The following is a 105,066-nucleotide window of genomic DNA, read 5'->3' on the forward strand; positions in this document are numbered from 1 at the left end:
GGTGTGCCATCTTCGGCCACCACGACACGCGCGGGCTGCACCTCTCGCAGCGGCAGCGGATCGAGCCGATCCAGCAACCACAAGCCCGCTAACAGCAACAGTAAAAAAAGCGGCAGCCAGCGCCACCGCTTTAGTCGCTTTACCTTGTTCATCAATGCTTAGCGCACGTTCAGTTTTTCTGGCGTACTGCCAATCGCACGCCATTCAGGCACATACATGGATTCCACCTGCGGTGGCGGAAGAAGATAGCTACCCGGCGTCACCGCACGTGCAAGATACAGCAACGTGCCTGGCGTGTAGCCATCCAGCGCCAGCGCCGCGACAAAACGATCGTCGCGGAACTCAATGTGTTTGATGTTGGCCTGCTGCATATCCATCATGCTCTCTTTCAGCGCATCAGCACTGTCGCCAAGACTGGCGCTGCTGTCGCTGAGATTCTGGTTTTCCAGCTCCAGCCCCGCGGGCAACAGATCCACCACCAGTGCATCGCTGACACGTTCGCTGGCCGCCACCTTCAGTCGGACCACCAGCAGTTCACCACTCTTCAGATTGGTAAGATCGGCCGGTTTCCCCTCCAGCGTGAAGTATTCACGGGTGATGTTGAGGACGTTGCTCATTGGCGACGGTGCCGTACGCGGATAACCCACCACATTCAGCGTGCCGAAGAGCGGTGACGCATTGTCGCTTTTCACCGACAGCCCTTGTCGCAGCTGCGCTTCGTCGATCCCCATGTTGATCGCCTGATTGCTGCTCAACGGTTCGCTTCTTCCTTGTAGCGAGGCTTGCCACTGCTCACCTTTGTGCTGCTGTAAGGTGCGCGCGGCAAGGAACAGGGCGTTATTTTCCTGCGTGGAGAACCAGCGCTGGCCGTGCACCGCTTTTGCCAGGTCAATCAGTAATGGCCCCTGCATATCTGGCAGCAATTGATTTTCCGTTAGCAGCGATAGCATCAGTGCACGATCGCGCACCGGGCTACCATAGTCGCCTAGCCAGCTATTCGGTTTACGCTCCAATCCGATTCCTTGCGCCAGTGCCAGCTGCGCGCGCTGTGGATCGCCCATCAGTTTCAACGCCACGCCCAGTTGCACCAGTGCCAGACCCGATTTTGCCTGTTCACGCTTGTCATACAAGGCACGCAGTGCCCCGAGTGGTGCCTGTTGCTGGCGTGCCAATACCAAGCCGGCATAGGCTTGCACACTGAAACGCAGGCCATCGGCATCGCTGCTCCAGCTGGTTTCAATCTGTGACGGGTCCTGCAAGTAGCGCAGCAGACGCTCATCTGCACGGCTGATGACGCCTTCTGGCACGCTGTAACCCGCCTCACTGGCGCGCAGCAGGAAGTCGGTGACGTAAGCGGTCAGCCAGAACTCTTCAGCGCTCTCTTTGCTCCACAAGCCAAAGCTGCCGTTGCCACGTTGCATGCCAGCAAGACGCGCAATACCGGTAGCAATCGACGCGCGGCGCGCCTCGTCTGTGCTGGTTTTGATGCCTAAGGCATCCAGTTGCGCCTTGTTGGTGAATACCGACGGCCAAATCCCGCTGGCCGTCTGCTCCAGGCAGCCGTAAGGATAAGCGTAAAGTTGGCTGATGAAGCTGGCGATATTTAGTGGCGGTCGATTGCTCAGGGACAATTGCCCGGTCAAGGTGTCTTTTTGCAGGCCATTAAACGCGCTGGCGACAACCTGCCAACTCTGGCCGGTTTGCATCACATTATCGAAACTCAGGGTTTGTGCTGGATAGGCCGGGCGCACGCCGATGGTCCATTGACGCTCACTCGGTGCCAAGGTTTCCCCCGGCAGGCTCATGCCCGAAACCTTGACCTGCACCGCACCTTCGCCAAAGGCCCCCTGCGCTTTCACGGGAATCTGCAAGGTGGTGCGCGCCCCTTTCGCCAGTTGCACCGAAGAGGGCACATTACCGGTCAACGCAATCAACCCCTTCGCCGTCACATCAACCTTCAATGTTTGAGGCTGATCGGTGAGGTTGGTGAGATCCAGCGCCAGCGTCGATTGGTCACCGCTGGCCATAAAGCGCGGTGTCGCCAACTCGCTGATCAGGGGTGCAGCCACCACCAATTTACGATCCGCCGAGCCAAAGCTGTCGTCACTCCACACCTGCGCCATCAGGCGTAACTCACCATTAAAGGCAGGGATCGGCAGTTCAAGTGTGCCCTCTCCATTAGCGTCCAGCGTCACCGGTTGCAGCTGCTGCGCGATAATTTGCACGTCCGTCACAGGTTTCTTGCCGCCACGAGACAGCGCATCAGCATCGTCACCATCACCGCCAAAACGCAGCGCGGCCAGCTTGCCCCCGCCTTCAATCAGTTGGCCATAAACATCGTATTGATCGGCGTTGTAGCGCTTGCGACCAAAGAACGCCTGCCACGGATTCGGCGTTTTATAATCCGTGATGTTCAACACGCCACTGTCCACCGCAGACAGCAATACCTGAACCTGCTTGGGTAACTTGCCACCTTCTCGGCTGGCTTTGACCTTCACTTTTATCGTCTGCTCAGGGCGGATTTTATCCGGCGCATCCAATACCAGGTTAAGGCGACGCGCTTCCGTAGCCATCGGCAAATGCAGCAGACCCACCGCCCGTTTTGGCGTGGTGCCACTGGCTTTATCACCGTCTCTCACGACGATCGCGCTGAGATAAAGATCGTGACGCTTCCAGCTTTCACTAATAGGGACATCAATGGTCGCGCCACCCGCAGGCACATCCAGCGGTTGCCACCACAGCGTGCCGCTGCTTGATTCCACCATCAGATAACCTTTACCCGCCGCAGGAGATTCGACCTGCACGTGCGCAGTGTCACCCGGTTGATAGGCGCTTTTATCGATTTTCAGTTTGACCTGATCGGGACGTAACGCCCCCGTGCCGTCGGTATTGTCCTGCCACCAGTAGCCCGCATTAAAGCGCACGCTGCTGATAATATTGTCACCCGCATGCACTTCCAGCCGGTAGGTGCCCCACTCCACCGGGAAGCTCACTTTCTGGCTGCCACCCGCTGCGATAGTGATGCGCTGCTCGTCTTCCTGCAGGTCTTTTTGATCGTAACGCGACTGCCAGCCTTCACTGTCGGAGAAGCTCCAGAAATAGTCACGACGCTCATGGATCAGGCGCACATCCAGATCCTGCGCGGCCAGTTTCTCCCCCTGAGGGTTGGCATAAACCACATCGAATTCCGCCAGACTGTTTTCTGGCACCGTCGGTTCATCGCGGTAACGATCGGTGCGATAGTCGTAAACTGATTCGCTGTTAAACAACGGGCGAATACCCGGCAGTGCGGGTGCGGGCCAGATGGCTTGAGTTGCGCGGCGTGTCACCGGGCGACCACCGGTTTCCAGCAGGCTGGCTTGCAAAATCAAATTTAATGGTGAGTGACTCTCCGCCCAGTTGCTCTCCACGTTGAGCTGCAGCTTGCCGCTTTCATCCAGCTTCTCGTCGACATCGTCCAGGCTGCGCTTTAACTCTTCGGTAATGTCACCAAACTGGTAGCCAGGTAGTGCCGTCACCGCTTCACGCGCCGGGCGCAGGAATAGTTGTCCCTGCAGTTCGTTGCCCGCTGCAGGCGCGCCGTAGAGATAACGCCCTTCAACCGCAAAAGTCACCGTCGCATCAGGTGCCAGCGGCTGTTCACTGTTGCTCAGCGCCAACGCCATCCGCTCTGGCAGAAAATCTTCCACATGGAATGACCAGTTCCGTGGCTGGTTATCCCCACTGTTAATACGCAGCGTCCACTCTCCGGTCATAGCCGAAGCAGGCAACGAAAAACGCTGCTGATAGACACCGTTTTCCGGCTGCCACACAAAGGTTTGTGTGACTTCACCATTCGGCTGCACGACCTCAGCTTTCACAGGTTGCGGTGGCAGCGGCTTGCCATCCGCATCACGCAGTAAGGCGTTAACAATGACGGTTTCGCCGGGGCGATAGAGATCGCGCGGACCAAAGATAAAGAACTGTTTGTCGTAACCTTGTGGGCCGTCGATCGGGAATTCGGCCAGATCCAAGGCGGGGCGATTAAGATCGATTAGCGAGGTTTGTCCTTTCAGCGTCGCCAGCAGCAGCTTGCCTTTGGCATTGGCGGGTAAACGAAGATGGCCCTGACTGTCACTGATGCCACTTGCCAGTTGCTGACCTTTTTCATCCAGCAGTTGCACATTGACGTCATCCAGCGGTGCGCCACTCGCCAGACTTTGCGTAAAGAGTTCCAGTTGATCCGGGAAGCTGTGCAGCGATAAGCCAATGTCGCTGAGGGTGAACAGGGTCGCGGGTTGCGTGTAGTTATAAGTGCCCGCCTGCTTCATCACCGCCAGATACACGCCGGGTTGTTTGAGGGCATCAACGTCACCCAGCGGCAGCTGCATTTTTTCACGGGTGTTACGTGCTGGATTGAGGTCAAAACGACCGCTGTAGATTAAATCGGCATTTTTCAGCAGGTCGCGGGATTCCCAGTACGAAAGATTGTTGCCGTAATTCCACTGGGCGAGGAAATCGGCCAATGGGGCACTTTTTACCCGGAAGAAGTCGACATCAATGTTATTCACATTCAGCGCCAGCACCGGTAAACCCTGTGTCAGGCGCAGCGGCAGTAATGAACCACGGCTGGCGAAACCGACCATCGGCTGGATATCACGCGTGGTGAGTGTCTGGTTAAAAGTGCTGGATAAGCTGCTGCCATCGGCGGCCTTGAGGCCGGCATCAACGGTGACTGTCAATTTGCGCGACGGCTCAGGATGGCGGAAGCGTAAGGTTTTGCCATTTTGCGCCAGCTCCCAGCCGCCATCGACTTTACCGCTTTTCTCATCGCTGAGGTGGATGAGCGCATTGATATCCTGCTTGCTGTCGAGCGCAGTGTTGAAGGTCAACACCAGTGCTGCCGCACCATCCAGTTGCAGTTCTGAAAGGTCGATAACCGCGAGTGTTTTTGCCGCGTTTTGCACCGCAGGCGTATCCGCCGCTTGTGCAGGCAGCAATGTGCTGCCCAGAAGTGAACCGCCGATCAGCACGCTGAGCAGCAGTCGATTAATACGTATTGTCATGGTAAGTCCCTCACCAGCCCCAAAAGGTTAAAAAGTGTTTGCTGCGCAATTTCACATCAACCTACTCACTTTAGCAATGATACCCTTGAGATAGCGTTCACATTCCCGGACACTGGGCCTTTCTGCTTTCCGATGATTAAGAAGAGGTTGTTGCGATGACAGCTCCCCTGTTTGTATCTGCCGATTGGTTAAAAGAGCATTACACCGAGGAAACGTTGCAGGTTTTGGATGCGCGCATGTTGCCGCCTGGTCAGGAAGCGGTGCGAGATATCGAGGCAGAATATCTGGCTGGACATTTGCCGGATGCGCCTTACTTCAATATCGAAGCTTTATCCGATCACACCAGCGCTTATCCACATATGATGCCGCGCCCCGAAGCCTTTGCAGTCGCGATGCGCGAGCTGGGCGTCAACCAGGATAAACATCTGGTGATCTACGATGAGGGCAACCTGTTCTCTGCGCCACGTGCCTGGTGGATGCTGCGCGCCTTTGGCTGCGTGAACGTCTCCATACTGGCGGGAGGATTACAGGGTTGGAAAGCTGCCGGGTTTGACGTCGCGACAGGGCCAGTCAGCTTGCCGGAAGGCGAGTTTGAAGCCAAATATGACAGCGCGCAGGTGAAGCGCCTGACGGATGTGCTGCTAATCAGCCATGAAGGTGGTGCACAGATCGTCGATGCCCGTGCCGCTAACCGGTTTAACGCTGAAGTGGATGAGCCCCGTCCCGGCCTACTGCGCGGACACATTCCCAACAGCCTGAACATGCCGTGGAATAATCTGGTAGTGAACGGTGCGCTGAAACCCGCTGCTGAGCTGCGCGATCTGTTCGAGAAAGCGGGAATCAAGCTGGATCAGCCGATTGTCGCCAGCTGTGGTTCTGGCGTGACGGCGGTAGTGGTGATTCTGGCGTTGACCGCTTTGGGTGTGCGAGATGTGACGCTGTATGACGGCTCCTGGGGAGAATGGGGCAGCCGCGACGATTTACCGATCGAGAAATAAGAGATTGCAATGCAGGGTAGCGGCGCGATTTAACGCGCGTATCTGAAGCCGCACGATGGCTGACCGATGCGCAATAAATTGCGCCGCTACAACGGGTATTTTAAATAATGCGCTGGCTGCCTTTGAAATCACGCAGGAAGCTGCCCCAGCGGCGTTCGTAGAACGGTGTGATGTGAGCAGTAAAGAAATGGCTCACGCCCTTCTCATCGCTTACCACTTCGCAGATATCGATGGGGGCATCATCTGCCAGCGTGTCGGTGGCGACACTGCCTGCGGCCTGAATAATCTCATCAATATTGCTGTCCGCTTCAATGCCAATCAGCAGGTTCGGTTCTTCCGTGGCGCTTTCGCGAATGCTGGCAATATAAGCTCGACGCACCTGCTTGTACTTGGCAAACAGCTGCGTCAGCGAATCAATCATCTGCGCCGGTGGCTCAGCGACTTCCGACAATAACAGCGCATGGCCACCTTCCAGAACGGTTTGCTGGCTGAGCGCACTGCCCTCTTCACCGATAAGATGCGCAATCTCGCCTGGCGAAAACTCTTTGCCCGCCGGCAACTTCGGATTGAGGAACAAGCTCTCTCCCAGCGTCATCTCGAACAGGGTTCGCGCCGGTAAACGCAGGTATGGCTGTTCTTCTTTGATCGCCTCGCCCATCGCCTCTTCAGAAGTGAAGAACGGGATCACGCTTCCACCGCCCTCTTTTTCCCAGTGCAGTAATTCCACGGGCGAGGTGGCATCAAATTGTTCAGCAGGACTTTCACCCGGCACCCAGACGTCAGATTCCAGTAGTAGTTGAAAAAATTCCGGACGGTGCGCGGGCTCAGTGGCGGCCAGCTTCAGCACCTCTTCAAGACGATTACTCATTTATCCAGTTCCAAAAAACGGCAAGCTCAGGCAGAAGTCTGTGACTTAAGCGCTTTTTGGTCGCCATAAATGGCGACCCTACAGCAGCGCATGATGCGCAGCGGCTTTATTTCAGCAACAGGTTGGCGACAGTACGCACGCCCAGGCCGGTTGCGCCAGCAGACCACTGTTCGACAGCACTTTTGCGATAGGTCGCAGAGCAGTCAATGTGCAGCCAGCCTTGCTGATATTTTCTGACGAAATACGAAAGGAAAGCGGCCGCACTGCTGGCACCGGCGGCATGCGCCGGGCTGGCGATGTTATTCAGATCGGCGAAGTTTGATGGCAGATGGCTACGATGGAACTCGGCCAGCGGTAAACGCCAGAAGGCTTCGTTTTCACCGGTTGCGCTCCCCATCAGTGATTCAGCCAGCACGTCGTCAAAGGTAAACAGCGCGTGATAATCGTTACCCAGCGCGGTTTTCGCTGCACCGGTCAGGGTGGCGGCATCAATCAGCAACTCGGGATTCTGCTCGCTGGCGTCAATCAAGCCGTCAGCCAATACCAGGCGGCCTTCGGCATCGGTATTCATCACTTCAACGGTTTTACCGTTGCGATAACGAATAATGTCGCCAAGACGGAACGCGTTACCGCTCACCATGTTGTCTGCACAGCACAGATACAACTTCACGCGTTTCGTCAGGCCGCGTGAAATCGCCAACGCCAGTGCGCCAGTCAGCGTTGCAGCCCCGCCCATATCGGACTTCATCGAGTCCATAAAGGCGCTCTGCTTCAGGCTGTAGCCACCGGTATCGAAGGTGATGCCTTTACCGACCAGGCAGGCATAAACCGGCGCATTCTCGTCACCAGTTGGGTTAAAGTCCAGCGCTAACAATACCGGTGGGCGGGTTGAACCGCGGCCTACGGTGTGAATACCGGCATAACCTTGCTCGCGCAGATCTTCACCTTTGGTGATGCGATAGCTGACAGCCTCGGCACCCACTTCCGTGATCAGATCAATAGCACCGTGTGCCAGTTGCTCTGGGCTCAGATCTTCCGCTGGCAGGTTGATGGTGTTGCGAACCCAATCAATGATCTTCAGACGACGATCGAATTCTGCCTGATCGTGTTCATTCAGTTCTGGCCACTCAACCTGGCGCTGGCCTTTAGGGCTGCGATAGCCTTGCCAAAATGCCCAGCACTTCTCTAAATCCCAGCCTTCACCGCTCAGTGCAACATGGCGGATACCTTGACCGTCCAGCTTACGCCCCGCGCGCTGGATGCTCATCAGCGCATCCGCGCCAGTCAGATGTACGGTCATGCCACTTTCAGTACTGCTCAGCAACGCTTTTTCACCCCAGCGCGCATCGGCGGCCTGGGAGCTGAGCGTAATTGTCATCGGTTGTGTTGTCATCGCGTGGCTCCGTTGCGTTAGGTGTCACCTTGCGCCAGAACCGGCGCAAGGGGTGCATGAATTAGCGGGACGTTGCAGGGGTTAACGTCTGCAAACGACTGACCGCTTTTTTAACCAGTTCAATAGCATAATCAATCTCTTCCTCTGTGGTGAAACGGCCCAGAGAGAAGCGCAGTGAACTGTGAGCCAGCTCCTGTTCAACGCCCATGGCGCGTAGCACATAAGAGGGTTCGAGGCTGGCTGAGGTACAGGCGGAACCGGATGAGAGCGCCAAATCTTTCAACGCCATAATCAGCGATTCGCCATCAACGTGGGCAAAACTGAGGTTCAGAATATTCGGCGCACCCTGCTCCAGCGAGCCGTTAACCTTTACATTATCTAACTGACTGATACCGTGCCAGAGACGCTGACGCAATGTCGCAAGACGCGCCATCTCGCTGCCCATCTCCTCACGCGCAATGCGGTAAGCCTCGCCCATCCCCACGATTTGATGCACCGGTAACGTCCCTGAACGCATCCCTCGCTCGTGTCCACCGCCGTGCATTTGCGCATCAATCTGCAATTTAGGCTTGCGACGCACCCACAGCGCACCAATGCCTTTTGGGCCATAAATTTTATGCGCGGAGAACGACATCAGATCGACCGGCAGTGTACTGACGTCAATCGGCAGCTTGCCTACACTTTGGGTGGCGTCAACGTGGAACAGAATGTCACGCGCCCGGCACAGTGCGCCAAAGGCTGCGATGTCCTGAATTACCCCGGTTTCATTGTTCACATGCATCAGTGAAACCAGCACGGTATCGTCACGCAGCGCGGCTTCCAGCATCGCAGGCGTGACAATGCCGTCGCTACCCGGCTGGAGCCAGGTGACGTCAAAACCTTCACGTTCCAGCTGTTGGCAGCTATCCAGCACGGCTTTGTGCTCTGTTTGGCTGGTAATGATGTGCTTGCCGCGTGCCTGATGGAACTGCGCTGCACCTTTAATCGCAAGGTTGTCAGCTTCAGTGGCACCAGAGGTAAAAACGATTTCACGCGGATCGGCGTTAACCAGCTCAGCAATCTGATTGCGTGCCACATCAACGGCTTCTTCAGCCTGCCAGCCAAAACGGTGAGAACGGGAAGCGGGGTTACCGAAGGTGCCATCCAAAGTGAGGAACTGCATCATTTTGGTGGCGACACGCGGATCCGCAGGCGTGGTCGCTGCGTAATCCAGGTAGATCGGTAATTTCATTGCGCTATAACTCCGGATATAAAATCATACGTCTTTATAGCACGATTCGACCCGTCATGCTTTACGCCGCAAGTGCGTTGACTGCGCGCTCTCACCCCAGTCACTTACTGATGTAAGCTCCTGGGGATTCGTTCACTTGCCGCCTTCTTGCAACGTAAATCATTTAGGGTCGGGATCGAGAACTATAGCGTTGAAATTGAGAGTTTAAGAGTGGGCGTCGAAAACGTTGAGGGGATCAATCCGCCATGCTTTGGCTGAAGACAAAGCATGGCGATTTATGGCTAAGAGCGGATTAAGCGCGCAGATTAACGTTGATGGTTTCTTGCATGCGGTGCTGCTGGAAGCGACGGTTGTCGGTCATGTTCTGACGGTCTGCTACGTCCAGGATCTCCTGGTTGTTGACCAGTTCTGCCAGAGTGATGTTGTTGAGGAATTCGCTGATGCGCTCGCTCAGATCACGCCACAGAACGTGGGTCAGGCAACGCTCGCCGCCCTGGCAACCTTCTTTGCCCTGGCATTTGGTCGCATCAACAGATTCGTCAACCGCGGTAATCACTGCACCCACGGCGATAGCGCCCGCATCTTTACCTAACAGATAACCGCCGCCTGGGCCACGAACGCTGGCTACCAGGCCGTGCTTACGTAGACGCGAGAATAACTGCTCCAGATAGGAGAGCGAAATGCCCTGACGCTCAGAAATATCTGCCAGTGGCACCGGGCCCTCATTGGAGTGCAGTGCAACGTCCAGCATAGCGGTTACGGCATAACGTCCTTTGGATGTCAGTCTCATAGCATACAACCTCGTAAGCGTCCGTCCGGGTATCGGCGGGCTATCTAATGAATTGACGCCAGTCTGCCATTCCTGAGTAAAACGGTCAACTATTTAACCAAGTAATTTACTCAACTATTTAACCAACTGTTTTACTCAACTATTACCCTTATCACCTTTAGGCTTTTGGAAGGATGCCAGCATGCCGCGCAGGATATTTAATTCATCACGCTCCGGGCGCGCGCGGGTATAGAGACGACGCAGTTTGCTCATCACCTGGCTCGGCGTACCTTCGCGAATAAAGCCACTGTCCAGCATCATCTTTTCAATGTGCTGATAGAAACGCTCCAGATCGTCCACTAAAGGATAGGGAGACTCCTCTTCTTGTGGCTTCGGGTTGGCTTTTTCCTGTGCTTCCAGCCAGGCCATACGCACTTCATAGGCAATAATCTGCACGGCCATCGCCAGGTTGAGCGAGCTGTATTCTGGGTTGGCCTGAATGGCTACGTGATAATGGCACTTCTGCAATTCGTCGTTGGTCAGGCCAACGCGCTCGCGACCAAACACCAATGCAACGGGTGCCTGCTGGCCCTCTTCAACACTTTTGATGCCGCATTCACGTGAATCCAGCATCGGCCACGGCAGTGAACGTGAACGCGCACTGGTGCCCACCACTAAGCTACAACCGGCAATCGCCTCGTCCAGCGTATCAACGATCTTCGCGTCGCCGATCACATCACTGGCGCCAGCAGCAAGCGAGATGGCCTGTGAATCCGGTTTAACCAGCGGGTTGACCAGATACAGATTGGATAAGCCCATGGTTTTCATAGCGCGGGCAACAGAGCCCATGTTGCCGGTGTGCGAGGTTTCAACCAGTACGATTCGGATATTTTGCAGCATAATAGTCAGTGATGAGAAAATGATGGCGCGTAGCCTAGCATAAAAGCAGGACATTTGCTGAACACCCTGATATACTCCGCGCCGTTTTCACCCGTTCTTTAACATCCAGCGAGAGATACCGATGCATCCGATGCTCAACATCGCCGTGCGCGCAGCGCGCAAGGCCGGAAATTTAATTGCCAAGAATTATGAAACCCCGGACGCGGTTGAAGCTAGCCAGAAAGGCAGCAACGACTTCGTTACCAATGTTGACCGTGACGCAGAACGTCTGATTATCGAAGTCATTCGTAAATCGTACCCGCAACACTCCATCGTCACCGAAGAAAGCGGTGAACTGGCGGGCGATGATCAAGATATTCAATGGGTAATCGATCCGCTGGATGGCACCACCAACTTCATCAAACGTTTACCACACTTCTCTGTTTCTATCGCTGTGCGCATTAAAGGCCGCACCGAAGTTGCCGTGGTTTACGATCCAATGCGCAACGAACTGTTCACCGCCGTACGCGGTCAGGGCGCACAGCTGAATGGCTACCGTCTCCGTGGCAGCACAGCACGCGATCTGGATGGCACCATCCTCGCCACCGGCTTCCCGTTCAAACTGAAGCAACACGCCACGCCATACATCAATATCGTGGGCAAACTGTTTACTCAGTGTGCTGACTTCCGTCGTACCGGTTCTGCTGCGCTGGATCTGGCCTACGTGGCGGCTGGTCGCGTGGACGGTTTCTTTGAGATCGGCCTGAAGCCTTGGGATTTCGCTGCGGGCGAACTGCTGGTGCGTGAAGCGGGCGGCCTGGTGACTGACTTCACCGGCAACCACGGCTATATGATGTCCGGTAACATCGTTGCCGGTAACCCTCGCGTTGTTAAAGCCATGCTGGCGACCATGCGTGAAGAACTGAGCGAAGCGCTGAAGCGCTAAGCAAAAAAAGGCGGATATCCTATCCGCCTTTTTTTACGCCCTTAGAACGGGCGCAAGCCGCTACTCATCATCGGTTGCGCGCTTTGCCACAGAAAAGCTCCCGCCAGAACCAATAATGCCCCTCCAGCCAATGCCAACGCCGGCATCACGATTTTTGCCATGCGTGTACTGCTGTTCGCTGCCCCCAATCGTTCTGCCAGTCGACGCGATCGCTGAACCAGCAGCCCCATAGCGGATACTGTCACCGCAGTTCCGACCGCCATCGCTACCGCCGAGGCCACACCCCAGGCGTAGACACCAATTACCTTTGCAAACAGCAGCATCATGATGGCTCCAGAACAGGGGCGCATCCCCATGGAAAACACCACCAGCGCCTGCGTTTTTTTACTGACTGCCTGATCCATCTGTTCAGCACTGGGCAAGTGCGCATGGCCACATCCACAGTTTTCATCATGCTGATGATGCGGCCGAAGGGCGTGAATCTGCATTTTTGGCCGCACGGGACGTAACACCTGATAAAGCGAACGCAGGGCTCGCCATCCCACCCACACGCCTAGCGCCATCACTAACAGATAGCTCCCCTTCTCCAGCCAATAGCTGCCGAGGTGCATCTGCCGTGATGAGGTTTGCAGTACCACCAGCATCACCGTCACCAACCCAATCGCCACGCCACCTTGTAATAGCGCAGCCAACAGCGTCAGTTTCATACTGGTTTTTAGCTTTGCAGGATGGGTGGCCAGAAAGGTGCTGATCACCACTTTGCCGTGGCCAGGCCCAAGCGCATGCAAGACGCCATACGCCAGGCTGAACAGCATCAGCGTTGCGCCCGCCTGCTGAGGCTGCTGTGAAACCTGTTGCAGTAGCTGCGTCATTTCGCGATTGAGAATTTTTTGCCACATCACGCTTTGCAGCAGAATTTGCGGCCAGTGCTGCCACAAGGTAAAACCCGCCGCCAACATGATTAACGCTAACAACCACAGCGGCCAAAGGCGACGTGTACGGGCAGGGAGAGAAATCAATGACATGTCAGGGTTACCGTTTGTGCAAATTGCTGGCCCAGATCCATGTCTTCAGGCGGCGCATCGGCTTTGTCCAGTGACAGCGCATATTGTTTCAGCGAGTCGTCAGGTTTCGGGGTGTGCAAATCAATCTGGCAATGCGCTTTCACGCTGTCGTCCATGGTTAATGCCTGTGGGTTGTCGTAATACATATCGACAAAGTAACTCGGGTCAAACGTCTGGATGCGGTACTGCCTGTCAGTGAGTAACTGCGGCTCACCAAACGGCACAATAAACTCCAGCACCGCTTTGTTGCCATTACGCGACAAGTTGTACTCCTTGGGTAAATTCAGGAATTTCACGCGCGTTTTGTCCTGCCACACTTCAGAAAAGTAGTGCTGCCCCAACACATTCGCCATCACCTGTGCCGCCAGCTTTTTCCACACAACATCCCCGGGTTTCGCCTTGCCCGCGTCATAGAGCAAATCGGCTGAGGTAATCTCGTCCATGGTCCACACCATCTTCATGCCGGTCAGATGATTGTTGTCACTGACAAACTCGGTTTTCATATCGATAAAGCTGTGCGGATGTGACCAGGCCGCGGCGCTAAACAGCAGCGTAATGGGAATGAGTAAAATTTTCATGTGTTATAAAGTAACAATTCTCAAGTGAAGATTATAGTGGTCCAGAAAAACTGTGACCCGCTTTAAAGCTCTGAGCAAAAGTCACGACAAAGTGCAGGGTTACCGCGTGGAGTTAGCTATTCTTAGCTAAAAAAATGACCTGCGGATAATACACTTGATGAGTTCTGCACCTTCATCTGCACCACTCTTCAGCCGCGCCCAGCGTCGTTGCCATCTGCTATTGCTACTGTTTCTGCCCGCTCCCGCGCTAACGCTTGAAAAGCTCTGCCAGTTAAATGGCGTTGATCCTGTCGTCGCCCGACAGGATATCGCGGAAGTCGGTGATGAGATACAGCGCTACCATCAACTGGAGTTACACCAGATGGTCGATGGCAGTTTTCGCATACATGGGACGGAACTGGACAGGCGGCTATGCCTGCTCCATTGGCTGCGACGCGCGCTGCGTTTGTCGCAGGATTTCGTCTGCCAACATTTTGCTCCGGTGCTACGCCAGCGCCTGAAAGTACTCAACATCGAAAAAGCACTGTGGGATGAAACCAATCTGCAGGCGCTGATCCAGCACTGCAGTTTAAGGCTGTCTCGCGACTTTAGTCCGCGCGATCGCCTGTTCCTGCAGATCTTCATGAAGTATTCCCTGTGCCAGCGGCAAAACGCCTTGTTCAGCGAAAAACAACGCATATGGCTGGCCGCTAAAACAGAGCGCGGCGCGGCTGACGATGTCATCCATCACTGGCAGAAGCGTTGTCATTTAGCTCCGGACGCCAGTGAAACCGATTTCTGGACACTGTTATTCAGCTTGATCCATGCGCCGGATGGCAATCAACTGCGGGATGCACAGGCTGAGAAGCTGATGGCGGCGGTGGAAGCGCTGATTGCCCGCTTTGAGCAACTGGCACAGACACGCATCAAAAACCAGCATGAGCTGAAACTGCAACTCTTTACCCATCTGGCTCAGGCACTGGATCGCAGCCACTTTGCCATTGGCATTGATAACAGCGTGGCGTTAGATGTTGCGCGACTCTATCCACGATTGCTGCGCACCACCGAGCGCGCGCTGTATCACTTCAGCAGCGATTTCGGCACGCAATTCAATGCTGAGGAGGTGAGTTTAGTGGCGGTACTCTTTGGCGCCTGGCTAATGCAGGAGAGCGCATTGCAGGAAAAGCAGGTACTGCTGTTAACGGGCGCAGATGCCGCGCTGGAGCAATTGCTGGAGCAGCAGATCCGCGAAATGACACTGCTGCCCATCAACATCACCTATCAGGACATGCTGCATTTTCAACGTGAAGGCGCCCCGCGTGACGTTGCGCTGGTGATCACCCCCTATGCCACCTCTTTACCGCTATTTTCCCCGCCACTGATCCATGCCGAGCTGCCGCTGAGTTATCATCAGCAGCAGCGTATCCGGCAATTACTGGAGGCTTAAGCGGCGCGCGGCCGCAGGAAGAGTGCAGGAAGCGCGACCAGCGCCATCACCCAGAACAGATGTCCCTGCAAGTGGGTGAACAGTACGCCAGAAATCATCGTCATCACGGCAATACCGCCCCCCATCGCTAACGCTGAGTAGAGCGACTGCAAGCGGATCACTTCTGCCCCCTTGCGTGAGGCAATAAAACGCATCGCCGCCAGATGGCACACGGTAAAACTGCCGCAGTGCAGAATTTGCGCCACAATCAGCAACGGCAGCGCCGTGCTTGAACCGAGCATCACCCAACGCACCAGCGCACAAACGCAGGAGAGCAGTAACAAGTCACGTGCACTCCAGCGGCGGAACAGCCGATTACTGAGGGCAAATACCACAATTTCCGCGACCACGCCCAATGACCACAAATAGCCAATCACTGAAGTCGAGTAGCCCGCGTCCTGCCACCAAATGGCACTGAAGCTGTAATACGCCGCGTGAGCGCCCTGCATTAATGTCACACACAGCATAAAGCGCCATACCGCGTTTTCACGCAGCAGGTCGCGCCACGCCGACCATCCACCGGTGGCCCCCTGCCGCATATCCCCTTGTGGTCGTGTTTTAGGAACCAGCATCATGCCGGATAACATCACCAGCACGCCCAAACTCAGTAAAACCAGAATCGCCTGCGATGACCAGGCATTGACCATCATCCCGGTGAGCGCGGAACTGATCACAAACGCCAGCGATCCCCATAACCGCACTGGACCATACGCCAGACCGATTTGCTGCGTCCAGGTGGCGGCTAACGCGTCACTTAATGGCACCAGGGGTGAGAAGAACAGATTAAAGCCCACCATCACCAGCATCAGCCAGAGCCACTGACCGCCTAACCAGAATCCCAAAGCGAATAAGCAGGTCATTAACGCCAGCAGCCGCAGCGCCAGAATAAGTTGGGAGGGATTTTTCACCTGTGAGGCAATAAACAAACTGCCAACGAATCGCGCCACCATGCCGCATCCCAGCAGCAGGCCGATTTTCTCAGCATCTAAGCCGATGCCTTTTAGCCAAACGCTCCAGAAAGGAAGATAGATGCCGTAACAAAAGAAATAAGTGAAGTAGCTGAGTCCCAGCCATCTGGCCGATCCGATGGTCATTTTGCCTCCCGCAGGCATGTCGGCTGCGCCCGCAGCCCATTTGGCGGCTACTTTGTCAGAGCAGAACCCAAAAGGAAATAGTGAGACAGGAGGAATGTGAAGGTATGCAGCTGGATAAGCTTTTGTTGCACAATAAAAAAAGGATGACTTTCGCCATCCTTTTTATCACTTCAACGTTATGCCAAATCAGGCATAAACTGGCAGACGTGCACAGACGTCGAGAACTTTCTGCTTAGTGCGCTCAATGGTCGCTTCGTCGTTGATGTTGTCCAACACATCCGCAATCCAGCCAGCCAGTTCGCGAACTTCTGCTTCTTTGAAGCCACGACGGGTCACCGCTGGGGTACCAATACGCACACCTGAGGTCACGAATGGGCTCTTCGGATCGTTTGGCACACTGTTTTTGTTCACAGTGATGTTTGCACGGCCCAGCGCGGCATCGGCTTCTTTACCGGTCAGGTTTTTGCTCACCAGATCGATCAGGAACAGGTGGTTATAAGTCCCACCAGAAACGATGTTGTAGCCACGCTCCAGTAGCACTTCCACCATCGCTTTCGCGTTTTTCGCGACTTGCTGCTGGTAAGACTTGAATTCTGGCTCCATGGCTTCTTTGAACGCGACCGCTTTACCGGCGATGACGTGCATCAATGGGCCGCCCTGACCACCCGGGAACACCGCGGAGTTCAATTTTTTATACAGATCTTCGTCGCCGTTTTTCGCCAGAATCAGACCGCCACGTGGACCCGCCAGGGTTTTGTGCGTGGTTGAAGTGACGATGTGCGCATGTGGAACCGGGTTCGGGTACACATCCGCTGCGATCAGACCGGCAACGTGCGCCATGTCAACGAACAGGTAAGCACCCACGCTATCCGCGATTTCACGCATTTTAGCCCAGTCACAAACACCAGAATAAGCAGAGAAACCGCCGACGATCATTTTAGGCTTGTGGGTTTTAGCCAGCTCAGCCAGTTCGTCGTAATTGATTTTACCGGTTTCGTCGATGCCGTAAGGGATAACGTTATACAGTTTGCCCGACAGGTTAACCGGAGAACCGTGAGTCAGGTGACCACCGTGCGCCAGGTTCATCCCCAGGATGGTATCGCCCGGCTGCAGCAGCGCAGTGTACACCGCGAAGTTCGCCTGAGAACCTGAGTGAGGCTGTACGTTGGCAAAGTCTGCGCCGAACAGTTCTTTTGCGCGATCAATCGCCAGCTGTTCAACGATATCAACGTATTCGCATCCGCCGTAGTAACGCTTGCCTGGATACCCTTCCGCGTATTTGTTGGTGAGCTGTGAACCTTGCGCCTGCATAACGCGTGGGCTGGTGTAGTTTTCAGAAGCAATCAGTTCAATGTGCTCTTCCTGACGCACCTTCTCTTGCTCCATAGCCTGCCACAACTCGGCATCATAATCGGCAATGTTCATATCACGCTTTAACATCCGGCATCTCCTGACTAGCTAACTTTTAACGGCAGTTTAGGCCCCGGCAAGGGGGCGAAGGCCAATAGTGTAAACGGTTTTGTCAGGTGAAGGTAGCCGCAACCCGCTCTTTTTACGCAAACGATTGGCATGGCGCTGGAACGGGATTTTTACGCATTTTTTTACGCCTGAAAATCACGATATTCCTTCACATTGAACGGGAATATTTTTCAGGTTTGTGTGCCAGCTTCCAGCTTTAACGCATAACCCTTAATCAAAGCGGGGGATTTACAGGCAAGATGAACGATCATAAGATGCATTTAAAATACATGTTTAAATTTACCCTGAGGTATTCACCATGCTAGATGCGCAGACTATCGCTACCGTTAAATCTTCTTTACCCGCCATCGCCCAGGTTGGCCCTCAACTCACCGGCCACTTCTATCAGCGTTTGTTAACACAACACCCAGAGTTAAAAGACGTGTTCAACATGAATAATCAGCGCAGCGGCAACCAGCGTGAAGCGTTGTTCAATGCGATTGTGGCGTACGGTAGTAATCTGGAAAATCTGGCGGTGTTATTGCCCGCAGTGGAGAAGATCGCGCAGAAACATACCAGCCTGAACATTCAGCCTGAGCAGTACGCCGTGGTGGGTGAAACCTTGCTGGCAACCATTGAAGAGCTGCTCAATCCGGGCGATGAGGTGCTGGAAGCCTGGGGTAAAGCTTACGGCGTGCTGGCTAATGTGTTTATTCAGCGCGAAGAAGAGATTTATCGTACATCCGAAGAGAAAGCCGGTGGCTGGCGTGGTGCGCGAGACTTCCGTATCCGCGCCATCAATCAGGAAAGTTCGGTCATCAAAAGCTTTGAACTGGTGCCCAATGATGGGCAGCCAGTGGCTGATTTCTTACCCGGACAGTATCTGGCGGTGAGTTTGCGCCCCGCTGGCAGCGACAATATTCAGCATCGCCAGTATTCACTGACGCATCTACCTAACGGAAAAGCCTATCGCATTGCCGTTAAGCGCGAAGAACACGGCAGCGTTTCAGGCTGGCTTCACGCCAAAGCCAAAGTCGGCGACATTGTGCAGTGTGCGGCGCCCGCCGGTGATTTCTTCCTGCAAACCGCATCCTCGGCCCCTGTCACGCTAATCTCAGCCGGTGTCGGACAGACCCCGATGCTGGCGATGCTGGCCAGCCTTGCCGACCAACAGCATGCAGGAGCCGTCAACTGGCTGCATGCCGCCGAATGCAAATCACAGCATGCGTTTGCTGACGAAGTTAAAGCCACAGGCGCACGCCTGGCAACATTCAGCAGCCATATCTGGTATCGCCAACCTGAAAGCCAGGATGCGGGAAGTTATGATGCGCAGGGATTGATGGATCTCGCCAGCGTCTCAGGCGAATTAAATCAGCAAGATCGCCAATACTGGCTGTGTGGCCCGCTGCCGTTTATGCAGTTTGTCGCCCGTCAGCTGGTTGATGCCGGAGTCAGTGCCGATCGCATCCACTATGAAGTCTTCGGTCCACATAAAGTGCTGTAAACAAAAAAGCCTGCTCAATGCAGGCTTTTTAGCGGGTAACGGAGAGGTTTAGATTGCCTCTTCGTCCTCTTCACCGGTACGGATACGCACAACGCGCGCCACGTCGAAGACGAAGATCTTACCGTCGCCGATTTTACCGGTTTGCGCGGTTTTCATAATGGCTTCTACGCAGGTGTCGACGATGTCATCACCCACCACCATCTCGATTTTCACTTTTGGTAGAAAATCGACCATGTACTCCGCACCACGATACAGCTCAGTATGGCCTTTTTGACGTCCAAAGCCCTTCACTTCACTGACCGTCATCCCGGTGATGCCCACTTCTGCTAACGCTTCGCGCACATCATCGAGTTTGAATGGTTTAATAATTGCATCGATCTTTTTCATGACAGATCCTTTTTTCACTCCCTCCATGATGGACGGATAACCTTAGTATATGTGTTCCTGACGCTGCCGCAGCAAGCTACTCTTTAAATTCACTGGCGTCCAGCTCATGGCGTGACAGCAGCTTATAGAATTCAGTACGGTTACGTCCAGCCAGACGCGCGGCATTGGTGACATTTCCTTTGGTCATTTGCAGCAATTTACGCAGATAGTTCAGCTCGAACTGATTTCGCGCTTCGACAAAGGTGGGCAGCGCGGTATTTTCTCCTGCCAGCGCTTGCTCAACCAGCGCATCGCTTATCACCGGCGAGGTGCTGAGTGCAACGCACTGCTCAATCACGTTCACCAGCTGCCGGACGTTGCCAGGCCAACTGGCACCGACCAGCCGTTTCATCGCATCCACGGAAAAACTGCGGACAAAAGGTTTATGCCGCTCAGCTGACTGGCGTAACAGATGGTTGGCCAGCAGCGGAATATCCTCAGCGCGCTCATGCAGCGCGGGGATCTTCAGATTCACCACGTTGAGTCGATAGTAGAGATCCTCACGGAAGCTCTTCTTCTCCATTGCTTTAGGGAGATCGCGATGGGTAGCAGAGATAATGCGCACGTTGATATCGACATCGCGGTTACTGCCCAGCGGCCGCACTTTGCGCTCCTGCAACACGCGTAGCAGTTTCACCTGCAGCGCCTGTGGCATATCCCCGATTTCATCCAGAAACAGCGTGCCGCCCTCTGCCGCCTGGAACAACCCTTCACGCGCGCTAACCGCCCCCGTAAAGGCGCCCTTCGCATGACCAAAGAGTTCAGATTCCAAAAGCTGTTCCGGTAATGCACCGCAGTTGATGGCGATAAACGCTTTCTTCGCGCGTGGGCTGGCGGCATGAATCGCCTGCGCCAGCACCTCTTTACCGGTGCCGCTTTGGCCGTTGATCAATACGCTGACGTCAGATTGCGCCACCATATGCGCCTGCTCCAGCAAACGCATCATCAGAGGGTTGCGCGTCACAACCGCTTCACGCCAGGCATCATCACTGGCGGGCGCTCGCTGTGCCAGTGCTTCATCGATGGCTTTGTACAGCGCATCGCGATCCACGGGTTTGGTCAGGAAACTGAATACGCCCTGCTGCGTCGCCGATACGGCTTCAGGAATAGAGCCATGCGCGGTAAGGATGATCACCGGTAAGCCGGCGTGGCGTTTTTGGATTTCGCCAAACAGCGCCAATCCGTCCATCTCATCCATACGCAGATCGCTGATCACTAAATCCGCTTTCTCTTTTTGCAGATGACGCAGTGCTTCCGGGCCACTTTCGGCTGTCGATACCTGAAAACCCTCACTGCTGAGCCGCATCCCCAGTAGCTTAAGCAAACCTGGGTCGTCATCCACCAGCAGTAAACGTGCGGACTGTTTCATGGTTACTGATCCTCACTTTGCGCATCACTGGCACCGTGCGACGTATCGCTGCTGTCAGGTGCTTTACGTGATGACAGCTGGCGTTCGATGTCCGTTAAGCGCTCAAGCTTGCGCTGGGTCTCTTCCAGCGACTGACGCAGTTTGGTCTGCTGCTGGCGTAGGCTATCGAGTTCGGCGTCATTACTCTGCTGCAACGCAGCATAACGGCTACGCTCGCCACTCAAGGCTAATTGTGCAGCCTGGTTACTGCGCCACAGTTGTAGCAGCGGACGAACCGCCGTGGGGTAAGCCGCGCTGTAGCCATCTAACATGTCCAGATACTGACGGCGCTCGATTGGCGTCACATTACCATTGGCGAGCAGGATGCTTTGTTTATAGGCTCTCGCCCAACCCTGTACCGGCCAACGGCGCGCCTCAGCGCGTGCTTCAGCAGGAGATAACCTTTCAGCACAGTCGATGGCGCGCTGCCAGTAAAGGGGATTGCTCATCGCCGCAGGGGTTTCAATCTTCCAGACATTTTGGCAATCGGTGGCCAAATAATCGGGCAGCCGCAGGTCTGGTTCAGCCAGACTGGCACCATCATGCAAGGTGCTGCCCGTTGGCGGCGTCTGGCAGGCACTCAGGCCAAACGCCATTAACGCGCAGCTGAAAAGTTTTATCAGGGAGAGTTTCATTAATCAGGCATTCCCGGCGCTGGTAGTCAAAATAATACGAAAACACACATCTGCATCCTTGCGCGTCACCAATTGCAAATCGCCTTGCATCCTGCGCAAGCAATCTTTGGCGATGCTTAAGCCCAGCCCGCTGCCTTTAACCGGCCCTTTGCGCTGCTGGCTGCCCTGATAAAAGGGCTCAAAGATCATGGCCTGTTCTTCCGCGGGAATCGTTGTGCCGGTATTCGCCACCTCAATCCATACCTGGTTGCCTTTCTGCTGGCTCTGCAGCCAGATGTTACCGGATTCGCTGCCGTAGTTCACGGCGTTCGAATAGAGGTTATCGATGACGCGTTGCAGCAACGTGGCCTCGGCCAGACAATGCGTCACCTGTAAATCAACATGCGTGGTCAACTGCCGCGCGCTGGCGGGCAGTGAATGAACTTTTACCACCGCATCAATAATGTCATTAATCGCCACCGGCTCCAGCGCCATTGGCCCATCCGCCAGCTTGCGGTTGTAATCCAGCAACTGTTCAATAAGACGCTGTAAATGACGGCTGCTGGTATCCAGAATCGCCACCACTTCCTGCTGCTCCGCATTCAGTGGCCCAGCGACCTGATCGGCCAACAGTTCTGTGCCTTCACGCAGGCTGGCCAGCGGTGTTTTCAGTTCATGTGAAAGATGACGCAGAAACTCATGACGCTGTGCTTCCAGCCAGCTCAGACGTTCGCTGAGCCAGACAATACGTTGCCCGAGTGAACGGATCTCCCTTGGGCCTCGAAAACTCACGCTATCACCCAGTGCTTTGCCCTGCCCCAGACGATTAATCATGCGTTCGACGCGTTTCACCGGACCGATGATCATACCGGTAAACAGCAGCACCAGCGCCAGGCTGATAAGAAAGAGTATCAGCGCTTGCCAGCCAAAGAACTGGCCGCGATCGGCAATTTCACGTTGCAGTTGTAACCCACGAGAGAACACCACTTCGCGCGTTGCCTGCACCATTTGCGCATTCGCATCGGAAAAACGTTCCAGTGCCGTGGCGGCAACGCCCTGTGGATTGCCATTGTCACATTGCACGTTGGCTAATTGCGGCAAGGCCGCCTGCAGAACTTTAAAGGAGGGAAGATCCGGCAGACTGGCAGCATGGCTTGCCAGCATCTGACCATAACGCGTCCACTGCGTCTGATACAGCTTTTGCAGCGTGGCATCACCCAGTACGCAATACTGTCGGTAGCTGCGTTCCAACTCCAGTGCCGTGCGCGCCATTGCTTCGCTGCGGCGGACATCGGTGAAGGTATTGCGGTTGGTATCAGCCGCCTGATCGCTCAACGCTGACAGGCTTTCCCACGCTTGCCACGCCAGCACTAACAGCGGCAGCAGTACCAGCAGGAAAGCCAGCAACACTAATTGCCTGAGAGAACGGGGAAACAGACGCCATTTATTCACAACCGCGCTTCCTTAAAGGTGAACTGCAGGCATGCTAGCGAAGTATCAGAAGGTTAGAAAGTGGAGATATGAAAACGGCAGGCCTTTTGGCCTGCCGTGAGAGCGACGCCGCAGCATCGCTTGCAAAATAGGTGGAGCCTTACTCAACGTTACGTCCGATGCTTGATAACGTTGCAAAGCAAACGATTATCGGTGGGGTGGACGGCAGGCTCCGTTTGGTGCGTCATTCAGTTTTTATGAGCTCAACCGCAATGCGGGGCATTCATAGACAGGAGAATGAGCAACGCTGTAAGTATAGCAACTATCGTGCCAAAAATGAAATAGTCAGTATTATCAGAGTTATGCGGGGGTTAATCACGTTTTAATGCTCAAAGCGGACCGGCTGGTCTGGTAAAAGTGTCGTTAATCGGCAACGCTATAAAAATTGATAAATTGAGACATTAAAAATCAATGAGTTAAATGTCACCATTTGGAGACAGTGGCAGGCGTGGATTGTCGCCGATTTCAGACACTCGCCAAAAGGCGGCAAAACCGCTTTACCGGGCGCAAAAAAAAAGTCGCCCGAAGGCGACTTCTTATTCGAATGGGAAGACTTATCCCAACTGCTTACGCGCATTGCGGAAAATACGCATCCATGGGCTGTCTTCGCCCCACTCTGCCGGATGCCAGGAGTTGCTCACGGTACGGAACACACGCTCCGGGTGTGGCATCATGATGGTCACACGTCCGCTTTCGTTGGTCACCGCTGTGATACCGTTCGGCGAACCGTTCGGGTTTGCTGGGTAACTCTCGGTCACTTTACCGAAGTTATCAACGAAGCGCAGTGCCACCAGGCCTTTGCTTTCCAGCTGCGCCAGATGGTTAGCATCGCGCACTTCCACAAACCCTTCGCCGTGAGAAACCGCGATAGGCATGTGAGAACCGGCCATGCCGTCCAGCAGCAGTGATGGACTTGCCGCGACTTCCACCAGGCTGAAACGCGCTTCAAAACGCTCTGACTGGTTACGCACAAAGCGTGGCCACAGTTCACTACCTGGAATCAGCTCACGCAGGTTTGACATCATCTGGCAGCCATTACACACCCCCAGCGCCAGGGTCTGTGGGCGGTGGAAGAAGTTTTCAAACTCGTCACGCACACGGCCGTTGAACAGAATTGACTTCGCCCAACCCTCACCGGCACCCAGCACATCGCCGTAAGAGAAACCACCGCAGGCTACCAGCGCCTGGAACTCTTCCAGACCACGACGCCCCGCCAGCAGATCGCTCATGTGGACGTCAACGGCGGTGAAGCCAGCACGATGGAAGGCAGCCGCCATTTCAACGTGGGAGTTCACACCCTGCTCACGCAGCACGGCAACACGTGGACGCGCGCCAGTGGCGATCATCGGTGCAGCCACATCTTCTTCTGGCTTGAAGGTCAGATGCACGTTTAAGCCAGGGTCGTTGTCGTCCTTCTTCGCTTCATGTTCCTGGTCAGCACAGGCTGGGTTATCACGCAGACGCTGCATCTGCCAGGTGGTTTCTGCCCACCAGGTACGCAATGTGGTACGGCTCTCGCTGTACACGGCGCTGTCGCCAGAACGAATGACAAAGCGATCACCCGGTAATGCCTGGCCAATCACATGCACGTTGCTGCTCAGACCATGGTCGGCAAACACTTTCTCAACGGCTGCACGATCTGCGGCGTTAATCTGGATTACTGCACCCAACTCTTCGGTGAACAGTGCCGCCAACGCATCGCTGCCCAGTGCGGCGATATCCGCTTCAATACCGCAGTGACCGGTGAAGGCCATTTCGGCCAGTGTCACCAGCAAGCCGCCATCTGAACGGTCGTGATAAGCCAGCAATTTCTGCTCGGCCACCAGCGCCTGAATGGCGTTAAAGAAGCCTGCCAGCTGCGACGCATCGCGCACATCAGCAGGTTTGTCGCCCAGCTGACGGTAAACCTGAGACAGCGCGGTGGCACCTAAGGTGTTGGCACCGTTACCCAGATCAACCAGCAACAGCAGGTTATCTTTATCCGCTTGCAACTGTGGCGTGACCGTGCGACGCACATCTTCTACACGCGCAAATGCGGTTATCACCAGTGACAGCGGTGAGGTCATCTCACGCTGCTCGGTGCCCTGCTGCCAGCGGGTCTTCATCGACATGGAGTCTTTGCCCACCGGGATAGTGATACCCAGCGCTGGACACAACTCTTCGCCAACCGCTTTCACTGCAGCATACAGACCGGCATCTTCACCTGGGTGACCGGCTGCGGCCATCCAGTTTGCCGAGAGTTTCACGCGCTGCAGGGAACCAATCGAGGTAGCGGCCAGGTTCGTCAGCGCTTCACCCACGGCCAGACGGCCCGATGCGGCGAAGTCCAGCAAGGCGACCGGTGCACGCTCGCCCAGTGAGAAGGCTTCACCGTGATAGCTGTCGAGGCTCGCGGTGGTGACAGCACAGTTTGCTACCGGAATCTGCCAGGGTCCCACCATCTGATCGCGTGCCACCATACCGGTTACACTGCGGTCACCAATGGTGATCAGGAAGGTTTTCTCTGCCACGGTTGGCAGATGCAATACGCGGTTAACCGCATCGGCCACGGTAATGTTTTCACGTACCAGCGCATCGCCTTTGGCTTGCTGGCTGGCAACATCACGCGTCATCTTCGGCGTTTTGCCCAGCAGCACGTCCAGTGGCATATCGATAGGTTTGTTGTCGAAGTGGCTGTCGCCGAGGTTCAGATGCAGCTCTTCCGTCGCTTCACCAATCACCGCATACGGCGCGCGCTCACGCTGACACAGCTCATCGAACAGCGCTAACTGCGCAGGCGCAACCGCCAGCACATAACGCTCCTGCGATTCGTTACACCACACTTCCAGCGGGCTCATGCCTGGCTCATCGTTGAGGATATCGCGCAGGTTGAAGTTACCGCCACGGCCGCCATCGCTGACCAGTTCAGGCATTGCGTTGGACAGGCCGCCTGCACCCACATCGTGGATGAACAGAATCGGGTTGGCTTCGCCCAGCTGCCAGCAGCGGTCGATCACTTCCTGGCAACGACGTTCCATTTCTGGGTTATCACGCTGTACAGAAGCGAAATCCAGGTCAGCATCAGACTGACCCGACGCCATGGAAGAGGCCGCGCCGCCGCCTAAACCGATGTTCATCGCCGGACCGCCAAGCACGATCAGTTTCGCGCCGACAACGATTTCGCCTTTTTGCACATGGTCGGCACGAATGTTACCAATACCGCCCGCCAGCATGATTGGCTTATGGTATCCACGCAGTTCTGAGCCATTATGGCTGTTGACGCGCTCTTCGTAGGTACGGAAGTAACCATTCAGGGCCGGACGACCAAATTCGTTGTTGAACGCCGCGCCGCCCAGCGGGCCTTCGGTCATGATGTCCAGCGCAGTGACGATGCGATCTGGCTTACCGAAATCTTCTTCCCATGGCTGTTCAAAGCCCGGAATACGCAGGTTGGAAACCGAGAAGCCGACCAGACCTGCTTTTGGCTTCGCGCCACGTCCGGTTGCGCCTTCATCACGGATTTCACCGCCTGAACCGGTTGCCGCACCTGGCCATGGTGAAATCGCCGTTGGGTGGTTGTGGGTTTCCACCTTCATCAGGATATGGGCATCTTCCTGATGGAAGTTGTATTCGCCCTTCTGCGCATCGGCGTAGAAGCGGCCAACCTGTGAACCTTCCATCACCGCAGCGTTGTCTTTATAAGCAGACAGCACGTGCTCTGGATTATGTTCAAAGGTGTTTTTGATCATTTTAAACAGCGATTTCGGCTGTTTTTCACCGTCGATGATCCAATCGGCGTTGAAGATTTTGTGACGGCAGTGCTCAGAGTTTGCCTGGGCAAACATGTAGAGCTCGATGTCGTTAGGATTGCGACCCAGCTTGGTAAAGGCATCCAGCAGGTAGTCGATCTCGTCATCGGCCAGCGCCAGACCCAGCGTGGTGTTGGCTTGCTCCAGTGCGCTGCGGCCTGCGCCCAGCACGTCAACGCTTTTCAGCGGCTGCGGCTCATGATGTGCAAACAGTTGCTGCGCATCATTGAGGTCACCAAACACGGTTTCCATCATGCGGTCATGCAGCAGGCTAGCCAGCTGCTGCCATTGTGCTTCGGTCAGTTGCGGTGCCTGCACATAAAACGCCATACCGCGTTCCAGGCGAATAACCTGTGGCAAGTCACAGTTGTGCGCGATGTCGGTGGCTTTTGAGGACCACGGGGAGATCGTGCCAGGGCGCGGGGTCACCAGCAACAGACGCCCTTGTGGCGCGTGTTCGGCGAGAGAAGGACCGTATTTCAGCAAACGTTGCAGGCGGGCGTGTTCATCCGCACTGAGTGGTGCGCTGACATCGGCAAAATGGACGTACTCGGCGTAAATATCACTCACTGGCAGGTGAGCGTCCTGAAAGCGGGTCAGCAGTTTGTTTACACGAAATGCCGACAGAGCGGGCGAACCACGCAGAATTTCCATCATCAAAGATCTCTCGTCTTTGAAGCGCCGGGCGACGCTTCATTGGGCGCAACAGGGGAAAACGGGCGGTATTATAGAGAAACCTCGCGGGTTACGAAACCGTTTGCGCATAAAATCTGGCACTCAGCATTTGGCTGAATTTTGCGCAATTCTTGCTATATAAGTTGCCCTGTTGCGCTTTGTTGCGCAAAATGCCCCTCGCTCTGGGAGTGAAAACAACATAAATACTGCCTTTAAAAGACAGAGGCCTGTGAGCCATTAAGAGACAACTATTTGAAACGCCTGAAAATAAACTATCTGTTTATCGGTCTGATCACCGTGCTGCTTGCGCTGGCACTGTGGCCCTCCATCCCGTGGTACGGCGGTGGAAAAGACGCGCTATCGCAGATTAAATCACGGGGAGTACTGCGCATCAGTACTGTGAACTCCCCGCTGACTTACTACACCATCAACAATGCACCAGCCGGTATGGATTACGAGCTGGCGAAACGCTTCGCCGATTATTTAGGCGTCAAACTTGAGGTCACGGTGCGTCCGAACCTCGGCGATCTGTTTGACGATCTCGATGATGGTAAAGCGGATTTGCTGGCAGCCGGGCTGATTTATAACGGTGAACGCCTGGCCCACTATCAAAGTGGCCCCAGCTACTACTCCGTTTCTCAGCAGTTGGTGTACCGCATTGATAAGCCTCGGCCGAAGAACCTTGGCGATCTGAAAGGCCGCCTGATTGTGCAGTCCGGTTCGGCATATCTGTCAACTTTACGTTCCGCTAAAGCTGACAGCTATCCCGATCTCGATTGGGCGATATCCACCGATCAGGGACAAAAGGCCCTGCTGGAAGCGGTGGCAGATGGCAAACTTGACTACACCGTGGGCGACTCCGTGACCATCGGCCTGTTACAGCGTATCCATCCACAGCTGGCCGTGGCGTTTGACGTGACCGATGAAGAGCCGGTGACGTGGTATTTACCGCGTAACGATGACGACAGCCTGAATGCCGCGATGCTCGACTTCTACAGCCAGATGGGTGAAGAAGGCACCATGGCGCGGCTGGAAGAGAAATATCTCGGTCACGTTGGCACCTTCGATTATGTCGATACGCGTACCTTCCTGCGCGCCATTGATAGCACGCTGCCGGATATCAAGCCGCTGTTTGAAAAGTATGCGGCGAGCATGGACTGGCGTCTGCTGGCGGCCATCTCCTATCAGGAATCGCACTGGAATCCTCAGGCCACCTCCCCCACCGGGGTGCGCGGCATGATGATGCTGACGCGTAACACGGCAGACAGCCTGAATGTGAATGACCGCCTCGATCCTGAGCAGAGCATCCGCGGTGGCAGTGAATACCTGCAACGCATGATGGAAAAAGTACCCGACACCATTCCTGATGACGAGCGTATCTGGTTTGCACTGGCGGCTTACAACATGGGGTATGCGCATATGTTGGATGTGCGTAAGTTGACGGCGAAACAGGGCGGTAACCCAGACAGCTGGGCCGATGTGAAATTACGTCTACCAATGCTTAGCCAGAAGCGTTACTACGCGCAGACCACCTATGGCTACGCGCGTGGCCATGAAGCCTATAATTACGTCGAGAATATCCGTAAGTATCAGATCAGTCTGGTGGGTTATCTACAAGAGCAGGATAAGCGGTTAGCGCAGCAGTCTGCACTGGAAGCCGAACTGGGTGCCGGCTATCCGGCGGTCGAACCCAAGATTGCGATGAATTAACCTTCGCGCTGCGCCTGACGCAGCGCTTTCTTTTGTTCACGGCGCATGCGGAAGAAGTCACTCAGCATCCCGGCACACTCTTCTGCTAATACACCGCAATTGATTTGAATCTGGTGATTCATACCCGGATGGCCAATCACGTCCAGCAGTGAACCTGCCGCACCGGTCTTTTCATCTTTCGCTCCATACACCAGCCGCGTGATGCGGCTGTGCACCATGGCGCCCGCACACATCACACAGGGTTCCAGCGTGACATATAAGGTAGTGTCGAGCAGGCGGTAATTTTCGAGGATTTTCCCGCCCTGACGCAGCGCCATGATTTCGGCATGGGCGGTGGGATCGCACTGACCAATCGGGCGGTTCCAGCCTTCGCCGATCACTTTATCGCCCTGGACCAACACCGCCCCCACGGGCACTTCGCCCTGCTCCCACGCGCGCCGCGCCAGTTCAAGCGCATGACGCATCCAGTATTCATCAGTTTGTGGGCTCACCGGCAACTCCTGCGGATAGAAAAGGCGGCGCATTATAGACGGAATTGCCGCGTGATTCACTCCAGCTGTTGCAGCTCACCGCGCGGCGTGACACGCCAGCGATGCTGGCAAAAGAATAACAGCGGGTTGTCCTGCTTGCTGTCACTGTAGCCGCTGTATAGCTGCAAGGGCGTACCAATCTTCTCTTCGAGCTGCGCCACCTTCTCATGACCCAGGCAGCGCATCGCCAGCACGCGACCACCCAGCCCTGGCTGCATCTGGCTGGCGATCAGTTGAACACGCGGCAGGAACGCCGAATCGAAATAGACTTGCTCAACCAGCGATTGCGGAGAGCCGGTAATCAGCCACACATCGGCATCATCACTGCTGAGATAATCGGTGAGGCGCTGCTGCACCACCGGAAATGCGGTGACACGCTGACGAAACCAGGCAGCGAACTCCGCCTCACGCTGACGTAACCGCTGTTCGTTGTGACCAAACGTAATCGCCCAAAGCAGTAAGCTCATCGGCCAACGCGCAGCCCGGCCTTTAATCAGCATGCCTAAGCCAATCACCGGCAGCAGCGGCACCACCAGCAACAGGTTGAGCGGCTGGCGACGCAATAGATAGCGCATAAAAGTGCCAAACATGTCCTGCTGGTGCAGCGTGCCATCCAGATCGAAAAATACCACTCGGCGTTGCGTACCCTTAGTCAAACTCCACTCCTTATCGCTTTTCAACTCTACGGCTTGCCCTACAGTGTAGCCAGCTTCATTCTCGGGGGCGAAAACAGTCATTTTTAATTCCAATGACTACAATGCCAGCTGAATAGTTTATTCTTTGTAGCGGTGCGCTGTCATTAAACAGTGAGGGCGCGAAAAGAGACTACGCTCAATCGGGAATAGTTGGATTAAGGATCGAACATGAGTTCATTGCTGCGAATTCGCCAGCTTTACCCTCGACTGGCGCTGAATGAGCGTCGGCTGGCGGATTTTTTGCTGTCGCAGCCGGATCGGGCACGGCATCTGAGTTCGCAAAAACTGGCTGAGGAATCGGGTGTCAGCCAGTCTAGCGTGGTGAAATTCGCCCAGAAACTGGGCTACAAAGGTTTTCCGGCGTTGAAGCTGGCGCTGAGTGAATCGCTGGCCGATCGTGACGCCATTACGGTTCATAACCATATCCTCAGTGATGACCCGCTCAAAGTGGTGGGAGAGAAGTTACTGACAGAGAAAATCTCCGCGATCCGCGCCACGCTGGATATCAACAGCGAAGAGAAGCTACTACAGACGCTGCAACTGCTGAAAAACGCCAACCGCATTTTATTGGTCGGGATTGGCGCATCGGGGCTGGTGGCGAAAGATTTCTCGTGGAAGCTAATGAAGATTGGCATCAACGCGGTGGCCGAGCAGGATATGCATGCTTTACTGGCCAGCGTACAGGCGATGGCGCCGGGCGATGTCTTGCTGACGATCTCCTACACCGGTGAACGTCGGGAAATCAATCTTGCCGCGCAGGAAGCTGCGCAGTTGGGTGTAGATGTGCTGGCCTTTACCGGCTTCACCCCTAACTCATTGCAGCAGTGTGCGTCTATCTGCCTCTACACCGTGGCTGAAGAGCAGAGCACACGCAGCGCGGCCATCTCTTCAACCAGCGCACAGCTGGCATTGACCGACCTGCTGTTTATGGCGCTGGTTCAGAACGATCCAGAACGCGCGTCGAGCCATATTCGCCACAGTGAAGAGTTGGTGAAGAAGCTGGTTTAAGTCCAATTAAAAAGGCCGTTAACCGGCCTTTTTATCGTTCGGCCCTTCCGCCTGGCGACAGGCTTCACGACTGTCACGTTGCAAGTGGTGTAAGCATTCATCGCACAGCGATTGCTCAGCAGAGATGAGTCGCGCCCAGAAGCCAATTGGGCGACCGCAGCACAAACAGTGTTGTTTAATCAGAATCTTTTTCACTTCGTTATTTTTCATGCCTGTATGACAAGCAATTTTGCCGGTCATTATCGCACGAAATGATAACTCGGATTATTCCCACTCACTAGCAACCCGTCATCAATAATTGATGAATAGTTCTACAGTGCGTTTTATTCGCAGATTGTTTGATGCAGGCCAATACCCTGTCGGGTCAATTGAGGTGATTTATGCTAAGGTGCGCGCCTGCTAAACACACTGACAGACACCATGGCGTTATTAATCACCACGAAATGCATCAACTGTGATATGTGCGAACCTGAATGCCCAAACCAGGCGATCAGCTTAGGGGAGGCAATCTATGAGATTGATGTCGACCGCTGCACAGAATGCGTGGGCCATTATGATGTGCCGACCTGCCAAAGCGTCTGCCCGATTGATAACACCATCATTTCTGACCCACAGCACCCTGAAAGTCGCGAGGCGCTGTGGGAAAAATTTGTGGTCTTATACCCAAAATAATTCGAGTTTCAGGAAGGCGGCAAGTGCATGAATCCTCAGGAGCTTACTGAAGTAAGTGACTGAGGTGAATGCACGTAGCCAACGCACATGCACCAAAAGTAGGCCCCATGAGGGGACTTGAAGTATGAAGGGTATACACGCTTAATCTTCGATGATCACTGTAGCGCAGGCATAATGACGTTCATCGGCTAACGTGACATGCACGTGTTTCACACCGAGTTGGCTGGCAATCACTTTCGCCTGCTCGAAGAAACGTAAACCCGGTTTGCCCAAGGCATCGTTGTACACTTCGAACTGATTAAACGCCAATCCCCCCCGGATGCCGGTGCCGAACGCTTTGGCTGCCGCTTCTTTGACGGCAAAACGTTTTGCCAAAAAGCGCACGGGCTGCTGGTGCGCTTGATATTGCTGCCACTCGGCTTCACTCAGTACGCGACGCGCCAGACGATCGCCGGAGCGTTCAATCACACCGGCAATGCGTTCGATTTCGACAATGTCACTGCCAAGCCCGAGAATCGCCATTAGCGACGCGCTTCCCGCATCAGCTGTTTCATTTCAGCTACTGCATCAGCCAGTCCGCTAAACAGTGCGCGACCAATAATCGCGTGACCAATATTCAGCTCATGCATTTCTGGCAATTCAGCGATAGGTTGCACGTTGTGATACGTCAGGCCATGACCGGCATTGACCTTCAAACCTAAACTGGCGGCAAAGGTCGCAGCTTTACGAATGCGTGATAGCTCGGCTTCACGCTCCAGCCCTTCCGGGGCTTCGGCATAAGCGCCAGTGTGAATTTCGATATACGGCGCACCACTGGCGACGGCTGCCTCAATCTGACGGTGATCAGCATCGATAAACAGAGAGACCAGAATGCCTGCCTCGCTTAACAAGCGAACCGCAGCGTTGATTTTGTCCTGCTGGCCCGCTACATCCAGACCGCCTTCCGTGGTCACTTCCTGACGCTTTTCAGGCACCAGGCAGACGAAATGCGGTTTGATCTGACAAGCGATATCGATCATCTCATCGGTGACCGCCATCTCCAGGTTCATGCGTGTCTGGATGGTGTCACGCAGGATCCGCACATCACGATCGGTAATATGGCGACGATCTTCGCGCAGGTGAACGGTAATGCCATCTGCACCCGCTTGCTCTGAAACAAACGCCGCTTGAACGGGATCGGGATAATGGGTGCCACGTGCGTTACGTACGGTGGCGATATGGTCAATGTTGACCCCTAACAGCAACTCAGCCATGACAATCCTTAAATGTGTTCAGTGTGTTTGCAGTTTACCGGGCTTAAGAATATCAAGCGGTACGACCAGCGCTAGTCGTTTGACACATCGGGTTTCTTTTTTGGGACAAACTGACGAAACAGTTCCTGGCTCTTCAGGGGTTTACCGCCGAGATAAGGCTTCAACGCCATTCGCGTAAAGCGTTTTGCCGCACGCAGGCTGTCGGCATCGGGGAAATCGCGCTCCCAGAGCGCACGCAGCTGGCGGCCGGTAAAACTGCGCTGATTCACCACCAGGCTGGCAATAAATCCCTTCTCTTCCCGGTAGCTGTATGTCATGCCGTCATCGATCTCTTCGCCACTGCCCGCGCAATGCAAGAAATCGACGCCATAACCCAGGTGACCCAGCAGCGCCAGCTCAAAACGACGCAGAGCAGGTTCTGGCGTGCCATTGCCTGCTGCCAACATCTGGATGCAATTGAGGTAATCGAAGAAGAGATCGGAGAAGGGAATTTCTTGCTCAAGCACGCGGGACAGCAGTTCATTGACGTACAGTCCGCAGTAGAGTGTGATGCCACTGAGCGGTAATGCCAGCGATACCGCTTCGGCGCTGCGCAGTGTTTTCACTTCACCACGACCGCCCCAACGCACCAGCAACGGTGTGAAAGGCTGTAATGCACCTTTGAGTTGAGAGCGGCGCGAACGCGCGCCTTTGGCAAGGACGCGAACGCGCCCTTCGCTTTCACTGAACAGATCGAGGAGTAGGCTGGTTTCGCTGTAAGGGCGACTATGCAGCACAAAGGCGCGTTGCCAGCCTTCCATCAATTAACCTTCGTCGGAGTAACCCAAGCTGCGCAGCGCACGTTCGTCGTCTGCCCAGCCCGATTTCACTTTGACCCACAGTTCAAGATGCACTTTCGCTTCAAACATCTCTTCCATGTCTTTACGCGCTTCAATGCCGATGGTTTTGATCTTGGCACCTTTATTGCCGATTACCATCTTCTTCTGCCCTTCACGCTCAACGAGGATCAGGCCATTGATGTCGTAGCCGCCGCGATCGTTTGAGACAAACTGCTCGATCTCCACGGTGACGGAATAAGGCAGTTCAGCACCCAGGAAGCGCATCAATTTTTCACGGATGATCTCAGAGGCCATAAAGCGCTGAGAGCGATCGGTGACGTAATCTTCTGGGAAGTGATGCTCAGATTTTGGCAAGCATTTGCGCGCGATTGCGGCAATAGCATCAACGTTCTTCCCGCTTTCCGCCGAGATCGGTACGATTTCAAGGAAGTTCATCTGCTGGCTGAGGAACTGCAGATGCGGCAACAGAATGCTTTTATCCTGAATGTTATCGACCTTATTGATCGCTAACACTACGGGCACTTTGCCGTCGCGCAGTTTGTTGAGCACCATCTCATCGTCTGGCGTCCAGCGCGTGCCTTCAACGACGAAAATCACCAGCTCCACATCACCAATCGAACTGCTGGCAGCACGGTTCATCAGACGGTTAATCGCCCGCTTTTCTTCCATGTGCAGCCCTGGGGTATCCACGTAAATCGCCTGATAAGCGCCTTCGGTGTGAATCCCCATGATGCGGTGACGCGTGGTTTGCGGCTTGCGTGACGTAATCGACACTTTCTGCCCCAGCAGCTGGTTCAGCAAAGTGGATTTACCGACGTTAGGTCGGCCTACAATCGCGACAAAGCCGCTATATGTTTCGAGTTCGCTCATTCGAGTCCTGACTTGGGCAGTGCCACTGTTGACGCTGCGATATAACTATTTATTTATTCGAGACCAAGCTTAATCAACGCCTGTTCGGCGGCAGCCTGCTCTGCTTTACGGCGGCTGGACCCTACGCCCACCACCGGTTCTGCCATGCCACTCACCTGACAGTGAATGGTGAATTCCTGATCGTGGGCTTCGCCACGTACCTGCACGACCAAATAAGATGGCAGTGGCAGATGGCGCCCTTGCAGATACTCCTGCAAACGCGTTTTTGGATCTTTTTGCTTATCGCCTGGGCTGATTTGATCAAGGCGATTTTGATACCAGTCGAGAATCAACTTCTCGACGGTCTGGATATTGCTGTCGAGGAAGATACCGCCAATCAGCGCTTCCACCGTATCGGCAAGAATGGATTCACGACGGAAACCACCGCTCTTCAGTTCGCCCGGTCCCAGACGTAAGCATTCTCCCAGCTCAAATTCACGCGCCATTTCTGCCAGCGTATTGCCGCGCACCAGCGTGGCGCGCATGCGGCTCATATCGCCTTCGTCAACGCGCGGGAAGCGGTGATACAGCGCATTTGCGATCACATAGCTGAGAATGGAATCGCCAAGAAACTCAAGACGTTCATTATGTTTACTGCTGGCACTACGGTGAGTCAGCGCTTGCTGCAGTAGTTCCGGATGAGTAAAAGTGTAGCCCAGTTTGCGCTGCAGCTTGTTAATAAGGATGGGGTTCATGCGATTCCAGTTATTCTGTGCGTCTGTAACTCTGCATACGAAACAGGGCTGAGGTTCCAACACGTTCTGTTTGGTGTGCAGTGGCCCCCCGAGAGAGGCCAACCGTTTTTAATATCAGTGGATTCCGCCAATGCGACTTAAGCGCACGCCCGTTGGCCACTGTCCTTCTTGTTTATCAAAGCTCATCCAGATCGCCACCGCTTTACCAACCAGGTTCTTCTCGGGCACAAAGCCCCAGTAGCGGCTGTCGGCGCTGTTATCGCGGTTATCGCCCATCATGAAGTATTGCCCTTCCGGCACGATCCAGGTCGATTGCGGCTGGCCCGGCTGCTGATAATACATGCTTGCCTGGCTCTGCGCTTCGTTGACTAACAGGATATCGTGCGTGACGGTGCCCAATGTCTCTTTACGCGTACCCAGGCGCAAACCGCCTTTCATGGTTTCGCCTTGTGGCGCCTGGAAGAAACCATTGCCGGTTTCATTACCATCAAAGCCACTAAAAGTCTGAATGAAGGCGCTCGGTTCAACATTGGTGTAGGTCACGGGCAGTGCGGTTTCACACTTGCCTGTGCCACAGCCTGGGTTGATAGTCAGCGTTTTACTGTAAGGATCAAACACCACTTTATCGCCCGGCAAACCAATCACACGCTTGATGTAATCCACGCTGGGATCTTTCGGATATTTAAATACCGCCACATCACCGCGCTGCGGATGCCCCGTTGGGATCAGCGTGGTTTGCGTAATCGGATCTTTGATACCGTAAGCAAACTTCTCCACCAGGATAAAGTCGCCAATCAGCAGCGTGGGCATCATTGAACCAGACGGGATCTGGAACGGCTCAAAAATGAACGAGCGAACGATCAGCACTACCGCCAGCACCGGGAACACCGATGCCGTGGTTTCGACCCAACCTGGCTGTGCAGCAACTTTGGCCAGCGTTTTACTGTCTAAAGTATTACCAGCCTGCGCTTGTGCAGCAGCCTGCTTAGCACGACGCGCGGGTGCCCATTTAAAGCGATCGATACACCAGATAACGCCAGTTATCAGTGTGGCGATCACCAGGACCAGGGCAAACATGTTAGCCATTAAAATTCCTTATTTGCTGTCTTTACCGACATGCAGAATGGCAAGGAATGCTTCCTGCGGCAGCTCAACGTTGCCGACCTGCTTCATTCGCTTCTTACCGTCTTTCTGCTTCTGCAACAGTTTCTTCTTACGGCTAACGTCACCGCCATAGCATTTTGCCAGGACGTTTTTACGCAGCTGTTTGACCGTTGAGCGAGCGATAATGTGGTTGCCGATGGCCGCCTGAATAGCAATATCGAACTGCTGACGCGGGATCAGATCTTTCATCTTCTCCACGAGGTCGCGGCCACGATACTGTGAGTTATCACGGTGGGTAATCAGCGCCAGCGCATCAACACGTTCTGAGTTAATCATCACGTCGACACGCACCATGTCAGAGGCTTGGAAACGTTTAAAGTTGTAGTCAAGCGATGCATAGCCGCGAGACGTCGATTTCAGACGGTCGAAGAAGTCGAGCACCACTTCCGCCATTGGAATTTCGTAAGTCAGCGCAACTTGTTTACCGTGGTAAACCATGTTGGTCTGAACGCCACGTTTTTCGATACACAGGGTGATAACGTTGCCGAGGAACTCCTGTGGCAGCAACATGTGGCACTCCGCGATCGGTTCACGCAGTTCAGCGATGTTATTCAGCGGCGGCAGCTTGGAAGGGCTGTCGACGTAGATCACCTGACCATCGGTGGTTTCCACTTCGTAGACTACTGTTGGTGCCGTGGTGATCAGGTCGAGATCGTATTCACGCTCCAGACGCTCCTGAATGATCTCCATGTGCAGCAGACCCAGGAAGCCAATACGGAAACCAAAGCCCAATGCTGTCGAGCTTTCTGGCTCATAGAACAGGGAAGCATCGTTCAGGCTCAGTTTGCCCAGTGCATCGCGGAACGCTTCATAGTCATCAGAGCTGATCGGGAACAGACCGGCGTAAACCTGTGGTTTCACCTTTTTAAAGCCCGGCAACACTTTGTCCGCAGGGTTGCGCTGCAGCGTCAGCGTATCGCCGACTGGCGCGCCGAGGATGTCTTTAATCGCGCACACTAACCAGCCCACTTCGCCGCAGTTCAGTTCGTTACGGTCAACCTGCTTAGGCGTGAAAATACCGAGACGGTCAGCGTTATACGTCTGGCCGGTACTCATCACCTTCACTTTGTCGCCTTTGCGCAGTGTACCGTTCTTGATACGAATCAAGGACACTACGCCAAGGTAGTTATCAAACCAGGAGTCGATGATCAGCGCCTGCAGCGGCCCTTCAGGATCGCCTTCCGGTGGTGGAATATCACGCACCAGACGCTCAAGCACATCAGGCACGCCCACGCCGGTTTTCGCCGAGCAGCGCACCGCATCAGCAGCATCGATACCCACGATGTCTTCAATCTCTTCCGCCACACGCTCTGGATCGGCCGCAGGCAAGTCGATTTTGTTCAGAACCGGTACCACTTCCAGATCCATTTCCATTGCGGTGTAGCAGTTTGCCAGCGTCTGTGCTTCAACGCCCTGGCCTGCATCGACCACCAGCAATGCCCCTTCACACGCCGCCAGAGAGCGGGAAACTTCGTAAGAGAAGTCAACGTGACCGGGAGTATCGATAAAATTGAGCTGGTAAGTTTCACCGTTCAACGCTTTGTAATCGAGAGTCACGCTCTGCGCTTTGATGGTGATGCCGCGCTCGCGCTCCAGATCCATGGAGTCCAGAACTTGCGCTGCCATCTCACGATCGCTAAGGCCACCACAAATTTGAATCAAACGGTCTGACAGCGTTGATTTGCCGTGGTCAATGTGAGCGATGATAGAGAAATTTCGTATGTGCTTCATTTATATGAATATCTTCACGTAAAAAATCAGTGGAAAACTTGAGCACAGACACATTCAGGAAAGTGAGCTTTACCCGGAACCCTGTCAGCCTCATTAATGACGACGCATATTACACTGTTAATGCCGCGCGTTAAAGAATGGAACTGCGGGGAATCGCAACAGATTTCAGCGGTTAAGCCAAAACGAAAAGGCCGCACTGATGCGGCCCTGACGGGGATCAAACTTCGTTTTCCACGCGTAAGGCATCAGGCGGTAATGCCACGCTCAGAATCACCGGTTGGAAGGCTTCGCGATCGCCAAACAAACTGGAAACACCTTTCGCAACAATAAAGCCGCCAATGCCGCCTAATAGTGCACCGCATGCGGCGGCTAAATCGCTGTGGAACAGCATCTGGAAGATGCCTGCAACCAAAAACAGACCAAACAGTGGCGTCATGTAAACCAACAGCGCCGACCCTAACAAACTGCTTTCACGGATGCCCAATTCAATGCGCTGGCCCGGCTGTAAAGGCTCTGGGCTGGCAATGGTCATCACATGGGCATTTTTCGGCCCCAGTTGGTTAAGCGCGTGGCTGCCACAGCCTTTGCGGGCCGAGCAGCTGTTACAGGAGGTTTTTGCTTCCGAATGCAGCGTGGCAACGCCCTTCTCCCACGCCACCACGGTGGCCCATTCTCTCATCATTTTTGTGCACCTGAATCTATGCTGTCCGCAATACGTTTAGCCGTAGCAGGGGGTAACTCACCCACCACCGTGATTTCACGATTATCGCGCACTTCTGTCTGCACCGTACGACGCCCAGTGCGCAATGACTGCGGCACACTGCTTTTATCGGCAGGGGTAATATTGATGGCGAAGCTAAACAAGCCATCGCTGTACAGACGAGATTCGACCGTTTTGTTCATGGCCGGCATATCGCGGCGGCTTTGCGAAATCAGCGTCATCCCTGCCGGGAGCCAACCTGGCTGCCAGCTGAGTTGGACTTTATCGCCCGCCGGTAATGACAAGGTCGGTGGCAGATTGGCTTTTTCCAGCCCTTGCATCAGGTTTCGCACGCCTTCATCGACCGCAAAACTGATCACGCGGAACTGCTCCAGCGTTTCGCCATCACGATCGAGGAGATCAATACGCAATGGCAATTTGGTGTCCACATCCAACCACACCACATAGCTGTAACGGGTGCCATCACGCGACACGATGCGCACCACTTCACACATCTGATCAGCCATGCGTGAACGCCCTACCGGAATGAAATCGTAGGCTTCACCTAAACGCGAGAAATCCGCAAACATCAACGCAGGCAGCGCATCGATGATGTGGTTACCCGGTAACGAGAAGGGATCAAGCCCTGGCTCGAAATAGCTGATGTCATTACCCCGCTGAATCACTTCACGGCGTGGTCCATCCATCTGCAACAGTTGGGCAAAGATACGATTGTCGATAACCGCGTGACGATAACGCAGAGACTCAATGCCAAGACGCGAGACATTGATGTAGGCAAATTCGTAGTTGAGATTCTGACTTGCCTGCTCCATTTGATGTAACAACGCCCCGGACGCAGAGGTCTGCGCCGGGGCGGTGGATGACCAAAGCAGGCTGCCTGCCAGCAGGCTAACGGCACACCAAAGCTGCTTCATTACTGCTGTTGAGTTCCTAACGACTGATTTCCGGGAACGTTAGCCTGGGCCTGCTGCGGATCGTTCTTCTCATCAAACTGAACCTGATCGGCATGCAGACGGCGTTGCAATTCGTAATCCTGCAGCATTGCATTCACACGACGACGCTGTTCTTGCACCTGCTGGTTAGAGCTGTTGGTGTCAAACGCATCAGACGGCACGCCAAGGCTGACAGGTGAAGCTTTACCCATCATAGGCAGCGTATTAAATGCAGGGGAATCAGATGCTTCTGTCGCGCCACTGCCAGGTTGATTGTTGTAGTGTTGAACACCCACAATCACCGCCAGCGACACACAGGCAGCCACACCGATTTGCGCCAGTTGCGCGGTCCAGGTGCCGCCACGACGCCAGAATGGCATTTTCTCCCAGCGTGAAGGCTCAGGCTGCGCTTCAGGAATCAGCGTAGTGACTTTGCGTGCTGGTTCAAGAGCAATGGCCGCCGCAACACGTGCGGAGATATCAAAATGCAGCACTTCACCAACGTCACCTCGCATGGTGTCGCGGATTAGATGGTAGCTCTCCCAACTTTTTTGAAGATCTGCATCCTTCGATAACGACGCCAACAGCTCGTTATCTAAAGTTTCACCATCCATTAAAGCGGAAAGTTTTTCTTTCTGCATGCTTTGGTACCCTTCCAGTAGCCGTTATCACTGACGTTGGATAAGCGGTTGAACTTTATTATCAATGGCCTCTCGGGCGCGGAAGATACGCGAACGTACGGTACCGACCGGGCAATCCATGATGGCGGCAATCTCTTCGTAACTTAAGCCATCCAATTCCCGCAGGGTAATGGCCATACGCAGATCTTCGGGAAGCGCCTCAATGGTCCGAAAAACAATTTGTTTCAGTTCCTCTGACAACATTAAGTTCTCAGGGTTCGAAATTTCTTTTAGTGCACCCGCACTTTCGAAATTTTCTGCATCAATCGCATCCACATCACTAGAGGGTGGACGACGCCCCTGAGCCACCAGGTAATTTTTTGCGGTATTCACCGCGATGCGGTACAGCCATGTATAAAAGGCGCTATCGCCACGGAATGATTCCAGTGCGCGATACGCTTTAATAAAGGATTCCTGAACCACATCAGGCACATCGCCTGAAGGAACATAGCGTGAAACCAGGCTCGCCACTTTATGCTGGTATCGAATAACCAGTATATTAAATGACTTTTGATCTCCCTTCTGAACCCGCTCAACGAGAACCTGATCCGTTAACTGCTCGCTCATCCGAGGTAATGTCTCCCCAAATCTTTTTTATTCGTAAGTGAACTGCCAGCACATCTCATTGTTCTGAGCAAGCATGCGCTTTGAGTCATATGTTGGCCTGAAGTTCACTACGACCAGATAATTTCCGTATCGGAACCACGACATCATTTGTTGTTGATTGTCTTTCAGTGTAGCGACTGACTACGCTGGTGGTGTCTTTTGCAGCACCGATAATCGCTGGCAGAGTACCCTATGACGCCCTAATTTTCATCTTTATTACCTGAATTTTCATAGTGTTTGATATAAAAAACACGATGTACTCATTTTAAGACATAACTCACTGAAATCGCGTTGTTATCTCCGCTGCCTGAAGATTTTTTCCGCGTAATTTGTTCAAAATACTTCACAGAACCGCCATCCAGGCATATGCTCGGGTCACCTTTTGTTTAGTAAATTAAACACCATGACTTCGATACCTGATTACCATTGTGATGTGTTGATTGTGGGCAGCGGTGCCGCCGGTTTGTCGCTGGCGCTGCGTCTTGCCCCCTATTACCAGGTAACCGTGCTGAGCAAAGCGCAGGTTAACGAAGGCTCAACACTGTATGCACAGGGCGGGATCGCGGCGGTGTTTGATGAAACCGACAGCATTGAATCCCACGTTGAAGATACCCTGATCGCTGGCGCTGGGTTATGCGATCGTGAAACCGTCAGCTTTATCGCCAGCAATGCGCGCCATTGCGTGCAGTGGTTAATTGATAATGGCGTAGCGTTCGATATGGAACCGCAACCCGACGGTGAGGCGCGTTATCATCTGACGCGTGAAGGCGGCCACAGCCATCGCCGTATTCTGCACAGTGCCGATGCCACCGGTCGCGCAGTGGAAACGACCTTGGTCAGCCAGGCATTAAGCCATCCCAATATACGCATCATTGAACGCACCAACGCGGTGGATTTAATTCTTTCAGATAAAGTCGGACTGCCGGGCAAACGCCGAGTGGTGGGTGCATGGATCTGGAATCGCAATCGCGAACAGGTTGAAACCTGCCGTGCACGGGCCGTGGTGCTGGCGACTGGCGGCGCGGCAAAAGTCTATCAGTACACCACTAATCCGGATGTCGCCTCGGGTGATGGTATCGCCATGGCGTGGCGTGCGGGCTGTCGCGTGGCCAATCTGGAGTTTAACCAGTTCCATCCCACCTGTTTATTCCACCCTCAGGCACAAAATTTTTTGCTGACCGAAGCCCTGCGCGGTGAAGGTGCGTGGCTACTGCGTCCAGACGGTTCGCGCTTCATGCCTGATTTTGATGAGCGTGCCGAATTAGCACCGCGCGATGTCGTGGCACGCGCCATCGATCATGAAATGAAGCGACTCGGCGTGGATTGCATGTATCTCGATATCAGCCATCAGCCGGAAAGCTTTGTGCGCGCCCACTTCCCGATGATCTATGAAAAATTGCTGACCTTCGGTTTGGATCTCACTAAAGAGCCCATCCCGATCGTCCCCGCTGCGCACTATACCTGCGGTGGCGTGATGGTGGATCAGCACGGCCGTACCGACGTTGATGGGCTGTATGCCATCGGTGAAGTGAGCTATACCGGACTGCACGGCGCCAATCGCATGGCATCCAACTCACTGCTGGAGTGTCTGGTTTATGGCTGGTCGGCGGCGGAAGATATGATTCGTCGCCTGCCAGCAGTTACTGCCGTTGAGCAGTTACCCGCATGGGATGAAAGCCGCGTGGATGACGCAGACGAGCGCGTGGTGATTCAGCATAACTGGCATGAGCTACGCCTGTTTATGTGGGACTACATGGGCATTGTGCGCACCACCAAAAGGCTGGAGCGCGCCCTGCGCCGTATTACGTTGTTACAGCAGGAAATTGATGAGTACTATGCGCACTTCCGTCTCTCTAATAATCTGTTGGAACTGCGCAATTTAGTTCAGGTGGCGGAGCTGATGGTGCGCTGTGCGCTGCAGCGCAAAGAGAGCCGAGGTCTGCATTACACGCCAGACTATCCCGATCAGCTTTCTGAAGCCCTACCCACGCAACTCCAACCGGATAATTATCTGAACAGATAAAAATCGGAAACCAGGCTGAGCCAGTCAGCCGAGTAACTCTTGTCCTCATCGCGAATGGCGAGACGTTCCAGCAACGTTTCGCCCGCGGTCGGGGAAAAGCCCAATACCAGACGATTTGGCGGGCGCTGCGCGTAAGCCGCAACATCGTAGCGGTAACGCAGATGCCACCCCTCTGCCAGCGCTAATGAAATCAGCTGTTCTCCCGCCTCTTCAGGCAGTACCACACAAAAAATCCCCTCTTCTTCTATTAATTGAGCGGCGCAGCGTAACAACGTGGGATGGTCGAGCGTGGCGGTACTGCGCGCGTTATCCCGCTCGACACTGCCGGTGGTGGTGCCCGGTGCAAAAAACGGAGGGTTACTGACAATCAGAGAGTAGCGTTTCTCGCTTTGCTCACTCCAGCTCACAATATCCTGATGATGGATGGTGATACGATCGGCCCAGGGTGAAGCCTGCACATTCTCGAGAGCCTGGCTTGCTGCACTCTCTTCCAGCTCAACCGCATCAAGCGTGACTTGTTCGGGGGTACGCTGCGCCAACATCAAGGCAATCAACCCGCTGCCACAGCCAATATCGAGGATACGACGTGTCCCCGCCACGGGAGCCCAGGCGCCAAGTAACACCCCATCCGTTCCGACTTTCATCGCACAGCGGTCATGTGCCACGAAAAATTGCTTAAAGGTGAAACCATCTTTTCTTAACATCGCCCGCGTCTGCGGCTGCTCCTGAGACATTCTTCACTACCATTGAATTGTTTACTGCGGGGAGTGTAACGTGGTCACGCCGGGAATTCACCTGCACCTGAAATGCACAAACAGATGAAGATTATGTTTGATCTGTCTATAATCAGCGCCCCAAACTGAGGTAGACCATGACCGTAACCACATTCTCCGAACTCGAACTTGACGAAAGCCTGCTGCAAGCTTTGCAGGAAAAAGGCTACACGCGCCCCACTGTTATTCAGGCTGAGACCATTCCTGCCGCGCTGGAAGGCCGTGACGTTCTGGGTTCGGCTCCAACCGGGACGGGGAAAACGGCAGCCTTTCTGCTGCCTGCATTACAGCACCTGCTCGATTTCCCACGTAAAAAATCGGGCCCACCGCGTATCCTGATTGTTACACCTACCCGTGAACTGGCGATGCAAGTGGCTGACCAGGCACGTGAGCTGGCAAAACACACCCATCTCGATATCGCCACCATTACCGGCGGCGTGGCGTACATGAACCACGCAGAAGTGTTCAGTGAAAATCAGGACATCGTGGTGGCCACCACTGGCCGTTTGCTGCAGTACATCAAAGAAGAGAACTTTGATTGCCGTGCCGTTGAGACCCTGATCCTCGACGAAGCCGATCGCATGCTCGACATGGGCTTCGCGCAAGATATCGAAACCATCGCGGCCGAAACGCGCTGGCGTAAGCAGACGTTGCTGTTCTCTGCCACGCTGGAAGGCGACAACATCAAAGATTTCGCCGAGCGTCTGCTGAATGATCCGGTGTCGATTGAAGCCGATCCCAGCAAAAGCGAACGTAAAAAGATTCAGCAATGGTACTACCGCGCCGACAATCTTGAGCACAAGACCAAGTTGCTGATCCATCTGCTGAAAATGCCAGAAGCCAAGCGCGTGATCGTCTTTGTACGCAAGCGTGAGCGTCTGCATGAGGTGGTGACCTGGTTGCACGAAGCCGGCATCCGCACCAGTTATCTGGAAGGTGAGATGGTGCAGGTCAACCGCAACGAAGCGATCAAGCGCATCAATGAAAATCGCGTAAACGTAATGATTGCCACTGACGTTGCCGCGCGCGGTATCGACATTGATGATGTGACGCATGTAATTAACTTTGACCTGCCGCGCACCGCTGATGTCTATCTGCACCGCATTGGCCGCACCGCGCGTGCTGGCCGTAAAGGTACGGCGATCTCGCTGGTTGAAGCGCATGACCATCTGCTGCTGGGCAAAATCACACGTTATATTAATGAGCCCGTTAAGGCTCGCGTGATTGAAGAGTTGCGCCCAGAATCACGCGCGCCAAGTGCCAAAGTCACGGGTAAACCGTCGAAAAAAGTGCTGGCGAAGCGAAAAGAACAAAAAGAGAAAGAAGCGGAAAAACCGCGTGTTAAACAGCGTCATCGCGACACTAAAAATGTCGGTAAGCGCCGCAAGCCAAGCGGCAGCAGCACGCCAGAGAGCAGTGCGGAATAAAACAGCACTCGCACAATTAAAGCGCCTCTTTTGAGGCGTTTTTTTATGTCTGAAGATAAGAAATAGCCTTTACGCTACGCTTTTCATCGCAATGACCTTTCTGAGACTCTTGGCGCACATCATTAAATGCAAAAAGGCCGCACCGACTGACATCGGCACGGCCTGAATGATTGTGTGACTTTTGGTCAGCCGATCAATTACAGACTTTCAGTGAAAGTACGGGTAATCACATCGCGCTGCTGTTCCGGCGTCAGCGCATTAAAGCGCACCGCATAACCTGAAACACGAATGGTCAGTTGCGGATATTTCTCCGGGTGCTTGACGGCGTCTTCAAGCGTTTCACGGCGCAGCACATTCACATTCAGATGCTGGCCCCCTTCAATACGCACTTCTGGCTTCTGCTCCAGTGGGATCTCACGGTAAGCAATCTCGCCCAAATCGCTGATCGCAACGACCTGATCTTCAGTGAAATCGCCTTTAGCACACAGGCAACGCGCTTCGGCTTTCTCATCATCCAGCAACCAGAATGAGTTCAGAAGTTTTGGGTTGTTGGCCTGAGTAATTTGAATACCAGTAATCATAGTGACCTCCAGGGCTTTGATGCGCTGCTGACAGGCACAGCGCGGTTCATCATGTAATTAGATGCTCTGGTATATCACCCCGCTAAACAGGCCGTATTGACTTGCATCAATTATGCCCAGCCCGAATACCAGCGAAAAAACTAACAAATTGATTTATAACAATTATGAGTAATAACTTTTTTTGTGTTTTCTCAAATTATTTTTACCCTTCTGCTACCGCTTACGACACGTTAAGCTAGGTGCAAAATTTTGCAGGGAGTTGAAAATGGCTGAAAAGCTAACCTGGCACAGCGTGCTGGCTGAAGAGAAAGAGAAACCTTACTTTATCGACACGTTAAAAGCCGTGGCGAATGAGCGCGCAGCCGGTGTCACCGTTTATCCGCCGCAGAAAGATGTGTTCAATGCCTTCCGTTTGACGGAGTTGGGTGACATCAAAGTGGTGATTCTGGGCCAGGATCCCTATCACGGTCCCAATCAGGCCCACGGTTTGGCCTTCTCGGTATTACCGGGCGTGAACATCCCGCCTTCTCTATTGAATATGTACAAAGAGCTTGAGAAGGATATTCCAGGTTTTATCCGCCCACAGCATGGCTTTCTGGAAAGCTGGGCCACGCAAGGCGTGATGCTGTTAAACACCGTGCTCACCGTCGAAGCCAGCAAGGCGCATTCCCATGCGCGTTTCGGTTGGGAAACCTTTACCGACAACGTGATCAGCGCCATTAATCAACATCGTGAAGGGGTAATTTTCTTGCTGTGGGGTTCACATGCGCAGAAGAAAGGCAGCATTATTGATACTCAGCGCCATCACGTATTGAAAGCGCCCCACCCTTCACCGCTCTCGGCCCATCGTGGATTTTTCGGCAGCCAGCACTTCTCGCAGGCCAATGCGCTGCTGAGCCAGTCTGGGCAAACACCTATCGACTGGATGCCCGTATTACCCTGACAAATAAAAACGGCCGCATTCAGCGGCCGTTGATCTTTAAAGCGGACTAATTAACCTTTCGCTTTGGTCACGGCCACCATCGCCGGGCGCAGCAGGCGACCATTGAGGGTATAACCACGCTGCATTACCATCAGCACGTGATTAGGCGCCATATCTTCAGATTCAATCATCGACATCGCCTGATGCACGTCTGGGTTGAATGGCACATTGGTTTCACCGACCACTTCCACACCGTACTTACGCACGGCACCCAGCAGGGATTTCAGCGTCAGCTCAATGCCTTCAATCATAGAGGCAAGCTCGGTGTTCTCTTTGTCGGTCACTTCCAACGCGCGCTCCAGGCTATCGATCACCGGCAGCAGCTCATTGGCAAATTTTTCCAGCGCAAACTTGTGCGCCTTTTCCACGTCCATTTCGGCACGGCGACGGATATTTTCAATCTCCGCCTGAGCACGCAGCTGCGCATCGCGCACGCCGGTCTGCGACTGGGCTAATTCAGCTTCCAGTTGCGCAATACGCTCATCACGCGGATCCACCTCAGTTGCCGTCTCTGCGTCCACGTGCTGTTGATCCTGTTGAATTTCGTCTGAGACTTGCTCGTTAGGGGTATTCTGTTCTTTACTACTCATGAATTTCTCCGCGTTTTGCACATTCATCTCGCTGGTTGGCTTATTATGGGGATCAGTTTGACGGTTTCAAGTGAACCCATCACATTGCCTGGCCGTTTTGGCTTATGAGGAACACCTGCTAAATGAACAAACACTTTAACTGCATTGGGATTGTGGGTCATCCGCGTCATCCTACTGCGTTAACCACCCATGAAATGCTCTGGCGCTGGCTGACAGCAAAAGGCTATGAGGTGATCGTCGAGCAGCAGATTGCCCGCGAATTGAATTTGAAAGATGTGGAAACCGGCAGCCTGGCGGATATCGGTCAACGCGCCGATTTAGCGGTCGTGGTCGGGGGGGACGGCAACATGCTGGGTGCCGCGCGCGTGCTGGCACGTTATGACATTAAAGTGATTGGGATTAACCGCGGTAATCTCGGTTTTCTCACCGATCTCGATCCCGACAATGCTCAGCAACAGTTAGATGATGTGCTGCAGGGCGAATACTTCGTGGAGAGCCGTTTCCTGCTGGAAGCACAAGTGTGTAAGCAAGATTGCTCACCGCGTATTGGCAGCGCTATCAACGAAGTGGTGCTACATCCGGGCAAAGTGGCGCATATGATTGAATTCGAGGTCTACATCGATGAAGTCTTTGCGTTTTCACAGCGCTCCGATGGATTGATTATTTCCACACCGACGGGCTCAACCGCCTACTCGCTTTCCGCTGGCGGCCCGATCCTGACGCCCTCGCTGGATGCGATTGCGCTGGTGCCGATGTTCCCGCACACGCTCTCCGCTCGCCCGTTGGTGATTAACAGCAGCAGCAGCATTCGCCTGCGTTTTTCCTCACTGCGAAGCGACCTGGAGATCAGTTGCGACAGCCAAATCGCGCTGCCAATTCAGGAAGGAGAGGATGTGTTGATCCGTCGCAGCGCCCATCATCTCAATCTTATCCATCCAAAAAATTACAATTATTTTAATACCTTAAGCTCAAAATTAGGCTGGTCTAAAAAATTGTTCTGAAAATCACCGCCAGCTACTTTACTGTATAAAAAACCAGTTTATACTGTATGAAAAACCATATCTGTTTTTACATACAGGTGATTCTATGCTGGCACAACTGACCATCAGTAACTTTGCTATCGTTCGTGAACTGGAGATTGACTTTCATCGTGGTATGACAGCAATCACAGGGGAAACCGGCGCAGGTAAATCCATCGCAATTGATGCGTTGGGCCTGTGCCTGGGCGGCCGTTCTGAAGCAGATATGGTGCGTCAGGGTGCCAGTCGAGCAGATATCTGTGCGCGCTTCCAACTGAAAGCCTCGCCTTCAGCCCAGCGCTGGTTGTTCGAGAATCAACTTGATGAAGGCAACGAGTGCCTGTTGCGCCGCGTGATCAGCGCCGATGGACGTTCCCGTGGCTTTATCAACGGCACTTCCGTACCGCTCTCACAGTTACGCGAACTGGGGCAGCTGCTGATCCAGATTCACGGTCAGCATGCGCATCAGCTCCTGCTTAAATCCGATCACCAAAAACACCTGCTGGACGCCTATGCCGCCCATGATGGCCTGCTCACCGACATGCGCCAGCACTACCAGCGCTGGCATCAAAGCTGCCGCGCGCTGGCGCAGCATCAGCAACTCTCGCAAGAGCGTGAGGCGCGTCGTGAACTGCTGCAATATCAGTTAAAAGAACTCAATGAATTTGCCCCGCAGCCTGGCGAGTTTGAACAGATTGATGAAGAGTACAAGCGCCTGGCTAACAGCGGCCAGTTGCTCTCAACCAGCCAACAGGCCCTGCAGATTCTTGCCGACAGTGACGATACGAATCTGCAAAGTTTGTTGTATAGCGCCCGTAATATGCTGGGTGAATTAGTGACGCTGGATGACAAAGTGAGCGGCGTGTTCAATCTGCTGGAAGAAGCCGCGATTCAGCTGAGTGAAGCCAGCGATGAGTTACGCCATTACTGCGAGCGACTGGATCTGGATCCTAACCGTTTGCATGAGCTGGAGCAGCGCCTGTCACGCCAGATCGCCTTGTCCCGTAAGCATCATGTTTCCCCGGAAACCTTACCGGTGCTGTATCAGCAGTTGCTGGATGAAGCCGAACAGCTGTCGCAGCAAGAGAGCGATCAGGAGACGTTACAAACTGAAGTCGTTGCCCATCATCAGGCGGCATTGGCCTGTGCGGAAAAACTGCATCAGCTGCGTGAACAGTCAGCACAAGAGTTGAGTCAACTGATCACCCAAAGCATGCGCACCCTCTCCATGCCGCACGGTCAGTTTGCCATTGAGCTGGAATTCAATGCCGATCAACTGACGGCGGACGGCGCAACCCGGATTGAATTCCGCGTGACCACCAACCCTGGCCAGCCGCTGCAACCACTGGGCAAAGTGGCATCCGGCGGTGAACTGTCACGTATCGCCTTGGCGATCCAGGTGATCACTGCGCAGAAAATGGAAACCCCAGCGATGATCTTTGATGAAGTCGATGTCGGTATCAGTGGACCAACCGCTGCGGTGGTGGGTCAAATGTTGCGTCAACTGGGTGAGTCAACACAGGTGATGTGCGTGACGCATTTACCACAGGTAGCCGGTTGCGGACATCAACACTTCTTCGTCAGTAAAGAGACGGATGGCGCCATGACAGAAACCCATATGCAGCCACTGGATAAACGTGCTCGCCTGCAGGAACTGGCGCGTTTGCTGGGCGGCAGCGAAGTCACGCGTAACACCCTGGCCAACGCCAAAGAACTTTTAGCAGCCTAATACCGCACTTTTTTCTGGCCCAATGGTCATATGCTTGCTTTGTAGAGGTTTCCAATATGGCAAAGGTTTATTATCATCGGCAGTAATACACAAAATAATTCGAGTTTCAGGAAGGCGACAAGTGCATTCACCTCAGGAGCTTACTGAAGTAAGTGACTGAGGTGAATGCACGTAGTCAACGCACCTGCAACTTGAAGTATGAAGGGTATATATCGCCATAATAAAGCCTGCCGTAAGCAGAGTTCAGATTTCGATGGCAACAAAACTGCCTGATGAAAGGCGTTTGGCCCCAGAAAAGGAATGTATAGATGCGCTGTAAAACGCTGACTGCCGCGGCAGTGGTAATGTTGATGATGACCGCCGGATGTTCCACCCTTGAGCGCGTAGTGTATCGTCCGGACATCAACCAAGGTAACTACTTGGTCGCCAACGATGTTTCGAAGATTCACACCGGCATGACGCAGCAACAGGTTGCCTACACGCTCGGCACGCCAATGATGCACGACCCGTTTGGCAGCAACGTTTGGTATTACGTGTTCCGCCAGGAACCAGGTCATGAAGGTGTAAAACAGCAAACGCTGACGCTGACCTTCGACAGCAACGGTACGTTGACCAATATCGACAACAAACCGAAGCTCACTGGGTCGGAAGGCTAAGTGAATCACAACAAAAAAGGCGCCTGAGCGCCTTTTTTTGTGTCTGAGATTGGGTTACTTGTTGGTAGCCGAACGTTCAGCGCGTTGACGGCGCATCTCTTTCGGATCGGCAATCAGCGGGCGATAAATCTCTACACGATCGCCATCCTGAACGGCATCACCCAATTTGACCGGGCGGCTGAAGATACCGACTTTGTTACTTTTCAGGTCAATGTCTTTGCGCAGCGTTAAGAGTCCCGATGCTTTAATCGCCTGCTCTACCGTCGCGCCTTCATCGAGCGTGACAGTGCGCGAGTACTGCTTTTCGGGCAGCGCATACACCACTTCAACGCTGATATCAGCCACGGTAAACCTCTTTGGCGCGCTGTGAGAACGCCTGCACCATACTGTTGGCCAACTCTTTAAAGATGCGACCAAACGCCATTTCAACCAGCATGTTGGTGAATTCGAAGTCGAGGCTTAGCTCGACTTTACAGGCATCATCACCTAAAGAGGTGAAGTGCCATCCACCGGTCAGCTTACGAAATGGACCGTCAACCAGTTGCATCAAAATGCTTTGATTACTGATCAATGTATTGCGCGTGGTAAAGGTTTTACTGATGCCTGCTTTCGAGACATCCACCGCCGCCGTCATCTGATTTCCGTTGTTATCTAACACTCGACTGCCCGTGCAGCCTGGCAGAAATTCGGGATAAGCATCCACGTCATTAACAAGACGGTACATCTGCTCAGCGCTATAGGGGACCAACGCCGAACGGCTAATCTGGGCCATAATGGTTCCTGTTCATCACAAAACCGTTGAATAATACCATTTTCGGTTACCAAACAAAATTCACGGGTTTGCTAGCTGTGCTAAAATGAACTGTTTTTTACCGCCCCCAGGACAGGGGGATGCGCCCACAGACTGAGTGATGTAGACTACGCCGCACTATGACAAAGAAAAAAGCTCACAAACCCGGTTCAGCCACTATTGCCCTCAACAAACGCGCTCGCCACGAATACTTCATTGAAGAAGAGTTCGAAGCAGGTCTGTCGTTGCAAGGATGGGAAGTCAAATCACTCCGCGCCGGTAAAGCCAACATCAGCGACAGCTATATTTTGTTGCGCGATGGCGAAGCCTATCTGTTTGGTTCCACTTTCCAGCCGCTGGCCGTAGCCTCCACACACGTGGTGTGCGACCCGACCCGTAACCGTAAACTGCTGTTAAAACAGCGCGAACTTGACTCGCTCTATGGCCGTGTCAACCGCGAAGGTTTTACCGTGGTTGCGCTGTCGATGTACTGGAAAAACGCCTGGGCCAAACTGAAAATTGGTGTGGCACGCGGTAAGAAAGAACACGACAAGCGTGACGACGTGAAAGAACGTGAATGGAAGATGGATAAAGCACGTATTATGAAGAATTCAAAGCGTTAAGCACTGGATTCAGACGTCATCTTTCTGTAGTATGAGAAGTTCTGGGGCTGATTCTGGACTCGACGGGATTGTGAAGCCTTAGGAGCATGCCGAGGGGCGGTTTGCCTCGTAAAAAGCCGCAAAAAAATAGTCGCAAACGACGAAAACTACGCTTTAGCAGCTTAATACCCTGCTTTGAAGCCCTCTCTCCCTAGCTTCCGCTCTTAAGACGGGGATCAAGAGAGGTCAAACCCAAAAGAGATCGTGTGGATGCCCTGCCTGGGGTTGAAGCATTAAATCCAATCAGGCTAGTTTGTCAGTGGCGTGTCTGTCCGCAGCTGGCCGGCGAATGTAAAGATTGACTAAGCATGTAGTGCCGACGGTGTAGTAATTTCGGACGCGGGTTCAACTCCCGCCAGCTCCACCAAAATTCTCCATCGGTGACACCAGAGTCATCCGATGAAGTCCTAAGAGCCCGCATGGCGCAAGCCCTGCGGGCTTTTTTGTGCCTGTAATCTTCCGAGACGTTCCGCCTGAATCCAGAGATAATTGGTACACTTTATAATGTGTACCAAAAACGTGTACCAATTATGGACGGAAACCAGTCATGGCGCAGATGACACGCCCACTCACCAATAACGAAATCCTCAAAGCTAAGCCTCAAGAGTAAGACTTCACACTGCATGATGGCGACGGCCTTTTCCTGCTCGTCTAAACATCAGGTAAGAAGCTGTAGCGTTTTCGCTATCAGCGACCGAATAGCACCAGTCGCACAAATCTCAGCATTGGCTCTTACCCTGCCCTGACGCTCGCTGGCGCACGCCAAATGCGTGACCAATATCTTTTGATGCTTGCGCAAGGGATTGCCCCGCAGAAGCAGCAAGAGGAAGTTTCAGAGCAACGTCAAATTGAGCTGGATGGTATTTTTTCAGTTGTTGCCGGAAGGTAATTCCTGCCATGAGCAAAAGCGTTACCGAAGATTATGCGAAGGATAATTGGCGGTCGCTTGAGAAGGATGTCTTCCCTGCTATCGGTGAGATTCCTGTTCAGGCACTCAAGGTCAGAACGATTGTTGAAGCACTGGAGCCGATTAAAGCTCGCGGCGCGCTTGAGACGGTTCGCCGGTTAGTGCAGCGCATTAACGAGATCATGATTTTTGCAGTCAACACAGGGTTGATTGATGCGAACCCTGCTTCGGGCGTTGGTATGGCTTTTGAAAAACCCAAGAAGCAGAACATGCCAACCTTACGACCGGAAGAACTACCAAAGCTAATGCGCTCATTGGTCATGTCCAATCTTTCAATCACCACACGTTGTTTAATCGAGTGGCAGCTTCTTACCCTTGTACGGCCGTCAGAAGCCTCTGGAACACAGTGGGCAGAGATCGACTTCGATTTAAACCTTTGGGTTATTCCAGCGGAGCGCATGAAGGCCAAGCGCGAACATGTCGTTCCTTTATCGAAACAAGCTCTCGATATTCTTGAGGTTATGCGGCCTATCAGTGCTAACCGACAATATGTTTTTCCAAGTCGAAACAATCCCAAAGAGCCAATGAATAGCCAGACTGCGAATGCGGCATTAAAGCGAATAGGTTATGGCGGTAAGTTGGTTGCTCATGGTCTTCGTTCCATTGCTAGTACAGCTATGAATGAGGCTGGTTTAAACCCTGACGTAATAGAGTCGGCGCTAGCCCATTCAGACAAAAATGAGGTTCGTAGGGCATATAATAGATCCACTTATCTCAAGCAGCGAGTCGAACTTATGGATTGGTGGGGAAGTAAAGTTAAAGAGAATAAAGGCTGACATTAGCCAGCCTTTATTACTTAATGATTAATAATTCTTTCAAGGTAAGAGATCAATGGCACTTTATTGATCTCAGCATGATTTATATTCGGCTTCAAAACTTCCTTCCAATATAAATTGGCATTATATGGCTTGCTTTTATCACTTGTTTGATTGAATCTTAACTCAACAGGTAAACTTTCATGTTGATGTGCTGGTTCGAAAGTTGTGTTATGCGTGCAGAAGACACCAATATTACCTTTCATCAAATCATGATCTTTATTGTACTGTTCAACAATGCTTTTTTGGATGCCAGAATCAAATATTTCGTTCCCTCGTTCATCGACACCTATTATATTTGATGCATCCGTGTCAAATATAATATGGTACTTGATGTTAAATTTAGAGAATATTTTTTGATAGAACGGAATATTATTGACTGTACCACAATTAAGTATGAACAGAGATTTCCTTGGATTCATTTCTTGTAAATAAGCCCTAGAGATTATTTCCTCTGTGGGTCCTTCAATCAACAATATTTCATCAGAGTAAAAAGACTCACATATGAAAGGATTAAACCGTAAAACTTCATACATCTCTTGTTTTAGCTCTTCCTTAGTAAGCCCGCCCTTAGCCTTCTTCAGAAATTCATCATTAATTTGGTACATCTCCGTTCCGGTCGATGTTTTAACTAACCTTACGATTGATGATTTTGGCTTAGTAATGTCAATCATTGCTGCAGAATGTGAAGCACATAGTACCTGATAAGGTAATTCTTCGGTGCTAACCTGATAAATAAGTTCTCTTAATTCTTTGACCATTCTTGGATAAAGAAATAACTCCGGCTCTTCAAAAAGAACCATATAGTCCTTTCTTCCCTGTTGCCTTTCAAATTTCTCAGCAACATCTCTCATCAGTAAAAGGGTAAAGATTGCTGTTCGGATAGTACCATGTCCAACACTGCTATAAGAAGAAGGAATGTTTTCATCCCTTGATCCATCAATACCAGTCTTAGTGAACTCAATATCGTATTCTTTACCCAGCTTATTTTCGGTCCAAACAACTCTATCTTTATGGTCTTTGAAACTTACACTAGTATCGCCAAATATTTTATTGAAGTAACTATTAACTGAATTTTGATAATTGTTTATTAAATCCGCATCATACATTTTTTCTTGGAGTTGCTTTATTTTTTCCTGAGCTTCCTTAAGCTGTACAAAATCCTGAGCTTTTAAAGTGCTTTCTGCCATCATCTTTAAAATTTCATTCAATATTGTTTTTGCTTCTTCTTCAGTAGGCATGGCCTTTATAAATATGGGTTTCGGCAAACAAGCTTGAAAGACTGTGTGTAGGCCTAACGAAGCATAACCAACATCTTCATAACTATTTGTGGTGTAGTTATATGTTAAATTATTGACTTCAAACTTACCTGCTTTATGAACCCAAACCTTTTTTATCCTTAATAGATTGTTATTTAGATACTTCTTATAACTTTCTTTTTTATTTGGAGCCACCGCCTCTATCTTTGAAATATCTATCTGATCTAAAAGAACCTCTAATTCAAACTCCATATCTAGACTTCCATCCCTCCTATATAAATCATCCAAAACCGGCTTTTCATCTTTATAGAAGAACATGTAAGCCTTAAGAAAAGTCGATTTTCCTGCATTGTTTACGCCATATATGAATAGCGTATTGGTATCTTTAAAAACAATTCTATTTTTATCAAGACCACCAGATAGGCCCCGAAAATTATTGACTCCAAAAAATTCTATTTTCATAAAAACTCCTTTTTCAGAATATATTAGAAACAATCATGATTTTGAGAAGTCATTGATAACAGAAATCATAAGAAAACTCTTATAATATTAAGCTCTAAAAGATTCTTATAACTTAACATTTAAAAATGATGCTAAACACTTAAAAATACAACACTCTGTTATTAAAAGGAAAAATAGATTGCTTCTTTTAACAACAACCTTAAAACCCAACGTTACATTACTTAAATTAATCATTTACTCACTCAATACGGTTGAAGCTAAGTAAAACATCCTTTAATGCCCAAATGTCTAACATTTTGGTTAGTACTGTTGCAGTATGCCCAGCGCGCAATGCTATCCCCCCCTCGCCTGCCCGCTTTATGCACCGCTTTTAATGCAGGTGCATAAAGCAATCTAAGCCGCGCCCTGTATGGCCTGAACCTATCCCATAAACGCATAATTTTGCATGCAAATACATGCACCATATGCATGCACGGCTCTTTACAAACCGCCTTGCCAGAAAAAGGTTTCAAACGGCGAGCTGCAGGTACAAAAAAACCGCTGTATGGTCAGAGGCTGTGAGGTTAATGAGTATTGCGGAGTGCTGAGCCGTATCGGCCTAATGTCTGCCGTTCTTTGACCGGTACCGGCACGACTTTCTCAACGGGTTCCGGCGGCGGCGCGGTACCTGATGCCGTTGAGCACGCCGAACGGGCTGTTTATCGGTAACGCCAATATTCGCCCAATTAACCCGAAGCGCTATCTCTATCACGCGTATTTGTCATTTATGGAATCGCGTGGGCATCAACACCCGCTTAGCCTAACGGCTTTCGGCCAAGCAGTACCGCAGACGCTGAAAGAGTACGAACGCGTGCTGTTAAAGCGACGAACGAATAACGGCATACAAACCAACCTCACGTTACATGAGGATAGTGAAGCAGATTGGTTACCAGCATGTAGCTCCTAATAATTCATTCAATATAAACCGGCCTTTGCCGATTTTATTTTATTTAATGCGCTTGCTAACCCCAGAGAATAAAAACTGTCTTTATATATATTATTGTGTTTTTTTCGCGAACATTCAGATCAATCTGGACACCTACGCTTATTTACCAACACTGTTCTGACAAAGGCATATCAAACCCACCTAAACATACCACTCATCCAGAACATGACTACTCATTTATTTGTCTAATTTGATTACCAAAATACCTTAAAACTTTAGTTGTCCTACCGTTAATCACAGGCAGCTCTTCTTTATTTATCCAACCTATAAGCTCTTGAATATTGGATTTACCAAAATGGTTCAACTTATATTCCCTATCGTAGATACAGTCAGCCATACGTGATACAGTATCCCCTTTGCCATATAGAAGATAAGTCAAAGTGTCTTTTACCTGTTTTTCCTCATTGCCTTCAATAAATGAAGATTTCAAGGTTTCTAAACCACCTTTGTAAAATCGGAATCGGTCATGGAAAGAATGTAATACACATAAAGCATCAACTATATTACTCATTGATGCTGATTGTATTGACTCCTTTGAACCCAACACACGTTTAATTAGAGGATAATTAATCGGTACAATACGACTTTCAAAATGTTCCCATTCCGTGACCAACCATTCACTAATGAGGATTTTGGTTCTATACTTTTGTTGGTCATCCCATCCAAGAGGTTGGTCTTTCCAGGTGTCTTGGGTTGCATAAAAATCTCGTACAAAGCTAAAAAATGAGTCGATTTCTAACCGTAATGGTATTAATTCTCCATCTACTTTTCTTTCATGGTTCTTGTACACACTTTCAATACGACGAAACGCAGTTACAGCTTCTTGATAGGATTTCTGATAAGTCCCTAAAAATATAGATTTATTAGTGCTTTTTTTGCGACCACGATCTATATTTGAAAAGTTCACATCTCCTATTACATCTGTAACAGTACTTTCCATTTCCAATATAGTTTTATTTACTTGTGAGAATTTATTATAAATATTTCGGTATTTTTTTATAGCCTCTTTTGTTAGCACTTCTGCTTCATCCCAATAATCAGAAAACAGCTCAATAAGTTCCGAAAATCGATAATCTTCAGCTTCAATCCCTACCATAACTTCCTGATTAGTCAAGATAGCAGATCGAGTTAGGTTAGCGGAACCCAATAAGATTTTTTTATCACCAAAAATATATAGCTTTGGATGGAAAGAATTACTAGTGAAGAATCTTGCTTCTACGTTGTCGTGATTTAGAAGTTTTTCAAGTGCAATAGGTGAGGTAGGAAAACCAAGGCGAACAACAATCCGCAAGTGACACCCTCTTGCAAGTAAGGCATCGACAACATCAGATTCTGTATAAAATGCTGATGCAATAAATATATCCATACCATCTTCAACATGGTTGATGATACCGTTTTTAACGAAGTCATTTTTAGAAATTCGATTAGTATATAAATCCATCTATATCATCCTGTAATTGTTTTAGCACACCCAACTATGAGCTTTAAAAGGTCTTGACCATTATCTCATATTAAAATAGCACGGTGTTTGCAACGTCTGCTTCTAGCACTGCGCTGATCATTGTCAGCATGCAACGCCTATTCACATCATTCAACTCATACCGGTTTTGCTCGTTTTTTATAATCTAAGCTAAGGTGATCACCCTCAGTGCACACTAGTGTATATCCCCCCTCAAACCATTCACCATCTAACTGCATGAATTAAATAAATAAAAACACAAAGTGAACAGTGTGAACACTTTTCCATAAAATCATTTTACTTTGGATTTAGCGCCGAGCATTCGGTATTCTAGCGAAGCCGTTCCGGGGTATGAGATCCAATAATTAGTACACGTTTAGGTACACGGAACAAAGTTGAATTAGATAAAAACACGTAAATACATTAGCTTGCGAGTTATGTTCAGACTCCGCCAGCCCAAAATTCTCCATCGGTGACACCAGAGTCATCCGATGAAGTCCTTAGAGCCCGCACGACGCAAACCTTGCGGGCTTTTTTGTGTCCGTTACCTTCCGGGACGGTCCGCCTTCATCCAGAGATAATTGGTACACGTTAGAATATATGACCGACTCCCCGCTGATTAACACAGCGCGATTTTAGCAATCCAATCATTATTGGTCAGTGGTCAGAACCGTTGCCAACTTCCGCCGAGCGCTCACAGCAGCCCCCCACAGTCCTACTAGCATTACCGCTCTGAACCAAGAGCGAAAGTTAACAGTTTAAGAAATTAACCTAATTAGCATAAAATCTCTCCACTGAAGGGATACGGGGTGGCGGAAATCAATGACGACAAGGCAATATGCGCAAAAATCAATCTTCGATCTGGAAGCAATCTTCGAACGGTCACTGAACAACGTTAGTGAGCTTGAACAGCTGTTGGGCGAGCTGACTTTTCGCAACACTGCCAGAGCGCGGACGCTGAAAACAAATATTGAGCAAGCCCTAACTGAACTAAGCGTTCGCAGCGTGTCATCCATGTCGGGTTCCAGTCTATCAGCGCGTCATCCCAGTTCAGCGTCCATGCAATCTTCCCAGGTTGTGCAAAGCGATGCGCCTGTAACGACAGTGCAACTGCAACCTACAGCGACTACAGACCCTGTCATGCAACAACAGTTCGGCATCGAACAGGTCGATCCTGGTTCGATCCCGTCTTTCTCTCCATCAGAAAAACCAAATGATGCGCGAGCAATACTGGCAGCATGGACTGCCCTCGAGGCGTTGTCGCCTCAGGGTTATAAGCGTCCAGAGGATATGGCAACCGGCGACCGCTCCAGGGTTGCTCTATTGGAGCGAGGTGTTCCATGGGGACCAAATGCCCGTAGCAAGCCCAGTTATAAGCTTTATTTTGAGGTCGTCCTCGGCTCCATCGCTCTCGACAAGGCGACGGACGAGTTGGTCAAGGTTTTTGGCGAGGATGAGGAGCTTTCACGCCCGGAAGGTAAGAAAGCGGCCATCGGATCGATCCTGATCGACAAGGAAGGTTATGTGCTTGAGGACAAAGGCGTCGCCGTTTCCAGTTTTGCCTGGGCACTCAAGCCGGCTCTCGATATGAAGCTTGGGAGCTTAGGGAATTGGCCAAATGTTGAGCCGCGCATTAAAGCGCATCTGGATCAAATGGTTCGTCGCCATAACGAGGATGGAGAACCCATACCGATCGATTTGGATGTCGTTCTTAACGCTTATAAATGGCTTGTGTCTCAGTTCGGTGTACCTGAGCATATGGTTGAGCCACCCACATTCGCGATTAAGGTGTTTCATCATTTTAAGGCCAAGGCGCCGCCTGAACCATCGTTACTGAATTCCTTCTATCTTGAAGATCTCGCTGAAGCAACCAAACTGCTAGAGACGGGCAAAGCCGGAACCGGTTTGCTCCGCTACATGGGAATTGGCAGGCCTGACCAGAAAATCGACGTGCTATCGCCTATTTCCGCAGTTGAGCCGTATGTCGCACCGTCGCTCATGCCGCAAGCTCGTTGGCCTTCGAAAGGCGGTCATCCATTGGTGCTTCTTCAACAGGCTGCCGTAAATGCGGCGCGTGCTGAGCTGAATGATGCTCCAGGTATCATCGGTGTCAATGGGCCACCGGGTACCGGAAAGACCACTCTTCTGCGAGATATTGTTGTTGGGTGCATTCTTGATCGGGCCACGGCGATGTCCGGCTTCAACAAACCGCAGGATGCCTTTTCCACAACAGGCGAGAAGCTGGCATTCGGTTCCAATGCCTTCCTGCATTTCTACAAGTTACATGCATCCTTGAAGGGCCATGAGATCGTCGTAGCCTCCTCGAATAACAAAGCGGTCGAAAACGTCAGTAAAGAGCTTCCTCTCAAGGATGCCAATGGTCGCCATGAAGAGATCGCCTACTTCCGGTCCATCAGCGACCTGATTGCGAATCCCAAACGCGCCGGCTATTTCGAGGCCGAGGACGACACACCCTCCGATCCTATCGAAACCTGGGGACTGATTGCCGCAGCACTCGGCAAGAGCAGCAACCGAGGCACGTTCCAGCAAGGTTTCTGGTGGAATGAGGACGGCGGTTTCCTTACCTACCTGAAAGCAGCTCGCGGCATAAACGTCATGCGTGAGATCAAGGACGAACAAACTGGCGAAATCATCGATCGCGTGATGCCCAGCGTGGTTGTCAATGAGCGCCCCAGCACCAACGAAGCGGACGCTTTAGCAGCCTGGCGTAAAGCGCGATCCGTTTTCCTTAAACTCAAGGAGACGGTAGATGCCGAAATCGCCAGCATCGAAGAGATGCGACGGGATATCCAGGCGCTCAAGGGGGCGACCACCGAACTTCAAAGAGTGGAACAGCGTCGTCCGAGTCTGAATGAAGCCGTCGAAGAGGCACACCAGATTGTTGCAGCCTGCCAACGGGAGCATGAGAAGGCAAAGTCGCAGATCGAGCAGGACAAAACCTTGCTCGATAGCCATCTTGCTGGCCGTCCAGGTGTCTTCTCCCGCTTGTTCGCGACTGCGGCCTGGAAATCGTGGAGATCGACACTACAGAAGCTCTCTGCGACCTTGCAGCAATCAGTCTTACAGGCACAGGAGAAAGACGGCGCGCTGGAGCTTGCAAGGACTAAGTGGAGCAATTCTGAGTCCCAGTTACAGCAACTCGACCAGGAGATTTCCAGCAAATGTCAGGCTGTCTCAAAATTGAAGGCGACCGAGGCAGAGGCAAGAAACCGCATGGGAGACAGAGTCGTTGATGAGAGATTCTTTGAGCGCGAGCACGAGGCTATCCACCTGACTGCACCATGGCTTCCCGATGAGGTTCATCGCCTGCGGGAGGATCTTTTCGCCGCCGCCCTGGCAGTGCATAAAACGTTCGTCGATGCTTCGGCCAGCCGCTTGCAACACAATCTTGGGCTATTGATGTCGGGCATGGTGGCAGGTGCCTTCCAGTCTCCTGCTCACCGTGAACTTCTTCCCGAACTTTGGTCAAGCCTTTTCATGGTGGTGCCGACTGTGTCCACGACGTTTGCCTCAGTACGAACCATGTTCGGGGATCTGCCACCAGAGAGTATTGGCTGGCTTCTGGTAGATGAAGCGGGCCAGGCAGTTCCTCAGGCAGCAGTTGGAGCAATCATGCGGGCAAAGCGCTCCATCGTGGTAGGTGATCCGTTGCAAATCCCACCTGTGGTTTCGCTTCCTGAAAAGCTGAACGCCGAAATCTGCAAGTTCTTCGACATTGACCAAATCGATTGGTCTGCCCCCGCAGCATCTACGCAGACCCTTGCTGATCAGGCATCGCGCTTCAAATCCACCTTCGTCATGGATGTAGGTGATCGAGAAGTCGGGCTGCCACTCCTCGTTCACAGGCGTTGCCAGAACCCAATGTTCGATGTTTCTAACTCAATCGCTTATGCCGGGCAGATGGTCCATGCTGTCGGGCCTAAGAGACCAGGATCTATCGGCTCGGCTTTGGGGCGATCTCACTGGGTGGATATCAATGGCGATGCAGAGACGAAATGGTGTCCCGACGAAGGGGAAGCGGTTGTACGAATGCTCAAAGAGCTGGCAGCATCGGGCATTACAAATCCGGACGTATTTATCATTACGCCATTCAAGATCGTAGAGCAGAACATGCGTCGGCGTCTCGACAGTGAAACTGATCTGCTGCGGACGTTAGGCGTAAAGTTGGATGAGTGGTGCCGTGATCGCGTAGGCACGATACACACGTTCCAGGGCCGAGAAGCAGACACGGTCATCCTGTTATTGGGTGCTCCGAAAGCAAGTCAGCAAAGAGCGCGTCAGTGGGCGGCAAGCCCGCCAAACATAATCAATGTAGCCGTCTCACGCGCCAAGCAAAACCTGTATGTGGTCGGCTCGGCTGCTGCATGGGCAGGGGCGGGCACTAGTCTGCAGGTCCTACATCGGCAATTGGCGCAATCAGCCTGACAATCTCCGAGGTGAAGTCTTAAGAGCCCGCGCAGTGAAAGCCTTGCGGGCTTTTTTGTGTCTCAGATCTTCCCATAGGATGTACCCATCCCCTTTTTACCGCTATACATTTGGTTTTTCCCATAAAACGCCCCAACTTCTTAATGCGAAAAGCACCTGAAATGCGGTATAAAGCCGCATGAAAATTCCAAACCGAATCCAACCTCTGGTCGATGATGGCCTGATTGACAACGTGCTTCAGCGGCTGAAAAGCGGCAAAGAGGCTGACGTTTACACCGTACTGTGCGGTGACAAAGTTCAGTGTGCCAAAGTGTACAAAGAGGCATCGCAACGCAGCTTCAAGCAAGCCGTGCAATATCAGGAAGGGCGTAAAGTTCGCAACTCCCGCAGCGCCCGTGCCATGCAGAAAGGCTCCAAGTTTGGACGCAAGCAGCAAGAGGACGTGTGGCATACCGCTGAGGTAGATGCACTGTTCCGCCTGGCTAAAGCCGGCGTGCGCGTGCCAGAGCCTTATATGTGTCTGGACGGTGTGTTGTTGATGGAACTGGTTACCGATGCGGATGGGGCCGTTGCGCCTCGTCTGAGCGATATCATGCTGTCGGAACAGGAAGCGCTGGCTGACTTTGACACGATGATTCGTAATATCGTGCGCATGTTATGTGCCGGGATCGTGCATGGCGATCTGTCGGAATTTAATGTACTGCAGGATGCTCAAGGCCCGGTGATCATTGACCTGCCGCAAGCGGTGGATGCAGCGGCGAACAACCACGCTGAATCGATGTTCGCGCGCGATGTAAATAACATCACTGCCTATTACGGTCAGTTTGCCCCACAAATCCTGGCAACGCGTTTTGCCAAGGAGATCTGGCAGTTATATGAAGACGGAAAATTAACGCCTGAAACACCATTAACCGGGCACTTCCTGGAAGAGGTTCATGACGTGGATATGGATTCACTGCTGGACGAGATCATTTCTGCTGAAGATGAATATTATGAGCGTCAGCGTGCGGCTAAAGAGCGTGATGAAGAATAATCTCTTCGGACATCACGCAATAAGCTGACCTTTTCCACATTACGTCTGTTGGGAGTTTAGGAACTTAATGCAAACTCCTCAGATTACGTCATTCCTTCTCAGCATCCTGGAAGCAGTTTCTCATTGCAGCAACTGCGCCCGGTGAAAGCAGCATCGTTGATTTGAGGCTGGCTTCTATTCGACTCACGATCTCCTCTCGCGGTCCCCGTTGCCAGTCGTCGCTGGCGTAAAAATCATCCAGCACCGATTTCATCCTAACTTCGTTTTCAAATTCGCGAATCAGATAGTAGTGATCAATATCATGCCGTGAACAGCCATACGCAACGACATCAATACTGTGCTGGACATGAAGGGGAATGCTGATCTCACGCATTATCTTGTGGAAGTCTTTACCCGTGGTAGGTTTTAATCGATATTGCAAAATTTCAACAATCTTAGCCGCCATCTCTTTTCCTTGAGGTCTTATCCTGATTTAAACACGGCTCTAAACTATCCGCTTACATCGCCATGAGAAAGGGTTGCATGCCGTAAAGCAGTGTCCCATCACATCCTCTCTGCCATGGCATTGCGCTATGCAGTTGTCGGCTGGACAGTCACTGCACATTTTTCGCGCCATCCAAACCTAATGATTCAATTAAGGTTATTCCTGGAGCCAATTCTGGCTGAGCGTGCCATTGTTAGCTACGCTCATAACTCACAGAGCGATTGATGAGGGAATATTCATGAAAAAGACAATTATTGCTGTATCGGCCCTGCTGCTGGCTTCTTCGGCTTTTGCCGCGACTACACATGCAACTGACGAAACCGTAGCGAACGCACAAGCGGGCGCAAACACCGCCAAAGAAAAACTGCACAAAGCGCAGCATCAAGGCGAAGAGCAGAAGCTGAAAGCGCAGCATGCTGCTGAAGGTAAGAGCAACAGCACCACCAGCAAAATCAGCGAAGGCGCTCAAAAAGGTTGGAACAAAACCAAAGAAGGCACCGAGAAAGGCGTTGATGCCACCAAAGAAGGTGCAACCAAAGGCTGGAATGCGACCAAAGAAGGTGCCAGCGAATTGAAGAAGAAAGTAACCGAGTAATTTCTTCTAACTGAATACCGAAAGGCCGCGATTGTGGCCTTTTTTGTTGCCTGCGCCTTTGCGTCCTCAACAATATACACTTACACTCAGCCCAACACTCCATTAACCAGATTCTCTTATGTCTGACACCTTCAAACGCCAGCCCCTGCCCTTACCCAACGGTCACAACAAAGTGCTGCTGCACTCCTGCTGCGCGCCATGTTCGGGGGAAGTGATGGAAGCGATGCTGGCTTCCGGTATTGATTACACCATCTTCTTCTACAACCCAAACATTCACCCATTGAAAGAGTACGAGCTGCGTAAAGATGAGAATATCCGCTTTGCTGAGCAGTTTGGCGTGCCTTTCGTTGATGCCGATTACGATAAAGACAACTGGTTTGATCGTGCACGCGGCATGGAATGGGAGCCGGAACGCGGCGTGCGTTGCACCATGTGTTTTGATATGCGTTTTGAACGTACCGCGCTGTACGCGCATGAAAATGGCTTTCCAGTGATCACCAGTTCGCTGGGCATTTCACGCTGGAAGGATATGAAGCAGATCAATGACTGCGGCGTCCGTGCAGCCGCGCACTATCCTGATATGCTGTATTGGGAATTTAACTGGCGTAAAGGCGGTGGATCCTCGCGCATGATCGAGATCAGCAAGCGCGAGCGTTTCTATCAGCAGGAGTATTGCGGCTGCATCTATTCACTGCGTGACAGCAACCGTCATCGCGTGGCCAGCGGTCGCGAGCGCATTGAAATTGGCGTGCAGTATTACACGCCAGACGAAGAGTAAATAACCTGCTGGCAACCTCCAGCAGGCCGTCAGTATCACCAGGCTAATACCCTGCCGCTGTAATCGACATAATGATGTCCGCCCTGCCCGGCAAAACTATCCATCTGTGCCACTAACCCCTGCGCACTTTCGACGGCGGTAATATCCGCATCATCGCCACCCATATCGGTTTTCACCCAGCCCGGATGCAGTGACAGCAAGGTGGTGCCACGCGATGCCATCTGCTGAACCAAGGCGCGGCTCAGCATGTTGAGCGCAATCTTACTGGCCGAGTAGTAAGGGCGAAGCGCCTCTGGATTTTCGGTCAGGCTACCGAGGCGTGACGTGGTGATGCCGAGCACACCCTGCTTTTCCTGCAGTAGTGGCAACAGACTTTCAGCCATGCGGATAGGTGCCACCGAGTTGGTCATAAACAGCTGCATTAACTCATCATCTCTGGTGGCGATCAGCTCCATCGAGTCCGGGCCGAGAATGCCAGCATTGATCAGCGCACGATCAAACTGCTCGCCTTTGAGCTGCTGAAGTAAGTGCTCACGCTGAGTGGCAATGGTGATATCCAATGGCATCCAGCGCAGCTTCTCATGCTGATAAGAAACGGCGGTGCTGCGATAAGTGGCGGTGACTTCCCAGCCATCGGCGAGTAGTTGCTGCACGACGGCTAATCCAATCCCTTTTGATGCGCCAATAATCAGCGCACGTTTTAACTGGCCCATTTTCACCTCAGAACTGTCTGATATACAGAGAGTAGATTGATAGACTTAAGTCAAATCAACTTAAGTATTACCGCTAATTTTATAAAATAAAATCAGTGTGTTAATTAAAAGCCAAGGTCGTTATTGCGTATTAGCTAACTGGATTTGACAGCAAACTGTTCATTCTTGCGTCACTGTTTATGGCTTTGATAGAGTCCATTTTATGTTCACAGTGAGGATCCCGCATGGATGTCGCTCTTTTACAATCGCTCGATCATAGCGGGCGAGAAAAATTTGACGAGGCAATCAGTGCGTTACAGGGTGATATTTCGACGGCTGCTGCGCGACTCTCCATCGATCCCCGACTGAGAATCGAGTACTCGAAGCTTATCAAGAAAATGGCTGATGACTTACAGTCTCGGGCTAATATGGGATTGATCACTTGGGAAAAGGCCGCGCAGGAAGCACATGAAACGCGAAATGTGATCATGGATATGATCAGGGGGCGCAGCACGCCATTAGGTCGCGCCATGGCCGAACAAATGAAGATGTCCGGCAAAACCTTGAATGCACTCATCGCGAAGAAGGCCACCGAATTGTATGGCGCCAAGGTGCATTTTAATCAATTGTCCAGTAGCCAGCAGGATCGCGTCTATGCCGCTATTGTCGAATCGGCAGGGAAATCTAATCCACGTATCAATCTGAGAATGATGCAACTGTCACGTGCGGGGCGCGGTCTGATTGTCCTCTCCGTTGCCATCTCGGTCTACGAAATCTATCAATCAGATAACAAGGTTTCAGAGGCGGGGCGGCAGTTGGCAATTAATGGCGCTGGCATTGCAGGCGGCGCTGCAGGAGGTGCACTGGCTGGTCTGGCGTGTGGTCCCGGCGCCCCCGTGTGTGTGATGATTGGCGGCTTCGTGGGCGCAGCCCTTGCCGCGTGGCAAATGGGAGCAATTTGGCGATGATGCAGCAGATCTTTAATATTTCTCTGGCAGAGACCACTCCCGCTAGCGAAACCACTCAGGCACGAAGCGAAGTTCTTTTAGATCAACTCCCCAGCGGCATCGTTATTCCCGGCTCAGTGCTGGAAGCTGCGGTAGAAATTAGCGCTGGAAGGTATGTCTTGTTTGTGACCGATGGCAACCTTTATGAAGAATCTCTTACCATCGTGCTTTGTCATCGTGATGCTGGGGTAGAGGAAATTATTCATATTGAGAATATATACACCTCCGGAATGTTTGAGGACCTTGCGGTTCACAGCGATCACATCGAATTTCATTTTCTTGGTGAGTCTCGCTGGTCTCTCTCGGTGGCTGATTCCCCCAAATTCACCCTGCCCTTCTTTGGTGATCCTAAAGGAGTCAAACGAAGCGCAGGATTCAAAAAGCAGCTTTACGTGACTTCATACGAATAAAGGGCAGGATAACCTGCCCTTAGATTCACTAACGTAACACCAACGTTAGCACAATGATCACCACCATCATTATCAGCAGGTGGCACACCACCTTATCGAGATTCCGTTTCCGCATAGTGCCTCCATGGGTTTAGAACCACTGGCCGAAGCGTTTGATGTACAGGGTTTTCATGCCCTGTGCGACGACGCAGTAACCGAGTAATGTCGCTACCAGCCATGGGAAATATGACCATGGCAGCGGCACCAGTCCCACCATGCTGCCCAGCGGAGAGAATGGCAGCAGAATACCGGCAATCATCACGCACGCGGTGGCGAGCAGCACCGGCAATGCAGCCCGGCTCTGAATGAACGGTATTTTCTGGGTGCGCAGCATATGCACCACCAGCGTCTGAGACAGCAACCCTTCCACAAACCAACCTGACTGGAACAGCGACTGCATTTCAGGTGTGTTAGCAGCAAACACGTACCACATTACGGCAAAAGTGGTGATATCAAAGATTGACGAGGTAGGCCCAATCCACAGCATAAAGCGTTTGATATTACGCGCGTCCCATTTACGCGGTTTGCGCAGGAACTCGCGGTCCATTTTGTCCCAGGGCAATGCCAGCTGAGACAGATCGTACATCAGGTTCTGGATCAGCAGATGAATCGCCAGCATTGGCAGGAACGGGATAAAGGCGCTCGCCACCAGCACGGAGAACACGTTGCCGAAGTTGGAGCTGGCGGTCATGTTCAGATACTTGATGATATTGCCGAAGGTCTCGCGTCCTTTCATCACTCCCTCTTCCAGCACCATCAGATCCTTTTCCAGCAGGATGATGTCAGAAGACTCTTTGGCGATGTCTGCGGCGCTGTCGACTGAGATGCCCACATCGGCATCACGCAGCGCGGGGGCATCATTAATGCCGTCGCCGAGGAAGCCAACGGTATGCCCTTGTTGTTGCAGCGCGCGCAAAATGCGTGATTTCTGCAACGGTGTCAGTTTGGCAAACACCGCACTCTGCGCGGCAGCGGTAGCCAACTGCTCATCGCTCATCATGGCAATTTGGTCGCCAGTGACGATATCTCCGCTATCAATCCCCACCTGCTGGCAGATGCGCGCGGTGACCACCGGATTATCGCCGGTCAACACTTTGACGCTGACGCCGTTTTCGCGCAGTGCGGTAATCGCTTTAGCGGCGCTCTCTTTTGGTGGATCGAGGAATGTCAGCAGCCCTTCGACGGTTAACCCTTGCTCATCCGCTACGTTCAGTGCCTGCTGCAAGCCTGGCTCCTCCAATACACGGCTGGCGACCAGCAATACACGGAAGCCCTGTTCGTTGTATTGATGTGCCAGCGCCAACAGTTCTGCACGGCGTTTTTCATCGAGCGGCTGCACCAGTTTCCCTTCACGCTCGGCGGTGGCGATGCTCAGCATCTCTTCCACTGCACCTTTGCAAATCAGCATCTGTTGGTTGAGGCGACGATCGCGCACCACCACTGAAACGCGACGACGCACAAAATCAAACGGCAGCTCATCCACTTTGGCGTAATAGTCGCCCATATCGGCACTGATACGATCTTTGCCATAACGCAGAATGGCGCGATCCATCAGATTTGGCGTGCCGCTCTGATAGTGGCTATTGAGCCAGCTCAGCATCAGCACGCGGGAGTTTTCTACCCCGGCGCAATCCAGATGATGTTCAAGGATGATGTTGTCCTGTGTCAGCGTGCCGGTTTTATCGGTACACAGGATGTCCATCGCCCCGAGGTTTTGAATCGCGTTCAGCCGTTTCACAATCACTTTACGGCGTGACATGGCGATCGCGCCCTTGGCCAGGTTGGAACTGACGATCATCGGCAGCATTTCCGGTGTCAAACCAACCGCGACGGCCAGAGCAAACAGCGAGGCATCCAGCCAGTCGCCTTTGGTTAAACCGTTAATCAGCAACACCACCGGCACCATCACCAGCATGAAGCGGATCAGCAGCCAGCTCACGCTATTGACTCCACGATCAAACGCCGTTTGGGTACGATTACCGACGATCGATTTCGCCAGGCTGCCAAAGTAAGTTTCGCTACCGGTAGCCACCACCACCGCTTTGGCACTGCCGCTGGAGACATTGGTGCCCATCAGACAGACGCTGCCCAGCTCCAGCAGTGAAGCGCCCTGTTCACTCGCCCCGGCGCCTTTGCTGGTGACATGACCGGTAACGTCATATTTCTCAACCGGCAGGGATTCACCGGTCAAAATCGCCTGGCTGATAAACAGGTCACGCGAATCCAGCAGACGAACATCAGCAGGCACCAGATCGCCCGCAGAGAGATAGATAATGTCGCCCGGCACCAGCGTGGCGATATCCACTTCCTGTTTGACCGGCGGCTGCTGCGCGGATTCACGGCGCAGCACGGTGGCAGTGGTGCGCACCATGGATTTCAACGCCTGCGCGGCTTTGTTAGTGCGGAATTCCTGCCAGAAGCGCAGCAAACCGCTGAGCGTTACCATCGTCACAATGATGATGACACCGGTCAGATCGGTCTCCTCGCCTTTGCGCATCGGCATCCAGTAATCGGTGAAAAAGCTGACTGCGGCCAGCGCCATTAATACGTAGATAAATGGGTTGTTAAACGCCTGAAACAGCTGAATCAGCGCCGGTGGCGCTTTATCATGCTCCACCTGATTACGGCCATAGACTTCCAGGCGCGCTTCGGCTTCACGTTCACTCAGCCCCAATGCATCACTACGCAGGCGCACCAGAGTTTCATCAGCGGTGAAACCCGCTTCGTCTTCAATCAGATAGCGCGGTGTTTTCTGGCGTGGCTGGCGCACGCTGTTGTTCCAGGCTTTTTTGTCCTGGTTGAGTTTCATGTCAGTCATGATGACATTCCTCTTTTTTTCGGCAATAAAAGTCCCTGCGCGTTGAGCGCATAATGTGGGATAAATTAAATTAACGGCTTAGCGTTAGTTGATTAAAAATAACCTGTCGGGAACTTCCATATTACCTCCCGGAAATAAGGGCGAAGAAAATCGCTCGTTTAAATAAACGAGAAATGAATATTACGATGTCGATTCCGCTACTGAATGCAGCCCTCAGACCGCCCAAACTTTTCTAGGGGCGTAACAAGGCATGCGCCAGTAACGGCTAAATCTGCACGCTGAAGATCAGCGCGCGCATCGAGGCGGAGGGAAAAGTGCGTTTAAAATCATGTGCATGATGAAATTCCCACGGGTTTCAGCCCGTTACAACCAGTGTTAAAGGGAACAATCATCAGAGAGAGGTGAGGATTGCTGCCCGCCGTGTTGGCAAGCAGCGACAAAAGAATTCGCGCGTCAGCTTGCCTTGTATTGCCATCTTAAAGGGTGACTGTCCAACTGAATTCTCCTGTTTGAAGTTGGCGCTATTATATTCCTGAAGTAAACGAAGTAAAGTTAATTATTCCCGTTGCGTTATTCATTTAATTTTCGTTGCGATTTGGTTGATAGAAGCGGGAAAAACACGCGCCCCTAACCACATCCTGCGGCATCAATACCATCATATTTAACAAGCTTATAACTAAACTACGGCACTTAGAACCGCAAAGCATATGCATAGCCATAAATTGACTATTCTTCATTACGCCGCTCTCGTAAACTCGCGTTACTTTTTTAAGGCAAGGAAACAACATGAAAAAAATTATTCCCTCACTGCTGGCATTATCGCTGGTAGCCGCCTTCTCTGCTCAGGCCGCAACACCGAAGGATACGCTGGTGATTGCGCAGTCGACTGATGATGCTGATAGCTTCGACCCCGCACAGGGCTTTGAACTGACCACGGTGCAAGCGTTCACTAACATCTATCAACGATTGGTCCAGTCTGACCCGACCAATCCTACTGATTTGAAACCCACGTTGGCCACTTCATGGACCTCAGGTAGTGATAATCGCAGCCTGACTTTTGAACTGCGTAAAGGCGCGCAATTCGCCAGCGGTAATCCGCTGCGTCCGGAAGATGTCATCTTCTCGCTGGGCCGCGTGGTGAAACTGAACCTCGACCCTTCCTTTATCCTGACCCAACTGGGCTGGAATAAAGACAATGTCGATACCTTCCTGAAGAAGGTCGATGACAATCATGTGCAGATCAGCTGGAGCGCCAACGTCAGCCCGGCCTATGTGCTGAGCCTGCTGTCTGCCCCGGTTTCATCGATTGTTGATGAGAAGACCGCACAGGCCAACGCGAAAAACGGCGACTTCGGCCACGCGTGGCTGGGCACCCACTCTGCCGGCAGCGGCCCGTATCAGATCCGTAAAGTGGTGCTGCATGAAGTGGTGCTGCTCACCGCCAACCCGACGTCACCGGCTGGTGCACCGAAGCTGAAAAACATCTTAATCAAGAACGTGCCTGAGCCAGCGGCGCGTCGCTTGCTGCTGGAGCAGGGCGATGTGGATATCGCACGTAACCTCGGCGCTGACCAAATCGCCGCGCTGAAAGACAAAGCGGGTGTGAAGACCGAAGCGATTCCTATGGCCTCGCTCTATTACATCCAGTTCAACGTCGGTGAGAACCCGGTGCTGAAGAATCCCGCGCTGTGGGAAGCGGCCCGTTACCTGTTCGACTATAAAGGCATCGCCAACGATCTGTTGAAAGGCCAGTTCGAAGTCCATCAGACTTTCTTGCCGAAAGGTTTCCTCGGCGCGCTGAATGACACGCCGTACAGCTACGATCCGGAAAAAGCCAAAGCCATTCTGAAGAAAGCGGGTCTGACCAACGTCAGCTTTAAGCTCTCCACCAGCAACCAACCGCCGTACCTGGATATCGCTCAGGCCTTGCAGGGCAGCTTTGCCAAAGGTGGCGTGAAGGTGGAAGTGCAGCCGGGTCTGAGTTCTGAAGTGTCAACCCGCGTGAAAGCGCACCAGTATGAAGCCACGTTGAATGCCTGGGGTGCGGACTATTTCGATCCGAACACCAATGCCGCCTCCTTTGCTTACAACCCTGAAGATGGCAGCAAAACCATTGCCTACCGCTCTGACTGGCATATTCCTGAGTTGAGCAAGCAGACGCTGGCGGCCACCGCCGAAGCCGACAGCAACAAGCGTGTGGAACTGTACCAGGCCATGCAGCGTGAAGTGCTGAAAAACTCACCGTATGTGATCGGTTTGCAGGCACGTAACCTGATTGCACTGCGCGATAACCTGAAAGGCTATGTGCAGGGGATTAACCCAGACATGGTGTACTACTCGCAGGTCTCTAAGTAATGGCAGTGTCTGCTTCACAGGCCGGGTTCGCCCGGCCGCTCTGGCAACGCTTTAGCCGCCTGGTCACCAGTGTGTTATCACTGCTGGTGACGCTGGTAGGTTTGTTAGCGTTCACTTTCATGTTGTCGCACCTGTCGCCGGTCGATCCGGTACAGCAAATCGCGGGCGATCACGCCAGCGAAGCAACTTATGCGCAGGTGCGTCACGATCTCGGTCTCGATCAGCCGGTACTGGTACAGTTCTGGCGCTATATCAGCCATCTGGCTCAGGGCAACTTAGGGCTTTCGCATCTCACCAATCAGCCGGTGAGCGCGGATTTGATGCGCACCTTTCCAGCCACTATCGAACTGGCCACTTGCGCGATGATCTTCGCCGCCGTGTTTGGCATTACGCTGGCGCTGCTGGCGGCATGGAAGCCGGGTAGCGTCATTGATAACGTGGCGCGTTTTATTTCACTGCTCGGCTATTCAGTACCGGTGTTCTGGCTGGGCCTGCTCGGTCTGCTGCTGTTTTACGCGGTGCTGCACTGGTCTGCGGGACCGGGACAGCTGGATGATATCTGGATCTACACGCTGGAGCCGAAAACCGGCTTTGTGCTGATCGATAGCTGGCTGTCTGGCGATCCTGAAATGTTCCGCAATGCGATTGCGCACCTGTGGCTGCCGGTGGTGATCCTCGGCCTGCTGGCGATGGCTGGCATTACGCGCCTACTGCGTGCGGCGCTGCTGGAAGAGAGCAGCAAAGAGTATGTGATTCTGGCGCGCGCAAAAGGCGCAGGCCGCACTCGCATCTTGTTACGCCATATCTTTCCCAACGTCCTTGGCACGCTGATCACCGTCATCGCCCTCTCCTACGCCACGCTGCTGGAAGGTTCGGTGTTAACCGAAACGGTATTCGCCTGGCCAGGTGTTGGACGCTACATGACGAACGCGCTGTTTTCCTCGGATACACCCGCGATTCTCGGCTCGACCCTGCTGATTGGCAGCTGCTTTATTCTGCTTAACGCCGTGGCCGATGCCTTAACCTGGTTAACCGATCCGAGAACCCGATGACTCAACAACTCTCTGAACTGGAAACCCTGCGGCCACGCCGCCGCCGTGCACGCGTCACCTCACTCACCATTGGCTTAACGCTGGTGTTGATTGTGGTGGCGATGGCGCTGTTTGCCCCGCTGCTGGCCCCGTTCGATCCTAACGCGCAGGTGATTGCCCAGCGCTTGCAGTCCCCTTCTGCCGTGCACTGGTTCGGTACCGATGGCTTTGGCCGTGATTTATTGTCCCGCGTGATCTACGGCGCACGGCCGACGCTGCTGCTGGTGTCGCTGATTCTGCTGCTGACCATTCCGGTTGGCCTGCTGGTTGGCATCACGGCGGGCTATGTCGGCGGCTGGACCGAGCGCGTGCTGATGCGCATAACCGATATCTTCCTGTCACTGCCGAATCTGGTGATCGCCCTGGCGCTGGTTGCCATGCTCGGTCCGGGATTGATGAACGGCGCGCTGGCGCTGGCGCTAACCAGTTGGCCGCCGTTTGCCCGTCAGGCACGTGCTGAAACCCTGGCGTTACGCCGCAGTGATTATCTGGCTGCCGCACGCATGCAGGGCATTACCGGTCTGCGCCTGATGTTCGGCCACATTTTGCCGCTGTGTTTACCGACAGCCGTGGTGCGTGCAGCTCTGAGTCTGGGTGGCATCATTCTTTCCGCAGCCGGTCTGGGCTTCCTCGGCATGGGCGTGCAACCGCCGACCGCCGAATGGGGTTCAATGGTCGCGGAAGGCAGCAAAGTGATTTTCGATCAGTGGTGGGTAGCCGCCGCGCCTGGCGGTGCGATTCTGTTTGCCAGCCTGGCGTTTAACCTGACAGGCGATGGCCTGCGCGACCGACTGGATACTCGTCATGCCAAATGATCTGTTAATTGATGCCCAAGGGCTGACCATCCGCAGCGAGGATGCACTGCTGGTGGATAATATCGCTTTCCAGATTGGCCGTGAGCGCGTGGCGCTGGTCGGTGAATCCGGTTCCGGCAAATCACTCACCGCCCGCTCACTGATGGGTTTGCTGTCACCCGCTCTGCATCTGCAAGCCGATTGTTTGCAGGTGGCGGGGGCTGATGCGCTGTCACTGAGTGAACGTGACTGGATCACCCTACGCGGTGGCAAAGTGGCGATGGTGATGCAGGACCCGAAATACGCGCTGAATCCGACGCGCACCATCGGCTGGCAGGTGGAAGAGCCGCTGGTGCTGCACCGCAAAATGAGCCGAGCCGAACGCGAAGCCAAAGTGTGCGAGATGCTGGAGGCGGTCGGTCTTCCCGAGCCGCGCCAGTTGATGAAACGCTATCCCCATCAGCTCTCTGGCGGTATGGGGCAACGCGTGATGCTGGCGATTGCGCTGATCACCGATCCCGACCTGCTGATTGCCGATGAACCGACTTCAGCGCTCGATCACGCGATGCGCGATCAGGTACTGGCGCTGATCCGTCGGTTGGTCGAGCAGCGCAATATGGGCTTGCTGCTGATCAGCCACGATCTGCAACAGGTTTCCGAACACTGCGATCGGGTGATGGTGATGTATAAGGGCCGTCTGCTGGATACACTGCCTGCAGCGCAGCTTGCGAATGCTACCCATCCCTACACCCGCACACTGTGGGCGTGTCGTCCCAGCAAAGCGACACATGGCGAACGTCTGCCGGTGTTGGATCGCGCGTCGCTGGAGAAGAGTGATGATTGAGTTAAGCCACCTCAGCGTGTCCCACAAACAGGGTTACGAGCTGCGTACCGTGGTGCATGATATTTCGCTGCAGGTTGCGCCGGGCGAGTGTTTTGGTCTGGTTGGGCCTTCGGGTTGTGGTAAGTCATCGCTGCTGTGGGTGATGGCCGGGTTGAATCCCTTCTGGAGCGGCACGATGCAGCTGGCAGGCACCGCAGTGCAACCGGGTAAAGCCTTTACCGGTCCACTGCGCCGTGATGTGCAGATGGTGTTTCAGGACCCTTATGCCTCGCTGCATCCGCGTCATCGCCTGCGCCGTACCCTGGCAGAACCGCTGAAAATGCTGAAGCGCGACAATATCGACGATCGCATTAATGACGGCTTCCGCCATGTGGGTTTGGATCCGGCGTTGGCGGATCGCTATCCGCATCAGCTCTCTGGTGGACAGCGGCAACGTGTGGCGATTGTCCGTGCGCTGCTGCTGGAGCCGAAGATCCTGCTGCTCGATGAGCCAACCTCGGCGCTGGATATGTCAGTGCAGGCGGAGATCCTCAACCTGTTAAACGACCTGAAGCAGAATGATGGGTTGACCATGGTGCTGGTGAGCCACGATCCCGATGTGATCGATCATATGTGCGACCGTGCAGCGCATATGGCACTGGGCCGGATAGTGGCTTAACCCCAAGGAGTATTGTCGGGGCGTGCCTTGGCGCGCCCGATGCATCAACTGGCGGCCTGAAGGCCGCACCCTACAAAAGCATACGATAGCGACACATTTTATCCCCGCTTAATGCGCCATTGCCTGCAGCGTTTCGCTGCGAATCGATTCGGTGACTTCGGCTTTGAGCGTCATAAATTCCGGTGACGTTTTGATGGTGTAATCCCGCTGCGCGTTGAAATTCACCGCCACTTCCTGTTTGATGCGGCCAGGGCGCGCGCTGAATATCGCCACTTTGTTCGCCATGAAAATCGCTTCATCAATGTCATGCGTCACGAACAATACGGTTTTGCGCGACTGCTCCCACACGGACAGCAACAGTTCCTGCATCATCACGCGCGTTTGGTTATCCAGCGCGCCAAAGGGTTCATCCATCAACAGTACTTTGGGGTCGTTGGCCAGCGCACGGGCTATCGCGGTACGTTGTTGCATCCCGCCAGAGAGCTGGCGCGGATAGTGCTGGGCAAAACCGCGTAATCCCACTTGCTGGATGTAATAATCGCTGCGCTCTTTCTGCTGTGCCGCACTGAGACCGCGCTCCTGCAAACCAAAGCGGATGTTCTCTTCCACCGTCAGCCATGGGAACAAGGTGTAACTCTGGAACACCATGCCGCGATCGGCCCCCGGCCCCTCCACGCTCTTGCCGTCCAGCCAGATTTCTCCGCGCGTTGGCGTATCCAAACCGGCGATGATGCGCAGCAGCGTGGATTTGCCGCAGCCAGATGGCCCGAGAATGGTGATGAAATCATTCTCCTCCACCTGATAGTGGATCGGTTGCAGCGCCTGCGTTTGCTCGCCTTTCGGCCCGGTAAAAATGCGTTCGACACCGCGAACGTTAAGTTTGCTGTGCTTCATCACAAGGTACTCCATGCAAACAAGCGCCGGTTGAGCACTTTGAACAGATAGTCGGAGATCAGGCCAATGCAGCCAATCACAATGATGCCGAAAATGATCTGCCCGGTGTTAAGCAGCGCCTGGCTATCGACGATCATGTGGCCGATACCACTCTCCGATCCGATCAACTCAGCGACAATCACATAGGTCCACGCCCAACCCAGCACTAAGCGCAGCAGTTCGGCAATGCCCGGTGCCGCGCCCGGTATCAGCACGCGGCGCACGATCGAACGGTTGCTGCATCCCAGCGTGTAGGCGGCTTCAACCAGATCGCGCCGCGCACCGCTGACGGTCACCGCGACCATTAAAACGATCTGGAAGAATGAGCCGATAAAGATCACCAAAATCTTCTGTGTTTCACCAATACCGGCCCACAGGATCAGCAACGGCACGAATGCCGAAGCCGGTAAGTAACGGCAAAAGGAGACGAAGGGTTCGAGAAAGGCTTCCCAGGTTTTATAGGCGCCCATCATGATGCCCAGCGGCACACCAATTATCGCGGCCAGTAAGAAGCCGGCCAGCACGCGCATCACCGTCATGCCGATATCCAACGAGAAGTTGTACTCGGTGAACAGCACCACACCCTGCTGCAGCATGGTAAGTGGATCCGCCAGAAACGTGGGCGATACCATGCCGCCCAGCGTCACCAGCGTCCACACCGCGATGAACAGCACAAAGAACGCCACGCCCAGCGCGATACGTAAGCGCAGCGAAATGGCTTTCAGCGGCACCATTAACGGGTTATGCCAGCGCGTGGGCGCATCGGGCAGTGACGCAGGCGGGCTTACCGGTTGGCTTTTACTCATCTCCATCTCCTTTCTCCTGCTTACTGCACGAAGCTGGCGTCGTACAAGCTTTTCACGTCCGGCATTTTCTTGATCACACCCGCGCGCAGCAGCAGCTTGCCCGCTTCATCGCTAAAGGTTTCAATCTCACCGCTAAAGAACTTTTTGTTCTCCTCTGGCCCCTGCCAGCGCAAGAAACTGGCTGACTCGGCAAACTCTTTGCCGGTGGATTTCACCGCAGCACCCATGATTTCGTTGGACTTGTCAGGCTGCTGTTTGATCATTTCCAGTGCATCGTAATAGCTGGCCACCAGCGCTTTGGCGGCGTCCGGGTGGTCTTTCAGGAAGGTCGGCGTACAACCCAACGTGTCCATCACCATCGGGTAATCCAGCGTGGTAGCGAGGATTTTTCCTGCCTTAGGTTGATTGCGGATCACCGATAAATAGGGTTCATAAGTTACCGCCGCATCGTTCTGACCCGCCGCGAAGGATTGCGCAGCCGCCTGCGGTGCCATGGTGGCGAGACGCAAGTCTTTCATCGTCATGCCGTTTTTATCCAGCATCCACGCCAGCAAGAAGTAAGGCGAGGTGCCCGGGGCATCGACCGCGATGGTTTTGCCTTTCAGATCTTTGATGCTGGTGATGTCACTGCGAGTGGCGAGGCCATCCGCGCCGTAGGATTTGTCCAGCTGGACGATCTGCTTGATCGGCACGCCAGCTGCATTCCAGGAGATGTAGGTTTCGACGGTGGTTGCTGCACACTGGATGGTGCCGGACGCCACCGCCAGATGTCGGCTGCTTTGCGGGATCATTTTCACATCGACATCCAGGCCATGCTTTTTGAAGATCCCGGCCTTATCCGCCAGCGTCAGCGGGGCAAAACCGGTCCAGCCGGAGATACCGATAGCGATTTTGGTGTCAGCGGCTTGCGCACCCAAAGCACTGGCGCAAAGTACCGCTGCGGTTAACACACGAACAACATGTTGCACTGGCTTGCCCATCTTCCACTCCTGATAAAAGGTGATGAAAAACAACGGTTGTATAGTCTTATCTATACAAGCCAAGCAATGCCTGTGCCAGAACGGTAAAACCAGAGGTGGTGCGGTGGTGATGTGGATTGGTGCACCGAGGCAGTGCATGAATAGCGGAAAGATCGGTCATGCTGGTGCGGACTGTTTGAGGGTGCGCATCAATGCGCACCCTACAAAAAAACCGCATCCATTCTTGTAGGCTCGCCATTTATGGCGACCTCAATGATTAACCGCCGCGCGCGCCCACCACGTTCAAACGTGGCTGCGGATGTTCAGGTTTCAGGTCGTACATGCCGCCATAGAACGGATCGACCAGCAACCAGCCAGGGAAGCCCAGCAGAGGAATATTGCCCAGCAGATACCACAAGTTAGCACTGGCCTCGATCGGCAGCGTCACCGGCACATAGCCTGGGCTCTCCAGCATCACCTGATAGTGTTTCTTACCGAAGTAGTTGCCGGTGGATTTTGCCAGCTCGACGGTTTGTGGCGTATAGCCCTGTGCCACGGCACGGCCCGTCTCATCCTGCACGGTGAAGCGCGCGCCCTGCGGCACAGAGTCAATTTTTACCGGCTGCGTTTCCGTGCCGACAATAGTGGCACAGCCGCTCAGCAGCAGCGCAGTGGCAGGAAGAAGGTGTCGCAGGTTCATAGCAGGTCCGCTTTAGCATCAGATAGGACAGTCTAAACTGCCCTATTCCGCTTTTCACTCGCCTCAATCGCGCTATCAATGCTGCTTTTCTGGTCTTTATTGCGGTTGACAACAGGCGGCAATCGCCGCGATATCCTGCGGTGTGGTACGGCAGCAGCCGCCAATCAAGCGTGCGCCCGCCTGTTGCCACTCGGGGAATTTATCTTTGAGCGTGCAACCTGACGGTGCTGAGTGCCAGGTTTTGCTGCTGGCATCGTACTGCTCGCCAGAGTTGGGATAGACCAGCAACGGCTTGGCGCACAGCGCCTGCAAAGTTTGCAGTGCCGGCGTCACGCTCTCCAGTGCCACGCAGTTGATGCCAATCGCCACGACCTGCGGTGTGGCATTGACCAGTTCAGCCACCTGGCTTAGCGGCGTGCCATCACTGATATGTTGCGCATCGCGCAGCGTAAACGAGAACCAGGCGCTGCTGTCGGGGAACTCTGCCAGCAAACTCACCAGCGCTTGCGCTTCTGCAAACGACGGTAAGGTTTCACATGCCAGCAAATCCACACCCGCATCCAGTAAGGCTTTAACGCGTGGGCGATGGAAGGCTTTCATCTCCGCTTCTGGCAGCGCGTAATCACCACGATACTCAGCCCCATTAGCAAGAAAAGCACCGTAAGGCCCTACCGAACCGGCCACCAGCAACGCGGCTTCACTGCCTGAAGCGGCGCGATAGTCGTCACGCGCGCGCTGTGCCAGCTTGACGCTTTGAGTAATGAGATCGAGAGACTGGGCTTCATTCAAGCCTCGCGCCGCAAACCCTTGCGGTGTGGCCTGATAGCTGGCAGTGATCGCCACATTGGCACCTGCAGCAAAGTAGTCATGATGCACCTGATAAATCAGCTCAGGGTTTTCCACCAGCACTTTGGCAGACCATAACGCATCAGCCAGATTACAACCGCGTGCTTCCAGTTCGGTTGCCAGTGCGCCGTCTAAAATCAGCGTGTTATGTTGAGTTAACGCTTCTGCCACAGGATTACGCGACATCATTGGCCCCCTCGGCCTTCAGGTTACGTCGATGCGTCACATGGTATGCGGCATAACAGAACAGTACAAACGGAATGCCGCACCACAGCGCAATTCGCTGTGACGGATCGAAGGCCAACCCTACACATGCCAGCAGACACAGCAGGAAGCCGAGAATCGGTGTCAGCGGATACAACGGCGCACGATAGGCCAACTGCTGCAGCGAACCGCCCTCGGCCAGATGGCGACGGCGGAATACATAATGCGATGCACAGATGCTGAGCCACACCGCCACCACGGCAAAGCCGGAGATCGCAGAGAGGGCCACGAACACGGTATCGGGGGCGATCACGCTGGAGAACAGCGCCAGCAAGCCACCAATCATACTGACGGTGATCGCCAGCACCGGAATACCGCGACGATTAACCTGCGCAAAACAGCGCGGCAGCGTGTTCTCATTCGCCAGTGACCACAGCATGCGGCCCGAGGCGTAAAGGCCGGAGTTCGCCGCTGAGAGGATCGCGGTGAGGATCACGAAGTTGAAGATATCCGCTGCATAGGGAATCCCGATTTTTTCAAACACCAGCACAAACGGGCTTTTGACGATGCCGGCCTGATCCATCGGAATCAGTGCCGCAAGCACGAATACCGTACCAATGAAGAAAATGACGAGACGCGCGACCGTGGTGCGGATCGCCAGCGGCAACGCTTTCTGCGGCTGTTCCGTCTCTCCGGCGGCAATGCCAATCAACTCGGTGCCAGAAAAAGCGAAGTTCACTGCCACCATGGTCATCAGAATCGGCAAGGTGCCGTGCGGTAGCCAACCGGATGCCGTCAGGTTATGCAGACCCGGTGCCGCGCTGCCATCCTTCATCGGGATAAAACCGAACATCGCACCCGCGCCGAGAATGATAAAGGCGATGATGGTGATCACTTTAATGATCGAGAACCAGAACTCCCCTTCCGCAAAGAAGCGTGTCGAGACGATATTGAGCAGATAGATAGCAATGCAAAACACCAGGCACCACAGCCATACGGGCGTGGTCGGGAACCAGTACTGCATACTGAATCCCGCCGCTGTCAGGCTGGAACCGAGCGCCACGGTCCACGTCAGCCAGTAGAGCCACGCCACCGTGTAACCGGTCGCCGGGCTGAGATAGCGTGCCGCATAGACGTGGAAAGCACCGGTTTCCGGCATCGCCACCGCCAGTTCTCCGAGGCATACCATCACCAACCACACTACCAGCGCACCAATCAGGTAGGCCAACAGCGTACCGGCCGCCCCTGTGGTCGAAATGATATAGCCGGTGTTGAAGAACAGTCCGGTACCGATGACACCACCCAGCGACAGCATCACCAGATGCCGCACTTTCATGGTGCGCTTAAAGTTGTCCTGTGAAGGCGTTTCCTGCGTTTGCATTATTTTTATCCGTATGGACGTCTGAACATCTATATGGACACAGGGTTATACGCGCCAGCGCGGCAATTTGCAACGTGGCAAAAGGTGGGGATTTATCAAAACAGCGGTGCGGCCCCGTGCGAGCGGGGCGCAGTATCAGGCGCCAAATACGCCTTGTAGATAGCGCTCAAGCGCAATGCGCGAGCTAAAACCGTGTGGGATACCGTAATGCTCTTGCGATTCACCCATCAGATACAGCGGAAACTGCGTGTAGTGATCGCAGGTCTTCATTTCTGAGGCGGGCTCAGCGAAGTGCTGACTTTTTTCTTTCAGCGTGGGGTGAATGATCAGTGCCGTTCGTCCCATGCGCGCTTCGCGATTGACGTAGACATAATTTTCACCACGACGATAACCGTAGATCTTTGGCGTCAGGGTATCCATTTCGAACCCTGCTTTTTCCAGTACGCGCGCTACCTCATCCGGACGTAAATACATGCTTGCTCCTCTCTTCTCACAGCCCCGCAACCTTACAACAGCGCGACCACTCAGGACATTCGGAATTTCCCTAAAGCCTGGCAAACGCCTGCGTTTAATCACGTTTCGTCTACACTGAGTATTACTTGTTAAATCAAAGGGAGCGAAAAAAATGTTCAATCGCGTAAGCAAAAACGATGACATTGATATCAATCAGGATGTAAACGAGCTGGCCGATTCGCTCGAGGCATTACTTAAATCTTACGGCAGCGAAGCCAAAGATGAAGTGGACAGTGCGCGCAGTAAGGCACAGTCGCTGCTGAAACAGACCCGCGCAAAATTGAACGGTAGCCAGGGCCGTGTGACGCAAGCGGCGAAAGACGCCAGCTATCAGGTTGATGCCTATGTGCATGATAAACCCTGGCATGGCGTGGGCGTCGGTGCAGCGGTTGGTTTGGTGCTCGGTGCGCTGCTGATGTCACGTCGCTAAACACGTCATAGTGTTAAGGAGAGCCTCGCTATTGCGGGGCTTTTTTGTTTTTTGAGAGTAAGTGCGCCTTTTTCCCCTCACCCTCACCCTAACCCTCTCCCGCAAGCGGGAGAGGGGACTGTCTGATGCACTTAATAAGTGATGCGCTCATGCTGCCCCAACGCTCTGACTGCCCCCTCGCCCGCTTGCGGGAGAGGGCTGGGGTGAGGGCGACAGAACGCACAAAATTTGACCTAAAACGTCCCCTCTTCGCCTTTACAAAAAAATTTTCGGGCCTGGAAGGCGCATGATCTCTGACGTTAGCGATTATCTGAAGATTAAAATACAAAATCCCTATATCTGGTGGGCTTGACCGCCACGAACACTACATCTAGTATTCAACCCATCAACTCGCAACCAGATGTCGTCAAGGACGAAGTTCGCAGCAAACAGGATTTTGCTTCGTATCTCGCAAACTGACCGCAATCAAAGGGAAATACGAATCATGCGCATTATTATTTACACTAAGAACAACTGTGTCCAGTGCAACGCGACAAAAAATGCCATGGACCGTAAAGGTATCGACTATCAACTGATCAACCTCGATACCCAACCGGAAGCCATCGACAACCTCAAATCCCTTGGCTATCGCCAGGTGCCAGTGGTGATGACGCACGACGACCACTGGAGCGGCTTCCGCCCTGACAAAATCGCCAGCCTGCGCCAGCTCGCTGCTGTCGGGGGATAAGGCGATGTTCCCACTGGTCTACTTCTCTAGCCAGTCGGAAAACACGCACCGATTCATCACTCGTCTGGGCTTTCCTGCTTGCCGCATTCCAATTGATGGCAAGCAGCGCCTGCACATCGACCAACCCTATATCTTAGTGGTGCCGAGCTACGGCGGCGGCAGTGCGCGGGGAGCGGTGCCCAGACAAGTGATCCAATTCCTTAATGATGACGCTAACCGACGCGGTATCCGCGGGGTGATCGCTGCCGGAAACCGCAATTTCGGTGAAGGCTATTGCCTGGCGGGCGACATCATTGCGCAGAAATGTCAGGTTCCCTATCTCTACCGCTTTGAGCTGATGGGAACCCCCGACGATATCGCTAATGTAAAAGCGGGAGTAACCCAATTTTGGCAACGACAGACACCCTAAACAGCACGCAGTTGGACTACCATGCGCTCAATGCCATGCTGAACCTGTATGACGCCGATGGCCGCATTCAGTTCGAGAAAGATCACGAGGCCACGCGTCAGTTCTTTTTACAGCACGTCGAGCCGAATACCGTCTCCTTCGCTTCTGCGGGCGAGCGTCTGCGCTATCTGGTCGCCGAAGGTTACTACGAAGCCGAGGTGCTGAATCAGTACGAATTCGCTTTCCTTTGCCAACTGCACGATGAAGCTGATGCCTGGGGTTTTAACTTTCACACCTTCCTCGGTGCCTGGAAGTTCTACACCAGCTACACGCTGAAAACCTTCGACGGCAAACGCTACCTGGAAACCTTCGAGCAGCGCGCCTGCATGGTGGCGCTGACGCTGGCGCGTGGCAATGAGGGCCTGGCGCGTGAGTTGTTGGCAGAAATGCTCAGCGGCCGCTTCCAGCCGGCGACGCCAACCTTCCTCAACTGCGGCAAACAGCAGCGTGGTGAGTTGGTGTCCTGCTTCCTACTGCGTATTGAAGACAACATGGAGTCGATCGGTCGCGCGGTGAACTCGGCGCTGCAGTTGTCTAAACGCGGCGGAGGCGTAGCGTTCCTGCTGTCTAACCTGCGTGAATCCGGCGCACCGATCAAGCGTATCGAGAACCAATCTTCCGGCGTGATCCCGGTGATGAAGATGCTGGAAGATGCCTTCTCTTATGCCAACCAGCTCGGTGCCCGTCAGGGTGCTGGCGCCGTGTGGCTGAATGCGCATCATCCCGATATTCTGCGCTTCCTCGATACCAAACGTGAAAACGCCGACGAGAAGATCCGTATTAAAACGCTGTCGCTCGGCGTGGTGATCCCGGACATCACCTTCCAGCTGGCGAAAGAGAACCGCGATATGGCCCTGTTCTCTCCGTACGATGTTGAACGCATCTACGGTAAAGCATTCGGCGACATCAGCATCAGCGAGCTTTACGACGAAATGCTGGCGGACGATCGCATCACCAAGACCTATATCAAGCCGCGCGACTTCTTCCAGACACTGGCAGAGATTCAGTTTGAGTCTGGCTATCCGTACATAATGTTTGAAGACAGCGTGAACCGCAGCAACCCGATTGCCGGTCGCATCAACATGAGCAACCTGTGCTCGGAGATTTTGCAGGTTAACAGCGCCAGCGAGTTCCATGACGATCTCAGCTATCGCCGCATCGGCAAGGATATCTCCTGCAATCTCGGCTCGCTGAACATTGCCCACGCGATGGACTCACGCAATCTGGCACAAACGGTGGAAACCGCCGTACGTGCACTGACGGCGGTATCGGAGATGAGTGAAATCAACTCGGTGCCATCCGTCGCGGAAGGTAATCGCCGTTCACACGCGGTGGGTTTGGGTCAGATGAACCTGCACGGCTACCTGGCCCGTGAAGGCATGGCGTACGGCTGTGAAGAGGCGCTGGACTTCACCAACCTCTACTTCTATTGCGTGACCTATCACGCCGTGCGGACCTCTAACCTGCTGGCGCAGGAACGTAAACAGCGCTTTGACGGCTTTGCCCAGTCGCAGTATGCCAATGGTCACTACTTTGATAAGTACATCGAACGTGTATGGCAGCCGCGCACCGCGCGCGTGGCCAAAATCTTTGCTGATGCCGGGATTGCGTTGCCCACCCAGGCTGACTGGCAGGCGCTGCGTGAGTCGGTGATGCAGCATGGTCTGTATAACCAGAACTTGCAGGCGATCCCGCCGACCGGTTCGATCTCCTACATCAATCATGCGACGTCCAGCATTCACCCGATTGTGTCGCGCATTGAGATCCGCAAAGAGGGTAAAACCGGTCGCGTTTACTATCCGGCGCCGTTTATGACTAACGAGAATCTGGAGCTGTATCAGGATGCCTACCAGATTGGCCCAGAAGCGATTATTGATACCTACGCCGAAGCCACGCAGCACGTCGATCAAGGCTTGTCGCTGACGCTGTTCTTCCGCGATGACGTCACCACGCGTGATATCAACAAAGCGCAGATTTATGCGTGGAAAAAAGGCATCAAAACCCTCTATTACATTCGTCTGCGTCAAATGGCGCTGCAGGGCACTGAAGTTCAAGGCTGCGTCTCCTGCTCACTGTGATGAAAACTATGCAACTTAAACAAATTCAAGCGATTAACTGGAACCGTATCCAGGACGACAAAGATCTCGAAGTATGGAACCGATTGACCAGCAACTTCTGGCTGCCGGAAAAAGTGCCGCTCTCCAACGATCTGCCCGCGTGGCAGTCACTGGATGCACAGCAGCAGCAGCTCACCATCCGCGTGTTTACCGGTTTGACGCTGCTCGACACCATCCAGAACGTGATCGGTGCGCCGGGTCTGATGGAAGACGCCATCACGCCTCATGAAGAGGCGGTGCTGTCGAATATCAGCTTTATGGAAGCGGTACATGCGCGATCGTATAGTTCGATTTTCTCTACGCTGTGTAATACCGCAGATGTCGATGCCGCCTATCGCTGGAGTGAAGAGAACGAAGCGTTACAGAACAAGGCGAAGATTGTGCTGGAGCACTATCGCGCCGAAGATCCGCTGAAGAAGAAAATCGCCAGCGTGTTTCTGGAATCCTTCCTGTTTTACTCGGGTTTCTGGCTGCCGATGTATTGGTCGAGCCGCGGTAAATTAACCAACACCGCCGACCTGATTCGCCTGATCATCCGTGACGAAGCGGTGCACGGGTACTACATTGGCTACAAGTATCAGAAAGCGTTGGAAAAAGTGGATGATGCGCGCCGTGAAGAGTTGCAGCAGTTCGCCATCGATTTGCTGCTGGCGCTGTATGAGAACGAAGTGGTGTATACCGAAGCGCTGTACGATGATGTCGGCTGGACGGAGGAGGTGAAAACCTTCCTGCATTACAACGCTAATAAGGCGCTGATGAACCTGGGTTATGAGGCGCTGTTCCCGGCGGAACTCACCACGGTAAATCCGGCCATTCTTTCAGCCTTGTCACCGAATGCTGATGAGAACCACGATTTCTTCTCCGGGTCAGGCTCTTCCTATGTGATGGGAAAAGCGGTCGAAACCGAAGATGAGGACTGGAATTTTTAAGTCACATTTCTGCTTTCGGGCGCCTTTGCCCGTCGCATTATTTGACTCAGGGGCGGACTTCAGGCCGCCCCTCCACAGAGCCCACGATATATCCCCCAAAAAAAGCCAATATTCGCCCGCTATTTCCTTTTTTTGCCTTCATTATTTTGTCACTTTAGCGCCATCTATTTGTCTATTATATCGCCCACTTAACCCCAATTTATTTGCATTTCAGCCAGCAATTGACATCAAACCGGGTAAATTTCACAAAAAATTCAGAAAAAATTGATTCACGCTCATCCCTTGTGAGCACTGGAATTATCGCCCCTTCACGAAGCTCTCAACGCGTCAATATTCCCATTTAGGGTTGTCAGATATTCTCACTATGCTAGGTTATAGGGCGCTTAAATTTAATCGAGACCACAACAAGAAATAGTGAAACATTTAACCGGGAAATTAATGACGGCATGGCAATTAAACTTGAAGTAAAGAATTTATATAAGGTATTTGGGGATAACCCCGAAAAGGCATTTAAGCTGATTGATAAAGGTGAAAGCAAAGAGACTATTCTGGCGAAAACCGGTCTTTCACTCGGCGTCAAAAATGCCAGTCTGGCCATTGAAGAAGGCGAGATCTTCGTCATCATGGGGCTCTCCGGTTCGGGGAAATCCACCATGGTTCGCCTTCTCAATCGTCTGATAGAGCCCACTCGTGGCCAGGTTATCATTGACGGTGTCGATATTGCCAAAATATCGGACGCTGAACTGCGTGAAGTACGCAGAAATAAGATCAGCATGGTATTCCAGTCCTTCGCATTAATGCCGCATATGACGGTACTGAATAATGCAGCCTTCGGCATGGAATTAGCGGGCGTACCGGTACAGGAACGTCAGGAAAAAGCGCTGGAAGCATTGCGTCAGGTAGGATTAGAAAATTATGCGCACTCCTATCCCGATGAACTCTCCGGAGGTATGCGTCAGCGTGTTGGATTAGCCCGCGCGCTGGCCATTAATCCGGATATTTTATTGATGGATGAAGCCTTCTCAGCACTCGATCCACTGATTCGTACTGAAATGCAGGATGAGTTGGTAAAATTACAGGCGAAACACCAACGTACCATCGTCTTTATTTCCCATGACCTCGATGAAGCTATGCGAATTGGCGACCGTATTGCCATTATGCAAGGCGGTGAAGTGGTGCAGGTCGGTACACCGGACGAAATCCTCAATAATCCTGCTAACGATTACGTGCGTACCTTCTTCCGTGGCGTGGATATCAGCCACGTGTTTAGCGCCAAAGATATTGCTCGCCGCAGTGCTGGCGCGCTAATCCGTAAAGCAGCCGGTTTTGGCCCTCGTTCGGCGATCAAACTGCTGCAGGATGAAGATCGTGAATTTGGTTATGTGCTGGAAAAACAGAAATTTGTTGGCGTGGTGTCTACGGATTCGTTGAAAGCGGCACTGGCAGCGGGCGAAGGCCTGGATAATGCGTTACTCGAAACACCGTTAGCGGTTCCTGCGGATACCTCCCTGAACGATCTGCTGTCCCATGTGGCACAAGCGCCCTGCGCCGTACCCGTGGTCGGTGAAGACAATCAGTACGTCGGTATCATTTCCAAAAGCATGCTATTGCGCGCTTTAGATCGTGAAGGAGCCCAGTCATGAGTGAACAAACAGCCAATCCGTGGGATAGCGCCAGCCAGACCACACCGCAAGCCACCACAACAGATTCCAGCGCAGCCGCCAGCAGCAGCGATCCCTGGTCGAGCAGCGGCAGTGCCGCTCCAGCAGACTCCGGTTCAAGCGCAGGTTCCGCTGATGCCTGGGGCAATGCCTCCAGTACCGGCTCGGATGCAGCCAGCAGTGGCGGTCACGACGCCGCCACCTCTGCTGCTGGTAACAGTGACTGGCTCAGCAGTGCGCCCGCGCCAAAGCCAGAGCATTTCAACATCATGGATCCCTTCCATAACACCATGATTCCACTGGATCGTTGGGTGACGGAAGGCATCGATTGGGTGGTAAACCATTTCCGCCCGGTATTCCAGGGCATTCGTGTGCCGGTGGATTACATCCTCAGCGCATTCCAGAACTTATTGATGGGCTTGCCCGCACCGGTTGCCATTGTGCTGTTTGCCCTGATCGCCTGGCAAATCGCTACGCCAGCAATGGGCATCGCTACGCTGATTTCACTGGTGCTGATCGGCATGATTGGTGCCTGGTCGCAGGCGATGGTCACGCTGGCATTGGTCCTCACCGCCCTGCTGTTCTGCATCATCATCGGGCTGCCGCTGGGGATTTGGCTGGCACGCAGTGAGCGCGCCGCGCGTATTGTGCGCCCGTTGCTGGATGCCATGCAGACCACGCCAGCCTTCGTGTACCTGGTACCGATTGTGATGCTGTTCGGTATTGGTAACGTGCCGGGTGTGGTGGTGACCATTATCTTTGCCCTGCCGCCAATTGTGCGCCTGACCATTCTGGGCATTAAGCAGGTGCCCGCTGACCTGATTGAGGCGAGTGAATCCTTTGGTGCCAGCCCGCGTCAGATGCTATTCAAAGTGCAGTTGCCGCTGGCGATGCCGACCATCATGGCCGGTGTGAACCAGACGCTGATGCTGGCGCTGTCGATGGTGGTAATTGCCTCGATGATCGCAGTGGGCGGTCTCGGCCAGATGGTTCTGCGCGGCATTGGCCGCCTCGACATGGGCCTCGCCAGCGTAGGCGGTGTGGGTATCGTGATTCTCGCCATCATTCTCGACCGCTTGACGCAGTCGGTCGGTCAAGACAGCCGCAGCCGTGGCAGCCGTCACTGGTACAACACCGGCCCGATTGGCTTGCTGCTGCGCCCCTTCAGTAAAAAAGCCTGATTTTTTTGGACGGCCCGTTGAGGCCGTCCGTCTCCGACGCCACACGTAAAATAAGGAATGACTATGCGCAAGACAACTCTATTCGCCGCCGTCCTGACGACGTTTGCCGCGACGCACGTGTCCGCCGCCGACCTTCCAGGTAAAGGCATCACCGTTAAGCCTGCTCAGAGCACCATTTCCGAAGAGACCTTCCAGACGCTGCTGGTGAGCCGCGCCCTGGAAAAACTGGGTTATACCGTCGATAAGCCGAGTGAAGTGGATTACAACGTGGCGTACACCACCATCGCCGCCGGTGACGCCACCTTTATGGCGACTAACTGGAAACCGCTGCACGATGATATGTACGCCGCAGCGGGTGGCGATCAGAAGTTTTACCGCGAGGGCACCTATGTGACCGGTGCGGCCCAGGGTTATCTGATCGATAAAAAAACGGCTGACCAATATCACATCACCAATATCGAACAGCTGAAAGATCCTAAAATCGCCAAGCTGTTTGATACCAACGGTGACGGTAAAGCCGATCTCACCGGCTGTACGCCGGGCTGGGGCTGCGAGGCGGTCATTAACCACCAGATTGATGCCTATAAGCTGAGTAACACCGTTGAGCACAATCAGGGGAATTACTCGGCGATGATCGCCGACACCATCACGCGCTTCAAACAGGGTAAACCGATTCTGTACTACACCTGGACCCCGTATTGGGTGAGCGACGTGCTGAAGCCGGGCAAAGATGTGGTATGGCTGCAGGTGCCGTTCTCCTCAATGCCAGGCGCACAAAGCAAAGTGGATACCAAACTGCCTAACGGCATGAACTATGGTTTCCCGGTGAACACCATGCATATCGTGGCGAATAAGGCTTGGGCGGAGAAGAATCCGGCTGCTGCCAAGCTGTTTGCTGAGATGAAACTGCCACTGGCTGATATCAATGCCGAAAATGCCGCGATGCATGCAGGCCATGCTTCTGAAGCCGATATCAACAGCCATGTTGATGGCTGGATCAAAGGCCATCAGGCCCAGTTTGATAAGTGGATTCAAGACGCGCAGGCTGCTGCGAAGTAATGTCGTGGGCGGCCTGGAGGCCGCCCCTGAAGCTTTAACCGCCCTGCCGCGACCAAATGTGCGCTATAGCGCACTGGTACGTCCTGTTAATTAACACACCATTGTAATAATTTTTTGGGTTACTATTACCCATATATGATTATTGACACCTTTCTGCCGCAATGAACGCCATCAAACTGCAACGCCATCACGCGTTAGCTGCATTGATGTCTGCTGTTCGCGCTTTTCTGCTTGCTGACTCTCTTGCCGGTTTCATCGGTAACACTGCGCAACCTCCTCGCATTGTGAAATTACGTCAGATCACTCACAAAAATCGTCATTTTCAATGGCACCATTTTTTCGGGCCGAACGCCAAGCAATGTCATATTAACCAATTGATTTATAATCATAACATTTTTCATAAAAGTGTTTAGAAAGCGTAAAGACACGTCCAAAATAGTGAGTGATACTATTCATTGATGATTGAGTTTGTTATGGTTAGCAGCACAGTTATTCACCACAGTTATTTTTTCTCGCGAAATTATTTATTCACAAAAAGGTTTCGCGAGGCGAATTGATGACAATGTGACCATGCAAAGTGGCGAGTTGTCAGGGCGAAGTGCCCAGGGTTACGGAATGACCTGGACGCCAGATGTTGACAATGTGATCGTGCGAACAATCACTGGCGGAAAATATGACTACGCTTAATCTGTCACCATCCTTACTATACCAGTTGCAACTAAGAGGTTTTTTTTAAAATGGAAAGTTCGTTTTCCCCCATTGAACAGATGCTAAACATCCGTGCTAACCGCCATAAAGATTTTCCGTTGCAGGAAATCATCCTGACTCGCCTGTGCATGCATATGCAGGGCAAACTGTTGGATAACCGCAACAAGATGTTGAAGGCGCAGGGAATTAACGAGACCTTATTCATGGCGCTGATCACCCTGGATGCGCAGGAAAATCAGAGCATTCAGCCGTCAGAACTGAGCTCCGCACTGGGTTCTTCACGTACCAATGCCACCCGTATTGCCGATGAACTGGAAAAACGTGGCTGGATTGAGCGTCGCGAGAGTGAAAATGACCGCCGCTGCCTGCATTTACATCTGACCGAGAAAGGTAATGATTTCTTACGTCAGCTGCTGCCACCACAGCATCAAAGTTTGCAGTATCTGTGGTCCTCGCTCTCTACCTCTGAGCAGGATCAGCTGGAGTCGATTACGCGTAAGCTGCTTAACCGCCTTGATAAGATGGACGAAGATCAGGTTATCGCTTCCCTGTCGCGCTAATAGCAAGAAGTGCGACACAATCACCTTCCGAAATCGCTATTTTAATCCCCTTTTATCCGGCCAGCGTCTAAAACGCTGGCTTTTTCGACTCGGAGATCCGTGTTGATGGATCGACACATCCCGACCAAATGGAAAACGTGGAGAACAACATGAGTGCGACAGCGGAAGCTCAAAGCCCGCAACAGCCAGCGAATAAAAAGAAGAAGCGCAAAGGTGTGCTGATCCTGCTGGCTATCGTGTTTGTACTGATTGGCGTGGCGTATCTGGCTTACTGGTATCTGGTGTTGCGCCATTTCCAGGAAACCGATGATGCCTACGTTGCGGGAAACCAGGTGCAGGTGATGGCGCAGGTTTCCGGCAGCGTGAATAAAGTCTGGTTTGATAACACTGACCGCGTGAAAAAAGGCGATGTGCTGGTCTCGCTGGATAAAACCGATGCGGAACAGGCTTTTGAAAAAGCACAGACTGCGCTGGCCACCAGCGTACGTCAGACTCATCAGTTGATGATTAATGGTAAGCAGTATCAGGCCACCATTAAACTGCAGCAGACGGCGTTGGATCAGGCTGAAGCCGACCTGCAACGCCGCATACCGCTGGGTGCCTCGAATCTGATTGGCCGGGAAGAGTTGCAACACGCACGTGATGCCGTTGCGACCGCAAAAGCGCAACTGGATGTCGCCGTTCAGCAATACAATGCGAACCGGGCGATGATCCTGAATACCGATTTGGCTAACCAGCCGGCGGTGAAGCAAGCCGCGGCCGAGCTGCGTGATACCTGGCTGGCGTTGCAGCGTACCGACATTCGCAGCCCGATTGATGGCTTCATTTCACGTCGTAGCGTACAGGTAGGTTCTCAGATCTCCACCAGCACGCCTCTGCTGGCGGTGGTGCCTGCCACCAATTTGTGGATTGATGCCAACTTCAAAGAAACGCAACTGTCTGGCGTGCGTATTGGCCAACCGGCTACGGTGGTCAGCGACATCTACGGCGATGATGTGGAGTATCACGGTAAAGTCGTGGGTCTGGATATGGGTACCGGTAGCGCCTTCTCGCTGCTGCCGGCACAGAACGCCACGGGTAACTGGATCAAAGTGGTTCAGCGCCTGCCGGTGCGTATTGAGCTGGACCCACAGCAAGTGGCTGAGCATCCGCTGCGTATTGGCCTCTCTACCCTGGTGAAAGTGGATACCCAGAATAAAGACGGTGCCACATTAGCCAGCAGCGTGCGTTCGCAAGCCGCTTATGAAAGTAATGCACTGGCAATCGACCTTGCGCCGGTTAATCAGCTGATTACTGACATCGTTCGTGCCAACGCCGACTAATTCCGCGGGAGGCTGTGATGGCACAAAAACCGCTTGAGGGAGCGCCGCTGGTCCTGATGACCATTGCCTTATCACTGGCAACGTTCATGCAGGTGCTGGACTCCACCATCGCTAACGTGGCGATCCCAACGATCGCTGGTAACCTCGGTGCCTCGAACTCACAGGGCACGTGGGTGATTACCTCATTCGGGGTGGCAAACGCCATCTCGATCCCGATCACTGGTTGGTTAGCCAAACGTATCGGTGAGGTGAAGCTGTTTACCTGGTCAACCATTCTGTTTGTGCTGGCTTCGTGGGCGTGCGGCATGTCAGAGAGCCTGGAGATGCTGATCTTCTTCCGCGTCATCCAGGGAGTGGTAGCTGGTCCGTTGATTCCGCTGTCGCAAAGTTTGCTGCTGAATAACTATCCCCCCGCGAAGCGCAGTGTGGCGCTTTCGTTGTGGGCGATGACAGTGATCGTGGCACCGATCTGCGGTCCGATTCTGGGCGGCTGGATCAGTGATAACTACCACTGGGGCTGGATCTTCTTTATCAACGTGCCGATCGGTGTGGTGGTGGTGTTACTGACACTGCAAACCCTGCGCGGCCGTGAAACCAAAACGGAAATTCGCCCGATCGATATGGTCGGCCTGGTGCTGCTGGTGGTGGGGATTGGCTCACTGCAGGTGATGCTGGACCGCGGTAAAGAACTGGATTGGTTTAGCTCGACAGAGATTGTTGTTTTGGCGGTGGTCGCCGTGGTGGCGCTGTTGGTGCTGCTGGTGTGGGAGCTGACCGATGACCATCCTATAGTTGATTTGTCGCTATTTAAAAAGCGCAACTTTACCATTGGGTGTTTGTCGATCAGTCTGGCTTATATGCTCTACTTCGGCTCGATCGTGCTTCTGCCGCAATTGTTGCAGGAGGTATACGGCTACACCGCCACCTGGGCAGGTTTGGCGTCGGCTCCGGTCGGGATTATCCCGGTGATCCTGTCGCCGATTATCGGTCGTTTCGCCCACAAGCTGGATATGCGGCGCCTGGTGACCTTCAGCTTTATCATGTACGCCGTCTGTTTCTACTGGCGCGCTTACACCTTTGAGCCGGGAATGGATTTTGGTGCGTCGGCGTGGCCGCAGTTTATTCAGGGCTTTGCCGTGGCTTGCTTCTTTATGCCATTGACCACCATTACGCTGTCGGGATTACCGCCAGAGCGTATGGCGGCGGCATCCAGTTTGTCGAACTTTGTGCGTACGCTGGCCGGTTCTATCGGGACCTCGATCACCACCACCATGTGGACTGACCGTGAATCGATGCACCACAGCTATCTGTCGGAATCGGTGAATCCGTTCAACCCTAATTCGCAGCAGATGTATGACCAACTGCAAAGTATGGGCATGACGCAGCAGCAGGCTTCAGCCTATATCGCGCAGCAAATTACCAATCAGGGCCTGATTATCTCAGCGAATGAGATCTTCTGGGCTTCGGCAGGGGTGTTTTTAATCTTGCTGGTGCTGGTGTGGTTTGCGCGTCCGCCATTTGGTGCGGGCGGTGGCGGCGGTGGCGCTCACTAAGTTTGCAAATAAAAACGGGCCTGAGCGGCCCGTTTTCTTTTATGCGTTTTGACGCCACCATTCTGCCAGTAGAATACCGGTTGCGACCGACACGTTGAGGCTTTCAACGTTGCCTGTACCACCAATCGACAGGCTGATATCGCCTTGCTGGAAGGCGCTGTCAGACAGCCCCTCACGCTCCTGGCCCAACACCAAAACCATCTTCGCTGGTAGCTCAGCTTTCGCCAGCGGGGTGCCTTCATGGCTGGATGTGGTGACGATGGTGTAACCGGCTTTACGGAAGGCTTCGAGGCCACTGGCAAAACTTTCACCACTGATCGCCTGAACATGCTCAGCACCACCTTCTGCGGTGCGGACTGCCGCGCCCGATTCCAGCAGAGAGGCATCGTTCACCAGCAAACCTTTAACACCGAAGTGGGCGCAGCTACGCATGATGCCGCCCAGGTTGTGCGGGTTGCTGACATCTTCCAACGCCAGCACGCAATCTTTGGTATCGGCCTTTTTCAGCCACTCGGACACTTCCATGCCCATGCGCTTCTTAATAATGAAGCACACGCCACCGTGGTGTTCAGTGCCTGAAGCCTTGGTCAGCTCGGCATCATCCACCACATGGTAAGCTTTGCGGTTGGCCGCTAACCAACGCAGGGTTTCACGGAAACGTGGCGTCACGCTCTGGATAAACCAGGCACGCACAATGCTTTCCGGACGGCTGGCAAACAGCGCCTGACAAGCATTCTCACCATATACGCGCGTCTCTTCCTGACGCTGACGACGGATCTGCTCGGGATCAATCACTGGCTTGTTGCTTGCTGCGTCATCAATTTGGCTGTCATCGGCCACTGGCGGGCGTGAAACGGTGCGCCACGGCGAATCACCGAAGCTGCGGTTGTCATCACGATCGTCGCGGCGACCGAAGCTGCGGCCACGTTCGCTGTTGCGCGCATCACGCTGAGCGGAACCACGCCCCGCTGGTGCGCCGCTACGGCCACCCTCTTCATTATTACGTGCGCTGCGAGGGCCAGAACGACGATTATCTTCCTGGCGCGCAGCAGGACGGCCGCCTTTGCCGGTACGGGGATTGGGCTTTTGCCCTGCATCCTCATCACGTACATACATCACTTTTACCTTGCCGCTTTTGCCTTTAAATTCGTCGTTCATCTGTTCCTCCAGCATTGAGAGCGCGAAGATTACCTGATGTGTCGGTGCTTAGCTATCAACTATTGAACCTATTGGGCAATCCAGATTGAGCATAGCACTCAACCTTTTCATAATGTCCGACAATCATGATATTTACAGGTCCGGTTAGAGGTGACGATGAATACTGTATGTGCCTCCTGTCAGGCAACGAATCGCGTTCCCGAGGAGCGTATTACCGATGGCGCGAAATGTGGTCGCTGCGGTGAGCAATTGTTTAATGGTGAAGTTGCGAATGCCACCGCCGCCACGCTGGATAAATATTTGCAGGACGACCTGCCGGTGGTCATCGACTTCTGGGCGCCCTGGTGCGGTCCGTGCGTCAATTTCGCACCTGTATTTAAAGATGTCGCCGACGAGCGTCGGGGCAAAGTGCGTTTTGTGAAGGTGAACACCGAGGCTGAACCCACTCTCAGTGCGCGTTTCCGTATTCGCAGCATTCCTACCATCATGTTGTTTAAAAATGGCGAAATGGTCGACATGCTGAACGGTGCCATGCCTAAAGCGCCGTTCAACGAGTGGCTCGACGAGTCACTGTAACCCTTTTGAGACCAGCCCTGTGCTGGTCTTGCTTTGTGGCATCCATTACACTGTCGTTTTTCCTGCCTGCGATCCTATGTCTGAAAATGCCGTCCTGCGCTTACGTGCGCAACGTTTAGCGCGTGCTACACGCCCGTTTCTCGCCCGAGGTAACCGCGTGTTGCGCTGCCAGCGCTGCCTGCTACCGAAAAAAAACTGCCTGTGTGCCACGCTGCAGCCGCAGCAAGCGCGCAGTCGTTTTTGTCTGGTGATGTTCGACACCGAACCGATGAAGCCGAGTAATACCGGGCGTCTGATTGCCGATGTGTTGCATGATACGCTGGCATTTGGCTGGTCACGCACTGAACCGGATGAAGCCCTGCTGGCGTTGATGAAAACCACCGATTATCAACCGCTGGTGGTGTTTCCAGGCTCTTATGCCGATGCCGAGCGTGAAGTGCTCACCACGCCACCGCTCACGGGCAAGCCGCCACTGTTTATTATGCTGGATGGCACCTGGACCGAAGCGCGCAAGATGTTCCGCAAAAGCCCGTGGCTGGATGCCTTTCCGGTGATGTCCTTGAATGTCTCTACCCCCTCACGCTATACGCTGCGTGAAGCCCACGGCGAAGGGCAGCACTGCACCGCTGAAGTGGCTGCCGCGCTGCTGGAACAGGCTGGGGATATCCAGGCTGCACAAGCGCTTCAGCAGCATTTCGAGCATTTCCGCCATGCGTATCTGGCCGGGAAACCGCACCATCCTGTGCACTATCAGCAATCACTATTGAATAGCGAAATCTAAAGCCTGCGATCCACGAGTCGGCAAGTAGACTAAAAAGCGTTTACAATCATGCCAGTCTTGATGTCAGGAGCGGATGATGAGCCAACGTGGTCTGGAAGCACTGTTACGACCTAAATCCATTGCGGTAATTGGCGCGTCGGTACAACCGGGACGCGCCGGCTACTTTATGATGCGTAACCTGCTGGCTGGTGGTTTTAGCGGCCCGGTGCTGCCGGTAACCCCAAAGTACAAAGCAGTCAGCGGTGTACTGGCCTGGCCGGATATTGCCAGCCTGCCGTTTGCGCCCGACCTCGCCATCATCTGTACTCATGCCAAACGAAATCTCGAGCTACTACAGCAACTGGGTGAAAAAGGCTGCAAGGCCTGCATCATTCTTTCCGCTCCTGCCAGCCAGCTAGAAGAATTAAAAGCCTGCGCCAGCCAGTGGCAAATCCGCCTGCTCGGTCCCAATAGCCTGGGATTGTTAGCCCCATGGCAGGGACTGAACGCCAGCTTCTCTCCCGTACCCATCGCTAAGGGGCGTATTGCATTTATCTCCCAGTCGGCGGCGGTCTCCAACACCATTCTTGACTGGGCGCAACAGCGCAATCTGGGCTTCTCCTGGTTCATCGCCTTGGGCGACAGTCTGGATATCGACGTGGATGACCTGCTGGACTTCCTCGCACGTGACGGCAAAACCAGCGCCATCTTGCTTTATCTCGAACATCTCAGCGACGCCCGCCGCTTTGTTTCAGCATCACGAAGTGCATCGCGTAATAAACCGATTCTGGTGATTAAAAGCGGACGCAGCCATCAGGCGCAGGCCATGATCGGTACGCGCAGCGGACTGGATGCCGCTTGGGATGCAGCGATTCAGCGTGCAGGTCTGCTGCGTGTGCAGGATACGCATGAACTGTTTACCGCGGTCGAATCGCTGAGTCATATGCGCCCGCTGAAGGGCGACCGTTTAATGATCGTCAGTAATGGCGCAGCGCCTGCAGCACTGGCACTGGATGAGCTGTATGCGCGTAATGGCAAGCTGGCCACGCTGAGTGAAGACACTTTGCAGGCGCTCGCGGAATTACTACCGGAAGGGGTTGGACGGGGCAATCCGCTGGATTTAAAGGACGATGCCACACCGGCACGCTATGTCGCCTGCATTGAGCAACTGCTGGATAGCCACGAACTCGATGCACTGATGATTATCCATGCCCCGAGCGCCGTCTCCCCAGCGAGCGAAACGGCCGATCAGATCATTGCCGCGGTGGCGAAACACCCCCGTGGCAAGCAGGTGACACTACTCACCAACTGGTGTGGTGAATACTCCTCTCAGGCGGCTCGTCGTGCCTTTACTCAAGCCGGCATTCCAACCTGGCGTACGCCTGAAGGCACTGTCACTGCCTTTATGCATCAGGTTGAGTATCGTCGGAACCAGAAACAGCTGCGCGAAACCCCGGCACTACCGGTCGGCCTGACGCAAAATAGCGCACAGGCGCATCAGCTGATTCAACAAGCCTTGGACCAGGGAATCACCACGCTGGATACCCACGAAGTCCAACCCGTGCTGCAAGCCTACGATTTGTCGACGCTGCCAACGTGGATTGCGAGCGATAGCCAGGAAGCCGCCAGCATCGCCGACCAGATCGGCTATCCCGTGGCGCTTAAACTGCGCTCACCCGATATCCCGCATAAATCGGACGTTCAGGGGGTCATGCTCTATCTGCGCAGTGCGGCTGAAGTCGAACAGGCGGCAGAGGCCATTTTTGATCGTGTGCGTCATACCCATCCACATGCACGCATCGATGGGCTGCTGGTGCAGAGTATGGCGAACCGCGCTGGCGCACAGGAACTTCGCGTGGTGGTGGAACAGGACCCGCTGTTTGGCCCCATTATTATGCTGGGTGAAGGTGGCGTGGAGTGGCAACCGGATAAGCAGGCTGCCGTTGCCCTGCCGCCACTGAACATGACGCTGGCGCGTTACCTGGTGATTCAGGCGATGAAAAGTGGCAAAGTGCGCAGCCGCAGCGCGTTACGCCCGCTGGACATCGCGGGCCTTAGCCAGTTGTTGGTTCAGGTTTCCAACCTGGTGGTGGATTGCCCGGAAATCCAGCGGTTGGATATCCATCCCCTGCTCGCTTCCGCCGATGAGTTCACATTACTGGATGTCACTCTCCAGTTAGCCCCCTTTAACGGCGATAACGAGACCAGACTGGCTATCCGCCCTTATCCGCATCATCTCGAGGAGCAGGTCGAACTGAAAGATGGCCAGCACTGTCTGTTCCGGCCGATTCTGCCAGAAGATGAGCCGCAGCTGCGCGCCTTTATCGCCCAGGTGACTAAGGAAGACCTCTATTATCGTTATTTCAGTGAGATCAACGAGTTCACCCATGAAGACCTGGCGAATATGACGCAAATCGATTATGACCGTGAAATGGCGATTGTTGCCGTACGTCAACACAACGACAGCGAAGAGATTATTGGGGTGACGCGTGCCATTTCTGATGCCGATAACATTGATGCCGAGTTCTCTGTATTGGTGCGTTCCGACCTGAAAGGGCTCGGTATGGGCAGACGTTTGCTGGAAAAGATGATCCGCTACACGCGCGATCATGGCCTGCAACAATTGAACGGTATCACCATGCCACACAACACCGGCATGATTACGCTGGCACGAAAACTCAATTTTCGTGTGAATATTCAATTGGATGATGGGATTGTCAGTCTGAATTTGCCGCTCGGCGAATCCCAGGGCTGACCTGTACAGAAAGGTAAAAATCCTCCTTATCATGCCGGTTGATGTTATTATTTAACGTTAGGATCATGATTTGATGGCAAAAGGCCATGCAATGAACAGAGAAGAAGTGCACTGTGATGTTGTCTAAATTCAAACGCAATAAACACCAACAACACCTCGCACAGCTGCCTAAACTGTCACAATCCGTGTCAGATATAACCACGCTTTACTCGCCTGCCGAGTTCCGTGAGACCCTGCTGACGAAAATTGCCACGGCAGAGAAGCGCATTTGCATTACTGCGCTGTATCTGGAAAACGATGACGGTGGCCGTGGGGTGATGCAGGCGCTTTACGCTGCGCGCCAGGCTCGTCCAGAGCTGGACATCAGCATTCTGGTGGACTGGCATCGTGCGCAGCGAGGCCGAATTGGTGCCGCGCGTGGGCTGACTAACGCCGACTGGTATTGCGAAATGGCCGCCCAACATCCAGATATCGCAATTCCGGTGTATGGCATCCCGGTGAATACCCGTGAGGCACTCGGCGTACTGCATCTGAAAGGCTTTATCATTGATGATACGCTGCTGTATAGCGGTGCCAGTCTCAATGATGTTTATCTGCATCAACATGATCGATATCGCTATGACCGCTACCAGTTGATTCGTAATCCAAAGCTTGCCGATACGCTTTACGCCTGGATTTGCGAGAATCTTAAGCAGTCTGATGCGGTTAATCGTCTCGATCAAACCGAACGCCCATCAAGCCCTGAAATTAAAAATGAAACCCGTCAGTTCCGCCAGGATCTGCGCAGTTTTAACTATCAGTACGTCGGGGATACCGATAACGAGTCATTGGCCGTAACGCCACTGGTGGGATTGGGTAAACGCAGCTTACTCAACAAAACCATCTTCCACCTGATGCCCTGCGCAGAACGTAAACTGACACTCTGTACTCCTTACTTCAACCTGCCAGCCATTCTGGTGCGTAACCTGATCCATTTACTGCGTCAGGGTAAAGAAGTTGAGATCATCATCGGTGATAAAACCGCTAATGACTTTTACATCCCACCTGAGCAGCCGTTTAAAATCATCGGTGCCCTGCCCTATTTGTATGAGATCAACCTGCGACGTTTCCTGAGCCGGTTGCAGTATTACGTGAATAACGGTCAGCTTACGGTGCGCTTGTGGAAAGATGGCGAAAACAGCTATCACCTCAAGGGAATTTGGGTCGATGATGAGTGGATGATGATCACCGGCAATAACCTTAATCCTCGCGCATGGCGACTGGATTTGGAAAACGCGGTGCTGATTCACGATCCCAAAAATGAGTTGGCTGAGCAACGCGAGAAAGAGCTGGCTCTGATTCGCCAGCACACCAGCGTAGTTAAGCATTTCCGCGAGCTGGAGAGCATTTCTGATTACCCAGCGAAAGTCCGCAAGCTGATACGCCGTTTGCGCCGTATCCGTATTGACCGCTTAATCAGCCGCTTGTTGTAACCGATGCGTGCGCTCATCCTCTGCGTGGTTTTAAGCTGTAGTGGATGTGCGCATGTGGCGCAGGATAACTGGACTGGCAGAGATAAAGCGGAGCACTTCTTCTCTTCTGCTGCTTTGGCCGCTGCGGGCAGCGAAATTTCCCAACATCAGCATCAAGGACGGGGACAGAATCTGCGATTTGGCTTTTTGTTTTCACTAAGTTTTGGTGTGGGAAAAGAATGGTATGACAGCCGCTCAGCAGGGAGCGGCTGGAGTTGGAAGGATCTCAGCTATGATGTGGCAGGTGCAGCGACAGGCATTGTACTGTGGAATCTGAGCCAGTAATCATCACAGCGAAATGCCCTTGCCTTTACGATGCAGCATAAGCGAAACCAGAAACGCCAACGCGCCCATCGCCGAGACATACCAGAAGAAGCTGGTTTCAATTCCCTCTTTCTTTAGCAGTAACGCCACATATTCTGCCGAACCACCAAAGATCGCATTCGCCACTGCATAAGACAGGCCCACGCCGAGCGCACGGACTTCTGGTGGGAACATTTCCGCTTTAAGGATGCCACTGATGGCGGTGTAAAAGCTGGTGATGATCAGCGCCAGCATGATCAACGCAAACGCGGCGAAACTGCTTTGAACATTCTGCAGCAGCATCAGGATTGGTACAGTACAAATCGCCGCACCCGCGCCAAAGATCATCATTGAAGATCGACGACCAATCTTGTCAGAAAGCGCGCCAACGATCGGCTGTATCAACATGAAGACCAATAACGCACCAGTCATCAATCCACTGGCGCTGCGCGCATCCATACCTGCGGTATTAACGAGATACTTTTGCATATAAGTAGTGAAGGTATAGAAGCTGAGCGAACCACCGGCAGTAAACCCGAGCACCATCAGGAAAGCGCGAGAGTGGTTGCGAAGTAGACCAACAATACTGCCAGCATCACGGTGTTCGCGATTTTTCTTCTCGGAAGTTTCATTCAGTGAGCGACGCAACCAGAGCGCGACAACAGCCAATACCGCGCCCAGGAAGAATGGAATGCGCCAACCCCAGCTGCGTAGCTCTTCATCACTCAATATCTGCTGTAGAACCACGACAGTCAGCACCGCCAACAGCTGGCCGCCAATCAGCGTGACGTACTGAAAGGATGCGTAAAAGCCTTTACGGCCTTCCTGTGCTACTTCACTCATGTAGGTAGCGCTGGTACCGTACTCCCCTCCCACCGATAACCCTTGAAACATACGCGCCAGCAATAAGATCACCGGCGCCGCCACACCAATTTCACCATAGCCCGGTAGACAGGCGATCACTAACGATCCCAGACACATCATGCAGACGGAGATCAGCATGGAGTTTTTACGCCCATGTCGGTCTGCAATGTAACCAAATAGCCAGCCACCAATCGGACGCATCAAGAAACCCGCAGCAAATACGCCGGCTGTTTGCAGTAATTGCGTGGTCGTATCACCGCTCGGAAAAAATACATGAGCAAAATAGAGTGAAAAAAACGAGTAAACGTAGAAGTCGAACCATTCGACCAGGTTGCCTGAAGATGCGCCAACAATCGCCCAGATGCGTTGTTTGCTACTTGCCACCGATTCTGACGGTGCCATTTTTTGTTGTAGTGAGTCAGTCATGTCTTACCTCTTTCCTTGCGATAAATTAATGCCAAAGGATTGATTAAAGCATTTGTGAGTCGGTTTCGGGAAATATAACGGGCTGGATATTACAAATTGTGATGCTGAAAGGGGTTTTAGGGTGAGATTTTCACTGATTTTCATGCAAATTCAGCGATCTGCAGACGTGCATTCAGTGATCTACAGACGTGAATTCATCGATCTGCAGACGTAAAAAAGCCCTGAACTTTCGTTCAGGGCTTCTTCACTTAATTGATGCCTGGCAGTTCCCTACTCTCGCATGGGGAGACCCCACACTACCATCGGCGCTACGGCGTTTCACTTCTGAGTTCGGCATGGGGTCAGGTGGGACCACCGCGCTAAAGCCGCCAGGCAAATTCTGTTTTCGTCCGCGTATTTTGCACTCTGACTGCGTTGCTGCATTCGCGCTGCTCAGTCACATACTTATGTATGCTCCTTCACATCGTCTCATTTGCCGCCTTGTCACAGCACAAAATCCACTGGACTTAATCCGGTGAACTAAGCTGAAAATCTGTCTCTCAAAAACGCCTCTGGCGTTGTAAGGTTAAGCCTCACGGGTCATTAGTACCGGTTAGCTCAATGCATCGCTGCAC

The 105,066-nt window shown here is 53.1% G+C and carries 90 protein-coding genes, 1 rRNA gene, 1 other RNA gene and 2 pseudogenes (1 of these 94 running past the window's edge); 44 read left to right on the forward strand and 50 right to left on the reverse strand.

Annotation, left to right across the window (positions count from 1 at the left end; translation table 11 throughout):
* Together pbpC and QMZ30_RS04835 are read right to left on the reverse strand one after the other, a co-directional pair.
* A protein-coding gene (gene pbpC, locus QMZ30_RS04830) for a peptidoglycan glycosyltransferase PbpC (RefSeq protein WP_283226572.1) crosses the window boundary here: on the reverse strand, positions 1–152 show its 5' portion. Its footprint begins 2,167 nt before the window's first position; the window shows 152 of its 2,319 coding nt (coding positions 1–152); it begins with the start codon at positions 150–152; its stop codon lies off the left edge, out of view.
* Between the two features lie 6 nt (positions 153–158).
* Positions 159–5,045, reverse strand: coding sequence for an alpha-2-macroglobulin family protein (locus QMZ30_RS04835; protein ID WP_283226573.1), 4,887 nt, complete (start codon positions 5,043–5,045; stop codon positions 159–161).
* A 155-nt stretch (positions 5,046–5,200) separates the two neighbouring features.
* Between QMZ30_RS04835 and sseA the strand changes: the two genes are divergently transcribed.
* A complete protein-coding gene (sseA, locus tag QMZ30_RS04840; protein WP_283226574.1) occupies positions 5,201–6,043 on the forward strand; it encodes a 3-mercaptopyruvate sulfurtransferase in 843 nt (280 codons plus the stop codon).
* Positions 6,044–6,143: 100 nt separating this feature from the next.
* On the opposite strand, the gene sseB is transcribed toward sseA, so the two are convergent.
* From sseB to trmJ, 5 genes are all read right to left on the reverse strand, one after another.
* Positions 6,144–6,911 (reverse strand): enhanced serine sensitivity protein SseB, encoded by a 768-nt coding sequence (gene sseB / locus QMZ30_RS04845; protein WP_039329860.1) that lies wholly within the window; start codon positions 6,909–6,911, stop codon positions 6,144–6,146.
* Between the two features lie 106 nt (positions 6,912–7,017).
* The gene (gene pepB, locus QMZ30_RS04850) at positions 7,018–8,304 is read right to left on the reverse strand and encodes an aminopeptidase PepB (RefSeq protein WP_283226575.1); all 1,287 of its coding nucleotides are present in this window, start codon (positions 8,302–8,304) and stop codon (positions 7,018–7,020) included.
* A 61-nt stretch (positions 8,305–8,365) separates the two neighbouring features.
* Positions 8,366–9,535 carry an IscS subfamily cysteine desulfurase gene (locus QMZ30_RS04855; RefSeq protein ID WP_283226576.1) on the reverse strand — a complete coding sequence of 390 codons (1,170 nt, stop codon included), beginning with the start codon at positions 9,533–9,535 and terminating at the stop codon, positions 8,366–8,368.
* A gap of 292 nt (positions 9,536–9,827) precedes the next feature.
* Entirely contained in the window at positions 9,828–10,325 is a 498-nt protein-coding gene (iscR, locus tag QMZ30_RS04860) for a Fe-S cluster assembly transcriptional regulator IscR (RefSeq protein WP_038645393.1), read from the reverse strand.
* A 135-nt stretch (positions 10,326–10,460) separates the two neighbouring features.
* The gene (trmJ, locus tag QMZ30_RS04865) at positions 10,461–11,204 is read right to left on the reverse strand and encodes a tRNA (cytosine(32)/uridine(32)-2'-O)-methyltransferase TrmJ (protein ID WP_058968033.1); all 744 of its coding nucleotides are present in this window, start codon (positions 11,202–11,204) and stop codon (positions 10,461–10,463) included.
* Between the two features lie 121 nt (positions 11,205–11,325).
* Here trmJ and suhB point away from each other — a divergent pair, with 121 nt between their 5' ends.
* Complete coding sequence (gene suhB / locus QMZ30_RS04870; RefSeq protein WP_039329879.1) at positions 11,326–12,129, forward strand: inositol-1-monophosphatase; 804 nt, start codon at positions 11,326–11,328, stop codon at positions 12,127–12,129.
* A gap of 41 nt (positions 12,130–12,170) precedes the next feature.
* On the opposite strand, the gene QMZ30_RS04875 is transcribed toward suhB, so the two are convergent.
* Positions 12,171–13,154, reverse strand: a complete 984-nt coding sequence (locus tag QMZ30_RS04875) for a nickel/cobalt transporter (RefSeq protein WP_283226577.1) — start codon at positions 13,152–13,154, stop codon at positions 12,171–12,173.
* Entirely contained in the window at positions 13,145–13,771 is a 627-nt protein-coding gene (locus QMZ30_RS04880; RefSeq protein ID WP_058968035.1) for a DUF1007 family protein, read from the reverse strand. The genes QMZ30_RS04875 and QMZ30_RS04880 overlap by 10 nt, the downstream gene beginning before the upstream one ends.
* A 157-nt stretch (positions 13,772–13,928) precedes the next feature.
* On the opposite strand from QMZ30_RS04880, the gene csiE reads away from it, so the two are divergent.
* Positions 13,929–15,197, forward strand: coding sequence for a stationary phase inducible protein CsiE (csiE, locus tag QMZ30_RS04885; RefSeq protein WP_283226578.1), 1,269 nt, complete (start codon positions 13,929–13,931; stop codon positions 15,195–15,197).
* Here the strand turns inward: csiE and QMZ30_RS04890 are convergent.
* Positions 15,194–16,330: a 3-phenylpropionate MFS transporter gene (locus tag QMZ30_RS04890; RefSeq protein ID WP_283226579.1), complete on the reverse strand. Its 1,137-nt coding sequence runs from the start codon at positions 16,328–16,330 to the stop codon at positions 15,194–15,196. The genes csiE and QMZ30_RS04890 overlap by 4 nt on opposite strands.
* Positions 16,331–16,516: 186 nt before the next feature.
* Positions 16,517–17,770 (reverse strand): serine hydroxymethyltransferase, encoded by a 1,254-nt coding sequence (gene glyA / locus QMZ30_RS04895; protein WP_058968038.1) that lies wholly within the window; start codon positions 17,768–17,770, stop codon positions 16,517–16,519.
* A gap of 337 nt (positions 17,771–18,107) precedes the next feature.
* Between glyA and hmpA the strand changes: the two genes are divergently transcribed.
* A complete protein-coding gene (hmpA, locus tag QMZ30_RS04900; protein WP_283226580.1) occupies positions 18,108–19,292 on the forward strand; it encodes an NO-inducible flavohemoprotein in 1,185 nt (394 codons plus the stop codon).
* A gap of 48 nt (positions 19,293–19,340) precedes the next feature.
* On the opposite strand, the gene glnB is transcribed toward hmpA, so the two are convergent.
* The 5 genes from glnB to purL form a co-directional block, all read right to left on the reverse strand.
* The gene (gene glnB / locus QMZ30_RS04905) at positions 19,341–19,679 is read right to left on the reverse strand and encodes a nitrogen regulatory protein P-II (RefSeq protein WP_039329891.1); all 339 of its coding nucleotides are present in this window, start codon (positions 19,677–19,679) and stop codon (positions 19,341–19,343) included.
* Between the two features lie 76 nt (positions 19,680–19,755).
* Complete coding sequence (gene glrR, locus QMZ30_RS04910; protein ID WP_283226581.1) at positions 19,756–21,087, reverse strand: two-component system response regulator GlrR; 1,332 nt, start codon at positions 21,085–21,087, stop codon at positions 19,756–19,758.
* 2 nt (positions 21,088–21,089) lie between these two features.
* Positions 21,090–21,761 (reverse strand): two-component system QseEF-associated lipoprotein QseG, encoded by a 672-nt coding sequence (gene qseG, locus QMZ30_RS04915; RefSeq protein ID WP_283226582.1) that lies wholly within the window; start codon positions 21,759–21,761, stop codon positions 21,090–21,092.
* Positions 21,762–21,764: 3 nt separating this feature from the next.
* Positions 21,765–23,192 (reverse strand): sensor histidine kinase, encoded by a 1,428-nt coding sequence (locus QMZ30_RS04920; protein WP_283226583.1) that lies wholly within the window; start codon positions 23,190–23,192, stop codon positions 21,765–21,767.
* Positions 23,193–23,785: 593 nt separating this feature from the next.
* Positions 23,786–27,676: a phosphoribosylformylglycinamidine synthase gene (gene purL, locus QMZ30_RS04925; protein WP_283226584.1), complete on the reverse strand. Its 3,891-nt coding sequence runs from the start codon at positions 27,674–27,676 to the stop codon at positions 23,786–23,788.
* Positions 27,677–27,946: 270 nt separating this feature from the next.
* Here purL and mltF point away from each other — a divergent pair, with 270 nt between their 5' ends.
* Positions 27,947–29,404, forward strand: a complete 1,458-nt coding sequence (gene mltF / locus QMZ30_RS04930) for a membrane-bound lytic murein transglycosylase MltF (RefSeq protein WP_039329899.1) — start codon at positions 27,947–27,949, stop codon at positions 29,402–29,404.
* Here the strand turns inward: mltF and tadA are convergent.
* Both tadA and yfhb read right to left on the reverse strand, forming a co-directional pair.
* On the reverse strand, positions 29,401–29,895 hold the full coding sequence (tadA, locus tag QMZ30_RS04935; protein ID WP_283226585.1) for a tRNA adenosine(34) deaminase TadA: 495 nt from the start codon (positions 29,893–29,895) through the stop codon (positions 29,401–29,403). The two genes, mltF and tadA, sit on opposite strands and share 4 nt — an antisense overlap.
* A gap of 56 nt (positions 29,896–29,951) precedes the next feature.
* Positions 29,952–30,590, reverse strand: a complete 639-nt coding sequence (gene yfhb, locus QMZ30_RS04940; RefSeq protein WP_039329901.1) for a phosphatidylglycerophosphatase C — start codon at positions 30,588–30,590, stop codon at positions 29,952–29,954.
* Positions 30,591–30,797: 207 nt separating this feature from the next.
* Between yfhb and QMZ30_RS04945 the strand changes: the two genes are divergently transcribed.
* Positions 30,798–31,637, forward strand: a complete 840-nt coding sequence (locus QMZ30_RS04945; protein ID WP_283226586.1) for a MurR/RpiR family transcriptional regulator — start codon at positions 30,798–30,800, stop codon at positions 31,635–31,637.
* Between the two features lie 18 nt (positions 31,638–31,655).
* Here QMZ30_RS04945 and QMZ30_RS04950 read toward each other — a convergent pair whose 3' ends face one another.
* Positions 31,656–31,847, reverse strand: a complete 192-nt coding sequence (locus QMZ30_RS04950) for a hypothetical protein (protein WP_283226587.1) — start codon at positions 31,845–31,847, stop codon at positions 31,656–31,658.
* Positions 31,848–32,057: 210 nt separating this feature from the next.
* On the opposite strand from QMZ30_RS04950, the gene QMZ30_RS04955 reads away from it, so the two are divergent.
* On the forward strand, positions 32,058–32,309 hold the full coding sequence (locus QMZ30_RS04955) for a YfhL family 4Fe-4S dicluster ferredoxin (protein ID WP_283226588.1): 252 nt from the start codon (positions 32,058–32,060) through the stop codon (positions 32,307–32,309).
* A 141-nt stretch (positions 32,310–32,450) separates the two neighbouring features.
* Here QMZ30_RS04955 and acpS read toward each other — a convergent pair whose 3' ends face one another.
* The 11 genes from acpS to rpoE all read right to left on the reverse strand — a co-directional run bounded on the left by acpS (position 32,451) and on the right by rpoE (position 41,800).
* Positions 32,451–32,831, reverse strand: a complete 381-nt coding sequence (gene acpS / locus QMZ30_RS04960; RefSeq protein ID WP_034825626.1) for a holo-ACP synthase — start codon at positions 32,829–32,831, stop codon at positions 32,451–32,453.
* On the reverse strand, positions 32,831–33,562 hold the full coding sequence (gene pdxJ / locus QMZ30_RS04965; RefSeq protein WP_283226589.1) for a pyridoxine 5'-phosphate synthase: 732 nt from the start codon (positions 33,560–33,562) through the stop codon (positions 32,831–32,833). The genes acpS and pdxJ overlap by 1 nt, the downstream gene beginning before the upstream one ends.
* Positions 33,563–33,633: 71 nt before the next feature.
* A complete protein-coding gene (recO, locus tag QMZ30_RS04970; protein ID WP_283226590.1) occupies positions 33,634–34,362 on the reverse strand; it encodes a DNA repair protein RecO in 729 nt (242 codons plus the stop codon).
* Between the two features lie 3 nt (positions 34,363–34,365).
* Complete coding sequence (era, locus tag QMZ30_RS04975) at positions 34,366–35,271, reverse strand: GTPase Era (RefSeq protein WP_039329909.1); 906 nt, start codon at positions 35,269–35,271, stop codon at positions 34,366–34,368.
* Positions 35,272–35,324: 53 nt separating this feature from the next.
* Complete coding sequence (gene rnc, locus QMZ30_RS04980; protein ID WP_039329911.1) at positions 35,325–36,005, reverse strand: ribonuclease III; 681 nt, start codon at positions 36,003–36,005, stop codon at positions 35,325–35,327.
* A gap of 114 nt (positions 36,006–36,119) precedes the next feature.
* On the reverse strand, positions 36,120–37,091 hold the full coding sequence (gene lepB, locus QMZ30_RS04985; RefSeq protein WP_039329913.1) for a signal peptidase I: 972 nt from the start codon (positions 37,089–37,091) through the stop codon (positions 36,120–36,122).
* A gap of 9 nt (positions 37,092–37,100) precedes the next feature.
* Positions 37,101–38,900, reverse strand: coding sequence for a translation elongation factor 4 (lepA, locus tag QMZ30_RS04990; RefSeq protein WP_039329914.1), 1,800 nt, complete (start codon positions 38,898–38,900; stop codon positions 37,101–37,103).
* Positions 38,901–39,117: 217 nt separating this feature from the next.
* Positions 39,118–39,582: a SoxR-reducing system protein RseC gene (rseC, locus tag QMZ30_RS04995; RefSeq protein ID WP_039329915.1), complete on the reverse strand. Its 465-nt coding sequence runs from the start codon at positions 39,580–39,582 to the stop codon at positions 39,118–39,120.
* A complete protein-coding gene (gene rseB, locus QMZ30_RS05000; RefSeq protein WP_039329917.1) occupies positions 39,579–40,535 on the reverse strand; it encodes a sigma-E factor regulatory protein RseB in 957 nt (318 codons plus the stop codon). The genes rseC and rseB overlap by 4 nt, the downstream gene beginning before the upstream one ends.
* A complete protein-coding gene (rseA, locus tag QMZ30_RS05005; protein ID WP_039329919.1) occupies positions 40,535–41,194 on the reverse strand; it encodes an anti-sigma-E factor RseA in 660 nt (219 codons plus the stop codon). Before rseA ends, rseB begins: the two co-directional genes overlap by 1 nt.
* Before the next feature lie 27 nt (positions 41,195–41,221).
* On the reverse strand, positions 41,222–41,800 hold the full coding sequence (rpoE, locus tag QMZ30_RS05010; RefSeq protein WP_039329921.1) for an RNA polymerase sigma factor RpoE: 579 nt from the start codon (positions 41,798–41,800) through the stop codon (positions 41,222–41,224).
* A 442-nt stretch (positions 41,801–42,242) separates the two neighbouring features.
* On the opposite strand from rpoE, the gene nadB reads away from it, so the two are divergent.
* Positions 42,243–43,862, forward strand: coding sequence for an L-aspartate oxidase (gene nadB, locus QMZ30_RS05015; protein ID WP_283226591.1), 1,620 nt, complete (start codon positions 42,243–42,245; stop codon positions 43,860–43,862).
* Here the strand turns inward: nadB and trmN are convergent.
* The gene (gene trmN, locus QMZ30_RS05020; RefSeq protein WP_283226592.1) at positions 43,847–44,596 is read right to left on the reverse strand and encodes a tRNA(1)(Val) (adenine(37)-N(6))-methyltransferase TrmN; all 750 of its coding nucleotides are present in this window, start codon (positions 44,594–44,596) and stop codon (positions 43,847–43,849) included. The two genes, nadB and trmN, sit on opposite strands and share 16 nt — an antisense overlap.
* A 137-nt stretch (positions 44,597–44,733) precedes the next feature.
* Here trmN and srmB point away from each other — a divergent pair, with 137 nt between their 5' ends.
* Entirely contained in the window at positions 44,734–46,062 is a 1,329-nt protein-coding gene (srmB, locus tag QMZ30_RS05025; protein WP_039329925.1) for an ATP-dependent RNA helicase SrmB, read from the forward strand.
* A gap of 197 nt (positions 46,063–46,259) precedes the next feature.
* Here the strand turns inward: srmB and grcA are convergent, their stop codons facing one another.
* Positions 46,260–46,643 carry an autonomous glycyl radical cofactor GrcA gene (gene grcA, locus QMZ30_RS05030; protein WP_039329927.1) on the reverse strand — a complete coding sequence of 128 codons (384 nt, stop codon included), beginning with the start codon at positions 46,641–46,643 and terminating at the stop codon, positions 46,260–46,262.
* 265 nt (positions 46,644–46,908) lie between these two features.
* Between grcA and ung the strand changes: the two genes are divergently transcribed.
* Positions 46,909–47,586 (forward strand): uracil-DNA glycosylase, encoded by a 678-nt coding sequence (gene ung / locus QMZ30_RS05035; protein ID WP_283226593.1) that lies wholly within the window; start codon positions 46,909–46,911, stop codon positions 47,584–47,586.
* Between the two features lie 50 nt (positions 47,587–47,636).
* Here the strand turns inward: ung and grpE are convergent, their stop codons facing one another.
* Positions 47,637–48,215, reverse strand: coding sequence for a nucleotide exchange factor GrpE (grpE, locus tag QMZ30_RS05040; RefSeq protein WP_039329975.1), 579 nt, complete (start codon positions 48,213–48,215; stop codon positions 47,637–47,639).
* A 122-nt stretch (positions 48,216–48,337) separates the two neighbouring features.
* On the opposite strand from grpE, the gene nadK reads away from it, so the two are divergent.
* From nadK to bamE, 3 genes are all read left to right on the forward strand, one after another.
* Positions 48,338–49,216: an NAD(+) kinase gene (nadK, locus tag QMZ30_RS05045; protein ID WP_283226594.1), complete on the forward strand. Its 879-nt coding sequence runs from the start codon at positions 48,338–48,340 to the stop codon at positions 49,214–49,216.
* An 85-nt stretch (positions 49,217–49,301) separates the two neighbouring features.
* A complete protein-coding gene (recN, locus tag QMZ30_RS05050; protein WP_283226595.1) occupies positions 49,302–50,963 on the forward strand; it encodes a DNA repair protein RecN in 1,662 nt (553 codons plus the stop codon).
* 308 nt (positions 50,964–51,271) lie between these two features.
* Positions 51,272–51,619: an outer membrane protein assembly factor BamE gene (bamE, locus tag QMZ30_RS05055; protein WP_038645338.1), complete on the forward strand. Its 348-nt coding sequence runs from the start codon at positions 51,272–51,274 to the stop codon at positions 51,617–51,619.
* 54 nt (positions 51,620–51,673) lie between these two features.
* Here the strand turns inward: bamE and QMZ30_RS05060 are convergent, their stop codons facing one another.
* Together QMZ30_RS05060 and QMZ30_RS05065 are read right to left on the reverse strand one after the other, a co-directional pair.
* On the reverse strand, positions 51,674–51,964 hold the full coding sequence (locus tag QMZ30_RS05060; protein WP_039329935.1) for an RnfH family protein: 291 nt from the start codon (positions 51,962–51,964) through the stop codon (positions 51,674–51,676).
* Entirely contained in the window at positions 51,957–52,391 is a 435-nt protein-coding gene (locus tag QMZ30_RS05065) for a type II toxin-antitoxin system RatA family toxin (RefSeq protein ID WP_283226596.1), read from the reverse strand. Before QMZ30_RS05065 ends, QMZ30_RS05060 begins: the two co-directional genes overlap by 8 nt.
* 158 nt (positions 52,392–52,549) lie before the next feature.
* On the opposite strand from QMZ30_RS05065, the gene smpB reads away from it, so the two are divergent.
* From smpB to QMZ30_RS05080, 3 genes and pseudogenes are all read left to right on the forward strand, one after another.
* Entirely contained in the window at positions 52,550–53,032 is a 483-nt protein-coding gene (gene smpB / locus QMZ30_RS05070) for an SsrA-binding protein SmpB (protein WP_039329939.1), read from the forward strand.
* Between the two features lie 43 nt (positions 53,033–53,075).
* Positions 53,076–53,438, forward strand: a transfer-messenger RNA (tmRNA) gene (gene ssrA, locus QMZ30_RS05075).
* A 180-nt stretch (positions 53,439–53,618) separates the two neighbouring features.
* Positions 53,619–54,814, forward strand: a pseudogene (locus QMZ30_RS05080) (integrase domain-containing protein).
* 20 nt (positions 54,815–54,834) lie between these two features.
* Here QMZ30_RS05080 and QMZ30_RS05085 read toward each other — a convergent pair.
* A complete protein-coding gene (locus QMZ30_RS05085) occupies positions 54,835–56,574 on the reverse strand; it encodes an ATP-dependent nuclease (RefSeq protein ID WP_283226597.1) in 1,740 nt (579 codons plus the stop codon).
* 664 nt (positions 56,575–57,238) lie between these two features.
* On the opposite strand from QMZ30_RS05085, the pseudogene QMZ30_RS05090 reads away from it, so the two are divergent.
* Positions 57,239–57,520, forward strand: a pseudogene (locus QMZ30_RS05090) (winged helix-turn-helix domain-containing protein); the annotation flags it as partial.
* 208 nt (positions 57,521–57,728) lie between these two features.
* Here QMZ30_RS05090 and QMZ30_RS05095 read toward each other — a convergent pair.
* Complete coding sequence (locus tag QMZ30_RS05095) at positions 57,729–59,000, reverse strand: phospholipase D family protein (protein WP_283226598.1); 1,272 nt, start codon at positions 58,998–59,000, stop codon at positions 57,729–57,731.
* An 840-nt stretch (positions 59,001–59,840) separates the two neighbouring features.
* Here QMZ30_RS05095 and QMZ30_RS05100 point away from each other — a divergent pair.
* Both QMZ30_RS05100 and QMZ30_RS05105 read left to right on the forward strand, forming a co-directional pair.
* Positions 59,841–63,464 (forward strand): DEAD/DEAH box helicase, encoded by a 3,624-nt coding sequence (locus tag QMZ30_RS05100; protein ID WP_283226599.1) that lies wholly within the window; start codon positions 59,841–59,843, stop codon positions 63,462–63,464.
* 178 nt (positions 63,465–63,642) lie between these two features.
* A complete protein-coding gene (locus QMZ30_RS05105) occupies positions 63,643–64,497 on the forward strand; it encodes a PA4780 family RIO1-like protein kinase (protein ID WP_283226600.1) in 855 nt (284 codons plus the stop codon).
* A gap of 88 nt (positions 64,498–64,585) precedes the next feature.
* Here the strand turns inward: QMZ30_RS05105 and QMZ30_RS05110 are convergent, their stop codons facing one another.
* On the reverse strand, positions 64,586–64,942 hold the full coding sequence (locus QMZ30_RS05110; protein WP_283226601.1) for an NIPSNAP family protein: 357 nt from the start codon (positions 64,940–64,942) through the stop codon (positions 64,586–64,588).
* A 277-nt stretch (positions 64,943–65,219) separates the two neighbouring features.
* Between QMZ30_RS05110 and QMZ30_RS05115 the strand changes: the two genes are divergently transcribed.
* Complete coding sequence (locus QMZ30_RS05115; protein WP_283226602.1) at positions 65,220–65,576, forward strand: KPN_00521 family repetitive protein; 357 nt, start codon at positions 65,220–65,222, stop codon at positions 65,574–65,576.
* Between the two features lie 118 nt (positions 65,577–65,694).
* On the forward strand, positions 65,695–66,354 hold the full coding sequence (locus tag QMZ30_RS05120; protein ID WP_283226603.1) for an epoxyqueuosine reductase QueH: 660 nt from the start codon (positions 65,695–65,697) through the stop codon (positions 66,352–66,354).
* 35 nt (positions 66,355–66,389) lie between these two features.
* Here QMZ30_RS05120 and QMZ30_RS05125 read toward each other — a convergent pair whose 3' ends face one another.
* The gene (locus QMZ30_RS05125; protein ID WP_283226604.1) at positions 66,390–67,067 is read right to left on the reverse strand and encodes an SDR family oxidoreductase; all 678 of its coding nucleotides are present in this window, start codon (positions 67,065–67,067) and stop codon (positions 66,390–66,392) included.
* A 224-nt stretch (positions 67,068–67,291) separates the two neighbouring features.
* Between QMZ30_RS05125 and QMZ30_RS05130 the strand changes: the two genes are divergently transcribed.
* Entirely contained in the window at positions 67,292–68,014 is a 723-nt protein-coding gene (locus QMZ30_RS05130) for a hypothetical protein (protein ID WP_283226605.1), read from the forward strand.
* Positions 68,011–68,463, forward strand: coding sequence for a hypothetical protein (locus QMZ30_RS05135; RefSeq protein WP_283226606.1), 453 nt, complete (start codon positions 68,011–68,013; stop codon positions 68,461–68,463). Before QMZ30_RS05130 ends, QMZ30_RS05135 begins: the two co-directional genes overlap by 4 nt.
* Positions 68,464–68,593: 130 nt before the next feature.
* Here QMZ30_RS05135 and mgtA read toward each other — a convergent pair whose 3' ends face one another.
* Positions 68,594–71,320, reverse strand: coding sequence for a magnesium-translocating P-type ATPase (gene mgtA, locus QMZ30_RS05140; RefSeq protein WP_283226607.1), 2,727 nt, complete (start codon positions 71,318–71,320; stop codon positions 68,594–68,596).
* Positions 71,321–72,106: 786 nt separating this feature from the next.
* Here mgtA and QMZ30_RS05145 point away from each other — a divergent pair.
* The 5 genes from QMZ30_RS05145 to QMZ30_RS05165 are packed head-to-tail and all read left to right on the forward strand — an operon-like array spanning position 72,107 to position 77,062.
* A complete protein-coding gene (locus QMZ30_RS05145; RefSeq protein ID WP_283226608.1) occupies positions 72,107–73,675 on the forward strand; it encodes an ABC transporter substrate-binding protein in 1,569 nt (522 codons plus the stop codon).
* On the forward strand, positions 73,675–74,727 hold the full coding sequence (locus tag QMZ30_RS05150) for an ABC transporter permease (protein ID WP_283226609.1): 1,053 nt from the start codon (positions 73,675–73,677) through the stop codon (positions 74,725–74,727). The genes QMZ30_RS05145 and QMZ30_RS05150 overlap by 1 nt, the downstream gene beginning before the upstream one ends.
* A complete protein-coding gene (locus QMZ30_RS05155; protein WP_058968112.1) occupies positions 74,724–75,581 on the forward strand; it encodes an ABC transporter permease in 858 nt (285 codons plus the stop codon). Before QMZ30_RS05150 ends, QMZ30_RS05155 begins: the two co-directional genes overlap by 4 nt.
* Positions 75,571–76,404 (forward strand): ABC transporter ATP-binding protein, encoded by an 834-nt coding sequence (locus QMZ30_RS05160; protein ID WP_283226610.1) that lies wholly within the window; start codon positions 75,571–75,573, stop codon positions 76,402–76,404. The genes QMZ30_RS05155 and QMZ30_RS05160 overlap by 11 nt, the downstream gene beginning before the upstream one ends.
* On the forward strand, positions 76,397–77,062 hold the full coding sequence (locus tag QMZ30_RS05165) for an ABC transporter ATP-binding protein (RefSeq protein WP_283226611.1): 666 nt from the start codon (positions 76,397–76,399) through the stop codon (positions 77,060–77,062). The genes QMZ30_RS05160 and QMZ30_RS05165 overlap by 8 nt, the downstream gene beginning before the upstream one ends.
* A 108-nt stretch (positions 77,063–77,170) precedes the next feature.
* Here the strand turns inward: QMZ30_RS05165 and QMZ30_RS05170 are convergent, their stop codons facing one another.
* The 7 genes from QMZ30_RS05170 to QMZ30_RS05200 form a co-directional block, all read right to left on the reverse strand.
* On the reverse strand, positions 77,171–77,956 hold the full coding sequence (locus tag QMZ30_RS05170) for an ABC transporter ATP-binding protein (RefSeq protein WP_039333530.1): 786 nt from the start codon (positions 77,954–77,956) through the stop codon (positions 77,171–77,173).
* Positions 77,956–78,801: an ABC transporter permease gene (locus tag QMZ30_RS05175; RefSeq protein WP_052206120.1), complete on the reverse strand. Its 846-nt coding sequence runs from the start codon at positions 78,799–78,801 to the stop codon at positions 77,956–77,958. Before QMZ30_RS05175 ends, QMZ30_RS05170 begins: the two co-directional genes overlap by 1 nt.
* A 20-nt stretch (positions 78,802–78,821) precedes the next feature.
* Positions 78,822–79,781 carry an ABC transporter substrate-binding protein gene (locus QMZ30_RS05180; RefSeq protein ID WP_283226612.1) on the reverse strand — a complete coding sequence of 320 codons (960 nt, stop codon included), beginning with the start codon at positions 79,779–79,781 and terminating at the stop codon, positions 78,822–78,824.
* 256 nt (positions 79,782–80,037) lie between these two features.
* The gene (locus QMZ30_RS05185) at positions 80,038–80,460 is read right to left on the reverse strand and encodes a hypothetical protein (RefSeq protein WP_038645291.1); all 423 of its coding nucleotides are present in this window, start codon (positions 80,458–80,460) and stop codon (positions 80,038–80,040) included.
* Positions 80,461–80,556: 96 nt separating this feature from the next.
* Positions 80,557–81,492, reverse strand: coding sequence for a homocysteine S-methyltransferase (gene mmuM / locus QMZ30_RS05190; RefSeq protein ID WP_283226613.1), 936 nt, complete (start codon positions 81,490–81,492; stop codon positions 80,557–80,559).
* A complete protein-coding gene (gene mmuP / locus QMZ30_RS05195) occupies positions 81,482–82,891 on the reverse strand; it encodes an S-methylmethionine permease (protein WP_283226614.1) in 1,410 nt (469 codons plus the stop codon). The genes mmuM and mmuP overlap by 11 nt, the downstream gene beginning before the upstream one ends.
* Before the next feature lie 135 nt (positions 82,892–83,026).
* The gene (locus QMZ30_RS05200; RefSeq protein ID WP_034825485.1) at positions 83,027–83,365 is read right to left on the reverse strand and encodes a DUF2002 family protein; all 339 of its coding nucleotides are present in this window, start codon (positions 83,363–83,365) and stop codon (positions 83,027–83,029) included.
* Between the two features lie 151 nt (positions 83,366–83,516).
* Here QMZ30_RS05200 and QMZ30_RS05205 point away from each other — a divergent pair, with 151 nt between their 5' ends.
* The 11 genes from QMZ30_RS05205 (at position 83,517) to emrB (ending at position 96,099) form a co-directional block, all read left to right on the forward strand.
* The gene (locus tag QMZ30_RS05205) at positions 83,517–83,834 is read left to right on the forward strand and encodes a DUF883 family protein (protein WP_039333539.1); all 318 of its coding nucleotides are present in this window, start codon (positions 83,517–83,519) and stop codon (positions 83,832–83,834) included.
* A gap of 484 nt (positions 83,835–84,318) precedes the next feature.
* Complete coding sequence (locus QMZ30_RS05210) at positions 84,319–84,561, forward strand: redoxin NrdH (protein ID WP_038645282.1); 243 nt, start codon at positions 84,319–84,321, stop codon at positions 84,559–84,561.
* A 4-nt stretch (positions 84,562–84,565) separates the two neighbouring features.
* On the forward strand, positions 84,566–84,970 hold the full coding sequence (gene nrdI / locus QMZ30_RS05215; protein ID WP_039333544.1) for a class Ib ribonucleoside-diphosphate reductase assembly flavoprotein NrdI: 405 nt from the start codon (positions 84,566–84,568) through the stop codon (positions 84,968–84,970).
* Positions 84,949–87,087 carry a class 1b ribonucleoside-diphosphate reductase subunit alpha gene (gene nrdE, locus QMZ30_RS05220; protein WP_283226615.1) on the forward strand — a complete coding sequence of 713 codons (2,139 nt, stop codon included), beginning with the start codon at positions 84,949–84,951 and terminating at the stop codon, positions 87,085–87,087. Before nrdI ends, nrdE begins: the two co-directional genes overlap by 22 nt.
* A gap of 8 nt (positions 87,088–87,095) precedes the next feature.
* Positions 87,096–88,055 carry a class 1b ribonucleoside-diphosphate reductase subunit beta gene (gene nrdF, locus QMZ30_RS05225; RefSeq protein ID WP_039333577.1) on the forward strand — a complete coding sequence of 320 codons (960 nt, stop codon included), beginning with the start codon at positions 87,096–87,098 and terminating at the stop codon, positions 88,053–88,055.
* Positions 88,056–88,501: 446 nt separating this feature from the next.
* The gene (gene proV / locus QMZ30_RS05230) at positions 88,502–89,698 is read left to right on the forward strand and encodes a glycine betaine/L-proline ABC transporter ATP-binding protein ProV (RefSeq protein WP_039333550.1); all 1,197 of its coding nucleotides are present in this window, start codon (positions 88,502–88,504) and stop codon (positions 89,696–89,698) included.
* The gene (proW, locus tag QMZ30_RS05235) at positions 89,695–90,897 is read left to right on the forward strand and encodes a glycine betaine/L-proline ABC transporter permease ProW (RefSeq protein WP_039333552.1); all 1,203 of its coding nucleotides are present in this window, start codon (positions 89,695–89,697) and stop codon (positions 90,895–90,897) included. Before proV ends, proW begins: the two co-directional genes overlap by 4 nt.
* 63 nt (positions 90,898–90,960) lie before the next feature.
* On the forward strand, positions 90,961–91,956 hold the full coding sequence (proX, locus tag QMZ30_RS05240) for a glycine betaine/L-proline ABC transporter substrate-binding protein ProX (RefSeq protein ID WP_283226616.1): 996 nt from the start codon (positions 90,961–90,963) through the stop codon (positions 91,954–91,956).
* 737 nt (positions 91,957–92,693) lie between these two features.
* Entirely contained in the window at positions 92,694–93,224 is a 531-nt protein-coding gene (mprA, locus tag QMZ30_RS05245; RefSeq protein ID WP_039333557.1) for a transcriptional repressor MprA, read from the forward strand.
* A 149-nt stretch (positions 93,225–93,373) separates the two neighbouring features.
* Positions 93,374–94,546 (forward strand): multidrug efflux MFS transporter periplasmic adaptor subunit EmrA, encoded by a 1,173-nt coding sequence (gene emrA, locus QMZ30_RS05250; protein ID WP_283226617.1) that lies wholly within the window; start codon positions 93,374–93,376, stop codon positions 94,544–94,546.
* 14 nt (positions 94,547–94,560) lie between these two features.
* Positions 94,561–96,099 carry a multidrug efflux MFS transporter permease subunit EmrB gene (emrB, locus tag QMZ30_RS05255; RefSeq protein WP_283226618.1) on the forward strand — a complete coding sequence of 513 codons (1,539 nt, stop codon included), beginning with the start codon at positions 94,561–94,563 and terminating at the stop codon, positions 96,097–96,099.
* Between the two features lie 39 nt (positions 96,100–96,138).
* Here emrB and QMZ30_RS05260 read toward each other — a convergent pair whose 3' ends face one another.
* Complete coding sequence (locus QMZ30_RS05260) at positions 96,139–97,257, reverse strand: tRNA/rRNA methyltransferase (RefSeq protein ID WP_039333562.1); 1,119 nt, start codon at positions 97,255–97,257, stop codon at positions 96,139–96,141.
* 156 nt (positions 97,258–97,413) lie between these two features.
* Here QMZ30_RS05260 and trxC point away from each other — a divergent pair, with 156 nt between their 5' ends.
* The 5 genes from trxC (at position 97,414) to QMZ30_RS05290 (ending at position 103,144) form a co-directional block, all read left to right on the forward strand.
* A complete protein-coding gene (gene trxC, locus QMZ30_RS05265; RefSeq protein WP_039333564.1) occupies positions 97,414–97,833 on the forward strand; it encodes a thioredoxin TrxC in 420 nt (139 codons plus the stop codon).
* Positions 97,834–97,909: 76 nt separating this feature from the next.
* Positions 97,910–98,614, forward strand: coding sequence for a tRNA-uridine aminocarboxypropyltransferase (locus QMZ30_RS05270; RefSeq protein WP_283226619.1), 705 nt, complete (start codon positions 97,910–97,912; stop codon positions 98,612–98,614).
* A 76-nt stretch (positions 98,615–98,690) separates the two neighbouring features.
* Positions 98,691–101,348: a bifunctional acetate--CoA ligase family protein/GNAT family N-acetyltransferase gene (locus tag QMZ30_RS05275; protein ID WP_283226629.1), complete on the forward strand. Its 2,658-nt coding sequence runs from the start codon at positions 98,691–98,693 to the stop codon at positions 101,346–101,348.
* Between the two features lie 116 nt (positions 101,349–101,464).
* Positions 101,465–102,820 (forward strand): CDP-diacylglycerol--serine O-phosphatidyltransferase, encoded by a 1,356-nt coding sequence (pssA, locus tag QMZ30_RS05285; protein WP_283226630.1) that lies wholly within the window; start codon positions 101,465–101,467, stop codon positions 102,818–102,820.
* Between the two features lie 3 nt (positions 102,821–102,823).
* Positions 102,824–103,144 (forward strand): YfiM family lipoprotein, encoded by a 321-nt coding sequence (locus tag QMZ30_RS05290; protein WP_283226620.1) that lies wholly within the window; start codon positions 102,824–102,826, stop codon positions 103,142–103,144.
* 3 nt (positions 103,145–103,147) lie between these two features.
* On the opposite strand, the gene QMZ30_RS05295 is transcribed toward QMZ30_RS05290, so the two are convergent.
* Complete coding sequence (locus tag QMZ30_RS05295) at positions 103,148–104,452, reverse strand: MFS family transporter (protein WP_283226621.1); 1,305 nt, start codon at positions 104,450–104,452, stop codon at positions 103,148–103,150.
* Positions 104,453–104,709: 257 nt separating this feature from the next.
* A 5S ribosomal RNA gene (gene rrf, locus QMZ30_RS05300) occupies positions 104,710–104,825 on the reverse strand.
* Positions 104,826–105,066 lie beyond the last annotated feature (241 nt).

Source organism: Pantoea sp. EA-12 (assembly GCF_030053355.1).
Lineage (GTDB): Bacteria > Pseudomonadota > Gammaproteobacteria > Enterobacterales > Enterobacteriaceae > Pantoea > Pantoea vagans_C.

Excerpts from the sequence above, each read along its gene's own strand:
- QMZ30_RS05165 (WP_283226611.1), top strand. The coding sequence starts at position 76,397 with ATGATTGAGTTAAGCCACCTCAGCGTGTCCCACAAACAGGGTTACGAG.
- QMZ30_RS05110 (WP_283226601.1), bottom strand. The coding sequence starts at position 64,942 with ATGGCGGCTAAGATTGTTGAAATTTTGCAATATCGATTAAAACCTACC.
- mgtA (WP_283226607.1), bottom strand. The coding sequence starts at position 71,320 with ATGACTGACATGAAACTCAACCAGGACAAAAAAGCCTGGAACAACAGC.
- trmJ (WP_058968033.1), bottom strand. The coding sequence starts at position 11,204 with ATGCTGCAAAATATCCGAATCGTACTGGTTGAAACCTCGCACACCGGC.
- iscR (WP_038645393.1), bottom strand. The coding sequence starts at position 10,325 with ATGAGACTGACATCCAAAGGACGTTATGCCGTAACCGCTATGCTGGAC.
- pepB (WP_283226575.1), bottom strand. The coding sequence starts at position 8,304 with ATGACAACACAACCGATGACAATTACGCTCAGCTCCCAGGCCGCCGAT.
- QMZ30_RS05200 (WP_034825485.1), bottom strand. The coding sequence starts at position 83,365 with ATGTATTTACGTCCGGATGAGGTAGCGCGCGTACTGGAAAAAGCAGGG.
- rpoE (WP_039329921.1), bottom strand. The coding sequence starts at position 41,800 with ATGAGCGAGCAGTTAACGGATCAGGTTCTCGTTGAGCGGGTTCAGAAG.
- era (WP_039329909.1), bottom strand. The coding sequence starts at position 35,271 with ATGAGCGAACTCGAAACATATAGCGGCTTTGTCGCGATTGTAGGCCGA.
- QMZ30_RS05290 (WP_283226620.1), top strand. The coding sequence starts at position 102,824 with ATGCGTGCGCTCATCCTCTGCGTGGTTTTAAGCTGTAGTGGATGTGCG.
- trmN (WP_283226592.1), bottom strand. The coding sequence starts at position 44,596 with ATGTCTCAGGAGCAGCCGCAGACGCGGGCGATGTTAAGAAAAGATGGT.
- sseA (WP_283226574.1), top strand. The coding sequence starts at position 5,201 with ATGACAGCTCCCCTGTTTGTATCTGCCGATTGGTTAAAAGAGCATTAC.
- trxC (WP_039333564.1), top strand. The coding sequence starts at position 97,414 with ATGAATACTGTATGTGCCTCCTGTCAGGCAACGAATCGCGTTCCCGAG.
- QMZ30_RS05170 (WP_039333530.1), bottom strand. The coding sequence starts at position 77,956 with ATGAAGCACAGCAAACTTAACGTTCGCGGTGTCGAACGCATTTTTACC.
- QMZ30_RS05085 (WP_283226597.1), bottom strand. The coding sequence starts at position 56,574 with ATGAAAATAGAATTTTTTGGAGTCAATAATTTTCGGGGCCTATCTGGT.
- lepB (WP_039329913.1), bottom strand. The coding sequence starts at position 37,091 with ATGGCTAACATGTTTGCCCTGGTCCTGGTGATCGCCACACTGATAACT.
- mmuM (WP_283226613.1), bottom strand. The coding sequence starts at position 81,492 with ATGTCGCGTAATCCTGTGGCAGAAGCGTTAACTCAACATAACACGCTG.
- QMZ30_RS05100 (WP_283226599.1), top strand. The coding sequence starts at position 59,841 with ATGACGACAAGGCAATATGCGCAAAAATCAATCTTCGATCTGGAAGCA.
- QMZ30_RS05295 (WP_283226621.1), bottom strand. The coding sequence starts at position 104,452 with ATGACTGACTCACTACAACAAAAAATGGCACCGTCAGAATCGGTGGCA.
- QMZ30_RS05115 (WP_283226602.1), top strand. The coding sequence starts at position 65,220 with ATGAAAAAGACAATTATTGCTGTATCGGCCCTGCTGCTGGCTTCTTCG.
- rseB (WP_039329917.1), bottom strand. The coding sequence starts at position 40,535 with ATGAAGCAGCTTTGGTGTGCCGTTAGCCTGCTGGCAGGCAGCCTGCTT.
- QMZ30_RS04880 (WP_058968035.1), bottom strand. The coding sequence starts at position 13,771 with ATGAAAATTTTACTCATTCCCATTACGCTGCTGTTTAGCGCCGCGGCC.
- ung (WP_283226593.1), top strand. The coding sequence starts at position 46,909 with ATGGCTGAAAAGCTAACCTGGCACAGCGTGCTGGCTGAAGAGAAAGAG.
- QMZ30_RS05210 (WP_038645282.1), top strand. The coding sequence starts at position 84,319 with ATGCGCATTATTATTTACACTAAGAACAACTGTGTCCAGTGCAACGCG.
- nrdF (WP_039333577.1), top strand. The coding sequence starts at position 87,096 with ATGCAACTTAAACAAATTCAAGCGATTAACTGGAACCGTATCCAGGAC.
- pssA (WP_283226630.1), top strand. The coding sequence starts at position 101,465 with ATGTTGTCTAAATTCAAACGCAATAAACACCAACAACACCTCGCACAG.
- suhB (WP_039329879.1), top strand. The coding sequence starts at position 11,326 with ATGCATCCGATGCTCAACATCGCCGTGCGCGCAGCGCGCAAGGCCGGA.
- nadB (WP_283226591.1), top strand. The coding sequence starts at position 42,243 with ATGACTTCGATACCTGATTACCATTGTGATGTGTTGATTGTGGGCAGC.
- QMZ30_RS04945 (WP_283226586.1), top strand. The coding sequence starts at position 30,798 with ATGAGTTCATTGCTGCGAATTCGCCAGCTTTACCCTCGACTGGCGCTG.
- recO (WP_283226590.1), bottom strand. The coding sequence starts at position 34,362 with ATGGAAGGCTGGCAACGCGCCTTTGTGCTGCATAGTCGCCCTTACAGC.
- QMZ30_RS04875 (WP_283226577.1), bottom strand. The coding sequence starts at position 13,154 with ATGTCATTGATTTCTCTCCCTGCCCGTACACGTCGCCTTTGGCCGCTG.
- csiE (WP_283226578.1), top strand. The coding sequence starts at position 13,929 with ATGAGTTCTGCACCTTCATCTGCACCACTCTTCAGCCGCGCCCAGCGT.
- grcA (WP_039329927.1), bottom strand. The coding sequence starts at position 46,643 with ATGATTACTGGTATTCAAATTACTCAGGCCAACAACCCAAAACTTCTG.
- grpE (WP_039329975.1), bottom strand. The coding sequence starts at position 48,215 with ATGAGTAGTAAAGAACAGAATACCCCTAACGAGCAAGTCTCAGACGAA.
- lepA (WP_039329914.1), bottom strand. The coding sequence starts at position 38,900 with ATGAAGCACATACGAAATTTCTCTATCATCGCTCACATTGACCACGGC.
- nrdI (WP_039333544.1), top strand. The coding sequence starts at position 84,566 with ATGTTCCCACTGGTCTACTTCTCTAGCCAGTCGGAAAACACGCACCGA.
- QMZ30_RS05160 (WP_283226610.1), top strand. The coding sequence starts at position 75,571 with ATGCCAAATGATCTGTTAATTGATGCCCAAGGGCTGACCATCCGCAGC.
- recN (WP_283226595.1), top strand. The coding sequence starts at position 49,302 with ATGCTGGCACAACTGACCATCAGTAACTTTGCTATCGTTCGTGAACTG.
- QMZ30_RS05130 (WP_283226605.1), top strand. The coding sequence starts at position 67,292 with ATGGATGTCGCTCTTTTACAATCGCTCGATCATAGCGGGCGAGAAAAA.
- proX (WP_283226616.1), top strand. The coding sequence starts at position 90,961 with ATGCGCAAGACAACTCTATTCGCCGCCGTCCTGACGACGTTTGCCGCG.
- QMZ30_RS05205 (WP_039333539.1), top strand. The coding sequence starts at position 83,517 with ATGTTCAATCGCGTAAGCAAAAACGATGACATTGATATCAATCAGGAT.
- QMZ30_RS05260 (WP_039333562.1), bottom strand. The coding sequence starts at position 97,257 with ATGAACGACGAATTTAAAGGCAAAAGCGGCAAGGTAAAAGTGATGTAT.
- QMZ30_RS04890 (WP_283226579.1), bottom strand. The coding sequence starts at position 16,330 with ATGACCATCGGATCGGCCAGATGGCTGGGACTCAGCTACTTCACTTAT.
- QMZ30_RS05185 (WP_038645291.1), bottom strand. The coding sequence starts at position 80,460 with ATGAACCTGCGACACCTTCTTCCTGCCACTGCGCTGCTGCTGAGCGGC.
- QMZ30_RS05180 (WP_283226612.1), bottom strand. The coding sequence starts at position 79,781 with ATGGGCAAGCCAGTGCAACATGTTGTTCGTGTGTTAACCGCAGCGGTA.
- QMZ30_RS05155 (WP_058968112.1), top strand. The coding sequence starts at position 74,724 with ATGACTCAACAACTCTCTGAACTGGAAACCCTGCGGCCACGCCGCCGC.
- QMZ30_RS04955 (WP_283226588.1), top strand. The coding sequence starts at position 32,058 with ATGGCGTTATTAATCACCACGAAATGCATCAACTGTGATATGTGCGAA.
- QMZ30_RS05065 (WP_283226596.1), bottom strand. The coding sequence starts at position 52,391 with ATGGCCCAGATTAGCCGTTCGGCGTTGGTCCCCTATAGCGCTGAGCAG.
- QMZ30_RS04950 (WP_283226587.1), bottom strand. The coding sequence starts at position 31,847 with ATGAAAAATAACGAAGTGAAAAAGATTCTGATTAAACAACACTGTTTG.
- pdxJ (WP_283226589.1), bottom strand. The coding sequence starts at position 33,562 with ATGGCTGAGTTGCTGTTAGGGGTCAACATTGACCATATCGCCACCGTA.
- QMZ30_RS05120 (WP_283226603.1), top strand. The coding sequence starts at position 65,695 with ATGTCTGACACCTTCAAACGCCAGCCCCTGCCCTTACCCAACGGTCAC.
- qseG (WP_283226582.1), bottom strand. The coding sequence starts at position 21,761 with ATGAAACTCTCCCTGATAAAACTTTTCAGCTGCGCGTTAATGGCGTTT.
- mmuP (WP_283226614.1), bottom strand. The coding sequence starts at position 82,891 with ATGCAAACGCAGGAAACGCCTTCACAGGACAACTTTAAGCGCACCATG.
- QMZ30_RS05275 (WP_283226629.1), top strand. The coding sequence starts at position 98,691 with ATGAGCCAACGTGGTCTGGAAGCACTGTTACGACCTAAATCCATTGCG.
- QMZ30_RS05125 (WP_283226604.1), bottom strand. The coding sequence starts at position 67,067 with ATGGGCCAGTTAAAACGTGCGCTGATTATTGGCGCATCAAAAGGGATT.
- rseC (WP_039329915.1), bottom strand. The coding sequence starts at position 39,582 with ATGATGAGAGAATGGGCCACCGTGGTGGCGTGGGAGAAGGGCGTTGCC.
- QMZ30_RS04855 (WP_283226576.1), bottom strand. The coding sequence starts at position 9,535 with ATGAAATTACCGATCTACCTGGATTACGCAGCGACCACGCCTGCGGAT.
- sseB (WP_039329860.1), bottom strand. The coding sequence starts at position 6,911 with ATGAGTAATCGTCTTGAAGAGGTGCTGAAGCTGGCCGCCACTGAGCCC.
- proW (WP_039333552.1), top strand. The coding sequence starts at position 89,695 with ATGAGTGAACAAACAGCCAATCCGTGGGATAGCGCCAGCCAGACCACA.
- proV (WP_039333550.1), top strand. The coding sequence starts at position 88,502 with ATGGCAATTAAACTTGAAGTAAAGAATTTATATAAGGTATTTGGGGAT.
- emrA (WP_283226617.1), top strand. The coding sequence starts at position 93,374 with ATGAGTGCGACAGCGGAAGCTCAAAGCCCGCAACAGCCAGCGAATAAA.
- QMZ30_RS05145 (WP_283226608.1), top strand. The coding sequence starts at position 72,107 with ATGAAAAAAATTATTCCCTCACTGCTGGCATTATCGCTGGTAGCCGCC.
- glnB (WP_039329891.1), bottom strand. The coding sequence starts at position 19,679 with ATGAAAAAGATCGATGCAATTATTAAACCATTCAAACTCGATGATGTG.
- smpB (WP_039329939.1), top strand. The coding sequence starts at position 52,550 with ATGACAAAGAAAAAAGCTCACAAACCCGGTTCAGCCACTATTGCCCTC.
- QMZ30_RS05270 (WP_283226619.1), top strand. The coding sequence starts at position 97,910 with ATGTCTGAAAATGCCGTCCTGCGCTTACGTGCGCAACGTTTAGCGCGT.
- rnc (WP_039329911.1), bottom strand. The coding sequence starts at position 36,005 with ATGAACCCCATCCTTATTAACAAGCTGCAGCGCAAACTGGGCTACACT.
- QMZ30_RS05150 (WP_283226609.1), top strand. The coding sequence starts at position 73,675 with ATGGCAGTGTCTGCTTCACAGGCCGGGTTCGCCCGGCCGCTCTGGCAA.
- hmpA (WP_283226580.1), top strand. The coding sequence starts at position 18,108 with ATGCTAGATGCGCAGACTATCGCTACCGTTAAATCTTCTTTACCCGCC.
- QMZ30_RS05135 (WP_283226606.1), top strand. The coding sequence starts at position 68,011 with ATGATGCAGCAGATCTTTAATATTTCTCTGGCAGAGACCACTCCCGCT.
- QMZ30_RS05105 (WP_283226600.1), top strand. The coding sequence starts at position 63,643 with ATGAAAATTCCAAACCGAATCCAACCTCTGGTCGATGATGGCCTGATT.
- acpS (WP_034825626.1), bottom strand. The coding sequence starts at position 32,831 with ATGGCGATTCTCGGGCTTGGCAGTGACATTGTCGAAATCGAACGCATT.
- QMZ30_RS04835 (WP_283226573.1), bottom strand. The coding sequence starts at position 5,045 with ATGACAATACGTATTAATCGACTGCTGCTCAGCGTGCTGATCGGCGGT.
- nadK (WP_283226594.1), top strand. The coding sequence starts at position 48,338 with ATGAACAAACACTTTAACTGCATTGGGATTGTGGGTCATCCGCGTCAT.
- purL (WP_283226584.1), bottom strand. The coding sequence starts at position 27,676 with ATGATGGAAATTCTGCGTGGTTCGCCCGCTCTGTCGGCATTTCGTGTA.
- QMZ30_RS05095 (WP_283226598.1), bottom strand. The coding sequence starts at position 59,000 with ATGGATTTATATACTAATCGAATTTCTAAAAATGACTTCGTTAAAAAC.
- bamE (WP_038645338.1), top strand. The coding sequence starts at position 51,272 with ATGCGCTGTAAAACGCTGACTGCCGCGGCAGTGGTAATGTTGATGATG.
- QMZ30_RS05175 (WP_052206120.1), bottom strand. The coding sequence starts at position 78,801 with ATGAGTAAAAGCCAACCGGTAAGCCCGCCTGCGTCACTGCCCGATGCG.
- glrR (WP_283226581.1), bottom strand. The coding sequence starts at position 21,087 with ATGAAACAGTCCGCACGTTTACTGCTGGTGGATGACGACCCAGGTTTG.
- rseA (WP_039329919.1), bottom strand. The coding sequence starts at position 41,194 with ATGCAGAAAGAAAAACTTTCCGCTTTAATGGATGGTGAAACTTTAGAT.
- srmB (WP_039329925.1), top strand. The coding sequence starts at position 44,734 with ATGACCGTAACCACATTCTCCGAACTCGAACTTGACGAAAGCCTGCTG.
- mprA (WP_039333557.1), top strand. The coding sequence starts at position 92,694 with ATGGAAAGTTCGTTTTCCCCCATTGAACAGATGCTAAACATCCGTGCT.
- glyA (WP_058968038.1), bottom strand. The coding sequence starts at position 17,770 with ATGTTAAAGCGTGATATGAACATTGCCGATTATGATGCCGAGTTGTGG.